Source organism: Kitasatospora sp. NPDC048662 (assembly GCF_055587065.1).
This window is the reverse complement of sequence record NZ_JBVJHA010000005.1, coordinates 287,858-398,825: the sequence shown is the minus strand read 5'-3', so window position 1 is coordinate 398,825 and position 110,968 is coordinate 287,858. Positions and strand designations below refer to the sequence as shown.

105 protein-coding genes, 1 pseudogene and 1 riboswitch (1 of these 107 only partly in view) are annotated in these 110,968 nt (G+C 72.9%); of the genes and pseudogenes, 58 read left to right on the top strand and 48 right to left on the bottom strand.

All coding sequences use genetic code 11. From position 1 onward, the window contains the following. From ACZ6R9_RS17685 to ACZ6R9_RS17660, 6 genes are all read left to right on the top strand, one after another. On the top strand, positions 1-513 hold the end of the coding sequence (locus ACZ6R9_RS17685) for an ROK family protein (protein WP_380485280.1). The gene continues 663 nt to the left of window position 1, outside the view; the window shows 513 of its 1,176 coding nt (coding positions 664-1,176); the start codon falls outside the window, past its left edge; the stop codon is at positions 511-513. Between the two features lie 552 nt (positions 514-1,065). Continuing rightward, positions 1,066-2,358, top strand: a complete 1,293-nt coding sequence (locus ACZ6R9_RS17680) for an ABC transporter substrate-binding protein (protein ID WP_465538801.1) — start codon at positions 1,066-1,068, stop codon at positions 2,356-2,358. After that, positions 2,355-3,329, top strand: coding sequence for a carbohydrate ABC transporter permease (locus tag ACZ6R9_RS17675; protein WP_465538800.1), 975 nt, complete (start codon positions 2,355-2,357; stop codon positions 3,327-3,329). The genes ACZ6R9_RS17680 and ACZ6R9_RS17675 overlap by 4 nt, the downstream gene beginning before the upstream one ends. A 7-nt stretch (positions 3,330-3,336) precedes the next feature. Then, positions 3,337-4,182, top strand: coding sequence for a carbohydrate ABC transporter permease (locus tag ACZ6R9_RS17670; RefSeq protein ID WP_380485276.1), 846 nt, complete (start codon positions 3,337-3,339; stop codon positions 4,180-4,182). 147 nt (positions 4,183-4,329) lie between these two features. After that, a complete protein-coding gene (locus ACZ6R9_RS17665) occupies positions 4,330-6,276 on the top strand; it encodes a glycoside hydrolase family 5 protein (protein WP_465538799.1) in 1,947 nt (648 codons plus the stop codon). A gap of 39 nt (positions 6,277-6,315) precedes the next feature. Continuing rightward, positions 6,316-9,369 (top strand): alpha-mannosidase, encoded by a 3,054-nt coding sequence (locus ACZ6R9_RS17660; protein ID WP_465538798.1) that lies wholly within the window; start codon positions 6,316-6,318, stop codon positions 9,367-9,369. A gap of 26 nt (positions 9,370-9,395) precedes the next feature. Here ACZ6R9_RS17660 and ACZ6R9_RS17655 read toward each other — a convergent pair whose 3' ends face one another. Together ACZ6R9_RS17655 and ACZ6R9_RS17650 are read right to left on the bottom strand one after the other, a co-directional pair. Beyond that, positions 9,396-10,382, bottom strand: a complete 987-nt coding sequence (locus tag ACZ6R9_RS17655; protein WP_380485271.1) for a sensor histidine kinase — start codon at positions 10,380-10,382, stop codon at positions 9,396-9,398. Continuing rightward, positions 10,372-11,037, bottom strand: a complete 666-nt coding sequence (locus ACZ6R9_RS17650) for a response regulator transcription factor (RefSeq protein WP_380485269.1) — start codon at positions 11,035-11,037, stop codon at positions 10,372-10,374. Before ACZ6R9_RS17650 ends, ACZ6R9_RS17655 begins: the two co-directional genes overlap by 11 nt. A 297-nt stretch (positions 11,038-11,334) precedes the next feature. Between ACZ6R9_RS17650 and ACZ6R9_RS17645 the strand changes: the two genes are divergently transcribed. Continuing rightward, the gene (locus ACZ6R9_RS17645; RefSeq protein ID WP_465538797.1) at positions 11,335-16,053 is read left to right on the top strand and encodes a multicopper oxidase domain-containing protein; all 4,719 of its coding nucleotides are present in this window, start codon (positions 11,335-11,337) and stop codon (positions 16,051-16,053) included. 52 nt (positions 16,054-16,105) lie between these two features. Here the strand turns inward: ACZ6R9_RS17645 and ACZ6R9_RS17640 are convergent, their stop codons facing one another. After that, on the bottom strand, positions 16,106-17,503 hold the full coding sequence (locus ACZ6R9_RS17640; RefSeq protein ID WP_465538796.1) for an NAD(P)/FAD-dependent oxidoreductase: 1,398 nt from the start codon (positions 17,501-17,503) through the stop codon (positions 16,106-16,108). Positions 17,504-17,667: 164 nt separating this feature from the next. Further along, on the bottom strand, positions 17,668-18,381 hold the full coding sequence (locus ACZ6R9_RS17635; RefSeq protein ID WP_465538795.1) for a TetR/AcrR family transcriptional regulator: 714 nt from the start codon (positions 18,379-18,381) through the stop codon (positions 17,668-17,670). 237 nt (positions 18,382-18,618) lie between these two features. On the opposite strand from ACZ6R9_RS17635, the gene ACZ6R9_RS17630 reads away from it, so the two are divergent. Genes ACZ6R9_RS17630 through ACZ6R9_RS17615 form a run of 4 tightly spaced genes read left to right on the top strand, consistent with a single transcriptional unit; the run spans position 18,619 to position 24,134 of the window. After that, positions 18,619-19,845 (top strand): MFS transporter, encoded by a 1,227-nt coding sequence (locus tag ACZ6R9_RS17630; RefSeq protein WP_380485262.1) that lies wholly within the window; start codon positions 18,619-18,621, stop codon positions 19,843-19,845. Positions 19,846-19,877: 32 nt separating this feature from the next. Further along, positions 19,878-21,644, top strand: coding sequence for a glycoside hydrolase family 3 protein (locus tag ACZ6R9_RS17625; RefSeq protein WP_465538794.1), 1,767 nt, complete (start codon positions 19,878-19,880; stop codon positions 21,642-21,644). Positions 21,645-21,669: 25 nt separating this feature from the next. Continuing rightward, positions 21,670-22,731, top strand: a complete 1,062-nt coding sequence (surE, locus tag ACZ6R9_RS17620; RefSeq protein WP_465538793.1) for a 5'/3'-nucleotidase SurE — start codon at positions 21,670-21,672, stop codon at positions 22,729-22,731. A 20-nt stretch (positions 22,732-22,751) separates the two neighbouring features. Then, a complete protein-coding gene (locus tag ACZ6R9_RS17615; protein ID WP_465538792.1) occupies positions 22,752-24,134 on the top strand; it encodes a carboxylesterase/lipase family protein in 1,383 nt (460 codons plus the stop codon). Positions 24,135-24,159: 25 nt separating this feature from the next. On the opposite strand, the gene ACZ6R9_RS17610 is transcribed toward ACZ6R9_RS17615, so the two are convergent. Next, positions 24,160-24,600, bottom strand: a complete 441-nt coding sequence (locus tag ACZ6R9_RS17610) for a MarR family winged helix-turn-helix transcriptional regulator (protein ID WP_380485254.1) — start codon at positions 24,598-24,600, stop codon at positions 24,160-24,162. A 70-nt stretch (positions 24,601-24,670) separates the two neighbouring features. On the opposite strand from ACZ6R9_RS17610, the gene ACZ6R9_RS17605 reads away from it, so the two are divergent. The 4 genes from ACZ6R9_RS17605 to ACZ6R9_RS17590 are packed head-to-tail and all read left to right on the top strand — an operon-like array spanning position 24,671 to position 28,471. Further along, complete coding sequence (locus ACZ6R9_RS17605; RefSeq protein ID WP_465538791.1) at positions 24,671-25,627, top strand: SDR family NAD(P)-dependent oxidoreductase; 957 nt, start codon at positions 24,671-24,673, stop codon at positions 25,625-25,627. Continuing rightward, positions 25,624-26,490, top strand: coding sequence for an amidohydrolase family protein (locus tag ACZ6R9_RS17600; RefSeq protein WP_380485251.1), 867 nt, complete (start codon positions 25,624-25,626; stop codon positions 26,488-26,490). The genes ACZ6R9_RS17605 and ACZ6R9_RS17600 overlap by 4 nt, the downstream gene beginning before the upstream one ends. A 17-nt stretch (positions 26,491-26,507) precedes the next feature. Continuing rightward, on the top strand, positions 26,508-27,995 hold the full coding sequence (locus ACZ6R9_RS17595) for an acyl-CoA synthetase (protein WP_465538790.1): 1,488 nt from the start codon (positions 26,508-26,510) through the stop codon (positions 27,993-27,995). A gap of 20 nt (positions 27,996-28,015) precedes the next feature. Further along, a complete protein-coding gene (locus ACZ6R9_RS17590) occupies positions 28,016-28,471 on the top strand; it encodes a MaoC family dehydratase (protein WP_380485247.1) in 456 nt (151 codons plus the stop codon). Between the two features lie 274 nt (positions 28,472-28,745). Here ACZ6R9_RS17590 and ACZ6R9_RS17585 read toward each other — a convergent pair whose 3' ends face one another. Further along, positions 28,746-30,083 (bottom strand): tetratricopeptide repeat protein, encoded by a 1,338-nt coding sequence (locus tag ACZ6R9_RS17585; protein WP_465538789.1) that lies wholly within the window; start codon positions 30,081-30,083, stop codon positions 28,746-28,748. Between the two features lie 117 nt (positions 30,084-30,200). Here ACZ6R9_RS17585 and ACZ6R9_RS17580 point away from each other — a divergent pair, with 117 nt between their 5' ends. The 3 genes from ACZ6R9_RS17580 to cyaB all read left to right on the top strand — a co-directional run bounded on the left by ACZ6R9_RS17580 (position 30,201) and on the right by cyaB (position 32,814). Beyond that, positions 30,201-30,545: a hypothetical protein gene (locus ACZ6R9_RS17580; protein ID WP_465538788.1), complete on the top strand. Its 345-nt coding sequence runs from the start codon at positions 30,201-30,203 to the stop codon at positions 30,543-30,545. 315 nt (positions 30,546-30,860) lie between these two features. After that, positions 30,861-32,240: a hypothetical protein gene (locus ACZ6R9_RS17575; protein ID WP_465538787.1), complete on the top strand. Its 1,380-nt coding sequence runs from the start codon at positions 30,861-30,863 to the stop codon at positions 32,238-32,240. Between the two features lie 4 nt (positions 32,241-32,244). After that, complete coding sequence (cyaB, locus tag ACZ6R9_RS17570) at positions 32,245-32,814, top strand: class IV adenylate cyclase (protein ID WP_465538786.1); 570 nt, start codon at positions 32,245-32,247, stop codon at positions 32,812-32,814. A 194-nt stretch (positions 32,815-33,008) separates the two neighbouring features. Here the strand turns inward: cyaB and ACZ6R9_RS17565 are convergent, their stop codons facing one another. The 7 genes from ACZ6R9_RS17565 to ACZ6R9_RS17535 form a co-directional block, all read right to left on the bottom strand. Next, a complete protein-coding gene (locus ACZ6R9_RS17565; protein ID WP_465538785.1) occupies positions 33,009-33,986 on the bottom strand; it encodes a Gfo/Idh/MocA family oxidoreductase in 978 nt (325 codons plus the stop codon). Between the two features lies 1 nt (position 33,987). Next, complete coding sequence (gene ligA, locus ACZ6R9_RS17560) at positions 33,988-35,289, bottom strand: protocatechuate 4,5-dioxygenase subunit alpha (RefSeq protein WP_380485240.1); 1,302 nt, start codon at positions 35,287-35,289, stop codon at positions 33,988-33,990. Positions 35,290-35,293: 4 nt separating this feature from the next. Next, entirely contained in the window at positions 35,294-36,265 is a 972-nt protein-coding gene (locus ACZ6R9_RS17555; RefSeq protein WP_465538784.1) for an amidohydrolase family protein, read from the bottom strand. Positions 36,266-36,268: 3 nt separating this feature from the next. Beyond that, on the bottom strand, positions 36,269-36,955 hold the full coding sequence (gene ligK / locus ACZ6R9_RS17550; protein WP_380485237.1) for a 4-carboxy-4-hydroxy-2-oxoadipate aldolase/oxaloacetate decarboxylase: 687 nt from the start codon (positions 36,953-36,955) through the stop codon (positions 36,269-36,271). 18 nt (positions 36,956-36,973) lie between these two features. After that, on the bottom strand, positions 36,974-38,002 hold the full coding sequence (locus tag ACZ6R9_RS17545) for an amidohydrolase family protein (RefSeq protein ID WP_380485235.1): 1,029 nt from the start codon (positions 38,000-38,002) through the stop codon (positions 36,974-36,976). A gap of 35 nt (positions 38,003-38,037) precedes the next feature. After that, on the bottom strand, positions 38,038-39,255 hold the full coding sequence (locus ACZ6R9_RS17540; RefSeq protein ID WP_465538783.1) for a 4-hydroxybenzoate 3-monooxygenase: 1,218 nt from the start codon (positions 39,253-39,255) through the stop codon (positions 38,038-38,040). 178 nt (positions 39,256-39,433) lie between these two features. Beyond that, a complete protein-coding gene (locus ACZ6R9_RS17535; protein ID WP_465538782.1) occupies positions 39,434-40,201 on the bottom strand; it encodes an IclR family transcriptional regulator in 768 nt (255 codons plus the stop codon). 74 nt (positions 40,202-40,275) lie between these two features. Between ACZ6R9_RS17535 and ACZ6R9_RS17530 the strand changes: the two genes are divergently transcribed. Together ACZ6R9_RS17530 and ACZ6R9_RS17525 are read left to right on the top strand one after the other, a co-directional pair. Next, the gene (locus tag ACZ6R9_RS17530) at positions 40,276-41,001 is read left to right on the top strand and encodes a substrate-binding domain-containing protein (RefSeq protein WP_465538781.1); all 726 of its coding nucleotides are present in this window, start codon (positions 40,276-40,278) and stop codon (positions 40,999-41,001) included. A 125-nt stretch (positions 41,002-41,126) separates the two neighbouring features. After that, a complete protein-coding gene (locus ACZ6R9_RS17525; RefSeq protein ID WP_465538780.1) occupies positions 41,127-42,461 on the top strand; it encodes a hypothetical protein in 1,335 nt (444 codons plus the stop codon). An 85-nt stretch (positions 42,462-42,546) separates the two neighbouring features. Here the strand turns inward: ACZ6R9_RS17525 and ACZ6R9_RS17520 are convergent, their stop codons facing one another. Then, positions 42,547-42,816, bottom strand: a complete 270-nt coding sequence (locus tag ACZ6R9_RS17520) for a GlsB/YeaQ/YmgE family stress response membrane protein (protein ID WP_380485226.1) — start codon at positions 42,814-42,816, stop codon at positions 42,547-42,549. 283 nt (positions 42,817-43,099) lie between these two features. Here ACZ6R9_RS17520 and ACZ6R9_RS17515 point away from each other — a divergent pair, with 283 nt between their 5' ends. Further along, positions 43,100-44,122 (top strand): transglycosylase SLT domain-containing protein, encoded by a 1,023-nt coding sequence (locus ACZ6R9_RS17515; RefSeq protein WP_465538779.1) that lies wholly within the window; start codon positions 43,100-43,102, stop codon positions 44,120-44,122. Between the two features lie 176 nt (positions 44,123-44,298). Further along, the gene (locus ACZ6R9_RS17510) at positions 44,299-45,102 is read left to right on the top strand and encodes a hypothetical protein (protein WP_465538778.1); all 804 of its coding nucleotides are present in this window, start codon (positions 44,299-44,301) and stop codon (positions 45,100-45,102) included. A gap of 193 nt (positions 45,103-45,295) precedes the next feature. On the opposite strand, the gene ACZ6R9_RS17505 is transcribed toward ACZ6R9_RS17510, so the two are convergent. Both ACZ6R9_RS17505 and ACZ6R9_RS17500 read right to left on the bottom strand, forming a co-directional pair. Beyond that, positions 45,296-45,859: a Uma2 family endonuclease gene (locus ACZ6R9_RS17505; protein ID WP_465538777.1), complete on the bottom strand. Its 564-nt coding sequence runs from the start codon at positions 45,857-45,859 to the stop codon at positions 45,296-45,298. A gap of 129 nt (positions 45,860-45,988) precedes the next feature. Beyond that, on the bottom strand, positions 45,989-47,371 hold the full coding sequence (locus ACZ6R9_RS17500; protein WP_465538776.1) for a DUF2079 domain-containing protein: 1,383 nt from the start codon (positions 47,369-47,371) through the stop codon (positions 45,989-45,991). Positions 47,372-47,498: 127 nt separating this feature from the next. Here ACZ6R9_RS17500 and ACZ6R9_RS17495 point away from each other — a divergent pair, with 127 nt between their 5' ends. Together ACZ6R9_RS17495 and ACZ6R9_RS17490 are read left to right on the top strand one after the other, a co-directional pair. Beyond that, a complete protein-coding gene (locus ACZ6R9_RS17495; protein WP_380485216.1) occupies positions 47,499-48,194 on the top strand; it encodes a response regulator transcription factor in 696 nt (231 codons plus the stop codon). Then, positions 48,184-49,713, top strand: coding sequence for a sensor histidine kinase (locus ACZ6R9_RS17490; protein WP_380485214.1), 1,530 nt, complete (start codon positions 48,184-48,186; stop codon positions 49,711-49,713). The genes ACZ6R9_RS17495 and ACZ6R9_RS17490 overlap by 11 nt, the downstream gene beginning before the upstream one ends. 258 nt (positions 49,714-49,971) lie before the next feature. Here the strand turns inward: ACZ6R9_RS17490 and ACZ6R9_RS17485 are convergent, their stop codons facing one another. Then, the gene (locus tag ACZ6R9_RS17485; protein ID WP_380485212.1) at positions 49,972-50,451 is read right to left on the bottom strand and encodes a hypothetical protein; all 480 of its coding nucleotides are present in this window, start codon (positions 50,449-50,451) and stop codon (positions 49,972-49,974) included. 216 nt (positions 50,452-50,667) lie between these two features. Between ACZ6R9_RS17485 and ACZ6R9_RS17480 the strand changes: the two genes are divergently transcribed. Next, entirely contained in the window at positions 50,668-51,459 is a 792-nt protein-coding gene (locus ACZ6R9_RS17480) for a helical backbone metal receptor (protein WP_465538775.1), read from the top strand. 80 nt (positions 51,460-51,539) lie between these two features. Beyond that, complete coding sequence (locus tag ACZ6R9_RS17475) at positions 51,540-52,643, top strand: serine hydrolase domain-containing protein (RefSeq protein ID WP_465538774.1); 1,104 nt, start codon at positions 51,540-51,542, stop codon at positions 52,641-52,643. Positions 52,644-52,826: 183 nt separating this feature from the next. Here ACZ6R9_RS17475 and ACZ6R9_RS17470 read toward each other — a convergent pair whose 3' ends face one another. Further along, positions 52,827-53,411 carry a (2Fe-2S)-binding protein gene (locus ACZ6R9_RS17470; RefSeq protein WP_465538773.1) on the bottom strand — a complete coding sequence of 195 codons (585 nt, stop codon included), beginning with the start codon at positions 53,409-53,411 and terminating at the stop codon, positions 52,827-52,829. Between the two features lie 476 nt (positions 53,412-53,887). Between ACZ6R9_RS17470 and ACZ6R9_RS17465 the strand changes: the two genes are divergently transcribed. Continuing rightward, positions 53,888-54,631 (top strand): SOS response-associated peptidase, encoded by a 744-nt coding sequence (locus tag ACZ6R9_RS17465; protein WP_465538772.1) that lies wholly within the window; start codon positions 53,888-53,890, stop codon positions 54,629-54,631. Between the two features lie 65 nt (positions 54,632-54,696). Here the strand turns inward: ACZ6R9_RS17465 and ACZ6R9_RS17460 are convergent, their stop codons facing one another. Next, positions 54,697-54,924 (bottom strand): hypothetical protein, encoded by a 228-nt coding sequence (locus ACZ6R9_RS17460; RefSeq protein WP_465538771.1) that lies wholly within the window; start codon positions 54,922-54,924, stop codon positions 54,697-54,699. A gap of 142 nt (positions 54,925-55,066) precedes the next feature. Beyond that, positions 55,067-55,852 (bottom strand): phytanoyl-CoA dioxygenase family protein, encoded by a 786-nt coding sequence (locus ACZ6R9_RS17455; protein WP_465538770.1) that lies wholly within the window; start codon positions 55,850-55,852, stop codon positions 55,067-55,069. A 102-nt stretch (positions 55,853-55,954) separates the two neighbouring features. Here ACZ6R9_RS17455 and ACZ6R9_RS17450 point away from each other — a divergent pair, with 102 nt between their 5' ends. The 3 genes from ACZ6R9_RS17450 to ACZ6R9_RS17440 all read left to right on the top strand — a co-directional run bounded on the left by ACZ6R9_RS17450 (position 55,955) and on the right by ACZ6R9_RS17440 (position 58,754). Then, positions 55,955-57,229: an ADP-ribosylglycohydrolase family protein gene (locus ACZ6R9_RS17450; protein ID WP_465538769.1), complete on the top strand. Its 1,275-nt coding sequence runs from the start codon at positions 55,955-55,957 to the stop codon at positions 57,227-57,229. A 62-nt stretch (positions 57,230-57,291) separates the two neighbouring features. Next, entirely contained in the window at positions 57,292-57,984 is a 693-nt protein-coding gene (locus ACZ6R9_RS17445) for an HAD family hydrolase (protein WP_465538768.1), read from the top strand. Positions 57,985-58,085: 101 nt separating this feature from the next. Further along, positions 58,086-58,754: an HhH-GDP family DNA glycosylase gene (locus ACZ6R9_RS17440; protein WP_380485195.1), complete on the top strand. Its 669-nt coding sequence runs from the start codon at positions 58,086-58,088 to the stop codon at positions 58,752-58,754. A gap of 134 nt (positions 58,755-58,888) precedes the next feature. Here the strand turns inward: ACZ6R9_RS17440 and ACZ6R9_RS17435 are convergent, their stop codons facing one another. The 5 genes from ACZ6R9_RS17435 to ACZ6R9_RS17415 form a co-directional block, all read right to left on the bottom strand. Next, positions 58,889-59,314 (bottom strand): hypothetical protein, encoded by a 426-nt coding sequence (locus ACZ6R9_RS17435; protein WP_380485194.1) that lies wholly within the window; start codon positions 59,312-59,314, stop codon positions 58,889-58,891. A 350-nt stretch (positions 59,315-59,664) separates the two neighbouring features. After that, positions 59,665-59,832 (bottom strand): hypothetical protein, encoded by a 168-nt coding sequence (locus ACZ6R9_RS17430; RefSeq protein WP_380485193.1) that lies wholly within the window; start codon positions 59,830-59,832, stop codon positions 59,665-59,667. A gap of 27 nt (positions 59,833-59,859) precedes the next feature. Then, entirely contained in the window at positions 59,860-62,028 is a 2,169-nt protein-coding gene (locus tag ACZ6R9_RS17425) for an MMPL family transporter (protein WP_465538767.1), read from the bottom strand. Positions 62,029-62,167: 139 nt separating this feature from the next. Next, positions 62,168-62,557: a DUF302 domain-containing protein gene (locus ACZ6R9_RS17420; protein ID WP_380485188.1), complete on the bottom strand. Its 390-nt coding sequence runs from the start codon at positions 62,555-62,557 to the stop codon at positions 62,168-62,170. A 159-nt stretch (positions 62,558-62,716) separates the two neighbouring features. After that, the gene (locus ACZ6R9_RS17415; protein ID WP_380485186.1) at positions 62,717-63,667 is read right to left on the bottom strand and encodes a cytochrome c oxidase assembly protein; all 951 of its coding nucleotides are present in this window, start codon (positions 63,665-63,667) and stop codon (positions 62,717-62,719) included. A 154-nt stretch (positions 63,668-63,821) separates the two neighbouring features. Here ACZ6R9_RS17415 and ACZ6R9_RS17410 point away from each other — a divergent pair, with 154 nt between their 5' ends. Then, positions 63,822-65,195: an FtsW/RodA/SpoVE family cell cycle protein gene (locus tag ACZ6R9_RS17410; RefSeq protein ID WP_465538766.1), complete on the top strand. Its 1,374-nt coding sequence runs from the start codon at positions 63,822-63,824 to the stop codon at positions 65,193-65,195. A 200-nt stretch (positions 65,196-65,395) separates the two neighbouring features. Here the strand turns inward: ACZ6R9_RS17410 and ACZ6R9_RS17405 are convergent, their stop codons facing one another. The 3 genes from ACZ6R9_RS17405 to ACZ6R9_RS17395 form a co-directional block, all read right to left on the bottom strand. Further along, positions 65,396-66,784: an FAD-dependent oxidoreductase gene (locus ACZ6R9_RS17405; protein WP_380485182.1), complete on the bottom strand. Its 1,389-nt coding sequence runs from the start codon at positions 66,782-66,784 to the stop codon at positions 65,396-65,398. Between the two features lie 188 nt (positions 66,785-66,972). Next, entirely contained in the window at positions 66,973-67,611 is a 639-nt protein-coding gene (locus ACZ6R9_RS17400; protein ID WP_465538765.1) for an MSMEG_1061 family FMN-dependent PPOX-type flavoprotein, read from the bottom strand. A gap of 39 nt (positions 67,612-67,650) precedes the next feature. Further along, positions 67,651-67,902: an SCO4226 family nickel-binding protein gene (locus tag ACZ6R9_RS17395; RefSeq protein ID WP_465538764.1), complete on the bottom strand. Its 252-nt coding sequence runs from the start codon at positions 67,900-67,902 to the stop codon at positions 67,651-67,653. 149 nt (positions 67,903-68,051) lie between these two features. After that, positions 68,052-68,179: riboswitch (FMN riboswitch) on the top strand. Positions 68,180-68,370: 191 nt separating this feature from the next. Between ACZ6R9_RS17395 and ACZ6R9_RS17390 the strand changes: the two genes are divergently transcribed. The 9 genes from ACZ6R9_RS17390 to ACZ6R9_RS17350 all read left to right on the top strand — a co-directional run bounded on the left by ACZ6R9_RS17390 (position 68,371) and on the right by ACZ6R9_RS17350 (position 75,820). Then, positions 68,371-69,030, top strand: coding sequence for a riboflavin synthase (locus tag ACZ6R9_RS17390; RefSeq protein ID WP_380485175.1), 660 nt, complete (start codon positions 68,371-68,373; stop codon positions 69,028-69,030). Next, entirely contained in the window at positions 69,027-69,668 is a 642-nt protein-coding gene (locus ACZ6R9_RS17385; protein ID WP_380485173.1) for a nicotinamide mononucleotide transporter family protein, read from the top strand. The genes ACZ6R9_RS17390 and ACZ6R9_RS17385 overlap by 4 nt, the downstream gene beginning before the upstream one ends. Further along, a complete protein-coding gene (locus tag ACZ6R9_RS17380) occupies positions 69,665-70,930 on the top strand; it encodes a bifunctional 3,4-dihydroxy-2-butanone-4-phosphate synthase/GTP cyclohydrolase II (RefSeq protein WP_465538763.1) in 1,266 nt (421 codons plus the stop codon). Before ACZ6R9_RS17385 ends, ACZ6R9_RS17380 begins: the two co-directional genes overlap by 4 nt. Positions 70,931-70,976: 46 nt before the next feature. After that, complete coding sequence (ribH, locus tag ACZ6R9_RS17375) at positions 70,977-71,462, top strand: 6,7-dimethyl-8-ribityllumazine synthase (RefSeq protein ID WP_380485169.1); 486 nt, start codon at positions 70,977-70,979, stop codon at positions 71,460-71,462. A gap of 104 nt (positions 71,463-71,566) precedes the next feature. Then, a complete protein-coding gene (locus tag ACZ6R9_RS17370) occupies positions 71,567-71,839 on the top strand; it encodes a phosphoribosyl-ATP diphosphatase (protein ID WP_380485168.1) in 273 nt (90 codons plus the stop codon). A gap of 40 nt (positions 71,840-71,879) precedes the next feature. Then, on the top strand, positions 71,880-72,728 hold the full coding sequence (hisG, locus tag ACZ6R9_RS17365) for an ATP phosphoribosyltransferase (protein ID WP_380485166.1): 849 nt from the start codon (positions 71,880-71,882) through the stop codon (positions 72,726-72,728). Between the two features lie 58 nt (positions 72,729-72,786). Beyond that, entirely contained in the window at positions 72,787-73,245 is a 459-nt protein-coding gene (locus tag ACZ6R9_RS17360; RefSeq protein ID WP_380485164.1) for a PH domain-containing protein, read from the top strand. A 206-nt stretch (positions 73,246-73,451) separates the two neighbouring features. Then, a complete protein-coding gene (locus ACZ6R9_RS17355; protein ID WP_380485162.1) occupies positions 73,452-74,792 on the top strand; it encodes a hemolysin family protein in 1,341 nt (446 codons plus the stop codon). Further along, the gene (locus ACZ6R9_RS17350) at positions 74,789-75,820 is read left to right on the top strand and encodes a hemolysin family protein (protein WP_380485160.1); all 1,032 of its coding nucleotides are present in this window, start codon (positions 74,789-74,791) and stop codon (positions 75,818-75,820) included. The genes ACZ6R9_RS17355 and ACZ6R9_RS17350 overlap by 4 nt, the downstream gene beginning before the upstream one ends. Before the next feature lie 52 nt (positions 75,821-75,872). On the opposite strand, the gene ACZ6R9_RS17345 is transcribed toward ACZ6R9_RS17350, so the two are convergent. Then, the gene (locus ACZ6R9_RS17345) at positions 75,873-76,757 is read right to left on the bottom strand and encodes an SDR family NAD(P)-dependent oxidoreductase (protein WP_465538762.1); all 885 of its coding nucleotides are present in this window, start codon (positions 76,755-76,757) and stop codon (positions 75,873-75,875) included. 68 nt (positions 76,758-76,825) lie between these two features. Here ACZ6R9_RS17345 and ACZ6R9_RS17340 point away from each other — a divergent pair, with 68 nt between their 5' ends. Both ACZ6R9_RS17340 and ACZ6R9_RS17335 read left to right on the top strand, forming a co-directional pair. After that, complete coding sequence (locus ACZ6R9_RS17340; RefSeq protein ID WP_380485156.1) at positions 76,826-77,491, top strand: TetR/AcrR family transcriptional regulator; 666 nt, start codon at positions 76,826-76,828, stop codon at positions 77,489-77,491. Positions 77,492-77,700: 209 nt separating this feature from the next. Continuing rightward, positions 77,701-78,255 (top strand): hypothetical protein, encoded by a 555-nt coding sequence (locus tag ACZ6R9_RS17335; RefSeq protein ID WP_465538761.1) that lies wholly within the window; start codon positions 77,701-77,703, stop codon positions 78,253-78,255. A 19-nt stretch (positions 78,256-78,274) separates the two neighbouring features. Here ACZ6R9_RS17335 and ACZ6R9_RS17330 read toward each other — a convergent pair whose 3' ends face one another. From ACZ6R9_RS17330 to ACZ6R9_RS17320, 3 genes are all read right to left on the bottom strand, one after another. Further along, the gene (locus ACZ6R9_RS17330) at positions 78,275-80,080 is read right to left on the bottom strand and encodes an AAA family ATPase (protein WP_465538857.1); all 1,806 of its coding nucleotides are present in this window, start codon (positions 80,078-80,080) and stop codon (positions 78,275-78,277) included. Positions 80,081-80,397: 317 nt separating this feature from the next. Continuing rightward, positions 80,398-81,021, bottom strand: a complete 624-nt coding sequence (locus ACZ6R9_RS17325; protein ID WP_465538760.1) for a uridine kinase family protein — start codon at positions 81,019-81,021, stop codon at positions 80,398-80,400. A 73-nt stretch (positions 81,022-81,094) separates the two neighbouring features. After that, positions 81,095-81,496: a hypothetical protein gene (locus ACZ6R9_RS17320; RefSeq protein ID WP_465538759.1), complete on the bottom strand. Its 402-nt coding sequence runs from the start codon at positions 81,494-81,496 to the stop codon at positions 81,095-81,097. Positions 81,497-81,704: 208 nt separating this feature from the next. Here ACZ6R9_RS17320 and ACZ6R9_RS17315 point away from each other — a divergent pair, with 208 nt between their 5' ends. The 4 genes from ACZ6R9_RS17315 to fxsA all read left to right on the top strand — a co-directional run bounded on the left by ACZ6R9_RS17315 (position 81,705) and on the right by fxsA (position 86,251). Next, entirely contained in the window at positions 81,705-82,145 is a 441-nt protein-coding gene (locus ACZ6R9_RS17315; protein ID WP_380485148.1) for an Lrp/AsnC family transcriptional regulator, read from the top strand. A gap of 26 nt (positions 82,146-82,171) precedes the next feature. Further along, on the top strand, positions 82,172-83,785 hold the full coding sequence (locus ACZ6R9_RS17310) for an amidohydrolase (protein WP_465538758.1): 1,614 nt from the start codon (positions 82,172-82,174) through the stop codon (positions 83,783-83,785). Between the two features lie 66 nt (positions 83,786-83,851). Beyond that, positions 83,852-85,456, top strand: a complete 1,605-nt coding sequence (gene lnt, locus ACZ6R9_RS17305; RefSeq protein WP_465538757.1) for an apolipoprotein N-acyltransferase — start codon at positions 83,852-83,854, stop codon at positions 85,454-85,456. A 225-nt stretch (positions 85,457-85,681) separates the two neighbouring features. Further along, a complete protein-coding gene (gene fxsA, locus ACZ6R9_RS17300; RefSeq protein ID WP_380485142.1) occupies positions 85,682-86,251 on the top strand; it encodes an FxsA family membrane protein in 570 nt (189 codons plus the stop codon). A 166-nt stretch (positions 86,252-86,417) separates the two neighbouring features. Here the strand turns inward: fxsA and ACZ6R9_RS17295 are convergent, their stop codons facing one another. The 3 genes from ACZ6R9_RS17295 to ACZ6R9_RS17285 form a co-directional block, all read right to left on the bottom strand. Next, the gene (locus tag ACZ6R9_RS17295) at positions 86,418-86,792 is read right to left on the bottom strand and encodes an RNA polymerase-binding protein RbpA (protein WP_073816413.1); all 375 of its coding nucleotides are present in this window, start codon (positions 86,790-86,792) and stop codon (positions 86,418-86,420) included. Between the two features lie 222 nt (positions 86,793-87,014). Then, positions 87,015-88,592, bottom strand: a complete 1,578-nt coding sequence (locus ACZ6R9_RS17290) for a hypothetical protein (RefSeq protein ID WP_380485140.1) — start codon at positions 88,590-88,592, stop codon at positions 87,015-87,017. Between the two features lie 124 nt (positions 88,593-88,716). Beyond that, positions 88,717-88,911 (bottom strand): hypothetical protein, encoded by a 195-nt coding sequence (locus tag ACZ6R9_RS17285; protein WP_380485138.1) that lies wholly within the window; start codon positions 88,909-88,911, stop codon positions 88,717-88,719. Positions 88,912-89,153: 242 nt separating this feature from the next. Here ACZ6R9_RS17285 and ACZ6R9_RS17280 point away from each other — a divergent pair, with 242 nt between their 5' ends. The 3 genes from ACZ6R9_RS17280 (at position 89,154) to ACZ6R9_RS17270 (ending at position 91,259) form a co-directional block, all read left to right on the top strand. Beyond that, positions 89,154-89,660: a GNAT family N-acetyltransferase gene (locus ACZ6R9_RS17280; protein WP_465538756.1), complete on the top strand. Its 507-nt coding sequence runs from the start codon at positions 89,154-89,156 to the stop codon at positions 89,658-89,660. Positions 89,661-89,860: 200 nt separating this feature from the next. Next, positions 89,861-90,712: a DNA polymerase subunit beta gene (locus ACZ6R9_RS17275; protein WP_465538755.1), complete on the top strand. Its 852-nt coding sequence runs from the start codon at positions 89,861-89,863 to the stop codon at positions 90,710-90,712. Between the two features lies 1 nt (position 90,713). Then, the gene (locus tag ACZ6R9_RS17270) at positions 90,714-91,259 is read left to right on the top strand and encodes a GNAT family N-acetyltransferase (protein WP_465538754.1); all 546 of its coding nucleotides are present in this window, start codon (positions 90,714-90,716) and stop codon (positions 91,257-91,259) included. Positions 91,260-91,367: 108 nt separating this feature from the next. On the opposite strand, the gene ACZ6R9_RS17265 is transcribed toward ACZ6R9_RS17270, so the two are convergent. The 4 genes from ACZ6R9_RS17265 to ACZ6R9_RS17250 all read right to left on the bottom strand — a co-directional run bounded on the left by ACZ6R9_RS17265 (position 91,368) and on the right by ACZ6R9_RS17250 (position 94,093). After that, entirely contained in the window at positions 91,368-92,018 is a 651-nt protein-coding gene (locus tag ACZ6R9_RS17265; RefSeq protein ID WP_465538753.1) for a thiaminase II/PqqC family protein, read from the bottom strand. A gap of 117 nt (positions 92,019-92,135) precedes the next feature. Next, entirely contained in the window at positions 92,136-92,756 is a 621-nt protein-coding gene (locus ACZ6R9_RS17260) for a YbhB/YbcL family Raf kinase inhibitor-like protein (RefSeq protein ID WP_380480427.1), read from the bottom strand. An 84-nt stretch (positions 92,757-92,840) separates the two neighbouring features. Then, a complete protein-coding gene (locus ACZ6R9_RS17255; RefSeq protein WP_465538752.1) occupies positions 92,841-93,596 on the bottom strand; it encodes an alpha/beta fold hydrolase in 756 nt (251 codons plus the stop codon). Beyond that, the gene (locus ACZ6R9_RS17250; protein ID WP_465538751.1) at positions 93,593-94,093 is read right to left on the bottom strand and encodes an SRPBCC family protein; all 501 of its coding nucleotides are present in this window, start codon (positions 94,091-94,093) and stop codon (positions 93,593-93,595) included. The genes ACZ6R9_RS17255 and ACZ6R9_RS17250 overlap by 4 nt, the downstream gene beginning before the upstream one ends. Before the next feature lie 183 nt (positions 94,094-94,276). On the opposite strand from ACZ6R9_RS17250, the gene ACZ6R9_RS17245 reads away from it, so the two are divergent. Then, positions 94,277-95,122, top strand: a complete 846-nt coding sequence (locus ACZ6R9_RS17245) for an alpha/beta hydrolase family protein (RefSeq protein WP_465538750.1) — start codon at positions 94,277-94,279, stop codon at positions 95,120-95,122. Between the two features lie 27 nt (positions 95,123-95,149). Then, positions 95,150-95,761 (top strand): TetR/AcrR family transcriptional regulator, encoded by a 612-nt coding sequence (locus tag ACZ6R9_RS17240; RefSeq protein ID WP_380480435.1) that lies wholly within the window; start codon positions 95,150-95,152, stop codon positions 95,759-95,761. A 44-nt stretch (positions 95,762-95,805) separates the two neighbouring features. Here the strand turns inward: ACZ6R9_RS17240 and ACZ6R9_RS17235 are convergent, their stop codons facing one another. From ACZ6R9_RS17235 to thrS, 4 genes are all read right to left on the bottom strand, one after another. Continuing rightward, the gene (locus tag ACZ6R9_RS17235; protein ID WP_465538749.1) at positions 95,806-96,411 is read right to left on the bottom strand and encodes a vitamin K epoxide reductase family protein; all 606 of its coding nucleotides are present in this window, start codon (positions 96,409-96,411) and stop codon (positions 95,806-95,808) included. Positions 96,412-96,415: 4 nt separating this feature from the next. Further along, a complete protein-coding gene (locus ACZ6R9_RS17230) occupies positions 96,416-97,210 on the bottom strand; it encodes a DsbA family protein (RefSeq protein ID WP_465538748.1) in 795 nt (264 codons plus the stop codon). A gap of 176 nt (positions 97,211-97,386) precedes the next feature. Next, positions 97,387-98,025 (bottom strand): hypothetical protein, encoded by a 639-nt coding sequence (locus tag ACZ6R9_RS17225; protein ID WP_380480441.1) that lies wholly within the window; start codon positions 98,023-98,025, stop codon positions 97,387-97,389. A 214-nt stretch (positions 98,026-98,239) separates the two neighbouring features. Next, on the bottom strand, positions 98,240-99,454 hold the full coding sequence (gene thrS / locus ACZ6R9_RS17220; RefSeq protein WP_465538747.1) for a threonine--tRNA ligase: 1,215 nt from the start codon (positions 99,452-99,454) through the stop codon (positions 98,240-98,242). A gap of 236 nt (positions 99,455-99,690) precedes the next feature. On the opposite strand from thrS, the gene ACZ6R9_RS17215 reads away from it, so the two are divergent. From ACZ6R9_RS17215 to ACZ6R9_RS17205, 3 genes and pseudogenes are all read left to right on the top strand, one after another. Then, positions 99,691-100,461 carry a hypothetical protein gene (locus ACZ6R9_RS17215; RefSeq protein ID WP_465538746.1) on the top strand — a complete coding sequence of 257 codons (771 nt, stop codon included), beginning with the start codon at positions 99,691-99,693 and terminating at the stop codon, positions 100,459-100,461. A gap of 210 nt (positions 100,462-100,671) precedes the next feature. Further along, positions 100,672-102,003, top strand: a complete 1,332-nt coding sequence (locus ACZ6R9_RS17210; protein WP_465538745.1) for a cytochrome P450 — start codon at positions 100,672-100,674, stop codon at positions 102,001-102,003. Between the two features lie 21 nt (positions 102,004-102,024). Then, positions 102,025-102,198, top strand: a pseudogene (locus ACZ6R9_RS17205) (SDR family oxidoreductase); the annotation flags it as partial. A 310-nt stretch (positions 102,199-102,508) separates the two neighbouring features. On the opposite strand, the gene ACZ6R9_RS17200 reads toward ACZ6R9_RS17205, so the two are convergent. The 3 genes from ACZ6R9_RS17200 to ACZ6R9_RS17190 form a co-directional block, all read right to left on the bottom strand. After that, entirely contained in the window at positions 102,509-103,201 is a 693-nt protein-coding gene (locus ACZ6R9_RS17200; protein ID WP_465538744.1) for a hypothetical protein, read from the bottom strand. Positions 103,202-103,327: 126 nt separating this feature from the next. Beyond that, the gene (locus ACZ6R9_RS17195) at positions 103,328-104,470 is read right to left on the bottom strand and encodes a Cmx/CmrA family chloramphenicol efflux MFS transporter (protein WP_465538743.1); all 1,143 of its coding nucleotides are present in this window, start codon (positions 104,468-104,470) and stop codon (positions 103,328-103,330) included. Positions 104,471-104,870: 400 nt separating this feature from the next. Continuing rightward, positions 104,871-105,263, bottom strand: a complete 393-nt coding sequence (locus tag ACZ6R9_RS17190; RefSeq protein WP_465538742.1) for a DnaJ family domain-containing protein — start codon at positions 105,261-105,263, stop codon at positions 104,871-104,873. A gap of 137 nt (positions 105,264-105,400) precedes the next feature. Here ACZ6R9_RS17190 and ACZ6R9_RS17185 point away from each other — a divergent pair, with 137 nt between their 5' ends. The 4 genes from ACZ6R9_RS17185 (at position 105,401) to ACZ6R9_RS17170 (ending at position 108,062) form a co-directional block, all read left to right on the top strand. Further along, on the top strand, positions 105,401-106,186 hold the full coding sequence (locus tag ACZ6R9_RS17185; RefSeq protein WP_465538741.1) for a hypothetical protein: 786 nt from the start codon (positions 105,401-105,403) through the stop codon (positions 106,184-106,186). Then, the gene (locus tag ACZ6R9_RS17180) at positions 106,183-106,524 is read left to right on the top strand and encodes a winged helix-turn-helix domain-containing protein (RefSeq protein WP_380480457.1); all 342 of its coding nucleotides are present in this window, start codon (positions 106,183-106,185) and stop codon (positions 106,522-106,524) included. The genes ACZ6R9_RS17185 and ACZ6R9_RS17180 overlap by 4 nt, the downstream gene beginning before the upstream one ends. Before the next feature lie 224 nt (positions 106,525-106,748). Beyond that, complete coding sequence (locus tag ACZ6R9_RS17175) at positions 106,749-107,309, top strand: GNAT family N-acetyltransferase (protein WP_465538740.1); 561 nt, start codon at positions 106,749-106,751, stop codon at positions 107,307-107,309. Positions 107,310-107,402: 93 nt separating this feature from the next. Further along, complete coding sequence (locus ACZ6R9_RS17170) at positions 107,403-108,062, top strand: SDR family oxidoreductase (protein ID WP_380480461.1); 660 nt, start codon at positions 107,403-107,405, stop codon at positions 108,060-108,062. On the opposite strand, the gene ACZ6R9_RS17165 is transcribed toward ACZ6R9_RS17170, so the two are convergent. Next, positions 108,059-109,393, bottom strand: a complete 1,335-nt coding sequence (locus ACZ6R9_RS17165; protein ID WP_465538739.1) for a condensation domain-containing protein — start codon at positions 109,391-109,393, stop codon at positions 108,059-108,061. The genes ACZ6R9_RS17170 and ACZ6R9_RS17165 overlap by 4 nt on opposite strands. A gap of 256 nt (positions 109,394-109,649) precedes the next feature. Beyond that, complete coding sequence (locus ACZ6R9_RS17160; protein ID WP_465538738.1) at positions 109,650-110,627, bottom strand: ROK family protein; 978 nt, start codon at positions 110,625-110,627, stop codon at positions 109,650-109,652. Positions 110,628-110,968: the final 341 nt, after the last annotated feature.

The window sequence follows — 110,968 nt, the reverse complement described above, 5'->3', positions numbered from 1 at the left end:
GGCTCCGCGCTGGTCGTCAACGGCCAGATGATGCGCGGCGCGTACGGCGTCGCCGGCGAGGTCGGCCACCTGTGCGTCGACCCGGCCGGGCCGCGCTGCCGGTGCGGCGCCAGAGGCTGCGTCGAGGCGATCGGATCGATCGACGTCATCCTCGACACCGTCCGGCAGGCAGCCGGAGATCCGCGGCTCACCTTCCCCGAGGTGGTCACGATGGCCCGCGAGGGCCGACCCGAGGCCCGCGAGGCATTCGCCAGGGCCGGGAAGGCGATCGGCACCGGCATCGCCGCACTGGTCAACCTGATCGGCCCGGAGCGGGTGGTGGTCAGCGGCGAGGGCGTCGACGCCTACGACCTGTTCAGCCGTCACATCCAGGACGCGTACGCGGCACACGCCTTCGGCGCGGCCTCCCGCTGCCCGCTGTCGCTGCGCCCGCTGCCCTGGCAGGAGTGGGCCCGCGGCGGCGCGGCCGTGGCCATCCAGGCGCTCTTCCCGCAACCCCCGTCCGGCGGCTGACCCGCAGCCGCGCCCGACCGTCCGACTTCCCGACCACCGACCGTCCGACTGCCGACACCCAGACCGCCGACCGTCCGACCGCCGATTCCCGACCGCCGATTCCCGACCGTTGACCGCTGACCGCTGACCGCTGACCGTCCGACTGCCGACCCCGGCCGCCGGACCGTTGAACGCTCGGCCCCTCGACCTCGGCTCCCTCGACCGCCGATCTCTCGGCACCGATTCCCGGCCCGCGGCGACGCGGCGGTGGCCATCCAGCGCACTTCCCACAACCTACCGGCCGGCGGCTGACCCGCTGCCGCTTCCGCCCCCTCGATCCCCGACTCCTCGGCGCCGATTTCCCGGTCTCCGACTGCCCGACGCCGACCGCCAGCCCCGGCCCCTCGACCGCCGACTTCCCGACCTCCGATTTCCACACCCCCCGACCGCCGACCTTTCGGCCCCCGATTCCCGACCCCCGACCGCCGCCCGTCCGGGCCGGCCGGTACCGGCGATGTGCCGGTCGGGGAGAGCAAGTGCCCTGCACCCCCTCACAGCAAGGACACGCGCCCCATGAACATCCCCGTGAACACCCCCGCGCCCCGGATCGGCCGACGCCGATTCCTCACCGGATCGCTGCTGATCGCCGCCGGAGCGGTCGTCAGCACCGCCTGCAGCACCGACCCCACCGGAGGGTCCTCCGGCGGGAAGACCACGCTCAACGTCTGGTACCACGCCTACGGCGAGGCCGGCACCCAGCAGGCCGTGCTCCGCTACGCCACCGCCTTCACCAAGGCCAACCCGGACATCGCGGTCAAGGTGACCTGGGTTCCGGGCGATTACGCGGGCAAGCTCTACGCCAGCCTGCTGACCGACGCGGCCCCCGACGTGTTCGAGATCGGCGACTTCGACGAGGGCCTCGCCCATCGCGGGCAGATCGCCCCGCTCGACGAGCTCTACGGCGACACCAGGGCCGACTTCGGCGCCGCCGCCCTCGACACCGTCACCGTCGAGGGCAAGCTGCACGGCGTCAAGATGATCGACGACGTGCTGATGCTCTACTACCGCAAGAGCGCCCTGACCGCGGCCGGGATCACCCCGCCCACCACCTTCGACGGCCTGGCCGCCGCCGCTAAGGCGCTGAGCACCGGAAAGTCCAAGGGCCTGTACCTGGGCACCGACGGCACCGGCGACGGCCCCGCTCTCGCCGTGATGTCCACCGGCGGCGAACTGGTGACCCGCGAAGGCAAGGTGGCGTTCGGCTCGCCGCAGGCCCTGGAGGCGCTCACCGCCTTCAAGCGTCTGCACGAGGACAAGTCGCTGCTGCTGGGTTTCACCACCGACTGGTGGGACCCGTCCGCGTTCACCCAGGGCATGGCGGCGATGCAGTGGTGCGGCCTGTGGGCGATGCCGGCCGTCCGGACCGCGCTCGGCGACGACTTCGGCGTCATGCCGTGGCCCGCGTTCCGCGAGGGCGGCACCCCCGTGCTGCGGGTCGGCGGCTGGACCAGCTGCGTCAACGCCAAGGGCCGGCACGTGGACGCGGCGAAGAAGTTCGTCCAGTGGCTCTGGGTGCAGAACTCGGACCTTCAGCGGGACTTCGCCGAGAGCTACGGCCTGCACGTGCCGCCGCGCACCTCGGTGGCGGCCACCGCGACCAAGCTCACCACCGGACTCGCGAAGGACACCGTCGAACTCGCCCGGAGGTACGGCCGGCACAACCCCGGCACCTGGAACACCGCGGTCAGCACCGCCTTCAACGCGGCCGCGGCGAAGATCGCCACCGGGCAGGGCGACCCCGCCGCCCTGCTCGCCGACGCGGCGAGCAAGGCCCAGAGCGAGATCGACAAGCAGCTCGGCCGATGATCCCCGCCCTCGACAGGACCCGCCCCGCGGCCGGCCGACGAAACCGTACCGCCCGGGCCGGCCGTCACCACCGCACCGGCCGCTCCGGCCGGCTCGCGTTCGTCCTGCTCACCGCGCCGATGCTGATCGGGCTCGGCCTCTTCAAGTACCTGGCGATCGGCTGGAGTTTCCTGCTCAGCCTCAGCGAGGCCCGTGGCAGCATCGCCCTCGGCCACTGGGTCGGACTCGACAACTACCGCACGCTGCTGGCCGATCAGGCCTTCCGTGACTCGCTGCTGACGATCCTGCTGTTCACCGCCTTCATCGTGCCGGTCACCTTCGCCGCCTCGCTCGGCCTCGCCCTGCTCGTGCACCGCGTCCGGCGCGGCCGGGCACTGCTGCGCACCGCCTTCCTGGTCCCGACCGCCGTCTCGTACGTGGCGGCCTCGCTGCTGTGGAAGATGTGCCTGTTCAACGGCCTGCCGACCGGCGTCGCCAACCTGATCGGGGGCTGGTTCGGCGCCGAGCCCGTGCCCTGGCTGCAGACCGTCTCGCCACCGCTGTACTGGGTGGTGCTGGTGACGCTGCGGCTGTGGCTCCAGGTCGGCTTCTACATGGTGCTGTTCCTGGCCGGCCTGCAGGCCGTCCCACGGGAGCTGTACGAGGCCGCGGCGCTCGACGGGGCCACCGGCCGGCGGCTGCTGACCGGCGTCACCCTGCCGATGCTGCGCAACACCTCCGTCGCCGTGCTGATGCTGCTGTTCATCGCCGCGTTCCAGGCCTTCGACGAGTTCTACAACCTGTTCAGCAGCGGCATGTCCGGCACCGGGACGGCGCCCGTGCAGACCCCGCTGGTCCACCTCTACAACACCGCCATGGGGAGCCAGAACTACGGCGTCGGCTCCGCCGGGGCGTTCCTGCTGACCGCCCTGATCGTCGGGGTGACGCTGATCCAGGGCCGGGTCACCGGATTCGGCCGGGCCGGGGAGTGAGCGCCGGATGAGCACCCTGTCCGCCCCGCTGCGAGCCGCCCGCCTCACCGTCCGCGGTCTGCTGATCGGCCTGCTGACCGCGCTCTTCCTGGCGCCCTTCTACCTGATGCTCCGCAACGCGCTGATGGACAGCCGGGGTCTGACGGCGCCGGAGTGGACGTGGTGGCCGTCCACCATGCACCTGGAGAACTTCACCGCGCTGTTCGAGGACCCGTCCGTCGCGATGGGCCCGGCGCTCGGCAACTCGCTGCTGGTCGCCGCCGTCACCGCGCCGCTGTCCACGCTGCTCGCCTCGGCCGCCGGGTACGCGCTGGCCCGGATTCCCGTCCGTGGGCGCGGCGTGGTGCTGGCGCTGGTGGTGGCGACGCTGATGATCCCCGGCTCGGCCACCTTCGTGCCGACGTTCGTGGTGGTCGGCTCGATGGGGGGCGTCAACACGCTGTGGGGCATCATCGCGCCCGGCCTGTTCAACCCGTTCGCGGTGCTGCTGTTCCGCAACTTCTACCTGCAGTTCCCGGACGAGATCGAGGACGCCGGCCGGCTCGACGGCCTCGGCTGGCTCGGCCTGTACCGGCGGATCGCGCTGCCCAGCTCCGGGGCGATGCTGGCCTCGCTCGGGGCGCTGTCCTTCATCGACAGCTGGAACGCCTTCCTGTGGCCGCTGGTGATCGGCCAGGACCCGTCCGCCTGGACCGCGCAGATCGCGCTGTCCACCTTCCTCACCTCGCAGACCATCAACCTCCCCGGGCTGTTCGCCGGCGCTGTGGTCACCATCACACCGCTGGTCGTCATGTTCCTGGTCGCCCAGCGGTACATCGTCGAAGGCATCGCCTCCAGCGGCCTCAAGGGCTGACCCGGCGTCACCACCCGCACCACCGCACGGCCGCAGCACCCGCACCACCACGCAACCGCACGGCCGCACCACCACGCAACCGCACCACCCGCGCCACCGCACCGCGCAAGGTCAGACGCACCTCTCCCCCCTCGTCAGGAGCGTTCCGTGAAACCTCGCACCACTCTCCGGTGCGCGTCCGCCGCCCTCGCCGCGGCGTGCGCCCTCCTGCTCGGCACCCTCGCCCCCACCGCGTCCGCCGCGACCGTTCCCACTGCGGACACCCCGACCGCGGCGCCCGTCCTCACCGGCCCGCAGCTCGCCGCCTCCTGGGCCGGCCCGCTGTCCACCCGGGGCCGGTACGTCGTCGATGCGAACGGCGACCGGTTCAAGCTCAAGGCCGGCAACTGGGCCGGGGCCCAAGGCACTTGGCAGGGCAGCGGCGATGTCCGCGACCCGGCGAACCACCAGGCCCGGCAGCTGTCGAACAACATTCCGCTGGGCCTGGACCGGACTCCGATCGCCCGGATCCTGGCCGACTTCCACACCATGGGCCTGAACAGCATCCGTCTGCCGTTCGCCAACGCGCTCGTCCACGACACCACCGCCGTCCCGGACGCGGCCGTCGCGGCCAACCCGCAGCTCAGGGGGAAGACCCCGCTGCAGGTGATGGACGCCGTGGTCGCCGCCCTGACCGCGGACGGCTTCGCGGTGATCCTCAACAACCACACCACCAGCTACCGGTTCTGCTGCGGCCTGGACGGCAACGAACGCTGGAACAGCGGACAGTCCACCCAGCAGTGGATCGACGACTGGGTGTTCCTGGCCAAGCGGTACCAGGACAACAAGCGGGTGGTCGGCGCCGACCTGCGCAACGAGGTGCGCCGCGACACCTGGAACGACGCCAACTGGGGCTGGGGCGACGACCACGACCTCAACCAGGCGCTGGAGGACGCCGGCAACCGGATCCTCCAGGCCGACCCCGACCTGCTGATCGTCATGGAAGGCATCAACTGGCAGGGCATCCCGACCGACCTGACCCCGCACTGGCGCCCGATGCTCACCCCCGTCGCCACCCTGTCCAACACCCTGATCCGCTCCGACAAACTCGTCTACTCCGCGCACTTCTACGGCTACACCGGCCCCAGGCACACCGGCGCCACCGGCACCGGCGAGACCCACGACCCGCGCTACGAGGAACTCACCCCCGACCAGCTCGCCCAGGCCGTTGACGAGGAAGCGCTGTTCGTGACCCGCACCGGCCAGCACTTCACCGCGCCGGTGTGGATCAGCGAGTTCGGCGCCGCCGGCCGCGGCCCCGTCGATGCCCGCGAACGCGCCTGGTTCGACACCTTCACCGACATCCTGGTGCGCAACGACACCGACTTCGCGATCTGGCCGCTGGTCGGCTGGAGCGACTCCACCGGCACGCCGCAGGACAACTGGGCGATGGTCAACTACACGGCGGACGGCACCCGGCTCGGCGTCATGGACACCGGCGACTGGCGCGCCGCCGACTGGAACAAGCTGATCGCCGCCCCCGCCCGCAGCGGTCCGGTCGCCGACGGCCCGCGCTGGAACATGCTCAACCTCGACCACTACGACGCCAACCTGTCCGCCGCCATGCTGGCCGGGCCCGACTGGTCCTACGGCAACCGCAAGGGCAACTGCCCCGACACCCAGCGCCTGGTCGGCCTCGGCCGCGGCGACAGCCGCGGCCTGTGCACGGACGCCGGCCGGCCCGCCAAGGGCGCCGGTGCCTGGACCACCGTCACCGACGAGCGCTACGTCACCCACGGGGACTGGGCGAGCGGCTACAACAAGCTCCAGTGCCCGGACAACACCTTCGCCGTCGGCTACAGCGTCAACCGCAACGCGATGTCCGCCCTGCTGTGCGCGCCCGCCGCCACCGCGCTGCCGCTGACCGGGCGCAACGTGTGGTTCGACAGCGGGGACAACCGGCCCGCCGGCGGCGGTTCGGCCGCCAGCGACTGGGCGCCCGGTTACTACAAGGGCCAGTGCGCCGACAACGAGTACCTGGCGGGCGTCGCCTACACCTGGAAGTGGACCCACGGCGGCGTGCCGGACGCGCTGCTGTGCCGCCCGCTGAACTGACCCGCCCGCACCCGCGCCCGCCACGAACGGAGCACTCCCGTGCACAGCAAGCAGCGGTTGACCGAGCAGCGGCTCGCCCGCGTCCTGTCGCAGCGCATCCGCCCGGCCGTCCACGGCCGCGCGCTGCCACTGACGGTGGAGATCTGGGACGCCCCCGGCGAGCCGGTGCCCGCCGCGCAGGCGATCGCCGCGTCCTACCGGCCCGTCGCGGTGGGGCACCGGTGGGGGCCGGCCTGGTCGACCAGCTGGTTCCGGATCAGTGGCGAAGTCCCCGCCCACTGGGCGGGGCAGCGGATCGAGGCGGTGCTCGACCTGGGCTTCGACGTCACCGGCCCCGGCTTCTCCACCGAGGGCCTGGTGCACCGCCCCGACGGCGGCGTGGTGAAGGCGCTCAATCCGCGCAACGCCTGGATCCCCGTCGCCGACCCGGCGCGCGGCGGCGAGCGCTTCACGTACTACGTGGAGGCCGCCGCCAACCCGACCGTGCCGCTGCCCGGCGAGGCGCACCACGCGCCGACCCGGGCCGGGGACCGGCCGGCCTGGCTGACCGGCACGGGGGCCGCCGACGGCGACCCGCTCTACCGGCTGCGCCGGGCCGAGCTGACCGTCTTCGACCGGGAGGTCTGGGAGCTCGCCCAGGACCTGGACGTGCTCGGCGAACTGATGCACGCCCTGCCCGAGGGAGCGGAGCGCCGCTGGCAGCTCCTGCACACCCTCGAACGGGCCCTGGACGCCGTGGACGTGCAGGACGTCCCGGCCACCGCGGGTGCCGCCAGGGCCGTGCTGCGCCCGGCCCTGGCCGCGCCCGCGACCGCCGGCGCCCACCGGATCTCCGCGGTCGGGCACGCCCACATCGACACCGCCTGGCTGTGGCCGCTGCGCGAGGCCGCCCGCAAGGTCGCCCGGACGGTCTCGAACGTCACCCACCTGATGGACCATCACCCCGGCTTCCGCTTCGCCATGTCCCAGGCGCAGCAACTGGTCTGGCTGAAGGAGCAGCACCCGGCGCTCTACGCCCGGGTGCGGGAGAAGGCCGCGAACGGGCAGTTCCTGCCGGTGGGGAGCCTGTGGGTGGAACCCGACACCAACATCACCGGCGGGGAGGCGTTCGCCCGCCAGCTCGTCCACGGCAAACGGTTCTACGCGCAGGAGTTCGGTGTCGAGACCGAGGAGCTGTGGCTGCCCGACACCTTCGGCTACCAGGCGGCGATGCCGCAGCTGCTGAAACTCGCCGGGGTGCGCTGGTTCCTCACCCAGAAGATCTCCTGGAACACCACCAATAAGTTCCCGCATCACACCTTCTGGTGGGAGGGCATCGACGGCACCCGGATCTTCACCCACTTCCCGCCCGCGGACACCTACAACGGCGAGCTGACCGGCGCCGAACTCGCCCACAGCGTCCGCAACTTCCAGGACAAGGGGCCCGCCAACCGCTCGCTGCTGCCGTTCGGGTACGGCGACGGCGGCGGCGGGCCCACCCGGGAGATGCTGGCCCGCGCCGATCGGCTCGCCGACCTGGAGGGCTCGCCGCGGGTCGCGATCGAAGCGCCCGCCGCGTTCTTCGCGCGCGCCCACGCCGAGTACCCGGACGCGCCGGTGTGGCTCGGCGAGCTCTACCTGGAGTTCCACCGGGGCACGCTGACCAGCCAGTTGCGCACCAAGCAGGGCAACCGGCGCAGCGAGCACCTGCTGCGCGAGGCCGAACTGTGGTCCGCCACGGCCGCCGTGCACCGCGGGCTGCGGTACCCGTACGAGGCCCTCGACCGGCTGTGGAAGACCGTCCTGCTGCACCAGTTCCACGACATCCTGCCCGGCTCGTCCATCGCCTGGGTGCACCGGCAGGCCGAGGAGACGTACGCCGCCGTCCACGCCGAACTGACCGGGATCGTCGACGCGGCGCAGCGGGCACTGGCCGGTCCCGGGGACGGCACGGTGGTCTTCAACGGCGCGCCGTACGCCCGCGGCGGCGTCCCCGCGTTCGGCTCGGCGCCGCGCGGGGTCGATCCGGCGCCCGCGGTGGATCCGGTGCGGGCCGCCGAGGGCCGCCTGGTCCTGGACAACGGGCTGGTCCGGTTCACCCTCGACGCCTGCGGCCTGGTGGTCTCCGCCATCGACCTGGCCGCGGGCCGCGAGGCCCTGCCGCCGGGCGCCGCGGCCAACCTGCTCCAGCTCCACCAGGACTTCCCCAACGAGTACGACGCCTGGGATCTCGACGCGTTCTACCGCAACACCGTCCGCGACCTGGACCGGGCCGACGAGGTGGCGGCCGTGCCCGGCGGCGTCGAGGTCCGCCGGAGCTTCGGCAGCTCGCGGATCCGGCAGCGGCTGTCCCTGCGGGAGCGCGCCCGGCGCCTCGACATCGACACCGAGATCGACTGGCACGAACGCGAACGCCTGCTCAAGGCGGCCTTCCCGCTGGACGTGCGGGCCGGCCACTCCACCGCCGAGATCCCGTTCGGCCACGTCGAGCGCCCCACCCACACCAACACCAGCTGGGACGCGGCCAGGTTCGAGATCTGCGCCCACCGCTTCCTGCACGTCGGCGAACGGGGCTGGGGCGCGGCCCTGGTCAACGACTCCACCTACGGCCACGACGTCACCCGCGAGGTGCGCCCCGACGGCGGCACCACCACGACGGTGCGGCTGTCCCTGCTGCGCGCCCCGCGCTTTCCCGACCCCGACGCGGACCAGGGCACCCACCGCCTGCGGTACGGCCTGGTGCTCGGCGCCGGGGTCGCCGACGCCGTCCGCGAGGGTTACGCCCTCAACCTTCCCGAGCGCGCCGTGCCCGGTGGCACGGCGGTGGCTCCGCTGGTCGCCGTCGCGGACGAGGGCGTGGTGATCGAGGCCGTCAAACTCGCCGACGACCGGTCCGGCGACCTGGTGGTCCGTCTCTACGAGGCGCACGGCGGCCGGGCCCGCACCACCCTGGCCGTCTCCGTCCCCTGGCACACCGTCACGGAGACCGACCTGCTGGAGCGCCCGCTGCCGGACGCCGAGCCCGTACACGCCTGCGACCATCCCCGGCCGGTCCTCGCCCTTCGCCCGTTCGAGATCCGCACCCTGCGGATCGCCCTCGCCACCGGGGCCTGAGCCCGGCGGCCTGAGCCCGGCGGCCGTCAGCCCGGCAGGCGCATGCGGAGCAGTGAACCGCCGTGCGGGGCGGGGGAGATGGTGAGCTCGCCGGCGTGGGCGTCCAGGACGGCGCGGACGATGGCCAGGCCCAGGCCGGTGCCGGCCAGGCCGGTGGCGGGGGAGTGGGCGAAGCCGATGCCGGTGTCCTCGACGTCGAGTTCGGCGCCGTGCCGGGCGGTGCGGCAGCGCAGCGTGATGGCGTCGCCGGGGCCGGTGTACTTGACGGCGTTCTCCACCAGGGCGTCGAGGGCGGCCTCCAGGCGGGATTCGTCGCCCTCGATGCGGACGGCGGGCGCGTCCAGGTGCCAGTGGCGGTCGGTCGCGGGCCGCCAGCGCTGGACGGTGCGGTGGACCAGCGCGTCGAGGTCCACGGGGCCGTGGTCGGGTTCGGCGGGCCGGTAGGCGTCGGCGAGGACCAGCAGGCGGCCGGACAGACGGGCGAGTTTGTCGAGTTCGTCGAGGACCACGTCGAGGTCCTCCCGACCGGCCCCGGCGGGCAGTTCGCCCTGGACGAGTTCGGCGTAGCAGCGGGCGACGGTGATCGGGGTGCGCATCTCGTGCGAGCAGGTGCGGACGAAGAGTTCCTTGTCCTGCTGGGCGCGGCGTTCGCGTTCGGCGGCGGCGCGGACCTCGGCGAGGGCGGCGGCGCGGCGGCGCACGTGCCAGGCCATGGCGAGGAACACCAGGGCCATCAGCGGGACTTCGGCGAGTTCGTCCCAGCCGAGGTGGCCGTACCAGGCGTACGCGGTCATGGTGCCGCCGGTGACCAGGGTGACGGTGGTGAGCACCGCGGCCGTCCGGCGGGGGGACCAGGACTGGAAGCCGTAGACGATGGACATGCTGATCCACACCAGGTGGAACGCCACCGTCTCCAGGTGGGGCTCGACGAGCAGCACCAGCTGGGTGCAGGCCACGAACAGCACCCAGCCCGCGAAGAGCGCGCGGTCGCGTGCGCGGCGGTCAGCAGACACTGAACGCGTACCCGACGTTGCGCACCGTCTCGATGATCGGCCGTGGCGCCTTGCCGCGGATCCGGCGGACCGTCACGTCCACCACGTTGCTGGCCAGGTCGTCGCTGTAGCCCCAGACGCCGGCCAGCAGTTCGTGCCGGCTGCACACCTGGCCGGCCTGCCGCATCAGGTGGCCGAGCAGCATGAACTCCCGGTGGGAGAGCGGGATCTGCCGCCCGTCGATGCCGAGTGCCTGCCGTTCGAGGTCGAGCGCGACGTCCCCGACCCGCAGCCAGCGCTGGGGCGCGCCGGCGGGCGCGGTGCGCAGCCGGGAGCGGACGCGTTCGACCAGCTCGGCGGTGGCGAAGGGCTTGCCGAGGAAGTCGACGGCGCCGATCCGCAGGCAGCGCACCCGGGTGGCCACGTCCGCCACTGCGGACAGCACCAACACCCGCTGTTCGGGGCGGAGTTCGAAGGCCTGCCGCATCACTTCGAAGCCGTCGAAGCCGGGTAGCATCAGGTCCAGCACGACCAGGTCGTACGCGTCCTCGCGCAGGCGGCGGACGGCCTCCGGGCCGGTGGCGGCGCCGTGGACGAGGTGGCCGTCCGCGCTCAGCGTGCGGGTCAGGTAGGCCCGCAGGCGGGCTTCGTCCTCGACGACCAGCAGTCGTGCCATGCTCGGTCCTGTCTCCCCCCGCAGGCCGGGCGGCGATCGCGCCCAAGTTGCGGATGATTATCGCACTTTGTGTGTGCGCTGCGGAGCTGATGTGCCGTCATGACGGCTTCATGACAGGAATGTCATCTTCCGAGGCCCGCCCGGCGGCCGTCCCCACACTGGGGGCCGCATCCGCCGCAGCTCGTGGCCGGCCGGCGGCGCGGCCCCGCACACCCCCGTGGCACCCGCCGCTCCCGCCGAGCCGGAAGGGACGGACCCGCGCGACGGCGGCCGGGTGCCGACGGAAGGAGAAACGGCGTGCTCACGCGCCACACAACGAGGCCGCCGGGCCGCAGGCGGCGGCACCTCGTCGCCATGGCCGGCGTCTGGGCCGTGGTGGCGGCCCTGCTCGGACTGCCGCCGACGCAGCCCGAGCAGGCGGCCGCCGCCGCCCCGTCCGGGCCGACCGACCAGAGCAAGGTCCCGCACTACTTCGGCCCCTGGCCGAACTGGGCGAACAGCCCGCTCACGACGTCCCGGGCCAAGGTCACCATCCACAGCAACGCCACCACCGTGGCCGTGGGCAACCCGCTGACCGCCCGGGCCTACGCCACCGACTACGCCACCCCGAAGGGCCAACTCGGGCCGGTGCTCGTCATCCTGACGAGCACTCCGCTGCCCTCCGGCACCCTCAAGGGCTTCCGCACCTGGAACCAGACCACCCCGGGCGGCAGCCCCAGCACCTCCGAGGGCGGCCTGTTCCACGGCTACGTGCTGCACCCGACCGGCACCGCCGACCAGTACACGGTGATCGCCGACAGCGGGCCGCGCACGGTGCCCGCGCCGGGCAACACCGCCGGCGAGGTCACCACCTACGACATGCCGGACACGCCCGTCCAGGCCGGCGACCTGATCGCCTTCTACGGCGAGGGCGTCCCCGTGGACACCGGCGTGGGGCAGCCGACCGACACCCTGGTGTACCCGGCCGGCGCGGACAACAGCACCAGCCCGCCGACCGGAGTCGCCCCCGCCAAGGACGCCACCCTCACCGTCGGCGCCCCCGGCTGGGAGCGCTACGCCACCCAGGACCGGACGTACTCCTTCGGCGCGCAGGTCGCGCTGGCCGCCGGCGGCAGCGGCGCGGAGGCCACCGCCACCGTGGACCCGCGCACCGGCGGCATCGCGAGCATCGAGGTGACCACGCCCGGCCACGGCTACGCCGAGGGCGCGACCACCGTCACCGTCGAGGGCGGCACCACGGCCGCCACCGCCACCGCCGCCATCCAGCAGACCCGCAGCGTGGTCGACTACAAGGTCGGCGCGGGCGGCAGCGGCTACGGCGGCTTCGAGGTCGCCGTCACCGGCGGCGGCGGCAGCGGCGCCACGGCCACCGCCTCCGGCGGGGTGGCGGCCGTGACCGTCACCGACAGCGGCGCGGGCTACACCATGCCGACCGTCGACTTCGACCTGCCCGCCCAGCCGGACGGCACGGTCGCCAAGGGCCACGTCGACCCGGCCGACCTGACCGCGAGCGGCGGCGTCACCAAGGTGATCGTCGACGACCCCGGCACCGGCTACACCGCCGCGCCCGGCGTCACCATCCGCAACGGCACCCTGGCCGACCCGATCGCCGGCGCCACCCCGGCCGCCGCCGCCAGCGGCCTGAAGCTGCTGACGCTCACCGTCGACACGCCCGGCTCCGGCTACGCCTCGACGCCCGACGTCACCATCACCGACCCCACCGGCCACGGTGGTTCGGGGGCCACGGCGAGCGCCGTCACCAACCTCGGCGCGATCAGCTCGATCAGCGTCACCAGCCCCGGCGCCGGCTACCTGACGCCCGGCATCAAGAAGTTCCAGGACAAGCTGCCCGTCACCTGCAACCCCGGCGCGAACGGCACCGGCTGCCCGGACGTCCAGCAGCTCGCCGACCCGAGCACCGACCCGGCGGCGAAGTTCATCCCCGAGGCGGTGCCCGAGACCGTCACCACCGGCGGCAAGCAGGCCGACCAGTACGTCATCGGCCTGGTGCAGTACCGCACCCGGTTCTCCTCCGACCTGCCGCCCACCCTGGTGCGCGGCTACGTCCAGCTCTCCACCGACGCGGTGCCCGGCCGCAAGGTCCCGCTGTACAACGAGCTGATGGACGGCACCCGGCAGCAACTGCCGTACACCGGCGTCGCCGCACCGCAGTGGATGGGCCCGCTGATCGCCGCCACCAAGGACCGGCCGGTGCGGGTGGTGTTCCGCAACCTGCTGCCCACCGGCGCCGCCGGAGACCTGTTCCTGCCGGTCGACAGCACCGGCATGGGCGCCGGCATGGGCCCGATGACGATGCCCGCGCCCGGCAACAGCTCCACCGTCACCGACGAGGTGCGCAACCCGCCCTGCACCAACGCCAAGTCCGGCTGCTACACGGACAACCGGGCCAACCTGCACCTGCACGGCGGCATCACCCCGTGGATCAGCGACGGCACCCCGCACCAGTGGATCACCCCCGCGGGCGAGCACACCGACTGGCCGCAGGGCGTCGGCGTGCAGAACGTGCCCGACATGGTGGACGGCTCCGGCGCGACCCTGTGCGCCGCCGCCGACGACGGCTGCTCGACGTTCTACTACACGAACCAGCAGAGCGCGCGGCTGATGTTCTACCACGACCACTCCTACGGCATCACCCGCCTGAACGTGTACGCGGGCGAGGCCGCCGGCTACACCATCACCGACGACACCGAGAAGGCCCTGATCAGCAGCGGCACCATCCCCGACGCCGCGTCAACCCTCCCGCTGCTCGTCCAGGACCGCACCTTCGTGCCCGACGACCCCCAGCTCAAGGACCAGTTCGACGCGGGCGGCGACCGGGTCTCCTACGGCCAGGACCCGACCTGGGACGCCAAACGCTGGGGCGGAAAGGGCAGTTTCTGGTACCACCACGTCTACATGCCCGCGCAGAACCCCGGCGACTCCAGCGGCATGAGCTCCTACGGCCGCTGGATGTACGGGCCGTGGTTCTGGCCGCCGGCCGGCAACACCACCTACGGGCCGATCCCCAACCCGTACCACGACCCGCACTGCAAGCTGGACGACCCGACCACCTGGCAGTACCAGGTCGCGCCCTACTGCGAGCCGGAGCAGATCCCCGGCACCCCGAACATCTCCATGGGCATGGAGCAGTTCAACGACACCCCCATCGTCAACGGCGTCGCCTACCCGAAGCTGACCGTCCAGCCGAAGACCTACCGGCTGCGGATGCTCAACGCCGCCAACGACCGGTTCTTCAACTTCCAGTGGTACACCGCCGACCCGAACCAGGGCGACGGCACCACCGAAGTCGCCCTGAACCCCGACGAGTTGAAGGCCGCCCAGACCGACCCCAACGTGTCGCCCACCCCGAAGGACGCGCACAACGCGGCCGCCGGGCCGAGCTGGATCCAGATCGCCAGCGAGGGCGGCTTCCTGCCCGCCCCCGCCGTCATCGACGGACAGCAGCCGACCACCTGGATCACCGACCCGACCCGCTTCGACGTCGGCAACGTGGACAAGCACTCGCTCGTCCTCGCCCCCGCCGAACGGGCCGACGTCCTGGTCGACTTCGCGAAGTTCGCGGGCAAGACCCTGATCCTCTACAACGACGCGCCCGCCGCCTACCCCGCCCGGGTCGCCTCCTACGACTACTACACCGGCGCCCCCGACCTCGCTCCGGCCGGCGCCCCGAAGATCATGCCCGGCTACGGCCCCAACACCCGCACCGTCATGCAGGTGACCGTCGCCAACACCACCCCCGCCCCCGCGTTCAACCTGTCGAAGCTCCAGGCCGCCTTCCGCCACCACGCGGACGGCTCCGGCGTCTTCGAATCCGGCCAGCACCCGGTGATCGTCGGCCAGTCGGCCTACAACTCGGCCTACGGGACCAGCTTCGCCGCCGGCAGCAACTGCAACGCCGCGGGCTCCACCCAGAACAACTGCGACGGACTGGTCCGGGTCAACGACACCACGGCGTTCAACTTCAACACGCTCAAGGCGCCGACGTCGAAAACCACCCTGCCACTGCAACCCAAGGCCATCCACGACGAGATGAACGCCACCAGCTTCGACCCCTACGGCCGCATGCAGGCCACCCTCGGCGTCGAAGCCCAACCACCCACACCCGGAGCCCAGAACGTCACCCTGTACCCCTACATCAACCCACAGACCGAACTGATCGACGGCACCTCACTACCGAGAGGAGACGTCAAGGTCACCCCGATCGGGAACGCCGCCGACGGCACCCAGATCTGGCGGTTCACCCACAACGGCGTGGACACCCATCCGATCCACTTCCACCTCTACGACGTCCAAGTGCTCAACCGGGTGACCTGGGACAACATCATCATCCGGCCGGACGCCAACGAACTCGGCTGGAAGGACACCGTGCGGATGAGCCCACTGGAGGACACCATCGTCGCGCTGCGCCCGGTGGTGCCCACGGTGCCCTTCGAAGTGCCCAACTCGGTACGGCTGCTGGACCCGGCGATGCCGGCCGGTGACACCTCGATGTTCAACAACACCGACCCGCAGGGCAACCCGACCGCGGCGATCACCAACCAGCTGGTCAACTTCGGCTGGGAGTACGTCATCCACTGCCACATCCTCAGCCACGAGGAGATGGACATGATGCGGCCCGAATCGCTCGCCCTGCCCCCGGCCAAACCCGACGGGCTGAGTGCCGCCGTGGTCGGCCAGGGCAGCAACGCCAAGGTCCAGCTCCAGTGGCAGGACAACTCGATCACCGAGACCTCGTTCACCGTCCAACGCTCCACGGACGGCACGAACTGGGCCGACGTCGGGACGATCGCCTCGCCGCTGGACCAGCCCAACATCCACCAGAGCCGTACCTTCGTCGACATGACCTCCTCGGCGGCGAACGCGTACAGCTACCGGGTGGTCGCGCTCAACGCCGTCGGCTACGGCGGGCAATTCCCGAGCATGACCGTGAAGTCCGTCTCCGACCCGCTGCAGGTCTCCGCGGCGGGCAACGGGATCCGGCGGATTCCCGGCTGATCAACCCCTCGGGAGGGCGGGCCGGCCGGCCCGCCCTCCCGAGGGCGTTCGGTCAGCTGTCGAAGCCCAGGCCGAAACGGTCGAGGGTGCGCAGCCACAGGTTGCGGTGCCCGGCGTTGGCGTCGGCCCGGGTGAGGGCCCACTGGGTGATGCCGATGCCGACCGAGCGGACCGGCTCCGGCGGGAACGGCAGCGGCTTGCGGCGGACCATCTCCAGGGCGGTGCGTTCGGTGCGCTCCCCGGCGAGCAGGTCGAGCATCACCTCGGCGCCGAACCGGGTCGCGCCCACGCCGAGGCCGGTGAAGCCCGCCGCGTAGGCGACCTTCCCCCGGTGGGACAGGTCGAAGAAGGCCGAGAACCGGGTGCAGGTGTCGATCGCGCCGCCCCAGGCGTGGGTGAAGCGCAGGCCCGCCAACTGCGGGAAGGTCCGGAAGAAGTGCCGGGCCAGGGTGGCGAAGGTCTCCGGCCGCTGGTCGCGCTCGGCACTGACCCGGCCGCGGTACTGGTGGACGACGTCGTAGCCGCCGAACAGGATCCGGTTGTCGGCGGACAGCCGCACGTAGTGGAAGTGGTTGGCGCTGTCGGACCAGCCCTGCCGGTTCTGCCAGCCGACGGAGGCGAGCTGGGCGTCCGTCAGCGGCTCGGTCATCAGCGCGTAGTCGTAGACCGGGACGGTGTACGGCCGGTGGCGGCGCAGCAACGACGGGAAGGCGTTGGTGGCGAGCGCGGCGCGGCGGGCGGCGATCCGGCCGTAGGGGGTGCGGACGGCCAGGCCGCCGGGGGTGTCGGCGAGGGCGGTGGCGGGCGTGTGCTCGTGGATGCGGACGCCGAGGTCGAGGCAGGCGCGCTTGAGGCCCCAGGCGAGGCGGGCCGGGTCGAGCATGGCGACACCCTCGCGGTCCCAGAGGCCGCCGAGGAAGGTGGGGGAGTCGACCTCGGCGCGTACGGCGTCCCGGTCGAGGACGTCGAGGTGGCTGCCGTAGCGGGCCGCGAGCGTGGCGAACTCCCGCAGTTCCTCCACCTGGTGGGGCTCGGTGGCGACGCTGAGGGAGCCGCTGCGTTGCCAGTCGCAGTCGATGTCGTGGCGGCGGACGGTCTCCTGCATGGCCTCCAGGTTGGCCTGTCCGAGGCGTTCCAGGGCGGCGAGTTCGCCGGGCCAGCGCTGGTGGCCGTTGGCCAGGCCGTGGGTGAGGCTGGCCTCGCAGAAGCCGCCGTTGCGGCCGGAGGCGGCCCAGCCGGCCTCGCGGCCCTCGATCAGCAGCACGTCCAGCGAGGGGTCGCGCTCCTTGGCGATCAGCGCGGTCCACAGTCCGCTGTAGCCGCCGCCGACCACCAGCAGGTCGCAGCGGGTCTGGCCGACCAGGGCGGGTTCGGCCGCGGGCCGGTCGGGGGAGTCCAGCCAGAACGGTACGGGTTGGGCGTCCCGGAGGGCGTGGACGGGGTCGGCCATGGCGGTGCTCCTTCGGCGTGCGGGGGGACGCCGGGCCCCGGAGCGGGGGAGCGGGGCCCGGATGCCGTCATCTGACCGTTCCCTGCCGTTCAACGTCAATGGCGTTGACATAAGGGACGGGACGACGCCGCGGATCCCGGTGGGCGGCCGCTCGCGTCCGGCCGTCAGCCGCGTGGGCGGGCGGCGTCCGGCAGTGGCGCGCGGGCGGCGTCCGGCAGTGGTGTGCGGGCGGCGTCCGGCAGTGGTGTGCCGGCGGTGGACAGCGCCCGGTACAGCCGGTCCAGGTAGGCGTGCAGCTGGCCGGGCATGTCCACGGACTGGTCGAGCACCCACTGGAGCTGCAACCCGTCCATGACGGCGAGCAGTTGGCGGGCCTCGGCCGGGCAGTCGGTGTCCGCCCGCAGTTCGCCGCCGGCCACTCCGCGGTGCAGTGACTGGGCGGCGTCGGCGGTCAGGGTCCGGTAGCGGCGGGTGAAGAAGGCGTGTGCGGGGTGTTCCGGGTCGCCGGACTCGCCGACCAGGGCGTTGAACATCCGGGTGCGCTCGGGCCGGTCGGCGTTGTGGGCGGCCAGGTCGACCAGGCGGTGGAACCATTCGGCGACGGTGGCGCACTCCTCGGCGAAGAACTGCTCGACGTCGTTCTCGTCGCTGGCCTCCAGCACCGAGACCAGCAGCGCCTCCTTGGTGCGGAAATGGTGCAGCAGACCGCCCTGGGTCAGGCCCGCGTCCTTGGCGATCCGGGCCAGCGAGGTGCCGCGGAAGCCGAGTTGGGCGAAGTGCGCGACGGCGGTGTCCAGGATGCGGGTGCGGCGCTCGTCGCCGACCGCGTAGCTGCCGCGCGGGGTTCCGCGGCGGGTCGGCCCGTGCTTCACGTCCATGACTGCCACCTTAGCCAACCCTTCACGGAGCCCCGCATGGCGTGACCCAGGTCACAAAATGAATACCTACTGGCCACTCGGTTTTCATGCTTTGCTGGTCCGGCCCCGCCGCCGTGCCCGTCCGGGCCGGACGGCCACCTGACGTGCCGTCCGTTCGCCGTGCCGCACCCCGCGCGGGGCACCCCCACCCTTCCCCCTCCCGCCGCACGGGACCGTGGCCACCCCAGGAGGCCGGTCATGACCACCGCCGACGACGTCGTTTCCCACCCGAGAACCGCCGGCCGGGCGCTGCTGCCGATGCTCACCCTCGGCAACTCCGCGCTGTACCTGGTCTACCTCGGCGTGGGCGGCGTCCTGCTGCCCGCCCAGATCGAACTGCTCGACCCGGACGGCAAGGTCGGCAGCCTCGGCCTGGTCTCCGGCGTCGCCGCCGTGTTCGCCACCCTGCTCAACCCGCTCGCCGGACTGCTCTCCGACCGCTCCGGGCGCCGCAACCCGTGGATCCTCGGCGGCGGCCTCGCCTCCTTCGGCGCGCTCGCCCTGCTCGGCCAGGTCCGCACCATCCTGCTGGTCACCCTGGTGTGGTGCCTGGTGCAGGCCACCATGAACTGCTTCCAGGCCGCCATCACCGCCGTGGTCCCCGACCGGGTGCCCGCCGAACGCCGCGGAGTGGCCTCCGCGATGGTCGGCATCGGCACCCCGATCGGCTCGGTGGTCGGCATCCTGCTCGCCGCCCACTTCGTCCCCGACAGCCTCGGCACCGGCTACCTGCTGATCGGCGCCGTCATCGCGCTCGCCGCCGTGCTGTTCACCGTACTGGTCCGCGAAGAGCGCCCGACGAAGACCGAACCCGTCCCGCTGCGCCGCCAACTCGCCGCGTTCGCCGAGACCTTGAAGGTCGCCGACTTCCGCTGGGCGTTCATCGGCCGGTTCCTGATGATGCTCGGCTTCTTCGCCGTCTCGCTGTTCCAGTTCTACATCCTGCAGGACCACATCCGGCTCCCCGACGGCATGGACGCCCCCGGCGCCCAGACCTACCTCGCCCCGGTGGACGCGGTCTCCACACTCGCCGCCACCGTCTTCGGCGGCTGGCTGTCCGACCGGCTCGGCCGCCGCAAACCGCTGATCGCCATCTCCTGCGTCCTGGCCTCCGCCACCATGGCCATCCCCGTCCTGATGCCCACCTGGACCGGCATCCTGCTGTACACCGTTCTCGCCGGGATCGCCTTCGGCTGCTACATGGCCGTGGACACCGCCCTGGTCACCCAGGTGCTGCCGAGCGCCGCCGACGCCGCCCGCGACCTGGGCGTGCTGAACATCGCCAACGCCGGGCCGCAGATCCTCGCCCCGCTGGTCGCCTCCGCGGTGGTCGGCCTGGCCGGCTACGACGCGCTCTACCTGGCCGGCGCCCTGATCATCCTGGGCGGCGCGCTCTCCGTCGTCCCGATCCGCGGCGTCCGCTGACCGCCCCTCACCCCCTGTACCGGAGAAACACCATGCACCACACCGTCCTCCCCTACCAGGACCCCGCCCGGCCGGTGGACGAACGCGTCGAGGACCTGCTCGGCCGGATGACGCCGCAGGAGAAGGCCGGCCTGATGTTCCACACCATGCTGCCGATGCACGCCGACGGCAGGCCCGTGGAGGACGGCGACGACAGCGACTTCCCCGCCGACACCACCGGCCTGATCAGGGACCAGGGCCTGAGCCACTTCAACCTGGTGGGCACCGCCGAGCCGCGCCGGATCGCCGAATGGCACAACGCCGTCCAGGAGATCGCCCACGGCACCCGGCTCGGCATCCCGGTCACCCTCTCCACCGACCCCCGCCACTCCTTCACCGCCAACATCGGCGCCTCGATCCGGGCCGGCGCGTTCTCCGCCTGGCCCGAGCCGATCGGCCTGGCCGCCGTCCGCGACCCCGAACTGGTGCACCGCTTCGCCGACATCGCCCGCCGCGAGTACCTCGCCGTCGGCCTGCGGGTCGCCCTGCACCCACAGCTCGACCTCGCCACCGAACCGCGCTGGTCGCGGCAGACCGGCACCTTCGGCTCCGACGCCGCCCTCACCACCGAACTCGCCGAGGCCTACATCCGCGGCCTGCAGGGCGAGCGGCTCGGCCCGGACAGCGTGGCCGCCATGGTCAAGCACTTCCCCGGCGGCGGGCCGCAGAAGGACGGCGAGGACCCGCACTTCCCGCACGGCAAGGAACAGGTCTACCCCGGCGGGATGCGCGAGCTGCACCTCGCCCCGTTCCGGGCCGCCGTCGCGGCCGGAGCCGCCCAGATGATGCCCTACTACGGGCAGCCGATCGGCACCGACTGGGAGGAGGTCGGCTTCGGCTTCAACCGCGGCGTGGTCACCGGCCTGCTGCGCGAAGAGCTCGGCTTCCAGGGCATCGTGTGCACCGACTGGGGCCTGCTCAACGACGACGAGATCTTCGGCGAGCCGCACCGCGCCCGCGCCTGGGGCGTCGAACACCTCACCCCGGCCGAACGCGCCGCCAAGGCGCTCGACGCCGGCGTCGACCAGTTCGGCGGCGAGGAGTGCCCCGAACTGCTGCTCGCCCTGCTGCGCGACGGGCGGATCACCGAGGAGCGGCTCGACACCTCGGTGCGACGGCTGCTGCGGGAGAAGTTCGTCCTCGGCCTGTTCGACGAGCGGCGCTACGTGGACCCCGACGCCGCCGAACTGATCGTCGGCAACCCGGAGTTCCGCGCCGAGGGGGCCGCCGCGCAGCGCCGCTCACTGACCGTCCTGGTCAACCGCGACGGCACCCTGCCCGTCACCCGACCCGCCCCCCGGCTCTACACCGAGGGCCTCGACCCGGCCGCCGTCGCCCGGCACGGCCGGGCCGTCCAGGACCCGGCCGCGGCCGACCTCGCCGTGCTGCGCCTGTACACGCCGTACGAGCAGCGCCCGAACCGCTTCGAATCGCTGTTCCACTCCGGGCACCTGGACTTCCCGGAAGACGAACTCGCCCGCATCCTCGCCGTGCTGGACGCCGTGCCCACCGTGGTGCTGATCAACCTGGAACGGCCGGCCGTGCTCCCCGAGATCGCCGAGCGCGCGCACGCCCTGATCGCCGACTACGGCGCGCAGGACGACGCCCTGCTCGACGTGGTGTTCGGCCGGGCCCGCCCCGAGGGCCGCCTGCCGTTCGAACTGCCGCGCTCGATGGCCGCCGTGGTGGCCTCCCGCCCCGACGTGCCCAACGACACCGCCGACCCGGTCTTCGCGTTCGGCCACGGCCTCGACCTGTGACCCGCGGACAGAGAGGGAACCTCACGTGAGACGCACCGCCCGCCGCCTGCTTGCCGCCGCCACCGCCGCCTGCACCCTGGCCGTGACCGGCTCCGCCGCCGCCGCGCCCGACGCCCCCGCACCGGCCGCCCGGCCGCTGGCGGGCCTGCGGGTGCTGCTCACCAACGACGACTCGATGCGGGCCGCCAAGGCCTCGCAGTCCGACGGCCTCGGCCTGTACGAGCTGCGCCGCGCCCTGTGCGCGGCCGGCGCGGACGTGGTGGTGATGGCGCCCTGGCAGGTCCAGTCCGGCAGGGGCACCGCCGTCAGCAACGGCGGCACGCTGGCCCTGGCCCGCCGCGGCGAGCTGCCCGCCGGGTACGGCGGGGACTGCGCCGGCGCCCCGTCCGGCGGGGCCGTGTACGGGGTCTGCCTGGACGACGCCTGCCGGCCCGGCAGCCCCTCCGCCACCCCCGTGGACACCGTGCACCTCGCCCTGCGGGCCGCCCTCGCGGACCGGACCGGCTGGTCCGGCGGGCCCGACCTGGTGGTCTCCGGCATCAACTCCGGGGCCAACGTCAGCGCCCAGGTCAACGACTCCGGCACGGTCGGCGCGGCGCTCGCCGCCCTCGACGACGGCGTCCCGGCGCTCGCCTTCTCCACCACCGGTGACGACAGCGGCGAGTACTTCCCGACCGCGGACTACCGGGCCACCGCCGACTACGCCGCCCGCCTGATCGCCGGCCTGCGCGGCCACGACCTGCTCAGCCGCACGTTCGCCCTCAAGGTGGACTACCCGGACATCACCGCCGGCCGCCCGGCCGGGCCCGCCCGGTGGACCTCCGTCGGCCACGGCCGGGAGATCTGGCACGCTTACCAGCCGACCGCCGGCGGCGCCTACACCATCGGCCTCGGCTGGTGCGAGGGCCGGCCCGGCGACCGCTGCACCGAGACCGTGCCGGACGCCGACGCCACCGCGCTGCTGCGCGACAACCGGATCTCCGTCACCCCCGTCACCCCCGACCGCACCTACGGAGCCCGCCCGGCCGACCCGGCCGAGCTCAACCGCGTCCGCCACTACGTCGAACATCAGGGACCCACCCCGTGACCCGTCCAGGAGCAGAACAGATGACCGTCGTCCCCACCCGCAGCGGCCCGGTGCGCGGTGAGCGCCGCGCCGACGGGAGCGCGCGCTTCCTCGGCATCCCGTACGCCCAGCCCCCCGTCGGGGCGCTGCGGTTCGCGGCGCCCGTGCCGCCCGAGCCGTGGAGCGAGGTGCGCGAGGCCACCGCGTACGGGCCGACCGCGCAGCGCCGGCCGTTCGCCGAGGTCACCACCATCCCCGAGCCGACGATCCCCGGCGCGGGCACCCTCAACCTGAACGTCTTCACCCCCGCCGCCGACCCGGCGGCCGGGCTGCCGGTGCTGGTGTGGATCCACGGCGGCGGCTACGTCGCGGGCAGCGCCGCCAGCCCCTGGTACGACGGCGCGGCCTTCAACCGGGACGGGGTGGTGCTGGTCACCGTCGGCTACCGGCTCGGCGTCGAGGGTTTCCTGTACCTGCCGGACGCGCCCGACAACCGGACGGTGCGGGATTGGGTCGCCGCCCTGGAGTGGGTCCGCGACAACATCGCCGGCTTCGGCGGCGACCCCGCGAAGGTCACCGTCGCCGGGCAGTCGGCGGGCGGCGGTGCGGTGCAGACCCTGCTGGCGGTGCCCGCGGCGCGCGGGCTGCTGCGTGCCGCGATCTCCGCCTCCGGCGCGGTGCTCGAACCCGACGCCCCGGCCGTCGCCCGGGCGCTGGCCGAGCGCACCGGAGCGGTGCTCACCGCCGCGGCCCTGCGGGACGCGAGCGATGAGCAGCTGCTCGCGCTCCAGGACGCGCTGGGCGCCGACGGCGACCCGCTGCTGGCCCTCGCCCCGTGCGTGGACGGCGAACTGGTGACCCGCCCGGTGGCCGAGGCGGTCGCCGAGTCCGAGGTGCCGCTGCTGCTCGGCTTCACCGCCCACGAGTTCGCCGCGCCCGGGCCGGCCGCGCCGGGCGGCCCCGAGGTGGACGCGATGCTCGCCGCGCTCGGCCTGGACCCGGAGCACGCCGCCCGGTTCCACGCCGAGCAGCCGCAGGCCGGCCCCGGCGAGGTGCTCACCGACTGGCTGTTCCGGGCCCCCGCGCTGGCCCACGCCGAGGCCCGGGTCGCCCTCGGGCGCCCCACCTGGCTCTACCAGTTCGAGTGGACCGGCACCGCCCCCGGCCGCGCCGGTCAGGCCTACCACTGCACCGACCTGCCGTTCGCCTTCGACGTGCTGGCCGCCGAAGGCGTTGAGGAGGCCCTCGGCGCCCGGGCCCCGCAGGCCCTCGCCGACGCCGTGCACTCCGCCTGGGTGGCCTTCGTCCGGGACCTCGACCCGGCCTGGCCGCCCTACCGCGACGGCCGCGCCACCATGCGGTGGGGCTCGGAGGCGCGGGTCGAGCGCGACCCGCTGCGGGCCGTCCGGGAGATCTGGGCGTAGGCGCCGCGGTCCCGGCCGGCGGCGGTCAGAGCAGCGGGTCGGCGAGGCGGCGCAGCAGGGCGAGGAGCGTCGCGCGGTCGGCGGCGTCGAGCGGTTGCAGCAGGTCGTCGGTGACCCGGCGGCTGTCGCCGTCGGTGGTGCGCAGCAGCTCGCGGCCGCCGTCGGTGAGCACCACGATCCGGCTGCGGCGGTCGGCCGGGTCGGCCCGGCGTTCGGCCAGGCCGAGGCGCTGGAGGTCGTCGAGGAGGGCGACGACGGCGCTCGGGTCGTAGCCGACGCGGTCGGCGAGTTCGCGCTGGCGGGCGCCGTCGACGGTGGCCAGGTAGCGCAGGATCGCGTAGTGGCGCAGGCGCAGGCCGTGCTGTTCCAGGGCGGCGTTGAACAGACTGCCGGACCGCTGGCCGAGCCGGTAGAGCAGATAGCCGGCGTCGCTGTGCAGGCGGTGCATCCAGGGGGCGTCACTCATGAGGGCCATCATGCCCGGAAAGCTGGTTCGCAGCAATCATTGACAACCGCAATGGTTGTTCCTAACTTCAATGGGCATGGACAACGAACCCTCCTCCGCCCCCACCACCCGCCTCGACCTCACCGGCAAGGTCGCCGTCGTCACCGGCAGCGGGCGCGGCCTCGGCCTCGCCTACGCCACCGCCCTCGCCCGGGCCGGCGCCGCCGTCGTGGTCAACGACCTGGACGCCGACATCGCCGAGCAGGCCGCCGCCACCATCCGGGAGGCCGGCGGCCGGGCGGTCGCGCAGGCCGCCGCGGTCGGCACCTCCGAAGCCGCGCAACTCCTGGTGGACCGGGCCGTCGAAGCCTTCGGGCGGCTCGACGTGATGGTCACCAACGCGGGCATCCTGCGCGACAAGGTGCTCTGGAAGATGACCGACGACGACTTCGACGCCGTCATCGCCACCCACCTGCGCGGCACCTTCACCTGCGCCCGCGCCGCCGCCGTCCGGATGCGCGAACAGGGCGACGGCGGCCGGCTGATCATGATCGGCTCCCCGGCCGGGCAGCGCGGCAACTTCGGGCAGACCAACTACGCCGCCGCCAAGGCCGGAATCGCCGCCATGGTGCGCACCTGGTCGATGGAGCTCGGCCGGGCCGGCATCACCGTCAACGCCGTCGTCCCGGTCGCCGCCACCGCGATGACCGAGACCATCCCCGCCTTCGCCCCCTACATCGAGGCGATGAAGCAGGGCGCGCCGCTGCCGGACTTCCTGCGCAAGGGCGAGGGCTTCGGCACCGCCGAGGACTGCGCCGCGCTGCTGCCCTTCCTCGCCTCCGACGCCGCCGCCGGCATCACCGGCCAGTGCATCGGCATCGGCGGCGACAAGCTCGCCCTGTGGTCGCACCCGCAGGAAGTGGCGACCGCGTACGCCGACGGCGGCTGGAGCCCCGAGACGATCGCCGCCACCTGGGCCGGCTCGGTCGGCCGCGAACCGCAGAGCGTCGGCATCCCCGCCCCGGCCGTCCCCGGGAGCGCGAAGTGAACCTGGCCGAGCTGACCGCGATCGACGTCCACACCCACGCCGAGGTCTCCGCGCACGGCCACGCCTCGCTGGACGAGGAACTGAACGACGCCTCCAGCGGCTACTTCAAGGTGGCCGGCGAGCGCAAGCCCACCGTGGCCGAGATGGCCGCGTACTACCGGGAGCGGAAGATGGCCGCCGTGGTGTTCACGGTGGACGCCGAACACGCCACCGGCCGCCCGCCCGTCCCCAACGAGGAGATCGCCGAGGCCGCCGCCGCCAACGCCGACGTGCTGATCCCGTTCGCCTCGATCGACCCGTTCCGCGGCCGGGCGGGCGTCCGTCAGGCCCGGCGCCTGGTCGAGGAGTTCGGCGTCAAGGGCTTCAAGTTCCACCCGAGCATCCAGGCCTTCTTCCCCAACGACCGGCTCGCCTACCCGCTGTACGAACTGATCGAGGAGACCGGCACCGTCGCCCTGTTCCACACCGGCCAGACCGGCATCGGCGCGGGCGTCCCCGGCGGCGGCGGCATCCGGCTCAAGTACGCCAACCCGATGCACGTGGACGACGTGGCCGCCGACTTCCCGCACCTGAAGATCGTCCTCGCCCACCCGTCCTTCCCCTGGCAGGACGAGGCACTGGCCGTCGCCACCCACAAGCCCGGCGTGCACATCGACCTCTCCGGCTGGTCCCCGAAGTACTTCCCGCCGCAGCTGGTGCAGTACGCCAACACCCTGCTCAAGGACAAGGTGCTGTTCGGCTCCGACTACCCGGTCCTCACCCCCGACCGCTGGCTCGCCGACTTCGCGAAGCTGCCGATCAAGGACGAGGTCCGGCCGAAGATCCTCAAGGACAACGCCGCCCGGCTGCTCGGGCTGAGCTGAAAGGGCCCCATCCGCCCATGCGCAACGAGGGAATCGGCTCCTGGCCCGCCCGCCGGGCCCGGAAGACCCCGCACCGCACCGCCCTGCGCCACCACGGACGCACCTACACCTACGCCGAGCTGCACGAGCGCAGCACCCGGCTGGCCCACGCGCTGCGCACCGCCGGCGTCCGGCGCGGCGACCGGGTCGCCCACCTCGGACCCAACCACCCCGCCTTCCTGGAGACGCTGTTCGCCGCCGGACTGCTCGGCGCGCTGTTCGTCCCCCTCAACACCCGCCTGGCGCCGCCCGAGATCGCCTACCAGCTCGACGACTGCGGGGCCCGGGTGCTGATCCACGCGCCCGGCTGCGCCCCGCTGGTCCCGGCGGGCGCGGTGCCGGTGGTGGTGGAGACCGGGCCGGCGTACGAGGCCTGGCTGGCCGGGGCGGACCACACCCCGATCGACGAGCCCGTCGGCCTGGACGACACCTGCCTGATCATGTACACCTCGGGCACCACGGGCCGTCCCAAGGGCGCCGTGCTCACCCACGGCAACATCACCTGGAACGCGTACAACGTCCTGATCGACACCGACCTGGTCGCCGACGACGTCGCCCTGGTCTGCGCCCCGCTGTTCCACACCGGCGGCCTCAACATGCTCGCCCTGCCGGTCCTGCTCAAGGGCGGCGCCTGCCTGCTGGCCGAGTCCTTCGACCCGGCCGGCGTGCTGGAGCTGATCGCCCGCGAGCGGATCAGCTTCATGTTCGGCGTGCCGACCATGTTCGACCTGATGGCCCGGCAACCCGGCTGGGACGGCGCCGACCTGAGCAGCCTGCGGATCCTCAACTGCGGCGGCGCCCCCGTCCCGCGACCGCTGATCGACACCTACCTGAGCCGCGGCCTGGCCTTCCTGCAGGGCTACGGCATGACCGAGGCCGGGCCCGGCACCCTCTTCCTGGACGCCGAACACGCCGTCAGCAAGGCCGGCAGCGCGGGCGTCCCGCACTTCTTCACCGACGTGCGGCTGCACGGCCCCGACGGGCGGGAGGTCGGCCTCGGCGAGGTCGGCGAAGTCGTGGTCCACGGGCCCAACGTCGGCCCCGGCTACTGGGGCCTGCCCGAGGCCACCGAGCAGTCCTTCCACGACGGCTGGTTCCGCAGCGGCGACGCCGCCCGGGCGGACGCCGACGGCTACGTCACCATCGCCGACCGGCTCAAGGACATGTACATCTCCGGCGGCGAGAACGTCTACCCCGCCGAGGTGGAGGACGCCCTGCTGGCCATGCCCGGCGTCGCCGAGTGCGCCGTCTACGGCGTCCCCGACGCCAAATGGGGCGAGGTCGGCCGGGCCGTGGTGGTCCCCGAAACCGGGGCGGACCTCGACCCCGCGGCGCTGCTCGCCGCGCTGAGCGGGGTGCTCGCCAAGTACAAGCTCCCCCGATCGGTGGTGCTCGCGCAGGAACTGCCGCGCACCGCCTCCGGAAAGATCCTCAAGCACCGGCTCCGTGCCCAGCACGGCAGCTGACCCACCGAAAGGCAACACCCATGGCACTCACCGTCAACGGCCTCGACGAGCTGAAGTCGCTGGCCGGCGCCGACCTCGGCACCAGCCGCTGGCTGGAGGTCACCCAGCAGCGCATCGACACCTTCGCGGACGCCACCGACGACCACCAGTGGATCCACACCGACCCCGAGCGGGCCGCCGCCGGCCCGTTCGGCGCCCCCATCGCGCACGGCTACCTGACGCTGTCGCTGTTCATCCCGCTGTTCACCGAACTGCTGGAGGTCGAGGGCGTCACCACCAAGGTCAACTACGGCCTGAACAAGGTCCGCTTCCCCTCGCCGGTCAAGGTCGGCTCCCGGATCCGCCTTGTCGCCCGGCTCGCCGAGGTCGAGGAGGTGCCGGGCGGGGTGCAGATCACCGTGGACGGCACGGTGGAGATCGAGGGCGCGGCCAAGCCGGCCGCCGTGCTGCAGAGCGTCTCCCGGTTCTACGCCTGACGCCGACGACACCCAGAGCGCCCGAACAGGGGCGCTCAGGGTGCCCCAGGCGGAGCCGAGGGGACGGAACCGCGCGAGCAACAGGCGCCCGCCGGCAAGGTCGCGATCGACGGCACGTCATCGCCCATCTGGGAATGAATGAGCTTGGCCCGACCAGCGGCTGAACCGCACCACAGCACGGGCCCCGCCTTTGTCCTCCCCATGCGGGTGGTCGGGGCGGGGCCTTTGTCGTTTCCGGGGTCTCCCGGTCGCGCTGCGAGGCTTCGCAGAGTATCTACGCGGCGAGGTGCACCGGAACCAGCGTCCGAGCCCGTTCGTACAGGTTGCGCGCGTACTCGTTCCGAGGATGCGCAGCCAGCAGCCCCATCATGATCCGCACCCGGTCGTCTGCACGTCCGCTCTGGACCTTCGGGTAGTCGTCCAGAGCAAGGTGCCACGTGCGGCATGCTTCCTCCAGGTGGCCGAGCTGGAGTTGTCGTTCCGCCAGAGTGGCACGGTGACGGACACGGCCGCGCTGGTAGACGGAGTAGCGCAGGCGGTCCGATTCGAGCATCGCCGCAACGGAACCGCTTACGTCCTTGATGGCGTAACGGACTTGCGCTACATGGTAGTTGAGCGAACTTGGGTCGTATGATCCGAACGCTCTGCTCTCCGACTCCGCGACGTCCATTGCCCGTTCTGCGTCTGCGAGGTGGCGAAGTGCTGTGTTGGTGTCGCCTGAAACTGCGGCTGCATGCGCCTGCTGGCCGGCGAGGAACGCCCGCATCCTCGGGCCCGCCACGGGAGACGCTGCCGCCGCAGCGTCGGCAAGTTGCATTGCCCGTCGCCCGTGCCCAAGGTCGACCGCTTGCACGCTCATCCCGCGGAGGGTGGTGCAGTAGGTCAAGTGATCTTCGGCGACCCCGGCGAGTTCAAGTGCCTTGACGTAGTACTGCTGCGCGAGGCCGTGCAGCCCTTCGTCAACCGCCATGTATCCCGTCAGGTAACACAGGTCGCTGGCGGCAGACATCATCGCCTTCCGCACGGCGTCCGGGGCTTCGGCGCGAAGGTACGGCCCCACGGTATTGACCAGGTAGCTGGCTGCCATCGGGCGCGCGGCCCGTCCGCCGAACTCGTCGTCAATGCTGCTGAGACGCTCGGTCATTGCGATGACGGATGCCACCTCGGGCATCCCTATCCGGATGGTCTGGCCGCGCTGAATGGACTCAGCTCGGGCAAGAACGTCTTGCCAGCCGGGAACGGTCAGCGCGACGGCGAACAGGCTTGCGCCGAGCACTCCACGGCGCGAGGGGTCCATGTCCTGCCTCCCCAGTTCGATCAACCCTTCGACAGTACCTGTAGGGGCGGGTTGGTCGGCGGGTGGCGGGAAGCCCGCTTCTGCGCGGGTCACGAGTCGGCCGAGCCGGCGAGTCAGGGCTTTGAGGATCGCAGTCTGGGCCGGGGGCTCGGGAACCGTCCCGCCGAGCCATTGGGAGACGGAGGGTTGGCTGTACGTCGTCGGTCGGCCGTTCTCAGTGCCGACCGCGTTCACGGCCCGCGCAAACGCGCTTTGTGTGTACTGACTGTCAGTCAAGAGCGCTGCTAGTAAACGGTTTGGCTTCCGTTCTGCCATGGGTGGGACTTCCCGCTCTTATGGGTCTTATATCTCCCGACGCCTGCGAGCCTGGCGCGCAGCGTGGTCATGCGGTTGCGTAGAGCCAAGGAGCTAACCGGCAACCAAGGGGCCATCGTGGCAAACCGCATGCTGCGCGGGATCGTCAAGGAACGGCGCAGGGAGGCAATCGAGGCGGGCGAAGCCTTGCGCGAAGTCTTCGAGGAGATCGGCGTTCCGCTCCCGGGGCTCACCATCGACCCGCGGGAACCGGTCACGGGTGATGTGCGAGTGAGTCCGGGGCGAATCGCGGCGAACGACGTGCTGATGGTCGTTGGCGTGCTGAGGGATGGGCTCGCCGCCCGCGATGCCGCGGCCAACTCGGTCACTCCGATGCCCTGTCCCAAGGTCGGTGACTTGGTGGTGGACACGACGGCGGGCCGGTGCGGGGGCGCTCGCCTTCGCCATGCTGGCATCGGATGACGGGGTGCGGTGGGTGGCGTGCTTCGTCGCCCTGGCGGTCGCGATGGTCGGTTGCTCGTTCGGCCCGGACTGGTTCGAGTCGTGGCAGCGCCGCAGACGGGCCCGCACCGGCGCCCCGAGCCGCTGACTCCGAAGCGCCGTTCACAGATTCCCGCCAACGCCAGTCGCCACCTTCACGGACACCGCCCTACCCAACGGGCGGTGCCGGTTTCGGCGTCGGACAGCCGAGATCGGCAATCCCGCCCCGGGCGCACAGCACCAGCCCCCGCGCCCGGGGCGGTCATCAATCGCCAACTCGATTCACGGGGTGGGAAGTTGAACGGTTCGAAGTTCGCCACCGAGGAGAAGGCCAACGCTGGCTACCTGGACGTGGCCGCGAACGCTCACGGCGAGGAAAAGGGACTGCTGACCTACCAGGCGTTGCAGCGGATCGACACGGAGCGCCCGCGTGTGGTCGAGATCGGCCCCGGAGGCGGCTCCGCCGTGGACTACCTTGCCTCGCGGCTCGCCACGGACAGCAGGGGCGGAACGGTGGATCTCACGCTGGTCGAAGTTCCCGGAGTGCAGTCCGCGACGTTGGCGGATGCCATGGTGAAGTACCGGAAGTCCGGCGGTCCGGTGGAGTTGATGGCTGGGTTCGCACAGGATCTCGGGTCGCTGCTTTCCGAGCCGGTGGACGTGATCTCGGCGTCCGCGCTGATGCACGAGGTGTACAGCTACGGCGGCGGGTACGGCGGACTCCACGACGTGATACGGACCCTGCCGACCGTGCTCCGGCCGGGGGGCCTCTTCGCGTACCGCGACGTGTACGCCGTCGACGCCGAGTCGCTGCACGTCCGGGTAACTCAGACGTACGACCGGCGACCGTGGACCCAGTTCCTGCGCATGTTCCTGCCCTTGTACCTCAGCGACGGAACGCACCCCTACCACGGTGCCCACGACGAAGTGGTGATCCGGCAGGACTCCCGACTCGCGCCACTGCGGGACATCGCCCCTGACCGCCCTGTGATCGTCGGCGCCCCGGTGGGGGTCTGCCGCGAGGTTCAGCGGCACTTCATCACGATGCGCGACTATGCGTGGCGGTCCGGTGTGCTCGGCTTCTCGCCCTACCTCGACGGCCAGTTGGCGGCCGACTGGAACAGCCGGCGCGCCGGACACAAGCAGGTGCACTACCGGCTGACGGAAAGCCGCCTGTCCGAGTCGCAGCGCGGCATGATGCTGGCGCTCAGCGAGCCGTTCGGAGACCACCTGACGGTGGACGGCGACGTCTTCGACATGTGCTCGGACATTGCCCTGTCCCGCTTCCTGGCGCTTGCCGAAGCCGGCGACGACCAGTGCCGCCCGGTATGGGAGGCGTGGTGCGTCCGTGAAGGTCGAGAGACGTACGCCTACCTGACGCTGGACGCGCTGCTGTCCGCGGTCGCCGTCAGCTCCACGGAATCGACCGGCAGCGACCCGACCATCCTCATGCCGGTGCACGTGTCGGACGTGACGCGCCGCAATCGCACCTACTACAACCGGTACTTGCAGCGCACCCTGTCCAATCCGCTGCGCGACGCCAAACAGCTCGTGCTTTTCTCGAACATTCGGCTGTCCGACACGGACCGGCTCCAGTCGGCGATGGACGCCATGCAGCGATGGTGCAGTCGCTCCACGCTGGCTCGCGTGTACTCGGCGGCCCGTACGGCAGGATGACGTCATGTCAGATTTGACGGAGATCGAGCGCAAGCGGGAACTCCCCGACCGGCAGGCACTGGCGGAACTGCTGATCGAACTCGGCTACACGGCCGACGCGCCCGTGACGGAGGTGGACACCTACTACAGCCGACCGGACGTGGACTACATGGCGACGGTCGAGTGCCTGCGGGTCCGCCGCCGAGACGGTGCCGCGGAGGTGACGTACAAGCCCGCGTCCACCGGGACCACGCACAGTACGGACGACGTGGTGTCCAAGACCGAGACGAACGTGATCCTCGCCGAAGCCGACCAGGCTGCCGCAGCCGAACGGCTGCTCGCCAACATCGGCATGCGTGAGCTGGTGCGTGTGGTGAAGACCCGGGTCACCTACCGGCACCCCGACCTGCCGGGCGTGACCGTGAACATCGACACCGTCGGCGGGGCCGGGGTGTTCGTGGAAACGGAAGTCCTTCGGGACACCGCCGCCGGCGCGGTCGAGCTGATCGGAGAGGTGGAGAAGTCGTTGGGGATCTTCGGGAACTCGACAGTCTCCCTCCCGTACCGCGATCTGGTCATGCGGGCGGGAAGCTGACTTCAGCCCCGATGCTCTGTGCGTGGGACGCGTCCGCATGGGCAGTGGCGGACGGGGCCTATGTCGGCTGCCCTCGCCGCAGTGCGACAGCCCCGTCCGGTTCATCCGGGCGGGGCTTCTGCATGTCAGGGATTGGCACTCTCACGACGTGCAAGGGCGTGGGGTCCACCCCCAGCGCCCATGCTTGGACGCCGTCACGCGGGCGAGGGGGCGGTGGCGAGCTGCTGCTCCAGGTCCGCCAGGGTGCGGTAGCAGGGCAGCACCTGGGCGAGCGAGGCGTTGGGCTCGCGGCCCTCGCGGATCGCCGCGACGAACTCGCGGTCCTGAAGTTCGATGCCGTCCAGGGAGACGTCGACGCCGCTGACGTCGATGGGTTCGTCCGCGCCGGTCACCAGGTCGTCGTAGCGGGCGAGGTAGGTGCCGGTGTCGCCGATGTAGCGGAAGAACGTGCCCAGCGGGCCGTCGTTGTTGAAGGACAGCGAGAGGGTGCAGATCGCGCCGCTCGCCGCCTTCAGCTGGATCGACATGTCCATCGCGATGCCCAGCTCCGGGTGGATCGGCCCCTGGATCGCGTTGGCCTGCACGATCGGCGAACCGGTCTGGTAGGCGAACAGGTCGACGGTGTGCGCGGCGTGGTGCCACAGCAGGTGGTCGGTCCAACTGCGCTTGTGGCCGAGCGCGTTGAGGTTGGTGCGGCGGAAGAAGTAGGTCTGCACGTCGAGCTGCTGGATGGCCAGTTCGCCCGCCGCGATCCGCCGGCGCACCCACTGGTGGCTGGGGTTGAACCGGCGGGTGTGCCCGGCCATCGCCACCAGGCCGGTGCGCTCCGCCGCCGCCACGCACTCCTCGGCGTCCGACAGCGCGGCCGCGACCGGGATCTCCACCTGCACGTGCTTGCCCGCCGCCAGGCAGGCCTGGGTCTGCGCGGCGTGCAGTGGCGTCGGCGTGGCCAGGATCACCGCGTCCACCTCGTCCATCGCCAGCACCTCGTCCAGGCTGCCGGCGGCCCGGGCGATGCCCTGCTCGGCGGCGAACCTGCGGGAGCTCTCCAGCGAGGAGGAGACCGCGACGGCCACCTCCACGCCCTCGATCCGGCGCAGGGCCGCCGCGTGCTTGGCGCCGAACGCTCCGCCGCCGGCCAGGGCGATCCGCAGGGGCTGCTGGGTGGTCATCTCAGTTCTCCTTGAGGCGGGGATGGTTGTTCAGGATCAGGTGGCCGACGGCCGTGTTGGACGCCGGCACATGGTAGAAGCGGTGCTCGACCTCCACCCGGCCGCCGTCGTCCACGTCGCTCAGCGCGCCGCGCGCGATCAGCCACATCACCAGCTCGATGCCCTCCGAGCCGGCCTCCTCGACGTACTCCAGGTGCGGCACCCGCGCCAGGGCGGCCGGGTCGGAGATCAGCCGGTCCAGGAACGCGTTGTCCCACTCCCGGTTGATCAACCCGGCGCGCGGGCCCTGGAGTTGGTGGCTCATCCCGCCGGTGCCCCAGACCTGCACGTTCAGCGGCCGCGGGTAGGACTCGATCGCCCGGCGCAGCGCCCGCCCCAGCTCGAAGCAGCGCGCCCCGGACGGCACCGGGTACTGCACCACGTTGACGTGCAGCGGGATCACCCTGCACGGCCACGCCTCCACGTCGCCGAACATCAGCGACAGCGGCACCGTCAGCCCGTGGTCCACCGGCATCTCGTTGGCCAGCGTCAGGTCGAAGTCGTCGCGGATCAGGCAGTGCGCGAGGTGCGCGGCCAGCTCCGGATCGCCCTCGACGCCCGGCACCGGGCGCGGGCCGTAGCCCTCGTCGGCGGTCGGGTAGGCGGCGCCGGTACCCAGCACGAAGGTCGGGATCAGCGAGAGGTCGAAGGCGCTGGCGTGGTCGTTGTAGACCAGGATCACCACGTCGGGGACGTTCTCCCGGGCCCACTGCCGCGAGTGCTCGTACCCGGCGAACACCGGCTGCCAGTACGGCTCCTCGGTCTTTCCGTGGTCCATGGCCGCGCCGATCGCCGGGACGTGCGAGGTGAACACGGCGGCCGAGACGGCGGCGTGCCCGGCGGGCGGCGACTGGTCGGCGTGCGCGGCCTCCAGCACCGCGCGGTCGATCCGGTTGCCCGGCAGGGAGGCCGAGCGGCCGCCGGAGACCATCATGTCCCGGTACTCCTGCTCGGTCATGCCGGTCATCGAGCCCGCCATCTGCTGGAACGAGAACCCCAGCGTGGCACCCCACTTGGCGAGGAAGTAGATGTTGCCGCCCTCGCGCATCGCCGCGTTCAGGTCCCGGTCCAGCAGCGCCTGCTTCTGCGCCTCGCGCAGCGGCCAGGCGTCCAGGTAGGCGCGCTCGTCGGCCAGGTACGCGGCCCGGTTCTCGGCCGTCATCAGCGACATGCAGAACTGGTTGAGGTGGTAGCCCTTCGCGGACTGGTCGGCGTCGAAGATGGTGGTCCCGGGGACGAGCCGGTACGTGCGGTCGACTGCCATGCCGTCAACTCCCTTCCGGAGAAGCCCAGTAGAGGCGGTTCGGGTTGTCGACCAGTAGCCGCCGGCGCAGCTCCTCGGTCGGGGCGATGTGCGGAAGGAAGTCGACCAGCAGGCCGTCGTCCGGCATGTGGTCCTTCAGGTTGGGGTGCGGCCAGTCGGTGCCCCACAGCACCCGGTCGGGGAACTCCTCGACCACCCGGCGGGCGAACGGCACCACGTCCCGGTACGCGTTCCGCTCGCCGTCCAGGGCCGGCGGGCCGGTGAGCGACAGGCGCTCCGGGCAGCTGACCTTGCACCAGATGTCCTCCCGGGCGCGCAGGAAGGAGAGGAACTCGGCGAACTCCGGGCCGTCCGGGTCCTTGGAGACGTCCGGCCGGCCCAGGTGGTCGATCACCAGCGGCACCGGAATGGAGAGGAAGAACTCGCGCAGCTCCGCCAGGTCGGCCGCCTCGAAGTACAGCACCACGTGCCAGCCCAGCGGGGCGATCCGCTCCACCACGTCCCACAGGTCGACGCGGGGCGTCACATCGACCAGGCGGCGCACGAAGTTGAACCGCACCCCGCGCACGCCGGCCGCGTGCAGCCCCCGCAGCTCGGCGTCCGAGGTGCCGGGCCGGACGGTGGCCACGCCGCGGGCCCGGCCGCCGGAGCGGTGCAGGGCGTCCACCAGCGCGCGGTTGTCGGCGCCGTGGCAGGTCGCCTGGACGATCACGTTGCGGGCGAAGCCCAGGTGGTCGCGGAGCGCGAACAACTGCTCGGCGGAGGCGTCGCACGGCGTGTACTTGCGCTCCGGCGCGTACGGGAACTGCGCGGCGGGGCCGAACACGTGGCAGTGCGCGTCCACCGCGCCGGCCGGGAGGGCGAGCGCCGGACGGGCGGGGGAGGGGTGCCAGTCCAGCCAGCCCGGGGTCTTGGGCTGATCGGGCTGGTGCTGATCGGTCCGGTGCTGATCGGTCCGGTGCTGATTGGTCGTCATGGCTCAGTCCTCGTAGCGCAGTCCGAGCTCGGCCAGGGGGCCGCGCATGTCGTACATGTCCAGACCCAGCTCGCCCGCGCGCAGCCGCTCGCGCTTGCCCGCCTCGTTCTCCTCCCGCCGGGCGGAGGCCGCGGCGACCTCGGCGGCCCGCTCGCGCGGCACCACCACCACGCCGTCGGCGTCCGCCAGCACCACGTCGCCCGGGTGCACCAGCGCGTTGGCGCACACCACCGGCACGTTGACCGAACCGAGGGTCGCCTTCACCGTGCCCCGCGCGTTGACCGCCCGGGAGAACACCGGGAAGTCCATCGCGGTGAGGTCCGCGACGTCCCGCACGCCACCGTCGATCACCAGGCCCGCGCAGCCCCGGGAACGGAACGAGGTCGCCAGCAGCTCGCCGAAGAAGCCGTCCTCGCTCTCCGTCGTGCAGGCCGCCACCACCACGTCGCCGGGCCGGATCTGCTCCGCCGCGACGTGCAGCATCCAGTTGTCGCCGGGCTGGAGCAGCACCGTGACCGCCGGGCCGCACAGCCGCGCCGACGGGTACACCGGCCGCAGGTACGGGCGCGTCAGGCCGGTGCGGCCCATCGCCTCGTGGACGGTCGCCGTGCCGAACGCCGACAGCGCGGCCACCGCGGCCGCATCGGGCCGCTCGATCGTGGTGCGGACGACACCGAGTTCGGTGTGCATGTGCATCGCTCCTGGGGGTCAGCGGCCGGACGCGGCGAGGCGGGCGGCCAGTCGGGGGTGAACGCGCAGCGCGTTGCCGGCGTACACGGCCGCCCGCTGCTCGTCGGAGAGCCGGTCGGTGGCATCCACGTACCGCCGGGTGTCGTCGAAGTGGTGGCCCGTCAGCGGATCGACGCCGCGCACCGCGCCGATCATCTCGCTGGCGAACAGCACGCCCTCGGACGGGACGACGGACGTCAGCAGGTCGATGCCCGGCCGGTGGTAGACACAGGTGTCGAAGAAGACGTTGCGGCCCAGCAGGTCCTCCGGCCGGGGCCCGCCGAGGGCCTGCGCCAGCCCGCGGAACCGGCCCCAGTGGTAGGGCACCGCGCCGCCACCGTGCGGGATCACCAGCCGCAGCGTCGGGAAGTCCGCGAACAGGTCGCCCTGGAGCAGCTGCATGAACGCGGTGGTGTCGGCGTTCAGGTAGTGCGCGCCGGTGGTGTGGAACGCCGGGTTGCACGAGGTGCTGACGTGGATCATGGCCGGGACGTCGTACTCCACCAGCGCCTCGTACAGCGGGTACCAGGACCGGTCGGTCAGCGGCGGGGCCGTCCAACGCCCGCCCGAGGGATCGGGGTTGAGGTTCACCGAGACCGCGCCCAGCTCCTCCACCGCGCGCCGCAGCTCCGGCAGGCAGGTCGCCGGATCGACGCCGGGGGACTGCGGCAGCATCGCGCCCATCGCGAAACGCCGGGGGTAGAGCGTGCTGACCCGGTGCACCAGGTCGTTGCAGATCCGCGCCCAGGCGGCGGAGACCGCGAAGTCGCCGAGGTGGTGGGCCATGAAGCTGGCCCGCGGCGAGAACACCGTCAGGTCGGTGCCGCGCTCGTCCATCAGCCGCAGCTGGTTCGGCTCGATCGCCGCCCGCAGGTCGTCGTCCGAGATCCGCAGCTCGGCCGGGTCGGGCGCGTCGGACGGGGAGTCGAGGGCGGCGAGCTGGCGCTCGCGCCAGGCGGCGAGCTGCGGCGGGGCGGTGGTGAAGTGGCCGTGGCAGTCGATGATCACGTGAAGGTCCTCTCCGATGGGGCGTCGGGGCCCGGTCAGCCCCGGGTCGGCCAGCCGGTGTACTGCTCGGCCAGGTAGCTGCGGCCGGCCCGGGTGCCCACCACGCAGTCCAGCTCGCCGAGTTGACGCCGCAGGTCGAAGGCGCTCGCGCCGGGCGCCAGGTGCAGCAGCCTGGTCATCCAGGACGAGAAGTGCTGGGCGCGCCACACCCGCCGCAGGGCGCGCGGCTGGTAGTCGTCCAGCGCGGCCGCCCCCTCGGCGCCGAGCGCCCGCAGCAGCACCGGGGCGAGCACCTTCACGTCGTGCAGCGCCAGGTTGAGGCCGCGCGCCCCGGTCGGCGGCACGGTGTGCGCCGCGTCGCCCGCCAGCAGCAGCGAACCCCAGCGCATCGGCTCCTGCACGAACGACCGGAACCGCAGCACGCTCTTCTCCAGCACCGGCCCCTCCTGGAGGCGGAAGCCGTCCTCGCCCGCCACCCGGGCCTGGAGCGTCTGCCAGATCCGCTCGTCCGACCAGGCGTCCGGCGAGTCCTGCGGGTCGCACTGGAAGTACATCCGCTGCACCGTGTCGGTGCGCCGGCTGATCAGCGCGAACCCCTGCTCGGAGTGGGCGTAGACGAGTTCGGGGGCGCTCATCGGGGCCTCGGCCATGATGCCGAACCAGGCGAACGGGTACTCGTGGCCGTAGCGCACCCGGTTCTGCTGCGGCACCAGGTCCCGGCACATGCTGCGCGAGCCGTCCGCGCCGACCACGTATCGCGCCCGCACCTCGTGCCGGGTGCCGTCGGGCGCCGTCCAGCGGACCTTGGGTGCCCCGCTCTCGACGTCCAGCACTTCGGTGTCGCGGACCCCGAAGTGCACGGTGCCGCCGTCGCGTTCGCGGGCGTCGGCCAGGTCGATGAACACGTCGGTCTGCGGGTAGAGCCAGGTCGAGGCGCCCACCAGGCCCTGGAAGTCGATCCGGTGCGCCCGGCCGCCGAAGCGCAGTTCGACGCCGGTGTGTTCGTGGCCCTCGCGCATGGTCCGGTCGCTGACGCCGGTCTCCACCAGGTCCCGGGCCGCGTCGGCCTCCAGGATGCCGGCCCGCTGGGTGGTCTCGATCTCGTGCCGGGTGCGGGTGTCCAGGGCGACGGCCTCCACCCCGGCGCGGCCCAGCAGGTGAGCCAGCATCAGACCGGCCGGCCCGGCGCCGACGATCGCGACGGGGGCCCGGGTGACGGTGTCGATCGAGGCGGCGGGGATGGCGTCGGCCATGGCGTCTCCAGAACTGCGGCGGGGATTTCCTCTCCCCGAACGCTGGCAGCCCGACCCGCGGCTGGTCGCCCGGCTTTCCGTCAGGCGGAAAGCTTGCTGCTCACCGCACGGTGCGGGCCCGGCTGCTCACCGCACGGTGCGGGCCCGGCCGCTCACCGTACGGTGCGGGCCCGGCCGCTCACCGCACGGTGCGGGCCCGCCGGCCGAGCTCCGCCGAGATCGCGCCCACCGCCCGCAGCAGTGGCTCGCGCAGTCCCCGGGCCCGGTCCGCGTCCCGCGCGGCGATCACGATGCCCAGCGCGGCACTCACCGGCCCGTCCCGCCCGATCCGCACCGGCGCGGCCACCGCCACCGTGCTCTGCGACAACTGCCGGTCGCTGACGAAGACCTGCTCGCGGCGGATCAGGTCCAACTGCGCGCGCAGCATCCGCGGGTCGGTGACGGTGTGCGGCGTCCAGGCGGGCAGCGGAGCGCCCAGCACCTCCTCCTGGAGCGGGGCCGGCGCGTGCGCCAGCAGCACCCGGCCCATGCCCGTCGAGGCCACCGGGAACCGGGTGCCGACCATGGTCAGCAGTTCCACCGAGCGGTGCCCGGCGATCCGCTCCACGAAGACCAGCTCGGTGCCCTCGCGCACGGCGAGCTGGATGTTCTCGTGGGTCGCCTCGTACAGGTCCTGCATGAACGGCAGCGCCGCGTCCCGCAGGATCTGCGTCCGAGGGCAGCCCGAGGCGACCTCCCACAGCCGCAGGCCCACGTGCCAGGAGCCGTCCTCCGCCCGCTCCAGCGCGCCCCACGCCGCGAGTTCCGACACCACCCGGTGCGCGGTGCTCACGGCCAGGCCCGCCCGCCGGGCGATCTCCGACAGGGGCAGCGCGCGGTGTTCGCGGTCGAAGACGGCGAGGACGTCCAGGACCTTTCCGGCGGCGGTGCTCGGGGTGGTGTTCATCCGGGCAGTGTCGCAGACCGCCGTTGAACAGCCCGTTCGCCCGTCGTAGCATCTGCCGGACGCAAGGAGCAGACGTGAACGAAGAGATCGTCGGCCTGTCCTCGATGGCGACCCGGCCGATCCTGGCCGAGCTGTCCGGGTGGATCGGGCGTGCGCACGGCATACCGGTACGGTTCGAATCGGCCGGCGGCGTGGAGGTGGCCCGGCGGGTCCGGGAAGGGGCGGCGGGCGACGTGCTGGTGCTCGCCGAGGACGCGCTGGCCGCGCTCGCGGCCGAGGGGGCGGTGCTCGCCGCGACGGTCCGCCCGCTGTGGGTCTCCCAGGTGGTCGCCGCCGTCCCGGAGGGCTCCCCGGCACCGGCCCTCGACAGCCAGGAGGCCCTGCGGGACGCCCTGCTGACGGCCCGTCGGATCGCCTACTCGACCGGCCCGAGCGGCACCGCCGTGCTGGACCTGATCGGCCGTCAGGGGCTCGCCGGGGCGCTCCGGGACCGCCTGGTCCAGGCACCGCCCGGGGTCCCGGCCGGCACCCTGCTCGCCTCTGGCGCGGCCGACCTCGCCTTCCAGCAGCACAGCGAGCTGATGGACCTGCCCGGGGTGCACGTGGTCGGCCCGCTGCCCGGCGACGCGGGCATCAGCACCACCTTCTCCGGCGCCGTCCTGACCGCCTCCGCCCGGCCCGGCCCGGCCCGCGAGGTGCTGGACCTGCTGGCCGCCGACGAGGCCGCGCAGACCGCCCGGGCCAGGGGAATGCGCGCCGCCGCCCACCCGCCCGCGCAGGACCGCCGGCTCCCGGGCTGACCGACGCTGTGCCGTCGCTCGGGGGCGAAAGTGGTTTGTCGGGGTGGCGGCGCGGCAGCGATGATCGGGCGGGTGTGCGAACCGGGTGGTCCGGGGGGTGCCTGTGCGTTCAGGAGGAGACTGCTTTGCGTTCCGAGCTCGCCAAGGCGTGGGAGTTGCTCGAGGCCGGTGACCCGCAGGGTGCGGCGCGGGAGCTGAGGGCGGTGGCCGACGGGCTGGCGGCAGCCGAAGTGGCGCCGGTGGTGCGGAAGTTGGCGGAGGCCGTCGGCATCGACGACCTGGCGGGCGCGGCCGGCGCACTCGCGGGGCGGCCGTCGGACGCGGGCGCGCTGTACGCGTACGGGTACGCGTGCATCGAGCACGGGCTCTCGGAGTTGGCCGTCCCGGCGTTGCGGGAAGCGTTGCGGGAGGCCTTGCGGGCGGGTGACGTGCCCGCGAAGCGGAAGCTGTTCGGGCGGGGCCGCGGGCAGCAGGTCAACCCGCGTCAGGTGCTGCTGGAGCTGGCCGTCGCGCTGGAGGACGGTGAGCGGCACGCGGAGGCCGTCGCCGTGCTGCAGGAGCACCGGGCGATCACCGGCGACTGGCCGGACGGGTACCTGCTGGCGCACAACGCGCTGATGGACGGCCGGGTCGAGCAGGCCCGCGAGGTGTTCGCGTCGCTGGCGGCGCCGGACGCCGACACCTGGGGGCCCGCCGCCGACCGGATCCGCCGTTCGCTGGCCCGCGCCGCGGCCGTCCCGCCGGCCGGGCCGACGGACCTGCGGGGCTGGCACTTCACGCTGACCGGAGGCCTGCTGGCGACGCTCTCGACGCACGGATTCACCGCCGGGATGACCGGCCGCTGGGCGATGCTGGGCGACACCTACGAGAACTGCCGCCACGGCCTGGAACGGCTGCGCACCGTCCTCGACGCCACCGGCCGCCGCCCGGCCTCGGTGGCGCTGCTGCCGGACCGGGGCAGCGAGGCACTGGGTCTGGCGGCCGCGGCGCTGCTCGGGCTGCCCGCGGTCCCGTACCGGCCGGGCGCGGGGACGGCGGACGCGCTGGTGGTGGCGTACGACCTGAACGAGTGCGACCAGGAGCTGGTCGGCGCGCTGTACGAGCGGGCGCCCGGTGAGCTGCTGTACGAGCACGCGACGTGCTGGACGGACACCCCGGCGGTCTCGGCGGACGTCTCGGGCCTGCTGGTGCAGCACCTGGTCGCGCCGTGGGAGCCGGGATTGCGGGTCGACGACAACGGCCAGGTCGAGCGGGGGCCGGCGGACGACGCCTCGGCGGCGGTACTCGCGGAGCGGATCCGCACCGCCGCCGCCGAGCCGGACGAGGGCGACGGACAGTCCCCGCCCGACCCGGACGAGGCACTGTCGGCCTTCGCCGCCCGCGCCGCCGCGACCTGGGCGACCGGCAACCGCGACCGGATCCGCTCGTCCGGCCCGGTGCGCAGCTCCCGCTTCGTCTGACCCGCCCTCGCCGAAACACGCCACCACCCGCCGAGCGGGGCGCTCGGCGGGCGGTGGCGAGGGCGACCGGCAGGGCCGGTGCGTTTCATCTGCTGGGGTGGGACTTGGTCCAGGCGGGCGAGACCAAGGCGACCAGGGCGACGGCGAAGCCGAGCTGGAGCAGGTGCCGGATCCAGTCGATGCCGGAGGTGTTGCGGACGCCGATCCAGCCGGCCACCGCGTTTCCCAGCCAGGCGCCGGCCGCGCCGAGCAGCATGGTCAGCCACCACGGGATGGACTGCGGCCCACGCAGGATCAGCTTGGCCAGCACGCCCAGCACGAAGCCGATCAGCAGAATCCAGAGGAGTTGGAACATCGAATCCCAGCCTTTCCGGTAGGACGCCGGCCGGTCGGCTGCGACTCTCGGCAGTGAGTCGCGGTGGTGCGGTCGGAGGCGGACCGCAGGCGGACGGTCCACGACTCCATGATCGCGCGCCGGGCGCACCCCGGCATCTCGGCGAAAGCCCCGGCAGCGGGTTTGCCGGCCGCGCCCCAGGGGTAACCGCGCACCCGATGGGGCCCGGTGATTGCCGCGAGACGCCTTGTGGTGGGATAAACAACTGAACTGGCGTCAGGTCCGACGGGGGAGCAGACACAACATGACAGCAGGTTTCGGCGTCAAGCTGGACGAGCTCGCGAAGATCCAGCGGGACTTCGCGGCGATCCAGCAGCGGATGAACGAGATGACCCAGCAGACCGGCCGCATCCAGGGCGTGATGATGAAGGCGGTGGGCACCGACCTGGCCGCCGGTGCGCTCGGCAACATCTTCGGGTTCGCCGAGGTGGTCTCGCAGGTCCGCCAGCAGGTGAACGCGATCAACGAGCAGGTCGCGGCGCTGGAGGCGACCAAGGCGAAGCTCACCAAGGAGCTCGCCGAGGACACCAAGAAGATCGGCACCGTGATCAAGCGGTACCAGGAGGCCGAGAAGTGCGCCCACGAGGGTGTCAGCAAGCCCGGCTCCACCAAGCCCCAGCCGAAGAGCCCGGGCCAGGGTGGCGGCGACCACAAGCCGACCACCAAGCCCGCGCAGAAGAAGCCCAGCACGCCGATGCCGAAGAGCCCGAACAAGGGCGGCCACGGCGGCGGCGGCGACCACGGCGGCAGCGACCACGGGGGCAGCGGCCACGGCAACGACCCGAAGATCGAGATCTCGCATGCCGGAGCGATCAAGACCAGCGAGGTCACGTACGGCGGCAAGGGCAAGTTCAAGAGCGGCGAGGCCGCCTGCCGCGAGTACATCGCGCAGGCGCTGGACGCGATGGGCGTGACCGACCCGGCGGCCCGCGAGGCGTGGACCAAGGGCATGCTGACCATCGCCAACCGCGAGTCCACGTACAACGCGGCCGGCTCGCAGGTCAACCTGTGGGACAGCAACGCGCACGGCGCGAAGCAGGCCGACGGCGCGCCGCTGAACAGCTCGCGCGGCGGCTGGCAGACCATCCCGTCCACCTTCGCGGCGTACCACGTCAAGGGCACCTCCACCGACATCTACGACCCGGTGGCGAACGTGGCGGCCTCGATGAACTACATCCGCGACCGGTACCACGTCTCGCCGGACGGCCACGACCTGGCGTCCAAGGTGCAGCAGGCCGACCCGCACCGTCCGGCCCGCGGCTACTGACCGTCCGCAAGCCGCGCGCCGCCGCCCGCCGGTTCACCGGCCGGGGGCGGCGGCGCGCGGGCCCAGGGCCTGTCGTCAAACCCCCGCCTGCCCCACGACGCGGCTGCGGCGCGGGCCTGAAGACAGGCCCTGGGCCGGTCCACCGTCCACCCTTCTTCTCGAATCCGGGGATCCACGTGCGCCCGCTCCGCCTCGCCGCCACCGCGGTGGCCTGCCTGACCGCCATCGCCGCCCTGACCGCCTGCGACCCCGAGGGCTCGGGCGGGGGCGACGCCGGGAAGACGGCCGCCGCGCCGCCCGCCGCCAGTGGGACGCCGTCCGCCGGCAGCACGGCGTCCGGGAGCCCGAAGTCCGACCCGGGCGCGGCGCCGTCCGCAGGTGGCGGGAAGTCCTCGACGGTGCCGGCGGCGGCCTGGATCGCCCCGCAGCAGGTGCCGCTGAACGCGGCGCTGCACTGGACGGCGCCCGCGACCTCGGCGAAGAGCCTGGGCGCCAAGGGCCAGTTCCAGATCGAGCAGCTCTGCCACGGCAAGCGCTCCGACGACTGGGCGGACACCGTCCCCGGCGTGGACACCGCCTCGCTGGGCGGCGCCGCGGGCGACTGGAAGGCCGACCAGAGCATCGTCAGCTTCGGCGACGCCTCGAAGAGCAGCGTGGCCGCGCAGTCCGCGTTCGGCCTGCTCGGCGTCGTCAAGGACGAGGTGAAGAACTGCGCCACCACCGTGCCCGGGGCCAAGGCCGAGATCACCGGGGACGACAGTGAGTACCTGGTGGCGACCGTGACGGTGCCGCAATCCGACGGCGGCACCGTACAGGTGCACGAGTACCTGACCACCTCCGGCGGCGCGCTGGTCGAACTCACCCTGCACGCACAGACCGCCAAGGGCGCGCACCCGAAGACCGCCTGGTCCGCGCCCGCCGACACCGCAGTGCTGAGCGCACTCGCCAAGCCGGTCTGCACCGCCTTCAAGGACTGCTGACCAGCACCGGGCCGTCCCCCTCCGGGGAGGCCGGCCCGCCGACCGCAGCCCCAACCCCGTCGCAGTGCGCCGCCTGCTCGGCCACGTGCCCCAACAGCTGTCCGCCGAAGCGGGGTTGACGGGCCGGGAGAACGCCGGGCGGCTGCCTGGCCTGCGGCCCGCACCTACGGAACCTGGCGGCCCCCGGTTGCCTTCAGTAACGGACCAGGTCGGCGGTGACCAGGCCGAAGTCGAACGGCGCCGGGATCGGGACGACATCGCCGAACTCCCCGGTCCACCGCTGGCGGTACGCCCCACCGGACGGGTCCGAGAACAGGACGACCGTCCCTTCGCGTGGATCGATCACCAGGTAGAGAGGGATACCCATCAACGGATAGTCACGGACCTTGCCGACCAGGTCGTTCTCGGGATTCGACACCGAGACGACCTCGACAGCGATTGCGGCGAGATCGGCCGGGACCTCGTTGCCGCCGAGCTCCACCACCGACACCGGGATGTACGTCAGGTCGGGGTTGCGGAGCTTGCCGACGTTCGGCGAGGCCAGATCGGTGTTCTCGCTGGGCATCAGCCCGGCCGGCCGCCGAACATCGAACTGCTCCCGGACGATGAACAGATTTCGCTGGTGGATCACCGAGGGCCCGGCCATCATGATGATCTCGTCGCCTGACACTTCAACCTTCCAGCCCGCGGGAGGTGTCAGACTCTGCGCGTACTCCAACAGCTGCGCGTGGCGTTCGGGAACACGGAACTCGGCCATGCCACCATCCTCGCACCTCAACTCCGGTGGCCGCGCCCCGCGCCGGCGGGTGCCTTCCACGGCATTCAGTGTCGGGTGCCGCCTTCCGCCGGCGCCGACGGGCACCCTCCTCGTCGTGGCCCTTGCCCGTCAATGCCCCGGTTCCCAGTGCCAGATGGTGATGCCCGCGCCGTGGGCGACCGGGCGGTAGCCGGCGGTGGGGAGAGCGGCTTGGACGGTGAGGTCGGCGGGGGCGGGGGCGGGGAAGCCGTCGGGGGTGTCGAGGGTGGCGGCCCATTCGGCGACGGGGCGGAAGAGGGGGGAGCGGTCGTCGGGGGAGAGGCCGGTGGAGCCGGTGCCGTCGGGGAAGGTGAGGAAGGGGAACAGGGAGACGGTGCAGCGGGAGGTGAGTTGCGGGGCGAGCCGGTTCGCGGCGGCGACCCGCGCGCCGTCGGGGACGGTGGCGAGGACCTGGCGGGCGGTCAGGACGTCGGGGCCGGGCCCGGACAGGTCGGGTACCGGGGCGGCCAGCAGCGCGACGGCGAGCATCGCGGCGGGCGCGACCCGCAGCGACGGACGCCGGGGCAAGCGGCGCAGGCCGTCGATCGCGGCGACGAAGACGATGGGCATCAGCACCGCGTTGTAGTGCCAACCGGTGCTCCAGTACGCGGGGTTGGCCGACCAGAAGCGCGCCGCCAACGGCAGCACCATCAGCAGGGCGAGCGGCGAGCGCAGCGCCAGCAGCAGGGTCGGGGCAACGATCGCCCCGACCGTCCACCACTTGTCGACGGGCAGCAGCAGCCGGCTCAGCGGATCCCCGTCGTCGGGCGCGGCCGTCGCCCCGTACGCGTAGGTGCCGATCGGATTGGCGGCGGGGATCAGCACCAGCACCGTGAGCAGCGTGCCGAGGACGGCCGCCGCCAGGCCCGCCGCGCCGAGCCCCCGGCGGCGCCCGACCAGCAGGACGTAGCCGCCGACACCGGCCAGCAGCAGACCCTGGTCCTCCTTCACCAGCAGCAGCGGCAGCGCCCAGCACACCGCCGCCCGCCACCGCCCGCGGGCCAGCGCGACCGTCGCGCACGCCACCAGCGGGACGGCCAGCGCGATCTCGTGGAAGTCGAACACCGAGGCCTGCCACAGCCCCCAGGACAGCCCGTACGCCAGCCCGGCCGCCACGCCCCGGGCCCGGCCCAGCCACTGCACGGCCAGCCCGGTGACGGGCACCACCGACAGCGCGAACAGCAGCGACTGCGCCACCAGCAGCGTCTCCGGGGCCGGCCAGAGCCGGTAGAACGGGGCCAGCACCGCCAGCGCGGGGCTGAAGTGGTCGCCCAACTGCACAAACCCGGCGCCCTTCAGCGTGACCACCGGCCGCTCAAGATACGCGTAACCGCGCACCGCCTCCTCGAAGATGCCGAGGTCGAAGCCGCTGGTCTGCATCCGCCAGTGCCTCGGCACCGACAGCGCCAACTGGAACAGCACCACCGGCACCACCGGCAGCAAACAGGGACGGACCCGGAAAGGTATTCGCACCCGACCGACGCTAGGAAAACCCCGCTGAGCCGATTCTGAAAGAAGCTGAGGATTTCTTCAGCCGGGAGAAAACCGGCACATCGGTCAACGGCCTTTTCGCCCCGGCGAATTGACCTACGCTTGCCCCGTGCGCCTACTCATGGTCGAGGACGAGGAAAGGCTGGCCCAGTCGCTCAGCCAGGGCCTGCGGGCCGAGGGCTACGCGGTGGACGTGGCCACCGACGGCCCGGCGGGTCTGGCGCTGGCCCGTTCCGGCAGGTACGACCTGCTGGTGCTCGACCTGATGCTGCCCGGCCTGAACGGCTTCCGGATCTGCCGCAGACTGCGGGCCGAGGAAAACTCCGTGCCGATACTGATGCTGACCGCGAAGAACGGCGAATACGACGAGGCCGAGGCGCTGGACTGCGGCGCCGACGACTTCCTCGCCAAACCGTTCTCCTACGTGGTGCTCACCGCCCGGCTGCGCGCCCTGCTGCGCCGCGGCGCGGCAGGCCGGCCCGCCGCCCTGGCCGTCGCCGACCTGCGGATCGACCCGGCGGCCCGCCGCTGCACCGTCGCCGACGCCGAACTCCGGCTCACCGCAAAGGAGTTCGGCGTCCTGGAGTGCCTGCTGCGCCGCCCCGACCAGGCCGTGCCGAAGACCGACATTTTGGACGCCGTCTGGGACGCCGCGTACTCGGCGGTCCGCGGCGACCTGAACATCGTCGAGGTGTACATCGCCGCGCTGCGCCGCAAACTCCACCGGGCCGGCGCGCACGCCCGGATCGACACCGTCCGCGGCATCGGCTACCGGCTCACCCCCTCGCCCGCCGATGTCGGCTGACCGCCGGCGCCGGTGGCGGTGGTGGCCCGCCCTCGGTGTCCGCGCCCGGGCCGCCGTGGCCGCGCTGGTTGCCTCCGCGCTGGCGTTCGCGGTCGCCTCGCCGCTGGTCGGCGGCGCCGTCCACGCGCTGCTCTACCGCGAGGCCGAGATCAAGGCCCTGAACGCCATGCAGAACATCGAGGCGAGGATCCGGGACGGCGCCGACGGTGAGGTTCTGGGCGGTCAACCGTTCGTGGTAGTCACCGAGGAGGGGGAGTGGCTGACCGGAAGCCAGCTCACGGATCACCGCGAGGACGATCCCGCGTTGCGCCTGACGCCCCTGCGGGTCGCGAAGCCCGAGATCGGCGTCGCCCTGCCACCCGTGCTGCCCTTCGAGACCGTCGAGAACGTCGAGACCGTCGCCATTCGCTATCCGGCCGGCATCTCCCCCTACTACCGGCTGGCCTCGCCCGAGCCCCGCACCTACCACTTCCTGCGCGTGCTCACCGAACCGGTGACCAGCGCCCGACTCGCCCTGATGGTCCCGGACGGGCGCCGTCCCGGCCCGGAGATGCCCGAGCAGCGGCTCACCGTCTACGTCCTGATCGACCCGACCATCGCGGACCAGACCACCGCCGTCGTCACCGGGCACCTGCTCGTCCTCATCGCCCCCCTCGCCTCGCTGTTCGTCGCACTGATCGCCTGGCTCGCCACCGGTCTCGCGCTGCGCCCGGTCGAGTCGATCCGCCGCCAGATGGCCGTGGTGCGGGGCGGCGCCTTCCACGAGCGCGTCCCCGTGCCGCGCGCCCGGGACGGCATCCACCGGCTGGCCCGCACCACCAACGACACCCTGGACCGGCTCCAGCACGCCCTGGACGAACAGCGCCGCCTGGTCGCCGACGCCTCGCACGAACTGCGCAGCCCGCTCGCCACCCTGCGCAGCTCACTGGAAGTGCCGCTCGCCCACCCGGCCGCCGCCGACTGGCCGGCGGTGGTGCGCGGCGCGCTCACCGACACCGAACGCCTCCAGGACCTGGCCGACGACCTCCTGCTGCTGGCCCGCGCCGAACGGGACACCGACCGCGCCGAGGGCACCGTGGACCTGCACGACCTGATCGCCGAGCAGCTCGCCGAACGGCAGTACGGCGGACGGGAGTTGACCTACGAGAGCGAGCTCGACGAGGCGGTGCTGCCGGGCCGCGAGGTGCGGCCGGCCCGCCTGGTGCGCAACCTGCTGGACAACGCCGCCCGGCACGCGCACGGCCGGGTCGCCGTCACGCTCACGGTCGCGGACGGCTGGGCGCGGCTCACCGTCGAGGACGACGGCCCGGGCATCCCCGCCGCCGACCGGGAGCGGGTCTTCGAGCGATTCGTCCGCCTGGACGACGCCCGCGACCGGCACAGCGGCGGCGCGGGCCTGGGCCTGGCCCTGGTGCGCACCATCGCCCGCAGCCTCGGCGGCACCGTCGCCGCCGAGCCGCCCGGCCGACTGCCCGGCGCACGGCTGGTGGTCCGGCTGCCGGTCAAGAACGGCTCCTGACAACAGCGGAGACGGCTCAGGCCGCCGACCGTGCCCGGTGGGGCAGGGCCGACGGCCTGAGTCACCGCTCGCCACAACGGGCGCCGGAGGCAACGCAGTTGAGGCCGAGCGGGCCGATCGGCGGACGGGAGTCCCGCACCCGGCCGAAAGCCGGGTCCGAGCACGCGGCCGCGTCCACTCGGAGGGTGGCCGCAGCCGCGCGCGTCATCCGGCTCCGCTCGCGCGCGCCAGGAGGACCGTCCGCTACGTCAGCGGCACTTACGACAGGTCGAAGGCGCCGCCGGCGACCGCCACGCCGACCGGGCAGGTCAGGCGCACGCGGAACAGGCCGGAGAACAGGACGGTGGACACGTAGCGGTTGCCGTCCGAGCAGTCGACGAAGGGCTGCCAGAGCTGGCCGTTACAGGTCTCCGTGAAGGACGGCCCGTTGAAGTTGAAGTTCCCGCAGACGAGGTTCAGCGGCGTGATGCTCGTGATCGTCCCGTCGGAGTGCACGGCCGGCAGGTTGGACGGCCTCGCCATCTCCACCGCCGGGGTCTGGACCTGCTCGGCGCTCGCGTTCTCGGGCGTGATCACCGGCAGGTTCGCCGGCTGGTCCGCGGGCTGGGAGGCGGTCTGGTTCGTCTGCGGGGCCGCGGGAGCGGTGTCCGCGAACGCGACGGAGCTGACCGTGCCGACAGCCGTGAAGGCCAGGGCCGAGGCGGTACCGATGGCGGCGAGCATCTTTCCGAATGCCATGTCTTTCCACTTTCACTGAGGAACAACGGAGTGTTCTCGGGAGACAGGGGGGCGCCCACCTGCGAAATTCCGCCCCGGATCGCCGGGGCGAGCCCCACGCTAGGTCAGCTGCCGAAGGTCCGCCCCCGCAGTGCGCCGATGAACGTACGTGTGCGTTCCATCGGCTCTGATCCGGCACTCGGAGGGGCTAGCCGCGGGCGCGATAGCGTGGCATTCATGGACGCTGAGCGGGAGTTGAGGGACGACGAGGGTGACCCGGTACGGCTCGGGGAGGTGCGCCGGGTCGTCTCGCTGGTCCCCTCGCTCACCGAGGCCGTGGCCACCACCGCCCCCGGCCTGCTGGTCGGCGCCACCGATTGGTGCACCCGCCCCGCCGACCTCGACGTGGTCCGGATCGGCGGCACCAAGAACCCGGACGTGGCACGGATCCTCGCGCTGCGCCCCGACCTGGTGATCGCCAACGAGGAGGAGAACCGGGCCCCCGACCTAGCCGCCCTGCGCGCGGCCGGGGTAGCCGTGTGGACCACCCGGATCCGGGACCTCGACCAGGCACTTCGCTCGCTGCGCCGCCTGCTCGTGGACGCCTGCCAACTCCCGGATCCTGACTGGCTGTTGTCGGCGAGCCGGGCATGGGCCGGCCTGGTGCCTCCGGCGGTTCCGATGCGTGCGGTGGTGCCGATCTGGCGGCGGCCGTGGATGGTCCTCGGTGCGGACACCTTCGCCGCCGACCTGCTTCGACGGCTCGGCGTCACCGTCGTGACGGCCGGTCACCCGGGCCGGTACCCCCGCGTCCCGCTTCCCGAACTCCTGGGCGCAGGCGCCGAGTTGCTCCTCCTCCCCGACGAGCCCTACCGCTTCACCGCCACCGACGGCCCCGAGGCGTTCCCCGCCCTCCCGTACGCTCTGCTGAGCGGCCGCCATCTCACCTGGTACGGCCCGTCCTTGGCCGAGGCGCCCGCCGTCCTCGCCGCGCAACTCGGCGGCAGAAATTCTCCGCCGGTGATGTAGAGATCCCGTCGGCGGCGCCGACTGTTGGGTGAACGGCGCCCACGAGCGCCGCAGTCGAGGATCGAAAGGGCACGACCGTCATGCAGCAGCCTGTGCAGCAGACCATCGACGAACTGGTGGAGTCCGGCGAGGAGTTGGGCATCCAGGTCGCGGTGTACCGGAACGGCGAACTGGTGGTGGACGCGGTGGCGGGCATCGCCGATCCGGCCACCGGCCGCCAGGTCACCTCGGACACCCCGTTCTTCAGCGCCTCCACCGGCAAGGGGGTGGCGGCGACCGTGGTCCACGTCCTGGCGGAGCGCGGCGCGCTCGGGTACGACACGCCAATTGTCGAGCTCTGGCCGGAGTTCGGCGCCCACGGCAAGGAGAAGGCGACCGTCCGGCACGCGCTCACCCACTCGCTCGGCGTCCCGGCCGTGCCGGCCGACCTCACGGTGCGGGACCTCGCCGACTGGGACGCCATGTGCGCCCTGATCGCCGACTCCGAGCCCTGGTGGGAGCCCGGCACCGGCACCGGCTACCACGCGGTGACCTGGGGCTACGTGATCGGCGAGCTGGTCCGCCGGGCCACCGGCCGGCCGATCTCGCAGGTGCTCCGGCAGGAGGTGGCCGAGCCGCTGGGCATCGCCGACGAGCTGTACTTCGGCGTCCCCGAGCCCGAACTCGGCCGCCTCGCCCGGCTCGTGGACGCGCCCGGCACCGCCGAGATGCTCGCCGCGATGCCCGCCGACCTGCCACTCTTCAAGGCCACCCCGCCCGCCCTCACCCCCAGCGCGGCCTACGGCAACAACCCCACCGTGCTCACCTCCGACATCCCCTCGGGCGGCACGATGTCCGCCCGCGCGGTGGCCCGGATGTACGCCGCCCTGCTCACCGAGGTGGACGGCATCCGCCTGGTCCCGGACGCGCGCCTGCGCGAGATCACCGCCCTCGCCACCGCCGAGACCGACCGCATGGTCGGCTTCCCGACCCCCCGCGCCCTCGGCTACAACCTGGGCCGCCCCGGAACCGACCCGCAGCAGACCCCGACCGTCTTCGGCATGCCCGGCATGGGCGGCAGCGCAGCCTGGGCCGACCCGGCCACCGGCATCTCCTTCGCCCTGACCAAGAACCGCTTCTTCCCGGGCCCGTCCACCGCCGTCGATCGCATCGGTACCCTGATCGCGGAAGCCGCCACCCGCTGAAGACCCTGCCGCGGGGGGTGCGCCAACAGCCCCCCGCCGGGACAAGACGGACCTGGACCCGCGCTGTGCACCGAACCGGGCAGCCGGACCGCCTCCGACGCGACCGCCCAGGGCCTGCGTGGCCTGAGGCCGCCGGTCGAGCCGTGGATCTCCTCCTCGACCTCCGGCCTCCCAAGTCCCTGGTCAGCGGCGGGACTTCGGCGACCGGGTGAACACGCAGTCGCCGCACAGGCCGCCCGAGGGGGTGCGGTAGTAGAGGCAGCAGGAGGCACGGCGGAAGGCGAGCGGGCGGCCCGGCGGCGTGGCGGTGCCGGTGAGGGCGAGGTCCGGGAAGGCGAGGACGGCACGGGCCAGGGCAGCGGCGTCCGCGGTGGCGAGTTGCCGGGCCGCGCCGACCAGCGCGGAGGCCGCGTTGCCCGCCAACAGGCCTGCGGCGAGCGGAGTCAGGGTGCGGACGGCATCGGCGAGCGGGTGCAGATACCGGCCCATCACCAGCCCGTGCAGTGCGGCGGGTGTCGCCTCCGCTCCGGGCGCCGCCGGCAGCCACAGGTCGAACGGACCCTGCGGCGGAAGCGCAAACCGGGCACCGTCCAGGTCGGGCAGCCGCCCGGTCGTGACGGCCACCCCCAGCGCCACCGACCACACCCGGGCCGCCAGCCCCAGGTGCGCGGTGGACGCGGCAACCCGCACCTCGTCCGTACCCAACACCCGCGCGACCTCGGCAATCCGCCCCGCCAGCGGCCCACCTGTCGCCGACAGTTCCCGCATCGGCCGAAACCCACCAGGCGCCGGCCCGGTCACGGTGGCAAAGTACGGCCCCAAAGCGGACAGCGGAACGGTCATGCCCCGGAGTCTAATTCGCCCCCACACCGCCCCCCACCACCCCCACCAATGGCCCGCCAGGGTTCGAAAGTTCGCGGACAAACCCCAGCCCACCCCCACCCCGGCCCCGCCGCCTCACCCCGGTCCCCGCCGCCCCCGCCAGCCCCGATTCACGCCCGTCCTCGCCACCTCCGTAAACGGGCCGTCGGGGGCCGGCCAGTTCGCGGACCGATCACCTGCGTTCGGTGCGCAACGTGCAGCGCAATGCCGCCGTCGGTGACGGAGTGCCGCTCGGCGAGGGCGAGTTGAAGGTGCTGGCCGGGCACCGCTGGGACCGGAACTTCTACTCCTGAGGCTCCTCGGCGGTCCGGGATTGCGTGGAGTGCGTGCGGTTGCCGGGATTCGGTGGCAGGGTAGGTCGCATGTGCGGTCGCTTCGTCTCCACCACCGAGCCCGGTGACTTGGTCGCCCTGCTCGATGTCGCGCGCTGGAACCCCACCGAGGCGCTCGCGCCGAGCTGGAATGTGGCGCCGACCGATCCGATTGCTGCCGTGCTGGAGCGGGTGGACCGTGACACCGGCGAGGTGGTGCGCCAACTGCGCACCCTGCGTTGGGGGTTGGTCCCGTCCTGGGCGAAGGATCGCTCCGGCGCGGCCCGGCTGATCAACGCCCGCTCGGAGACCGTCGACCAGAAGCCGTCGTTCCGCAAGGCGTTCGCCGCCCGGCGCTGCGTGATCCCCGCCGACGGCTACTACGAGTGGCGTCCCGTCCCGGCCGGGGACGGCCGTAAGGCGTACAAGCAGCCGTACTACCTGAGCACCGGCGAACTGATGCTGATGGCCGGCCTGTACGAGTTCTGGCGGGACGCGAGCCTGCCGGAGGACGACCCGGCGGCGTGGCTGGCGACGGCGACCATCCTGACCACCGACGCCACCGACAGCGCGGGGCGGGTGCACGACCGGATGCCGCTCACCATCACCCGGCAGGACGTGGACAGTTGGCTCGACCCGGCGCACAGCGACCGGGCCGACCTGCACCACCTGCTGCACCGCCCGGCCGACGGCGACATCCTGGTCCGGGCGGTGCCCACGGCCGTCAACCGCGTCACCGAGAACGGCCCCCACCTGCTCACCGAGGCTCCCGACCCGCTGGGCCTGGCAGGCTGACGCGGTGCCATTCCGGCCCGGACTGACGCACTGCCATTCCGCAGGCGCGCCGTACTGACGCGCTGTCAGTCCTCGCCCCCGGAGTCATTGTTGCGGCGCCCCTGGATGCGGCGCCGACGCTCGGCCCGCCGGACCATCTCGCCGGCGCCGAGCGTCGCCCGCGACACCACGCGGACCCAGCCCGGCCCACCGCGCTCCGCCCACACCACGCACCCGCAGCCGCCCACCACGAGCAGCAGCACGACCACCAGCACCACACCGATCACCGGCTCCGCCTCCCCGAGTCCGTCCATACGGTCCACCGATCATCGCAGCCGGGCGGCGCGGCGTGCGGCGGGCCGTGCCAGTGCGGACGTGTGCTGCGACCTCACGTAGGAGGGTGACGTCCGGCGGCAGTTGTGGTACCTGGGCGCGAACGGCGGAGCGAGCAGCGCTTCAGCGGCGCAGCCCGAGGCGGACGGCGCGTTCCACCGGCGAGTACGCCCCGTCCGCACGCTCCAGCACCAGGTCGGCGGTGGACAGCAGCGCCGGCTGGGCGAGGAAGCGCGGCTCGGTGCCGTGGTGCGGCTGCGCGGCGTGGATCAGGAACGGGTGGCACAGGTACACGTCCCCCGCCCGCCCGGTGGCGAGGGCGGTCCTTCGCCCGGGGTGGTCCAGCAGTCCGGCCCGGTCGAGTTCGGCGCAGAACGCGAACATCTCCACGCCCTTGTCCCCGGCTGGTTCCAGCAGGCGCGGCAGGTCCAGGTGCGAGCCGACCTTGATCCGGGTCGGCGCGTTCGCCTCGTCCACGTCGGACAGCAGGAACAGCATCAGCAGTGACCGGCCGCGCGAGACCAGGTTGAGCCAGTGGCCCTGTTCGCCGTCCGGGGTGAAGCTCGCGTCCATGTGCCAGCCGGCGTCGCCCGGGTCCTCCGGGTGCGGGAAGCGGATCGGGAAGCCGCCCAGCCACGGCTGCGGCGTCCAACGGCCCTCGCCGACCAGCTGGTCGAACGCGCCGTGCAGCCGCTCGGAGGTTGCCGCCCGCCGGAACGGCTCCTGCGCGTACCCTTCCAGGCGCACCACCGGCTGCGTCCAGCCCGTCGGGTCGTCCGGGTCGAGGCCCATCTCCCGCCACAGGAACTCCCGGCATTCGGCGGCCAGTTCGGGCGAGAACGCGCCCTCCAGGCGGACGAAGCCGTCCGCGACGAAAGTCTCGACCTGCTGCTCGGAAAGGACACCCATGGCAGCGGATTCTCGGCCGGTCCACCCGGCGCCGCAAACGAATTACCGCCTGCCGGTGCGGGCTTGACGAACGGGCACCCCGGGCGCTTCGGTGGGAGCCATATGACCACCCCTGCCCCTGCCCCGCACACCGGCCCCGCGTTCGACGCGCTCCAGGGCCTGTCCGTCGGTGACGCCCTCGGCGCCCAGTTCTTCGTCCCCGAAACCGCCCGCACCCACTTCGCCGCCGGCACCGTCCCGTCCGGCCCCTGGCCCTGGACCGACGACACCGAGATGGCCTGCTCCGTGTACGCCGCGCAGACCGAACGCGGTGCCATCGACAGCTACGACCTCACCCATTCCTTTGCTCACCGCCACGACTTCGACCGGGGCTACGGACCCGCCGCGAACCGTCTGCTGCGGCTGATTCGGGAGGGCGGTGACGCCCGCCGCCTGGCCGCCGAACTCTTCGACGGTCAGGGCTCGTTCGGCAACGGCGCGGCCATGCGGGTGGCCCCGCTCGGCGCCGCCCACGCCGAGGACCCGGCTGCCGTGGTCCGGATCGCCGCCGACACCGCGGTGATCACCCACACCCACCCGGACGCGGTGGACGGCACGATCGCGGTGGCCGTCGCGGCCGCCCACGCGGTGCGCGGCCGCACCGAGCCGCTCCGCCCCGAGCCCTTCCTGCGCGCCGTCGCCGCCCTCACCCCGTACGGGCCGGTCCGCGACGGCCTGCACCAGGCCGAGCGGCTGCTCGACCGCAGCGACGCCCGCGAGGTCGCGGCCGTGCTCGGCAACGGCAGCCGCACCAGCGCCCTCGACACCGTCCCGTTCGCGCTCTGGTGCGCCGCCCGGTGGCTCGACGACTATCCGACGGCCGTCCGGTCGGCGATCGGCGCCGGCGGCGACATGGACACCGTCGCCGCGATCACCGGCGGCGTGGTCGCCGCCCGCACCGGCACGGCGGGCATCCCCGCCGCCTGGCTGGACGCCCGCGAACCGCTGCCCACCTGGGCGTTCACCGTCCCCGGCAGCATCCCCGCGCCGCTGCCGCACCTCACCCGGATGCGGCTGCCCCGGCCCTGTTCCGTTCCGGACCGGATGTACTTCCCCGAGGAGCAGTGGAACCGCTACCGGGCCGGCTACCGGGCGGCGCGCTGGGTGGCCCGCGCCGAGGAAGGCGTCCTGCACCTGCACTTCGCCGTCTCCGGGGACGAGGTCGCCGCCATCCGCGTCGTCCCGTCCGGCAGCGGCCAACTGGCCGTCTCCGCCGAGGTCGAGGCGCACCCGTCCCACTACAACGGCGCACGCTGGTCCACCTCCCTGCCGGCCACGGTCATGGAACTGGAGGGCCGGCTCCAGACCAGGGGCCCCCTCCCGGCAGGCCCCTGGTGAGGGCCCGTCGGGCGGCCGAACAGGCTGACGGCGCAGGCGGGGCGGCGGCGCAGGCGGGGCGGATGCGCATCGAGGCGGTGCTGTTCGACCTCGACGGGACCTTGATGGACCACGACGGCGCGGCCGAGGTCGCCGTACTGGCCGGCGCCGCCGCCGAACTCGCCGGACAGCCACTGGACCGGGACGGGTTGCTGCGGTTCTGGCGCGAGCTGGAACACCGCGAGTACGACCGGTACCTGGCAGGCGAGTTGACGGTGCAGCAACAGCGCCGGCACCGGGCGCTCGGCCTGGCCCGGTACCTCGGGCTGGGCGAGTGGTCGGACGAACGGGCCGACGCCTGGTTCGCCGGATATCTCCGCCGGTACCGGAGGTCCTGGCGGGCGTTTCCCGAAGTGCCGCGCGCGATCCGCGAGTTGGGGGCCGGACGGCAGCTGGGCGTGATCACCAACGGCGAGGGCGACATGCAGCGCAGCAAGCTGCACGCCGTCGGCCTCGGCACCCTGGCCGCGCACACCACCGCCTCCGGCGACGCGGGCTGCGCCAAACCCGCCCCGGCGATCTTCCACCTGGCCTGCCGCGCCCTCGGCGTCGCCCCCGAGCGCGCCGCGTACGTCGGCGACCGGCTGGACGTGGACGCGCAGGCCGCCACCGAGGCCGGACTGCTCGGCATCTGGCTGGAGCGCGAACCCACCGGCGCGGACGCGACCGTCCCCCGGGTGCGCACACTCACCGAGGTCGCCGCGCTGCTGGGCTGAACCCCGCGCGGCGTGCCTGCGGGCCGCCCGGGGCCCCCGCCGCGTACCGTCGGGCCCGGACGGCTGACGGTTCGTCAGCGAAGGGACTCAGGGAGGCCGGTATGGACGCGCGGCAACGAGTGGCAGTACTGGTGGCGGAGGCGGGAACCACCTACGCCGAACAGGCAGGCATCGACATCGCCGACCGGCCCGCCGAACTGTGGCAGCTGCTGATGCTCAGCAACCTGGTCTCGGCCCGCATCCAGGCCGAGATCGCCGTCACCGGCACGGCCTCCCTGGTCGCGGCCGGGGCGGGCACCCCCGCGGGCACGCTCGAACTGGACTGGCAGCAGCGCAAGGACGCGCTGATCGCCGGCCGTTACCAGCACTTCGCCGACGGCACCGCCACCCGGCTCGGCGAATGCGCCCGGCTCGCCCAGGGCGAATACGGCGGCGACCTGCGAAAACTCGCCGCCGCCGCGCAGGGCCGCCCCGAACGCACCCGGGCCCTGCTGCAACGTTTCCCCGGCATCGGCCCGGCCGGCGCCGCCGCGTTCTGCCGCGAGGCCCAGGCGGTCTGGCCCCACCTCCGCCCCGCTCTCGACGCCCGCGCCATCACCGGCGCCGAACGCCTCGGCCTGCCCACCGACCCCACCGAACTCGCCACCCTCATCGACCCCTCCGAGCTCCACCGCCTCGCCGACGCCCTGGTCCGCGCCGCCCTCGACCCCACCCTGGCCGAACGCGTCCTGGCCGCCACCGCCGGCAGTGCGGAGGCCGCGCCCGTGTAGGCCTTCTCCTCCGGGTTTCGAGGTGGGCAGCAGCGTGACGGTTCGCCGGTAGGAGCTCCGTGTGCCGACCTCGGCCGAACTCCGGGGTTCTTGCTTTCCTCCCCATGGCCCCATGGGGAGGGGCTTGCCGGTCGTCAGGCCGGACCGTACGCCCTCTCGGCCATCGTGGCGACCGTGAGCGGGAACTCGTGCGCCGGTACGGCGGGCGAAGCGGGGTAAGCGGCCTTCAACGCCCCGGCGGGCCAGAACGCCACCCGGCAGGCCGAGCAGAACCAGGCGTGCTCCCACACCTGCATCCGCCGGGTCCAGACAGCCCGGTGAAAGGACGACAGCTTGTCCTTGGCGGACGGAGGCGGAACCCGGTCATGGAAGAAGTAGAGAACCACGAAGAGGCCAATGCCGGGTATCGGGAACCCTGCCAGGATGGCTCCCAGGCTCCGCCCGGTGGTGTAGGCGACCAGGACCGCCACCAGGGCGGCTGCCAGGTAACCGCCGGCGATCAGCGCCGCCATCCGCGTGCCGAGGGTCCAGCGGGGCTTGGCAGCGGCGGTCTCGGCCACCGGCGGTGGGGGCGGCGGGGCGACCTCGAGCGCGGGTGGATCACCCTCGTACGCCTGGCGTGCCCTGAGAGTACTGCCGGTCTCTCCACACCGCGGACATTTCTCGGACACGGCCGTTCGTTCCCCTCTGATGGTCCACCCCCGGTCGGACACCGGCACGTCGAGTGCCTGCCTCGCCGCGCCTGTGCGCACGTCGCAGCGGACTCTAGCCAACTGCCGCGACACCAGCGGGAACAGGGGGCCCGGGAGCGGTCCGCCGAGCCCGACGCGGGTTCGGGGAACGCCGAGCGCCCCCGCCCTGATGGTGGGCGGGGGCGCGGTTCGGGCGGCTCAGTGGCCGAGGGTGCGGGTCAGCGGCCGAAGATGCGGCTCAGCCAGGAGCCGGAGGCGGCCTTGTCGGCCGCGGTGCAGGAGCAGCGCTGGGACTTGGGGATTCCGGCGAGGACCTGCTCGACGTGCATGCCGCAGCCGGCGTAGGAGGGCTTGTTGCAGGTCTTGCAGGTGATGCGACGGCACATGGGGGTGGGTCCTTTCGGGGAGGGGTGTCAGGTGTGCGAGAAGGGGATGTTGGGGAGGACGCGGTCCAGCCAGCGGGGGGTGTGCCAGGCGGCGCGGCCGGTCAGGCGGAGCAGTACGGGCAGCAGCACCAGGCGGACCAGGGCGGCGTCCAGCAGGACGGCGACGCCGAGCACGATGCCCATCTCCTTGGGCGGCAGCGGGCCGGAGATGGCGAAGGTGAAGAACACCGCGACCATCACGGCGGCCGCCGCGAAGATCACCCGGCCGGAGTGGGCCAGTGCGCCGACCATCGCCTTGCGCGGGTCACCGGTGCGCTCGTACTGCTCCTTGGCGGAGGCCAGCAGGAAGACGGTGTAGTCCATCGCGATCGCGAAGATCATCGCGAAGAAGAACACTGGTGCCCAGCCGTCCAGGAAGCCCTGCGGGGTGAAGCCCAGCAGTCCGGAGCCGTGGCCGTCCTGGAAGATCAGCCGGGCGACGCCGAACGCCGCGCCGGTGGACAGCAGGCTGGCGGCCGTGCCGAGCGCCGCGATCAGCGGGGCGCGCAGCGCGAACAGCAGCAGTACGAAGCCGAGCGCCATCACGACGCCGATGACCAGCGGGGTCTTCTCGGTCAGCAGGTGCTGCAGGTCGAGGTTCTCCACCGCCGCGCCGCCGACCAGGGTGTGGTCGGGCAGTTCGGCGCGCAGCGTGTTCACGGTGTGGCCGAGCTGCGGGTCGGACGGGTCCACGGACGGGACGGCCTGGATCATCGACAGGTCGGTGCCGTCGGCGGCCGGCATCGCGGGCATGACGCCGGCGATTCCGGGCGTCCCGGCGACGGTCTGCGCGGTGGCGGCGGCCTGGTCGGTGGGGGTGAGGATCTGCAGGGTGCCGGGGGCGCCGGCGCCGAACGCCTGCTGGACGGCGGTGTAGCCGGCCCGGGCGCTGGCGTCGCCGGGCAGCACGTTGATGGACGGCATCGCGGTGCGCAGTCCGATCACCGGCGCGGCCAGCGCCAGCAGGGCGACCAGGGCGAGCGCGCCCCAGCGCAGCGGCTGCTTCCACAGGCGCTCGCCCCAGGCGGCGAACCGCGGCGAGGTCTGCTCCTCGCGCTTGGCCCAGGGCAGCGAGACGGCGTCGACGCGGTGGCCCAGCTTGCCGAGCACGGCGGGCAGCAGGGTCAGGGTGGCGCCGAGCACGAACAGCACGGCCAGCATGATGCCGCCGGCCATCGAGCGGAACGCGGGGGACGGGACCAGCATCACGGCGGACAGGCTGACCAGCACGGTGGCGCCGGAGAGCAGCACGGCCTTGCCCGCGGTGTCCATGGTTTCCGCGACCGCCCGTGAACTGCCGCTTCCCCGTTCGGCGTTGGCGCGTGCGGCGCGGAACCGGACGACCAGGAACAGCGCGTAGTCGATGCCCAGCGCGAGGGCGAACATCATGGCGAAGTTCATCGCCCAGATGGAGACCGGGAACAGGTGGCTGATCAGCACCAGCGAGCCGGCCGAGGCGGCCAGTCCGGCCATGGTCAGCAGCAGCGGCAGTCCGGCGGCGACCAGCGAGCCGAACGCCAGCACCAGGATGGCCAGGGTGACCGGCCAGGACATGATCTCGGACTTCATCATCGCGTCGTGGTTGGCGGTGTTGAAGTCGCTCCACAGCACGGACGCGCCGGTCGCGGTGACGTCCACGCCGCCGCCGGACAGTTCGCGCAGCGGCTCCTTCAGGTCGTCGGCGGCGCGCACCATGTCGTCCGGCGAGGCGTTGGCGCCGGCCAGCAGTACGGCGGTGCGGCCGTCCTGGCTGATCGTCGCGCCGGGCTGCGGCGGGACGACGGTGGAGATCCGGCTGTCGGCGGTGGCCAGCGCGCCGGCCCGGTCGACCACCTGCTGCACGCCGGGGTCGGTCACCGGGCGGTCGGCGTGCACCACGATCTGGATCGCGGAGGAGGCGTTGCCCGCGAAGTGCTCCTCGGCGAGGGTGCGGACCTTCACCGAGTCGGAGCCGTTGGCCTGCCAGCCCGCGCCGGAGAGCGCGGTGGTGACCTTCGGGGCGAAGGCGCCGAGGCCGATCACGACGATCAGCCAGCCGACCAGAACGGTCTTGAAGTGGTGGACGGACCAGACGCCGAGGCGGCCTAGCAGCCCGTCCCGGGGCGGGGCGACGGCCGGGGGCGCGGTGGCGGCCGGCGCGGGGGCGGAGCGGTTCACAGGTGTTTCTCCAAGCGGGCGGGGATCCGCCGGTCCAAGGGTAATACCTAGGGGGGTATATGTGGAGGCAGGCGGGGGCCAGGGTGCGAATGCGGAGGGGGCGGGGGGCGTGGGAGCGCCCCCTGCCGGGGTGTGCGGGTCAGGCGTTCAGGGCGGCCATCGCGGCGCGCAGCTTGGCGGCGGCCTCGTCGGCCACCGCGCCGAGCTCGGGACGGCCGGTGAACTGCACCATCAGCTTCGGGTCCATGGCCTCGGCCAGGACGCTGCCGCCAAGGTCGCGCACCACCACGTTGCACGGCAGCATCAGGCCGACCCGGCGGTCGATCTCCAGGGCGCGGTGCGCGAGCTCCGGGTTGCAGGCGCCGAGGATCAGGTAGTCCTCCATGCCGACGCCGATCTTGGCCTGCAGGGTGGCCGGCATGTCGATCTCGGTGAGGATGCCGAAGCCCTGCGCGGCGAGGGCCGCGCGGACCCGGTCGACCGCGTCCGTGAACGGGTGGTTCAGGAGGGCGGTGAAGTCGTCGGTCATGTCGCCGAGCCTCTCTGGTCGATGCTGTGGTTTGTCCGTGTTCTGGTGCTTCGATACCCCCATGGGTATTCAGCGTACGCCCAGTGCAACCGGACCGGCGGGAGGCGCATTCCCGGGCGCGCCGGGTGACGTGCGTCTCACCCGGTTGCCCGACGGCGGTCAGCCGCCGTAGCGGTGACGCAGGTTGGGGTCGTCCAGCCACCACGGCCGGTCGTCCGCCGGGGCCTCGCCCGTCTCCACGGCCACGGCCCGGTCGCGCTCGGCGGCATCCAGCGCGGCGTCCACGGCGGCGGTCTCGGCCCGGCCGGTGACGATCAGGCGGCGGATCAGCGCGACCAGGAACGGCAGGCCGACCAGGTCGCCGAGGATCCAGATCGCGTTGCCGCCGACGAACTGGTCCCGGGCGAGCGAGGGGCCCCAGGCACGGGCCAGGCCCGCGTAGTACGGCTCGGCGACCACATGGCCGCCGTAGAGCAGCACCAGGGCCAGCGCCGCGTCGAACACCACCTCGACGAAACTGATCACCACACCGATCATCAGCGGATACTCGCGCGCCACCGGGTCCAGTTGCAGGCGCGGCCAGAAATACAGCAGGCCGAGCAGCACCAGCAGCAGATGGAAGCCGATGTTCCCGGCCGTGCTGGTCAGCGTCTCGGTGTACCAGGGCGTGAAGTACAGCAGCCACGGCGGCGCCACCAGCAGCACGGTGGACACCAGCGGGAACATCAGCACCCGGGACGCCCGCCCGCCGAGCGCGGCCCGCAGCCGCTCCCGGCCGGCCGGCGGCAGGGTGTCGGCCAGCAGCGAGACGGGGGCGCCGAGCGCCAGCAGCAGCGGGACCAGCATCAGCAACAGCACCATCTGCACGGCGCGGTCGGTGAACAGCACCCGCTCGTAGACGCCGAGGCCGGAACTGGTGGTCCACACCCACACCATCAGCCCGCCGAGGAACGCCGCCGTGCGGTACCAGGGCCAGCCGCCGCGCCGTCGGACGCCCACCAGATAGCCGCCGGCCAGCAGCACGGTGAGGGCGGCGACCGCCGGTTCCAGGGTCCAGGTGTCGGCCAGCGCCGACCAGTGCCAGGGCGCGACGGCCGCGGGGTGGGGCATGGCGGGGGCTCTCCTACGGTCGCTTTCCGGCCGCTTCGCCCGACGGGTGGAACCGCACACCGGCACCCGGCGTCGTCGCAGCGCCGGGTCCGTGTGCAAGGACCCGACACCGAAGTTCTACACGCCTGTAGAAAACCTTCGAGAGGGGGCCCGGGTGACAAAGGCTCCGCGCAGCGCCGGCCGCCGACGCGCCACCCACCGCCGCAACGTCGAACTGGGCCTGCTGGCCCTCGCGGTGACGGTGTGCCTGGCCGGCTGGGCGAGCGCGAACCTGGCCCTGACCGGCACCCTCCCGCCCGGACTGCTGCCCTACGGCGCCGGCCTGACCGTCCTCACCGCCGTCCTGCACCTGGTGGTCCGCCGCTCCGCCCCCTACGCCGACCCGCTGATCCTGCCCCTGGCCGTGCTGCTCACCGGCCTCGGACTGGTCCTGCTCGACCGCCTCGACTTCTCGTACAAGATCTGGCACGCCGCCAAGGGCGACTGGCAGAAACTCCCCGCCGCGCCCAGCCAGGTGCAGTGGACGGTGGTCGCCACCGTGGGCGCCGCCGTGCTGCTGGTGGTGGTCAAGCACCACCGGCTGCTCCAGAAGTACGTCTACCTGATCATGGCCGGTGCGCTGGTCCTGCTGGCCGCACCCGCGTTCTTCCCCGGCGACAGCTTCGGCGCCAAGCGCTGGATCCGGCTCGGCGGGCTCTCCTTCGAACCCGACGAGTTCGTCAAGGTCGCCATCGCCGTCTTCTTCGCGGGCTACCTGACCGCCAACCGGGACGCGCTCGCCCTCACCGGCCGCAAGGTCTGGGGCGTCAACCTGCCGCGCGGCCGCAACCTCGGGCCGGTCCTGGCGATCTGGGTGATCAGCCTGCTGGTGCTGATCTTCGAACGCGACCTCGGCACCTCGCTGATCTTCTTCGGCGTCTTCGTGGTGATGCTCTACACCGCCACCGAACGCACCGGCTGGGTCCTGATCGGCCTGCTCATGGCTGCCGCGGGCGCCGCCGTGGTCGGCGACCTCGAACCGCACGTGCACGGCCGCGTCGAGGCCTGGCTGCACCCCCTCGACTACTACCTGCCGGTGCACAACCCCGACCTGGTCTCCGACCAACCCGCGCAGGCCCTGTTCAGCCTCGGCAGCGGCCACCTGCTGGGCACCGGCCTCGGCCAGGGCAAACCCTTCCTGATCGGCTTCGCCGGGCGCAGCGACTTCATCTTCACCACCATCGGCGAAGAACTCGGCCTGGCCGGTGGCATGGCCGTCCTGCTGCTCTACGGCCTGTTCGTGCAACGCGGCCTGCGCACGGCCGTCGCCGTCACCGACCCCTTCGGCAAACTCCTCGCCACCGGCCTCTCCGCGGCCGTCGCCCTCCAGGTCTTCGTGGTCGTCGGCGGCGTCACCGGCCTCATCCCCCTCACCGGCAAGGCCCTCCCCTTCCTCGCTGCCGGCGGCTCCTCCCTCACCGCGAACTGGCTCCTCACGGCCGTCCTGCTCAAACTCTCCGACGCAGCGGGCCGGGCCGAGCTGGAGTGAGCAGGCAGCGGGTGCGAAGACAGGGGCGGGGGGAACTGCGCGACAAGCGCAAAGCCCGTCCGCAAGGACGCGATCACGTGCAAGTCATTGCCCTGCGTCGCGATCTTGCGGTCGGGTGCCTTCCGCTGCGCGCAGTTCTCCCCCAGCCCTAGCGGGCCGGGAGGTACCCCCACGCGCCCCCGGTTGTGCTCTCCCGGCTGCTATCGCGGGTTGCGTTCCGCCGCCAGGTCGCTCGCCGAGGCGTCCAGCATTGCGACCCGGTCCACCACCTTCACCCGCTCGCGGCCCTCCGCCTCGCCGAGGGCCTTCTCGTGTGCGTCCAGCCGCTGCCACCCCTCCCAGGTGGTGAAGTCGACGCCGCGCGAGCGCAGGAAGTCCACCACGGCGTCCTCGCCGGGCTCGGCGGCCGGCCGCAGCGCGCCGGAGGCGTGGTCGGCGACCAGGCAGGCGATGGTCTCGTTCGCGTCGCCCTTGGTGTGGCCGATCAGGCCGACGGGGCCGCGCTTGACCCAGCCGGTGACGTACACGGACGGCAGGTGGGTGCCGTTCTCGTGGACGCGGCCCGCCTCGTGCGGAACCGTCGCGGAGAGGGCGTCGAACGGCAGCTTCGGCAGCTCGTCGGAGCGGTAGCCGACCGCGCGGTAGACCGCCTGGACGGGCCATTCGCGGAAGGTGCCGGTGCCGACCGTGTTACCGGTGCCGTCGAGCGCGGTGCGCTCGGTGCGCAGCGCGACGACCCGGCCGTCCTCGCCGAGGACCTCGACCGGGTTCTCGAAGAAGTGCAGGTGGATGCGGTGCGGCCGGTCGCCGGTGTCGCGGATCGCCCAGTTCTCCAGCGTCGAGGCGACCATGTCGGCCTGCTTGTTGGCGCGCCGGGTGGCGATCGAGGCGTCGTCGTAGTCGATGTCCTCGGGGTCGACGATCACCTCGATGGTGGGGGAGTGGTCGAGCTCGCGGAGTTCCATCGGGGAGAACTTGGCCTGCGCGGGGCCGCGCCGTCCGAACACGTGGACCTCGCGGGCGCGGTTCGCGGCGAGGCCGGCGTGGACGTTCGGCGGGATCTCGGTGGGCAGCAGTTCGTCGGCGGTCTTGGCGAGCACCCGGGCGACGTCGAGGGCGACGTTGCCGACGCCGAGGACGGCGACCTGTTCGGCCTCCAGCGGCCATTCGCGCGGGACTTCGGGGTGGCCGTCGTACCAGGAGACGAAGTCCGCGGCGCCGTAGGAGCCGTCGAGTTCGATGCCCGGTATCGCCAGGTCGCGGTCGGCCTCGGCGCCGGTGGCGAAGACCAGGGCGTCGTAGAAGCGGTGGAGCTCGTCCAGGGAGAGGTCGCCGGGGTAGTCGACGTTGCCGAGCAGGCGGACCTGCGGCTTGTCGAGGACCTGGTGGAGGGCGGTGACGATGCCCTTGATCCGGGGGTGGTCGGGGGCGACGCCGTAGCGGATCAGGCCGAAGGGGGCGGGCAGCCGCTCGATCAGGTCGATGGAGACCCCGGGGGCGGTGGCCAGTTCGGACTTCAGCAGGGCGTCGGCGGCGTAGATCCCGGCGGGGCCGGCACCGACGACGGCCACCCGGACGGGGCGGGACATGGGCAGGTACTCCTGTTTCAGTTTTGGGCGCGTACCGCCAGCCTTCCGGCGGTCGGCGGCGCCCGGTACGGTGCTCCGGCTTATGTCTCCATAAGTCGAAGCTATGACCCCCCAAAGTTCCGCCTATGCGGCGCCTGTCTGCCTTCCAGCATGCACGAGCGCCGCACCATCCCCCCGGCGGGCCCGGCTCACTCGTACCGCAGGCGCAACGACTCCTCCTCGGCGGCCCGGATCTGCTCCAGCGTCAGCTCCGGGTCGTTCAGGTGGGAGAGGGTGATCTCGGCGGACGCGGGGGCCGCGTCGTCGGGCAGCCACTGCTCGGGGCGCCAGGCCGAACTGCGCATGAGCGCCTTCGGGCAGTGCCCGTACACCTCGTCCGTGGCGACCACGATCGCGGTGCGCGGCGGCTTGCCGACGGCGGTCAACCGCGCCAGCAGCCGAGGGTCCTCGCTGACGCAGGCCCGGCCGTTGACGCGCAGAGTGGCCGCCCGGCCGGGGACGAGGAAGATCAGCCCGGCCATTTTGGTGGCGACGATGTTGTGCAGGCTGTCGAGGCGGCGGTTGCCGGTGGCGTCCGGTATGGCGATGGTCCGCTCGTCCAGCACGGAGACGAAACCGGGCGGGCCGCCGCGCGGGGTGGCGTCGCAGTTGCCGTCCGCGTCGGCGGTGGCGAGGAACACCAGCGAGGAGCAGCCGATGAACCGGCGCGCCGCGTCGTGCAGGTGGTCGACCTGCTTGCGCCGCACCAGCTCGCTCGGCTGCTCGTACAGGCCGCGCAGGCGGGCCGGATCGCGGATCGCGTCCGCGGCGAGGGCGTCGAAGATCACCGATCCGACACTACCCCCGCCCACCGGCCCGCGGGAGGGTCAGACCTGAAGCGGAACCGGGTGCACCTCGTCCGCCGGGTGCCCGGTGCGCTCGTGGACGCGCTGGACGGCCTCCTTGGACGGCGCGGACGACAGGCAGTAGACGGTGCCGGACTCCGGGTCGGCCCAGGCCTGCTGGAACTTCACGCCCTCCTGGGCCTGCGCCGCGAGGTCCGCCTCGTGCGCGGCCTTCAACTGGTCGGCGGTGATGCCTTTCATGCCGTGGTGGACGTCCATGTACATCGTCGTCATCGTGACTCAACTCCTCGGCCGGGAGCCCCCGGTACGAAAGGTGGCTCATTTCCACCCTGCGACCGCGACGTGAAGCAGACCACAGGAGACGTTCTTGCCTTCCTGGTCCATGCGCGTGCAAGAATGCTGGTGAAGTAGCAGTGACGTTCAGCGCACTCCGGGGTCGGTGAAATTCCGAGCCGGCGGTTACAGTCCGCGACCCGTCCGCAGCCAGCGGCCGGTTGACCAGGTGAAATTCCTGGACCGACGGTTAAAGTCCGGATGGGAGGCGTGCGCGGCGGACAAGTGCGTCCGTCACCTGGGCCCACCCGAGGGCCGGGGTGCGGAAGCACGGCTTTTTCGGCAGCGAACCCGTGCCACGACCGTTTCCGGCCGAGGCTCCACGGGGGCGTTCCCGGCGTGCCACGTCCGCAGTCAACTCCCGATCGCCGCCCCGGAGTCCGCGCCCCAAGCGCGAGGAGAACCCGGGTGTTCACCGGCATCATCGAAGAGCTCGGCGAGGTCGTCTCCATCGAGGAGATCGGCGAATCCTCGCGAATCCGCCTGCGCGGCCCGCTGGTCACCGCGGACGCCCGCCACGGCGACTCCGTCGCGGTCAACGGCGTCTGCCTGACCGTCGTCGACGACAACGAACAACTCGCCAAGCGCGAGGGCGAGTTCAGCGCCGACGTGATGCGCGAGACGCTCAAGCGCTCCAGCCTCGGCGCGCTGCGCCCCGGCTCCCGGGTCAACCTGGAACGGGCGATGGCGCTCGGCGACCGGCTCGGCGGCCACCTCGTGCAGGGCCACGTCGACGCCACCGGCACCCTGCTCTCCCGCGAGCCGGGCGACCTGGACGCGGACGGGAATCCGCGCTGGGAGGTGGTGCGTTTCTCCCTGCCGCAGCCGATCTCGCGCTACCTGGTGGAGAAGGGGTCGATCACCGTGGACGGAGTGAGCCTCACCGTGGTCGAGGCCGCCCGCGACACCTTCACCGTCTCGCTGATCCCCGCCACGCTCGCCCTGACCACGCTCGGGGTGAAGGCGGTGGGCGACCCCGTCAACCTGGAGGTGGACGTGCTCGCCAAGTACGTGGAACGACTGCTCGAACACCGTGCCCTGCCCGACACCCTGGGGGAAACCAAGTGAGCTCGCTCGCAGATCTGACGTTCACCGCCTTCGGCGAGCAGGTGAAGGTGGCGGACATGGTCGGCAACCTGATAGGGCTCGCCGGGCTGGCCTTCGGCTGGCGCCGCTCGGTGCTGACCTGGCCCGCCCAGCTGCTGGCCGGCACCGTGCTGATCAGCGTGTTCCTCGGCGGACACGTGCCCGGACTGATCGGCAAGCAGGTGATCGTCGTGGTCACCGCGATCTGGGGCTGGACCCAGTGGCACCGCGGCCGCCGCGACACCGGCGAGATCCAGGTCCGGTTCGCCGACTGGCGGCAGCGATCCGTACTGATCCTGGCCACCGCGGCCGGCACCGCCGCCGTCGCCGCGCTGTTCTACGCCAACCCGCAGCTGTCCTGGAACCCGCTGCTGGACGCGTACATCTTCACCGGCACGCTGGCCGCGATGTACGCCCAGGCCCGCGGCTGGGTGGAGTTCTGGTTCGCCTGGATCGCCGTTGACGTGATCAGCGTGCCGTACAGCTACGCCCACGGCTACGTGTTCTCCGCGCTCACCTTCACCATCTACTTCGTCCTGGTGGTGGCCGGCCTGGTCAGCTGGTGGACGAAGGCCCGCACCGTACGAACCGCCCCGCGCGCGAAGGAAGTTGCCGTATGAGCGCCGACCAGCCCGAAGCACCGATCGCCCTCGACCCGGTGGAACGCGCCATCGCCGACATCGCGCTCGGCCGCGCCGTGATCGTGGTGGACGACGAGGACCGCGAGAACGAGGGCGACATCATGTTCGCCGCGTCCGCCGCCACCCCCGAACTGATGGCCTTCACCGTCCGCTACAGCTCCGGCGTGATCTGCGTCCCGATGACCGGCGAGGAGCTCGACCGGCTCAAGCTGCCGCCGATGACCCGGGTCAACGAGGACCGCAAGGGCACCGCCTACGCCGTCTCGGTGGACGCCCGCGAGGGCGTGGACACCGGCATCTCCGCCGCCGACCGGGCCCGCACCGTCCGGCTGCTGGCCTCGCCCGGCACCGAACCCGGCGACCTCTCCCGGCCCGGCCACGTCTTCCCGCTGCGCGCGGTGGACGGCGGCGTGCTGGTACGCCCCGGACACACCGAGGCCACCGTCGACCTGGTCCGGCTGGCCGGCCTCGCCCCCGCCGGGGCGATCGCCGAGGTGGTCAACGACGACGGCACCATGGCCCGGCTGCCCGAACTGCACGCCTTCGCCCGCGAGCACGGCCTGGCGATCATCTCCATCGCGGACCTGATCGCCTACCGGCGCCGCACCGAACTGCACGTCGATCGCGCCGCCGTCACCGGACTGCCCACCGACCACGGCGAGTTCACCGCCGTCGGCTACCGCGGCACCATCGACGGCGCCGAGCACCTGGCCCTGGTGGCCGGCGGCCTGGACGCCGACGGGAAGCTCCCCGACGGCGAGGACGTGCTGGTGCGGGTGCACTCCGAGTGCCTGACCGGCGACGTGTTCAGCTCGCTGCGCTGCGACTGCGGCCCGCAGCTGCACGCCTCGCTGCGGGCCGTCGCCGACGCCGGCCGCGGCGTGGTGCTGTACCTGCGCGGCCACGAGGGCCGGGGCATCGGCCTGGCCCACAAGCTGCGCGCCTACGAGCTCCAGGAGCAGGGCCGCGACACCGTCGACGCCAACCTCGACCAGGGGCTGCCCGTCGATGCCCGCGACTACTCGATCGCCGGGCAGATGCTCGCCGACCTCGGCGTGCGCTCGCTCACCCTGCTCTCCAACAATCCGGCCAAACAGGCCGCCCTCGCCGAGCAGGGCCTGAAGGTCGCCGCGCGCCGTCCCCTGCCCACCGCCACCGGCGCGCACAACCTGCGCTACCTGCGCACCAAGCGCGACCGGATGGGTCACGACCTGCCGTGGCTCGAGGACGACAGCAAGTAGTCGTAGTAACAAGTGTTCTGAAGCACCGTCGAAAGAGGAACCTGACATGGCCGGCCACGGAGCACCCGATCTGTCCTTGAAGCACTACGCCGACCTGCGGGTCGCGATCATCGCCGCGCAGTGGCACGAGCAGGTGATGGACGGACTGCTGGACGGCGCGCACCGCGCGCTGAAGGAGCTCGGGATCGAGGGAGCGACCGTGGTCCGCGTCCCCGGCACCTTCGAACTTCCGGTTGCCGCCAAGCAGCTGGCCGGCCGCGGGTACGACGCGGTGGTGGCGCTGGGCGTGGTGGTGCGCGGCGGCACCCCGCACTTCGACTACGTCTGCCAGGGCGCGACGCTCGGCCTGACCCAGGTCGCGGTGGACACCGGCGTCCCGGTCGGTTTCGGCGTGCTGACCTGCGACACCGAGCAGCAGGCGCTGGACCGCGCCGGCCTGCCCGACTCCACCGAGGACAAGGGCCACGAGGCGGTCGTCGCCGCCGTCCTCACCGCCGCCACGCTGCGCGAGGTCGTCGAGCCCTGGCGTTGAACCGACGATCGCACCGTGAATGGCCGGTTTGGATGTCCACCGGACTGTCCACGGTGCGAAACGTTTACCGCCCGTCAGCCCGCACCCCGTAAGGTGAGGTCATCATGGCTTCCAAGACATTCGAGGCGCTCTTCACCGAGCTCCAGCAGAAGGCCGCCACCGGCGACCCCGAGACCTCCCGCACCGCCCAGCTCGTGCAGCAGGGCGTTCATGCCATCGGCAAGAAGGTCGTCGAGGAGGCCGCCGAGGTCTGGATGGCCGCGGAGTACCAGTCGCCCGAGGAGGCGGCGGAGGAGATCTCCCAGCTCCTCTACCACGTCCAGGTGATGATGCTCGCCCGCGGGCTGACGCTCGAAGACGTCTACAAGTACCTGTAAGTCCCCCCACCGCACGCAGTCGACGAAGGGTTCGCCTCTCATGCTCCGCATCGCCGTCCCCAACAAGGGTTCGCTCTCGGGTCCCGCGGCGGAGATGCTCCATGAGGCCGGCTACCGGCAGCGCAAGGACGCCAAGGAACTCGTCCTGGTCGACCCGGACAACCAGGTCGAGTTCTTCTTCCTGCGCCCGCGTGACATCGCCGTCTACGTCGGCTCCGGCCGGCTCGACATCGGTATCACCGGCCGCGACCTGCTGCTGGACTCCGCCTCCGTCGCCGAGGAGGTGCTCGCGCTCGGCTTCGCCGGCTCGACCTTCCGGTTCGCCAAGCCGGTCGGCGCGGAGATCTCCACCGTCCAGGACCTCGACGGCCTGCGGATCGCCACCTCCTACACCGGGCTGGTCGAGCAGCACCTCGCCGAGCACGGCGTGAAGGCCACCGTCACCAAGCTGGACGGCGCGGTGGAGACCGCCGTGCACCTGGGCGTCGCCGAGGTCATCGCCGACGTGGTGGAGACCGGCACCAGCCTGCGCAACGCCGGCCTGGAGGTGTTCGGCGACCCGATCCTGATCTCCGACGCCGTGGTGATCCGGCCCAAGGGCGCCGGCGAGGACCCCGCCGTGGACCAGTTCCTGCGCCGCCTGCAGGGCGTACTGGTGGCCCGCCGCTACGTGCTGATGGACTACGACATCAAGGCCGAGAACGTCGGCGCGGCCGTCGCGCTCACCCCCGGCCTGGAGTCGCCGACCGTCTCGCCGCTGCACACCGCGGGCTGGGTCGCGGTCCGCTCCATGGTGCTCCGCAAGGAGGCCCAGCGGATCATGGACGACCTGTGGGCGATCGGCGCCCGCGCCATCCTGGTCACCAACATCCACGCCTGCCGCATCTGATCCGCCGTCGGGCGGGGTCCACCTCTGCGGTGGCCCCGCCCTTTTCCGGGAGCCACCCGTGTCTGTGCCCACGTCCCTCGCCTCTGCCACCCTGCCCGTCACCTGGGCCCCCCGCCGCAACCGCGCCGTGCTGCTCACGCTGTGTGCCGTGATGGTGGTGCTGTTCACCGTGCTCGCCGTCGCCCTGCCGGAGAACTGGCAGCTCAGGGACCGGGCGATGATGGTGGTCAGCGGACTGCTGTTCGCCGGGGTCGGACTGATGCTGGCCCGGCCCAAGGTGGTCGCCGACGCCGACGGGCTGACCGTGGTCAACTTCGTCCGCAGCCGCCGCCTGTCCTGGGCCGAGGTGGTCCGGGTCAACCTCAAGCACGGCGACCCGTGGGTGATGCTCGACCTTGCCGACGGCACCGCGCTGGCCGCCGTCGGCATCCAGCCCGCCGGCGGCCGCGACCAGGCCGTCACGGCCGCCCGCACGCTGCGCGACCTGGTCGAGGAACGCGGCGCGAGCCGGCCCTGACGCGCCCCTGGGCGGCCCCGGCCGAGCGGGCCCCGAGAACCGTTCGGGTATCGTCTACGCTGGTAAAACCGCGGCAAAGCCTCCATGTGTCCGGCTTTCCGCCCCCACCCGCGACCTGAGGAGTGACACCTCCCCTCGATGGACGATCCGTCCGGTAGTACCCGCGCCGCCACGCACATTCCGAGCCAGGGAAGGCGGGCGGCCCGATGACCACCGCCTGGCTCCTGCTGCTCGCGGCATTCCTGCTCATCCTCGCCAACGGCCTGTTCGTGGCCGCCGAGTTCGCGTTCGTGACCGCCGACCGCGGCACCGTGGAACGCGCCGCGGCCACCGGCGACGGCCGGGCGAAGAGCCTCTCCAAGGCCCTGCACCAGCTGTCCTTCCAGCTCTCCGGCGCCCAGCTCGGCATCACCATCACCTCGCTGGTGGTCGGCATGCTCGCCGAGCCGGCGCTGTCCACCCTGCTCTCCCCGGTGTTCACCGCCGTCGGCCTGCCCGACGCGGCGGCCCGCGGCACCGCGCTGATCGTCGGCCTGGTGCTGGCCACCGTGCTGCAGATGGTGATCGGCGAACTCGTCCCGAAGAACTGGGCGATCTCCCACCCGATGCAGGTCGCCTACGCCGTGGTCGGCCCGCAGCGCGTGTTCTCCGCCGCCTGCCGCCCGCTGATCGCGTTCCTGAACGGCTCCGCCGACCGGATCGTCCGGGCCCTCGGCGTCGAGCCGCAGGAGGAACTCGGCCACGCCCGCACCGCCGACGAACTCGTCGCGCTCGCCCGGCACTCCTACCAGGCCGGCGCGATGGACGAGGAGTCGACCGTCCTGTTCGTGCGCACCCTGGGCCTGCGCGAGCTGACCGCCGAATCCGTGATGACCCCGCGGATCGACGTCGCCGCGCTCCAGGAGGACGCCACCGCCGGCGACGTGCTCAACCTCACCCGGGCCACCGGGCTGAGCCGCTTCCCGGTGTACAGCGACAGCCTGGACAACGTCACCGGCACCGTCACGCTCAAGGACGCGCTCGCCGTCCCCGCCGACCGCCGCGACCACACCAAGGTCCGACACCTGGCCACCCTGCCGCTGCTGGTCCCCGAGACGCTGCCCGTCGAGCGGCTGCTCGACCTGCTGCGCGGCAGCGAACCGATGGCCGTGGTGATCGACGAGTACGGCGGCACCGCCGGCGTCGCCACCATCGAGGACATCGTCGAAGAGGTGGTCGGCGAGGTCCAGGACGAGCACGACCCCGACGACGCCCCCGAGCTGCGCCCGCTCGCCCCGCGCGACGGACTGCCGGTCTGGGACGCCGACGGCCGGGCCCGGCTCGACCAGCTCGCCAAGATCGGCCTGCACGCCCCCGACGGCCCCTACGAGACCCTCGGCGGACTGCTCGCCGACCTGCTCGGCAAGCTCCCCGCGGTCGGCGAGAGCGCCGAACTGCCGGACTGGAAGCTGACCGTGACCGCCGTGGACCGGCACCGCACCAGCCGGGTCGAGGTGCGCCGCACCCGCCCCGCCGATGACCAGGACGACCAGGACGGCCACCGATGAGCGCCCTGCAACTCGCCTTCTCGCTGCTCCTGCTGCTCGGCAACGCGTTCTTCGTCGGCGCCGAGTTCGCCGTCATCTCGGTGCGCCGCAGCCAGATCGAACCGCTCGCCGAGGCCGGCGACAAGCGCGCCCGCACCGTGCTGCACGCGCTGTCCAACGTCTCCGCGATGCTGGCCGCCGCCCAACTCGGCATCACCGTCTGCTCGCTGCTGCTCGGCGCGCTCGCCGAGCCGACCATCGCGCACCTGCTGGAACCCGCGTTCCACGCGCTCGGCGTGCCCGACACGGCGATCCACCTGCTCAGTTACGCCATCGCGCTCAGCCTGGTGGTGTTCCTGCACATGGTGATCGGCGAGATGGTGCCGAAGAACCTGGCACTGGCCGGGCCGGAGAAGGCCGTGCTGTGGCTCGGCCCGCCGCTGGACCGGCTGGCCCGCTGGCTGGCCCCGGCGATCGCCTTCCTGAACGCCTTCGCCAACAGCGTGCTGCGGCTGTTCCGGGTTGAACCCAAGGACGAGGTCAACTCGGTGTTCACCAGCGAACAGCTGCTGCACCTGCTGGCCGACTCCGGCGAGGCCGGTCTGCTCGACGACACCCGCCGCGAACGCCTGGAGGACGCCCTGGAGATGGGCAGCCGCCCCGTCACCGAGGTGCTGCTGCCCGCCGACCAGCTGGTCACCGTCGGCGCGGGCGTCACCGGCGAACAGATCCAGCAGCTGGCCGTCCGCACCGGCTTCTCGCGCTTCCCGGTCACCGACGAACAGGGCGCCGTGCTCGGCTACCTGCACGTCAAGGACTCGCTGGAGGTGGACGACCTCACCGCGCCCGTCCCCGACCGGCTGTGGCGCCCGATCACCGTGGTCCGCTCCGGCCTGCCACTGGACGACGCGCTCGCCGCGATGCGCCGCGCCGCCGCCCACCTGGCCGCCGTGGTGGACGCGGACGGCCGCCAGCTCGGCCTGGTCGCCCTGGAGGACGTCCTGGAGGAACTGGTCGGCGAGGTCCACGACCCGGACCACCGCCGCTGACGTCCTGCTCCCTCCCGGCCCCGTCGCAGCTGCTGCGGCGGGCCGTTCGCCGTCACCGCGCCGGTAGCTCGACCGGGTACGGCTCGGCGTAGTCCGCGGAGCGGCTGACCTGTTCCCAGGCGCCGGCCTCGGCGAGCTGCCGGCGGGAGTGATCCAGTGCCATGGTCGCCGCGTTCACGCCCAGCAGCAGGTGGCTCGGAAGCTCGGCGAGCCGCACGGTGCGGACGATGATCTCCGCGGCGCGCACCGGGTCGCCGGCGGCGCCGGGCCCGCCCTGGCGCATCCGGCGGTTCATCGCGCCGACCGTCTGCTCGTACTCCTCCGGGACGGGGTACGCCGTCATCGAGGCGCCCGCCCAGTCGGTGGCGAAGCCGCTCGGCTCGACCACCAGGTACCGGATGCCGAACGGCGCGGTCTCGGCGGCCAGTACCCGGGTGAAGCCGTCCACCGCGAACTTGGCGGCCTGGTACGAGGCGATGCCCGGCGACCCGCCGACCCGGCCGCCGACCGAGGAGAACTGCACCACGGTGCCCGCGCCCTGACGCCGCAGCACGGGCAGGGCGGCCTTGGTGACGTGGTAGACGCCCCAGAAGTTGGTCTCGAACTGGGCCCGGAAGTCGGCGTCGTCCGAGGTCTCGACGGGGGAGACGTTGGCGTAGCCGGCGTTGTTGACCAGCACGTCGATGCGGCCGAAGCGGTCGAGCGCGGCGTCGATCGCCGCCTGCGCGGCGGCCGGGTCGGTGACGTCGAGGGCGACGGTGAGGACGCGGTCGCCGTATCCGGCGAGTTCCGCGGCGAGGGGTTCGGGGCGGCGGGCGGTGGCGACGACCAGGTCGCCCGCGGCCAGCGCGGCGTCGACCAGGGCGCGGCCGAAGCCGCGGGACGAGCCGGTGATGAACCAGACCTGCTGCTGGGTGGTGCGCGCTTCTTCGCTCATGGCATTAGTAAAACACCGTTCTCTTATTAGCGCAACGGCGTTTCGTTAACGGCTCCTATGATGGGTCCATGACTGAGCCGGCATTCCGACGGGCGCGCAGCGCCGAGGCCAAGCAGGCGCGCGAAGGGGCGATCCTGGACGCGGCCCGGACACTCGGCGAGGGGCGCGGCATCCGCGACGTCACGCTCACCGACATCGCCGCCGAGGTCGGCATGCACAAGTCGGCGCTGCTGCGGTACTTCGAGACCAGGGAGCAGATCTTCCTCGAACTCACCGCCCAGGGCTGGCGCGAGTGGTCCGCCGCCCTGCGCGCCGACCTCGCGGCCCGGACGCACGCCGCCCCCGCCGAGGTCGCTGAGCTGCTCGCCGCGACGCTGTCGGCCCGCCCGATGTTCTGCGACCTGCTGGCGCAGGCCCCGCTCAACCTGGAGCGCAACGTCTCGGTGGAGGCGGTGCGCGCCTTCAAGCTCGTCACCCTGGACGAAGTCGCCCTGATCGGCGCGGAGTTGAACCGCCTGCTCGGCCTGACCGAGCAGCAGGTGCTGGACCTCGCCGCCACCGCCACCGGCATGGCCGGCGCCCTCTGGCAGATCGCCACCCCCGGCCCCCGGATCCGGGCGCTCTACGCCTCCGACCCCCGCCTCGGCCACGCGATCGTCGAGGTCGAACCCCGCCTGCGCCGCATCCTGACCGCCTACCTGACCGGAGTGCGGGCGACCGCCCCGGCGTCCTGAGCCCACGCCCGGCGCGTGCCGTCCAGCGGGTGCATCCTCCTCCCGGCGGACGCCGCGCCCACCGCGCCGTCCCCCGGGAGGGGGCGGCCCTCGTCCGCCGTGCCGACGGAGGTTCCTGCCTTGGGCGGAGGGCGCGCGGCGGCCGGGGCGGAAGGATCGCGAGTGTCGGGCGAGGTGCCCGACTCCCTTGTCAGCATGGAGGATTGACGATGCGTAAGGCCGCTTCCGCCGCCCTGGCCGCCGCCGCGACGGCGACGCTGATCGCCGTGACCGCCGGCCCCGCCGCGGCCGCCCAGGACTCCGATCGGCACCTGGGCGTGCACAGCTGGACGCTGCTCAACCAGAACGGCCCCGGCCCCAACCCGGGCCAGCGGTTCACCGCGTGGGTGGAGGCCCGCACCGACAACGGCCGCACCCGCGGACACGTCGTCGCCGAGCACGTCTTCGACGGCGAGGGCACCGTCCGGGTCGAGTTCGACGTGGACTGTCTGGTCGTCGACGGCGGCGGCGCCGTGACCGTCACCGGCCCCGTGACGAGCGCCTCGGCCACCCCCGCCGACGGCAGTGCGCCGACCACCGGACCGGCCGGCTGGCACCCCGAGACCGGACTCAGCTTCTACCCGGCCGACGCCGAGGGCCACCTCCGCGTGGGCTGGGCCGGCGCCGACCTGCTGCACCCCGAGAACCCGCCGCGCGCCACCAAGTGCACCCCGACCCCGGCCAACGTCTGGGTCATCGCCGGCCGCACCGTCGTGCACGGCTGACGGGCGCGACCTCGCTCCGTCACTGGCGGCCGTCGATCAACTCGCCGTAGGCCTGGAGGAGATCGGGCAGCCGCAGCGTCGCCAGGTCCTCGCGGGACGGGACGCCGCGCAGGGCGGAGAGCCGCAAGTCCCGGTAGGCGCAGGACTTTTCGTACAGGGTGCGGATGAAGCGGCCGTTGCCGAGCTGGTCGATCCAGCCCTCGGTGACCACGTGGCCGCAGATCGAGGCCAGCTCCTCGGCCGCGTCCACGTCCCACTCGTCGCCGTCGGTGCGCGCCAACTGGGCGCCGATCTCGGCGAGTTCGGCCGGGCGGTAGGACGGGAAGTCGACCCGGGTGGTGAACCGCGAGTTCAGGCCCGGGTTGGTCGCCAGCAGCCGGTTCATCCCCTCGGGGTAGCCGGCCAGGATCACCACCAGCCGGTCCCGGTTGTCCTCGGCCCGCTTCAGCAGCACCTGCAGGGCCTCGTCGCCGAACGCGTCGCCCTTGCTGTAGCCGGAATTGGCCAGCGAGTACGCCTCGTCGATGAACAGCACGCCGTCCAGCGCCGAGTCGATCAACTCGTTCGCCTTCACCGCCGTCTGCCCGAGGAACTCGCCCACCAGATCGGCTCGTTGGGCCTCCACCAGGTGGTCCCCGGAGAGCAGCCCGAGGGCGTGGAAGACCCGGCCGAGGATCCGCGCCACCGTGGTCTTGCCGGTGCCCGAGGGCCCGGAGAACACGAAGTGCCGCTTCGGCGGCTGCACCGGAAGGCCCCGGTCCGCGCGCAGCCGCGCCATCCGCAACTGCGCCGACAACGCCCGCACTTGACGCTTCACCGGGTCGAGGCCGACCATCGCCTCCAGCTCCGCCAGCGCCTGGTCCAGCTCCAGCCGGGCGGCCGGCGCCGGGTTCGGCCCGGCCGGCGGAATCGCCGCCGCCGCAGGCCAGTTGCCCAGCCGCAGGGGTAACGGCGAAGCGCCGGACGCCCGTTCGGCCACCTGCCCGCCGCGCGGCTCCCCGGCCGACGGCTGGGCCCGCTCCGGCCCGGCGTCCTCCAGTGCCTCGACCGCGGTCTCCATCGCCGTGCCCCGGTACTCGCCGTACGACTCGCCCGCCGGCGCGGCGCCGTCGAGCAGCCCGTCCTCGGCGGAGATCGCCGCCAGGCGCTGCTCGGTGTCCATGAACGCCGGATCGGCCCGGTGCACCGCCCGGTACAGCGGCAGCGCCGCCGCGCTGCGCCCCGCCCCCTCGTAAGCCCGGCCCAACCAGTAGCGCAATTCCTTGCGCTGCGGCTGTTCGGAGCGGCAGCGGGCCAGCGAGGCCGCCAGCGGGCGCTGCGCCTGCGCGCACATGTCGAGCCGGACCCGGGCCATGCCCGCGAACAGGCCGGCCTCGATGCCCAGCACCGGATCGTCGAGAAGCCGGTCGGTGTCCCGGATCAGCTGCTCCCAGTCCTTCAACAGGTAGCAGCGGCAGGCGTGCAGGAAACGCACCGCCGGCTCCTGATCCGGCGTCGGGCAGTCCGCCAGCGCCTGGTCCAGCTCGGTGAGATGACGCCCGTCCAGCCAGTGCGAGGCGTACGCCAGCGCGAGGTCCTGCGCGCTCTCCAGCACCGGCTGCACCCACCAGCCCAGCCAGTACCAGGAACTGAGCGGACGGCGATGGCGCTCGCGCTGCTCGCCGAACCGCTCCCGGTGCCGGTGCATCGCCAGCAGCGCGCCCGCGGTGTCGCTGCGCAGCGCGTGCAGGCCCAGCCAGGCGTCCGCCATGCCGGGATCGATCCGCACCGCCGCCCGGAACTCCTCCTCGGCGCGGGCGTAGGAACCGGCCGTGTAGGCGTCCATGGCACGCGACCAGGAGCGGTCGGCCTCCGGATCCGGCCCCGCCGCGGCGGGCCCCTTGCCGCCGGAACTCTCCACCGTCACTGACGCCCCCCGCCGGACCTCGGGCCGCGTTCACACGCGCCTGCGTGGGCATGGTACCGGCGCGGAGCTGATCCGTAAGGGTGCCGCGCAGGCCAAATGGCGCGAGACGACCGGGTGTTGGGGCGCGCGGCGGCGCCCGGGGCGCAAGGGAAACGGCGTCTCCGACTCACGGGGGAACAAGTCGGAGACGCCGGTCTGTGGTTGCGGATTCAACTGATTTCCGCGACACGCAGAACTTAGATCCTGGCGACGCCGCAGGTCAAGACCGGTTCAAGCGGTTCACTCAGGGTGTCCCCGACGATCCGCCCGGTGATCCCGTCCACCCGCAGCGAAGCGAACGGACGGCTCGGATCCGCAGCGAAATGCGCCCGCTCCGCCACCGCCCAACCCGCCCAGAACTCGGCCAGTTCCGGACCGTCGCGCAACTCCCCGCGCGCCCGCGCCGCCGCCGCGTCCAGCTCCATCCACAGCAGCGCCGCCAGCGCCGGACGCACCGCCCGCCGACCCGCGCCCACCCCCTCCAGCAGCACCACCGGAGCCGGCGGCACCTCCCGCACCGGGCCGAACTCCCGCGCCGTCCAGTCGTACACCCCGTGCCGGGCCGCCGCGCCCCGCCCGAGCGGCTCCAGCACCTGGGCACGCAGACGGCCCACCCAGCCGAACGGCTCCTGATGGGTCGCCAGATCGTCCAGGTGCACCACCGGCGCACCGCCCAGCGCCACCGCCAGCCGCCCCGCGAAGGTGGTCTTGCCGGAACCGGCGTGCCCGTCCACCGCGACCAGCCGCACCGGGCCCAGCGACGGCGGCAGCGCGAGCAGGCCCGCGGCCAGCGCGGACAGGTCGGGGAAGGCATCGCTCATCCGGCCAGCCTACGTGGCCGGGCACGGGCCCCCGGAGGGCACCGGCCCGCGGCGCCCTCGACGGATCCGGCGCTCAGGCCGCCCGGCGGTCGCGCTGCACGGGCAGCATGGCCCGCACCGCGCGGTGGACGCCCGCGTGCGAGAACGGCTGGGTGCGCCAGTCCAGCGCCGTCGGCAGCGTCACCAGGTTCTCGAAGCCGGACTGCGCGGGCTGCTCCTCGGACTCCGGCAGGTCGGCCGTCGGCGTGCCGGTGCCCCGGCAGATCGCCGACTGGAAGGGGTTCCACGCGGAGGGCAGCACCGCGTGCTGCGGCAGGCGCTCCTCGTCCCCGATCAGCGCGATCGGGCGGTCACAGGCCGGGCAGTGCACCCGGACGATCTCCCAGCTGTCGGCCGCGCCCGGGTCCGCCCCGAAGGACAGCTCGGGCGCGCCGGGTTCGTCCTCGACGTCGGAACGCAGTTCGGTGGAAGGCATCTGATCCCCCTCGGATCGGGCCGGAGTCACTCGTTGTCCGGGCCACCAGCAGCACTTCCCCCTGACGGCATGTCATAACCCTGCGCTCCGGCGCACGGTGATGCACCCCGTGTGTTCCTTGCCACATTCCCTTGGCATGTGCCCCCCGAATGCGCCCCCCAGCGAGCTCCCTGCACAGCCCCGTAAGGATCGAGTAGGTTGACGCCTTGTGGAGGAACTCGACCAGCGCATCGTCCATCTGCTGCTGCAGGACGGACGGATGAGCTACACCGACCTGGGCAAGGCCACCGGCCTGTCCACCTCGGCCGTGCACCAGCGGGTGCGCCGCCTCGAACAGCGCGGCGTCATCCGCGGCTACACCGCCATCGTCGACCCCGAGGCGGTCGACCTGGCGCTCACCGCGTTCATCTCCGTCAAACCGTTCGACCCCAGCGCCCCCGACGACACCCCCGACCGCCTGGTCGGCCTCCCCGAGATCGAGGCCTGCCACAGCGTCGCCGGTGACGAGAACTACATCCTCAAGGTCCGCGTCCCCACCCCCGGCGACCTGGAGGACCTGCTCGCCCGGATCCGCGCCGCCGCCGGCGTCTCCACCCGCACCACCGTCGTCCTCTCCACCCCGTACGAGGCCCGCCCCCCGAAACTGTGAAGGTGCGTGGTGCGAGACTGGTCGCCATGACCGAACGCACCGACCGGACCGTCCTGCTGCGCGGCGGCAACGTCTACAGCCCCGCCGACCCCTTCGCCACCGCCATGCTGGTCGAGGGCGAACACATCGCCTGGGTCGGCAGCGACGGAGCCGCCGAGGCGTACGCCGACGTCGCCGACGAGATCATCGACCTCGACGGCGCCCTGGTCACCCCCGCGTTCGTCGACGCCCACGTGCACGCCACCTCCACCGGCCTCGCCCTCACCGGCCTCGACCTCACCACCAGCGCCTCGCTCACCGAGGCACTGGCCGCGATCAGCGCCTTCACCGAGGGCTTCACCGGCGGCATCCTGCTCGGCCACGGCTGGGACCAGACCCGCTGGCCCGAGCACCGCGCCCCCACGCTCGCCGAACTCGACGCCGCCGCCGGCTCGGCCGCGCTCTACCTCTCCCGCACCGACGTCCACTCCGGCCTCGCCACCAGCGCCCTGCGCGCCCTCGTCCCGACGCTGGCCGACCGCACCGGATACTCCGCCGACGGCCCGCTCACCCAGGACGCCCACCACGCCGTCCGCCGCGCCGCCCTCGCCCACCTCACCGCCGCCCAGCGCCGCGACGCCCAGCTCGCCACGCTGCGCCGCGCCGCCGAACTCGGCATCGGCGCGCTGCACGAGTGCGCCGGCCCCGACATCTCCTCCGCCGAGGACCTCGCCGCGCTGCTCGCGCTGGCCGCCGAGACCCCCGGCCCCGAGGTCTTCGGCTACTGGGGCGAACTCGGCGCGCAGGGTGTCGCCACCGCCAAGCGGCTCGGCGCGGTCGGCGCCGGCGGCGACCTGTTCGTCGACGGCGCGCTCGGCTCGCACACCGCCTGCCTGCACGACAGCTACGCCGACACCGACCACACCGGTGTCGCCTACCTGACGGCCGAGCAGATCGCCGAGCACGTCGCCGCCTGCACCGAGGCCGGGCTGCAGGCCGGGTTCCACGCCATCGGCGACGCCGCGATCACCGCCGTCGTCGAGGGCGTGCGCGCCGCCGGGGAGAAGCTCGGCGCCGAACGCGTCAAGGCCGTGCGGCACCGCGTCGAACACGCCGAGGCCCTCACCCCGGAGACCCTCGCCGCGTTCGCCGAACTCGGCCTCACCGCCTCCGTCCAGCCCGCCTTCGACGCCACCTGGGGCGGCCCGGACGGCATGTACGTCGAACGCCTCGGCGCCGAACGCGCCGCGCGGCTCAACCCGTTCGCCGCGATGCTGCGGGCCGGCATCCCGCTGGCCTTCGGCTCCGACGCGCCCGTCACCCCGCTCGACCCGTGGGGCACCGTCCGGGCCGCCGCGTTCCACCGCACCCCCGAGCACCGGATCTCGGTGCGCGCCGCGTTCACCGCCCACACCCGCGGCGGCCACCGCGCCCTCGGCCACGACACCGACGGCGTGCTGGTCCCCGGCGCGGTCGCCTCCTACGCGGTCTGGGCCACCACCGACCTGGTCGTCCAGGCCCCCGACAACCGCATCGCCGGCTGGTCCACCGACCCGCGCTCCGGCACCCCCGGCCTCCCCGACCTCACCCCCGGAGAGCCCCTCCCCACCTGCCTGCGCACCGTCGTCCGCGGGCGGACGGTGCACACCCACCAGGGCTAGTGGGCCCTCTCTGCGCGTGATGTACCTTTCGGGGGACGTCGTACGAAGTAGAGAGATGGTGCGCAGGTGGCACTGCCCGTTTCGCAGGAGCGCCCCGTGGCCGAGGAGAAGCCGGACGGGGCGCCGGAGCGCCGCGGCCGCGGCGGATGGTGGGCCCGGACCGGCCTGGCCGCGGTGTGCGGGACGGCGATGGCGTTCGCGTTCCCGCCGTACGACGTGTGGCCGCTGTCGATCCTCGGGGTGACGGCGCTGACGCTGCTCACCCGGGGCCGGCGGGCCCGGCACGGGGCCTGGCTGGGCTACGTGTTCGGGCTGCCGTTCTTCGTGGTGCTGCTGTCCTGGCTGCGGGTGGTGGGCTGGGACGGCGTGATCGGCCTGTCGGCGATCGAGGCGGTGTTCTTCGCGCTGATGGGCGCGGGCCTGGCGCTGACCTCGAAGCTGCGCGGCTGGCCGCTGTGGGGCGCGATGCTCTGGGTGACCCAGGAATGGGCGCGCGACCGGCTGCCGTTCGGCGGCTTCCCGTGGGGCCGCCTCGCGTTCGCCAACACCGACAGCCCGTTCACGCCGCTCGCCGCGCTCGGCGGCGCCCCGCTGGTGACCTTCGCCGTCGCGTCCTGCGGCGTGCTGCTGGCCTGGGCGGCGCTGTGCGTGCTGCGCGCCCGCCGGGCCGGCACCCCCGTACTGCCCTGGCGCACCGCCGTGGGCAGCCTGGCGGCCGTCGGCCTGGTGCTGGTCGGCTACGCGGTGCCGGTGCCGACCACGGCCGCCGACACCGTGAAGGTCGCGATCGTCCAGGGCAACGTGGACCGTCCCGGCATGGACTTCCTGGGCCGGCCGATGCTGGTGCTGAACAACCACGCCAAGACCACCGAGCAACTCGCCGAGGACGTCGCCGCCGGCCGGGTGCCCAAGCCCGACCTGGTGATCTGGCCGGAGAACGCCTCCGACCTGGACCCGTTCACCGACCCCGCGGCCTACGCCCGGATCGACCAGGCTGTGAAGACCATCGGCGTGCCCACCCTGGTCGGCGCCCTGGTGGACGGCCCCGACGAGCAGCACGTGCGCAACGAGGGCATCGTCTGGGACCCGAACTCCGGCCCGGGGGAGTCCTACACCAAGCAGCACCCGGTGCCGTTCGGCGAGTACGTGCCGTTCCGCGCCCAACTCTCCAAGGTGATCACCCGGCTCCAGCGGGTCGCCCGCGACTTCTACCCCGGCACCGGCAGCGGCGTCATGCACGTGGGCCCGGCCCGGATCGGCGACGTGATCTGCTTCGAGGTGGCGTACGACGAGATCGTCCGCGACACCGTCAACCAGGGCGGCCGGGTGCTGGTCGTGCAGACCAACAACGCCACCTACAACAAGACCGGGCAGACCGAGCAGCAGCTGGCGATGTCCCGGCTGCGGGCGGTGGAGCACGGCCGGTCGGTGCTGATCGCGGCCACCAGCGGCGTCAGCGCGGTGATCACCCCGGACGGCGAGGTCGAGCAGCGCACCAAGGAACTCGACCAGGAAGTGCTGAGCGCCGTGGTGCCGCTGCGCGACGGCCAGACGATCGCCGACAAGGTCGGCGCCGGGCCGGAGTGGGTGCTCGCCCTCGGCGGCCTGCTGGCCTGCGGCTACGCGGCCGCGGCCGGGTGGCAGCGGCGGCGGGCGGCCAAGCGGGCCTGACGGGTTCCGGGCGGTCTGACGGGTTCCCTAGCGGCCCTGACGGGTTCCCGAGCGGTCCTGAGTGGTTCCGGGGGGCCTTACGGGGGTTCCGCGCCGGGCCGGAGCCGGTCAGGACCGGGCGGCGGAACACCCGGCGCCGTCGGGCCGTTGTGCAGGGTGGTGCCGTGAACGCGGCCGGAGTCGCCGGCCGCCGCTGAGAGCACCGCGATGGAGTGGATCCGTACCGTGTCCCAGCAAGCGACCTCGGCCCGTCCGACCCGGCGCGGGCGCCTCGCCCGATTCGTGCCGCTGATGATCGCCGCCTGGCTGGTGCTGGAGATCTGGCTGGTCACCCTGGTGGCCGGCTGGGTGGGCTGGTTCCTGACGCTGGTGCTGCTGCTGGCCGGGGTGTTCCTGGGCGGCACGGTGATCAAGCGTGCCGGGGTGCGGGCGTTCCGCGCCGCGGTCGAACTGTCCAAGAACCCGCAGTCCGCGCAGCCGCAGACCGGCACCTCGATGACGGTGCTGGCCGGCGTGCTGCTGATACTGCCGGGCTTCCTGTCGGACTTGGTGGCCGGCACCCTGCTGCTCCCGCCGACCCGCGCCATGTGGCGCGCCGCCGCCCGCCGGCTCACCGGCTCGGTACTGCGCTCCACCGCCCCGGTCGGTGCGGACCGGTTCGCCGACGCGATGCGCCTGCAGGAGCAGCTGCGCATCCACCGCCCCGACGGCAAGATCGTCCAGGGCGAGGTCGTCGACCCGCCGGCCGGCCCGAACGGTCCGGACACGCAGTACCGGCCGCCGATCGCCCCCTGAGCCGTACCTGGATCCGCAGCTGCGTCCGATCGCTCTCCCCGCTCCCCGGAGCGGGGAGTTTTTCGTTCGGCCCTTCGGCCCCGCCCTGTACGGCCCCGGGTCGGGGAACGCCGAAGGGCCCCGGAACTTCCGGGGCCCTTCGGCAGTGGTGCGGGGTCTTTGCCCGTCAGGCGGACTTGCGGGAATCCCGCGGGTGGACCGCGAGGTTCATCCCACCGGAGCGGAGCACGGCCAGGCGCTCGGCCAGAACCTCCTCCAGCTCCTCGCGGGTCCGGCGCTCCATCAGCATGTCCCAGTGGGTGCGGGTGGGCTTGGTCTTCTTCTCCTCGGGCTCCTCACCGTCGAGGAGTGCGGCCTCCTGGCCACAGAAGCGGCATTCCCACACCACGGGGATCTCCGCCTCGACCGAGAACGGCACCTCGAAACGGTGTCCGTTCTGACATGCGTACTCAACGGTCTGGCGCGGTGCCAGATCAATGCCGCGGTCGGTCTCGTAGCTGGTCGCCCCGAGTCGCGTGCCGCGGAGAGCTCGCTCGCTCATGAATCGTGCCTCCCGGGCTTCTTGCCCACAGGACTAGTGGTCGCTGTCTTCGTCGATGGGTCCAACGCTCGACCTCCGACGAAGATTCCCGTCCGGGGACATACGTCGCCTGTCGTGCCGCCCCTGTTTGTACCCATGGTCGCCCGATTTGTCACATCTGAGCGGTGATATCACCCGGCGTGTCACATTTTGTGCACTTCTGGTCGGCGGTCGCGCGGCCGCCTAACGGGCCGGATCCGGCTCGGCCGGGGCGGTGTCCTTGGTCAGCTGCACCTCGGAGCACTCCGCCCCCGCGGCCTCGGCCGGGGCGGGCGCCTCGGTGCGGGTGTCGCGGTGCGGCAGCAGCGCGATCACCGCCTCGCGCAGCGCCTGCGGGGCCTCGTCGTCCAGCGGGTCCACCGTCACCGGGACCTGGACCCGGACCGGGGCGGCGGTGCCGATCCGGGCGTAGCCGCGGCCGGGCGGGGTGTGCGCGGCGGGCGCGATGTCCAGCGGGACGCCCAGCCCGGCCGAGCCGGACTCGGAGGTGACCGGGCCGAGCACCACCCGGGCCCGGGTGCAGGCGTACACGGTGGCGGCGATCCGGTGGCGGGCGTCCAGGTCGTCCACGAACACCACCGTGACGCGCGCCGCCCGGCCGTGCCGCAGCGGCACCTCCAGCAGCTCCTGCGGGTCGGTGCGGCCCTCGGCGTGAGCGAGTTCGGACAGCTCGGTGAGGTGGTCCAGCAGGATCCACAGCGGCCGGGTGACGTCCTCCGGCGCCGCCACCCCGTGGTGACGGGCCGCGTTCAGCGCGATCAGCCGGCGCTCGGTCTCCTTCGCCACCCAGTCCAGCGCGGCCAGCGCCCCGTGCAGGCTGGTCTCCACCGTGTACACGCCCGGACGGTTCACCAGGCAGGCGTGCTCACCGGTGCTCGCGCCGTCCACCACCACCAGGTCGCCGTACGGCAGCGCCTGCAGCGCGATCGAGCGCAGCAGCGTCGAGGTGCCGTACCCGGCGGTGCCCAGCGCCAGCAGGTGCGGCTCGGCGGCGCGCGGGCCGACCCGCCACACCACCGGCGGCTGCTGCTCGCTCGCCCCGCCCTGCTCGACCGGGATGGTGCGGTGACTGCCCGCGCCGTCGGTGAAGCCGAGCACGATCTCGCCCGGCGCGGTGACGAAACGCTGCGCCACGATGTCGGCCGGCAGCGGCGCGAGCGCGCTCACCCGCAGCCGGTTGATCTCCTCGTCCCAGTCGAAGCGGTACTCCCGGGAGCGGCCCGCCTTGCCCTGCACCACCTGCTCGATCCGGGCCCGGGCGGCGGGCTCGGTGTCGGTGAAGTACGCCGGGTAGGAGATCTCCAGCGCGGTGAGCCGCCCGTCCGCGTCGAACTCCCAGCCGGAGAACGCCGCCCGCCACTCGCCGTCCAGGCGGTACAGCGCGAACGGCTCGTCGAGCCCGCCGAGGTACGGGGTGAGGGCCGCGTACAGCGCGGTCAGTTTGACGTCGGCGAGGTCCGGTTCCGGCTCGGGGGCGGACCTGGTGCGGCGGCCGACCCAGGCGGCCGAGGCGACCAGGGCGATCAGGGCCATCAGCGGGCCGTGCGGCAGCAGGAAGACGCCGATCGTGACGGCCGCGGCGACCAGCAGGGTCGGGCCGCGCCGCTCCTTCGGGGTGGCCGCCCAGCGGGCCTTGGCCCAGTCGACGTGACGGAGCAGGCCGCGGCCGATCAGCGTCAGCGGCGCGAACACGTCGGCGGCGTGGTCGCCGGCCGTGCGGGCGAGGTTGCGGCCCCGGTGGAAATGGCGGGTGAAGGACATGCGGGCTCCGGAGGCGGGGTGGGGTTTCGACGGTCGGTCGGTCGCCGGCGGGGACGGCCCGGGTCGGCGAAAGGCCCGGGGCGGTGGGACCTCCGCGCCCGGGCCGCAAAGGAGGTGGGGCCGCTCAGAAGTTCAGGCCGCCGATCAGGCCGGCCAGGCTCGCGCCGCCCGCCTGGATGCTCGGGGCGATCGAGGAACCCGCGACGTAGAAGCCGAACAGTGCGCACACCAGGGCGTGCGAGATCTTCAGCCCGTCCCGGCGGAAGAACAGGAAGGCGATGACGCCGAACAGAACGATGCCTGAGATGGAGAGAATCACGGGATGCTCCTCACGGGGGCGGGGACAGTGTGACAGAAAGGTGTGACAGAAAGTGCCTTTATGGTGACAAAAAGTAATAGATGATGGTGTGCGGCAAACGGGTTGATCCCGGGCCGCCCGGCCGGAAATCGCCTGAACGGCGGTTGGGGAGCACACCCCGAACGGCGCCCGGATGCCCGGTGCGAACGGACCCGGTCGCCCGCCGCACGACTGCCCGGGAGCGGCCCGTACCCTTGACCGACATGGAGATCCTCACCACCGGCTTCGGACACCCCGATGCCCAGAAGCTCGCCGCCGAAGTCCAGCAGGAGTACGTCCTGCGCTACGGCGACGGTGACCAGACCGCCATGCACACCGACCACTTCGACCCGCCCGCCGGGCTGTTCGTGATCGGCTACGTGGACGGCGAGCCGGTGGCCTGCGGCGGATGGCGCGTCAAGGAACGCGACGCGGACGGCCTGCGCGACGGCGACGCCGAACTCAAGCGGATGTACGTCGTCCCCGCCGCCCGCGGCAAGGGCTACTCGCGCACCCTGCTGCGCCACCTCGAACAGGCCGCGATCGCCGCGGGGCGCACCCGGCTGGTGCTGGAGACCGGCACCCTGCAGCCCGAGGCGGTCGGCCTGTACGCCTCCGAGGGCTACGACGACATCCGCAAGTTCGGCTACTACAAGGACCACGAGCTCAGCATCTGCATGGGTAAGGAACTCGTCGGCGCGGAAGCCGACTTGAGTGCTGCCGAGCGGTAACTTTCGCTTGATCCGGGCGGGTTGGAACGGCCGTCGGACCGGGGAACCGGGCGGCGGCCGCTTTGTCGCCGTTGCTTCTGTCTCAACGGGGTGGCCTGCGCGGCAGGTTGAGGGCTCTCGCCGTACCGCGACCTTCCCTGGCGGCCGTTCGGGCGAAAACGTCTGGCGGGGGAGGGGGCGGTGCGGCATCGTGGCGGGCGATGAACGGGAACAGTGGACATGGCGAGTTGAGTGAGGCCGAGCTCCGGCGGATCGCCTCGCGGCTGATGGCGGTCGAGGGCGTGGTCGGTGTGTGTCTCGGCGGGAGCCGGGCGCGTGGGGCGCAGGTCGCGGGCTCCGACTACGACCTCGGCCTGTACTACCGGGCCGGGGAACTGGACACCGGCGCGCTGCGTGGGCTGGCCGCCGAACTCTGCGGCCGGCCCGTCGAGGTGACCGAACCCGGTGGCTGGGGTCCGTGGGTGGACGGCGGGGCGTGGCTGGATCTGGGGCCGGTGCGGGTCGACTGGATCTACCGGGAGGTGGCCCGGGTCCGCCACTACGCCGCCGAGGCCCGGGCCGGGCGGTACGTCGGCGGCCAGCAGGCCGGGCATCCGTACGGCGTGCCGTCGTACGCGTACGTCGGCGAGTTGGCGATGGGGCGGGTGCTGGCCGACCGGGACGGCGCGCTGGCCGCGCTCCAGGGTGAAGTGCGGGAATTCCCGGCCGAGTTGGCGCGGCGGCTGGAGGCGGACGCCGGGTGGGAGGTGCCGTTCACGCTGGCCAGTGCCCGCAAGGGTGCGCGGCGGGGTGACGCCGGTTACGTGCAGGGCTGTCTGTTCCGGGCGGTCGGTCTGCTGGTGCACGCGCTGCACGCGCGGGCCGGGCGGTGGCTGGTGAACGAGAAGGGGGCGATCGCCTCGGCCGGTCGACTTCCTTGTGCGCCACCCGATTTCGAGCGTCGGGCGCAGGCGCTGTTCGTGCCCGGCGGGGCCGGCCCGGCGGAGCTCGGTGCGGTGCTGGACGCGGCGCAGACGCTGGCGGGCGAGGTCCTGGCCGGGGCGGGGGCGTGACATGGGTGATTTCGTTGAACTGACCACGCCCCGCCTGGTGTTGCGCCAGTGGCGGGACGGTGATCTGGACCGCTGGGCGGAGCTGAACGCCGACCCCGAGGTGCGCCGTCACTTCGGGACGCTGCTGACCCGGGAGCAGTCCGCCGGTGCGTTGGAGAGCTTCCGGGCGGAGCTCGCCGAGCGGGGCTGGGGCTGGTGGGCCGTCCAACTCCGCGGCGGGGGAAGGTTCCTGGGGTTCGCCGGGCTCGATCCGGTGGACGAGGAGGCGCCGGTCGAGGGCGTGGAGGCGGGTTGGCGACTGCACCGGGACGCGTGGGGCCACGGCTATGCGACCGAGGCGGCGCGGGCCGTACTCCGGTACGGCTTCGAGGAGTTGGCGCTGCCGGAGATCCTGGCCCTGATCGCGGCCGGGAACACCCCGTCGCGGGCGGTGGCGCAGCGGCTGGGCATGACGTACGACCCGTCGGCGGACTTCGAGGACCTGAGCCTGCCGCCCGGGCCGCACCGGCGAACGGTGGTGTACCGGCTGAGGCCGGCCGGGAGTTAGGGCCTGTCCGGCCGATCGTGCCGGGCGCGCGACGCCGGATCATCCGCCCCCAGCCCTGGCGGGCCGGGGGAGACGCGCGCTGATCCGACAAGACCGGCCGGGCAGACCCTAGAGCACCGCCGTCCAGAAGTTCGCCTCGTACGCCTGCATCAGGTGGGCGGCGTGGCGGGCGTCGTCGGCGGATTCGCCTTCGTCCAGAGCGAGTTGGAGCAGGGACAGGGCGGTGGGTTCGAAGCCTGGGGGGAGGGTGGCGAAGTAGCGGAAGAAGGCGGTGGCTTCGGCGGAGAGGCCGTAGTGGCGGGGGAGGGCGGCGGCGAGGCGGGCGCAGTAGCCGCCCCAGAAGCCGAAGTTGGCGAGCAGGGCGAGGACGGTTTCGCCGAGGCCGCCGTTCTGGGACAGCCAGGCGAGGTAGTGCGGGTAGGTCTGCGCGGCCGGGCGGGGGCGGTGGGCGGCCGGCTCGGCGGGCGGGAGGCCGACGGCGGAGGCGAACGCGGGGAGCAGGTCAAGTGCCTGGCCCTCGCCCTCCGCGAGCCCGAGGAAGAACGCGGCCGAGGTGGGGGCGGAGTCCGCGAAGCGGGCGGCGAGCAGGGCGAAGGAGCGCCGGTCGCTGCGGATGATCCGGTACTCCTCGCCGGCGATCCGGCGCAGCGCCTCGACGGGTGCGGTGCCGGCCTCCACCAGTTCGACGAGTCGGTTGTGGGCGGCGGCCGGGGCGAGTTCGGCGACGGTGCGCTCGTACAGTTCCCGTGCGTTGGTCATCGGGGCACCCCACGGCGGCGGGACGGCTGCGGACACCGCCCATGGTAGGGGCGGTGTCCGCAGCCGCCGGAGTGCCACACCGGGACGGCGGTGCGCGAAAGCGGAGTTGGGCCGGCGTCAGGCGGGCAGGCGGAAGGTGCCGACGATGCTGGTGGCCCCGAGGACGTACGGCTCGATGGCGGCGGTGACCTGCTCGTAGGTCATTCCGGCCGTCGGGAGGGTCGGGGTGGAGAGCGCGTACAGGGTGAAGACGTAGTGGTGGGGCTGGCCCGTGGCGGGCGGGCAGGGGCCGCCCCAGCCGACCACCGGCAGGCCGTGGGTGTCGAAGCTGTTGGCGCCCTGGGTGAACTGGAGGGTGCCGTGGCCCTCGATGCGGTGGGTGGCGCCCGGGATGTCGTAGAGCACCCAGTGGTGCCAGCCGCCGGCCAGCGGCGCGTCCGGGTCGTTCACCAGCAGCGCGTAACCCTGCGTTCCGGCGGGGGAGTTGCGCCAGTTCAGCTGGGGCGCGAGGTTCTTGCCGTGGCAGGACGCTTCCTCGGAGCCCGGGCCGCCGAACTCCGTCCACTGCGGCAGCTTGCCGCCGTCGCGGAAGTCCGGGCTGGTGAGGGTGAACGGGGTGAGGCGGGCCGTCGAGGAGGCGTCCGACGCCGGGGCGGCGGCGGTGAGCGTGCAGGTGACGGCCAGCGCGGCGGCGGCGATGGCGGCCGTGCGCAGCGCGGGCAGGCGAGAGATGATCAATGTGACCCCCGTGTCGTCGAATTGACGCTCAGTCAGGAAATGACTGGGCGGCGGGCGTCAGCTAAGCGGCCATTCGGCGGCCGGTCAAGAGGTTCGGGTGCCGAATGTCTCTCGCGTGTCGCCCGGGAGGAGGGTGTGATGGGCGCGGCGGATCAGGGTGGCGAAGCGGGCGGGGTGCTGGAGGGCGAGGAGGTGTCCGCCGGGGGTGTGGAACAGGCGGGAGTGGCGGGTGGCGGCGTGGAAACGGCGTTCGTCGGCCCGGAACGGCAGGTCGGCCCGGCCGTTGAGGTAGAGCGTCGGGGTGGTCAACTCCCGTGCCAGGGGCAGGAAATCGGTGCGGCGAAGCTCGGCGACGGCCTGGCCGAAGGCGGGCATGGTGAGGCCGCCGGCCAGCACGGCGTCGGCGGACTCCGCGGGGAGGGCGCGGCGCAGGACGCGGGCGTTGAGGGCGGCGGCGCGCTCGGGGCCGAGGCGGTCGAAGGCGCGGCCGAGGGCGGCGTACAGCGCGGGGAGCGGGCCGTCGGTGCGGGCCGTGCAGCCGTGCAGGACGAGTGCGGCGACGTCGTCCGGGTGGCGGGCGGTGTGGGCGAGGGACACATAGCCGCCCAGTGACAGGCCGAGCAGCAGGGGGCGGCGTCCGGTCGCCTCGCGGGCCTCCAGGACGGCTTCGTGCACGGCGGCCACCGCGCCGTCGAGGGTGAACGGGCGGGCGGCGCGGGTGCCGTGGCCGGGGAGGTCCGGGGTGCGGACGTGGAAGTCGGGCGTGAGGCGGCGGACGTGCGGGCGCCACATGGTGGCGGACAGGCGGATGCCGTGGACCAGCACGATCGGGGCGGTCACGGGCGGGCCGGTTGCGTCGACTCGACGGCGGCGCGGAGCCGGTCGAGGGTGGCGCGCATGCCGGCGCGGTTGATCTCCGCGCGGTCGGCGGGGCGGGTGCCGGTGAAGGCCCGGCCGAGGAACTCCGTCAGGCGGGAGCCGCGGCCGGTGCGCAGGTCCTCCCAGTACTCGGTGACGCGGACGGTGCCAGGCCCGTCCGGTTCGACCAGGTAGCCCCAACTGGCCACCGGGAGGCCGAAGATGGCCACCCGGAAGGCGAATTCCCGGGGCGTCCGGGCGGTGCTGACCCGGCAGTCCGTGAACCAGACGAACGGGCCCTTGCGGTTGAAGCCCAGGAAGCGGGTGCCTTCGGCGACCGGCCCGCGGCCCAGCGTCCGGATGGCGAAGCACTCCGGGCTCCAGCGGGCCAGGTTCCGCAGATCGAGCACCGCGGCGTACACCGACTCGGCGGAGGCGTGCACCGTCACGCTCTCCTGAAGGGTCCATTGGCGGGTCATGCATACCTCCGAAGGGGTGGGGGTCCGGACTGTAATCGGTGGGCGGAGAGCGGTGCAAGGGGGTCGGGTCTCGCCAAAAGTGCTGGTGGGAGCGGTACTTGACGGCTTGTGAGAATGCTCGCTAGCGTGGAACGAGACGACTCGTTCCGACCTGTGGGGCGAGCGGGGACGGGAGCGTGGACGGTGACGGAGGACGTACGGATACCAGTGCCGGGCGCCGAGGAGCTGGCCGCGACGGTGACGGTGCCGGACGGACCGCCCTCGGCGGTGCTGATGCTGTGGCCCGCGCTCGGGGTGCCGGCCGGCTACTACGCGCCGTTCTGCGCCGAGTTGGCCGCCCGCGGCGTCGCCACCGTGGCGGTGGACCTGCGCGGGCAGGGCAGGAGCGGGCCGCCCGCCGACCGTCGCTCGACACACGGCTACCACGCGCTGGCCGCCCGGGACTTCCCGGCGGTGACGGCGGCGGCCCGGGCCCGCTTCGGCCCGGACGTGCCGCTGTTCCTGCTCGGCCACAGCATCGGCGGGCAGGCCGCAGTGCTGGCCGCCGCACGCCGACCCGAGGCGGTGGACGGCCTGGTGCTGGTCGCCTCCGGCTCGGTGGACTTCCGGGGATTCACCGGTGCCGCCCGCCTGCGCGTGCTGGCCAGCACCCAACTCCTCGCGCTGATCGCCACCTTGTGGGGCTACTGGCCCGGCCACCGGCTCGGCTTCGGCGGCCGCCAGAGCGCCCGGCTGATGCGCGACTGGGCCCGCCTCGGCCGCACCGGCCGCTTCGCGCCCGCCGGCGCCGACCTCGACTACGAACAGGCCCTCGCCGCGCTCGCGCTGCCCGTCCTCGCCGTCTCCCTCCCCGGCGACCACCTCGCCCCCGCCACCGCCGTGGACCGCCTGGTCGCCAAACTCCCCGCCGCCGAGGTGGAACGCCGCCACCACACGCCCGCGCACGGCGAATCCGCCGACCACGTCCGCTGGGCCCGCTCCGGCGGCGGGATCGCCGAACTGATCACCGGCTGGCTGGCCGGACGCTGACGAGAAACGACGGAGGCAAGAACTCACATGGGGGAGAAGCGGAACCTGCACCCGCTGACCGGCGAACAGGGCGCGCCCGTACGCGACCTGGCGGCCCGGGAGCGGATCCTCGAAACCACGCTGCGGGTCCTGTCCCGGGTCGGCTACGCCAAGGCGACGGTCGGCGGCATCGCGCAGGAGGCCGGCGTCGGCAAGGCCACCGTCTACCGGTCCTGGCCGCACAAGGCCGCACTCACCCTGGACGCCGTCCGCACCCGGCTGCCGGACATCCCCGTGGACGACCTCGGCGACAGCCCGCGCGAAATCCTCGCCGTGGCCCAGGCCCTGGCCGGCCTCTACGGCGCCCCGCAGGTCCGGGCCATCCTGCCCGCGCTGATCTCGGACGCCGCCACCGACCCCGAACTCGCCCACCGCCTGCGCACCGAACTCGTCGAGCCCCGCCGCGCCCGATCCGCCACCGTGCTGCGCCGCGCCATCACCCGGGGCGTCCTCCCCGCCGACACCGACGTCCTCACCCTGCTCGACATGTGGGCCGGCCTGATGCTCTTCCGCGGCGTCATGCTGGACGGCGGCCTCGACGAGCGGGGCGTCCAGGCCCTGGTCTCGGCGGCGCTGGCCTCCCCGCCAAGGACGCCCTGAAACGCCGAAAGGGCCGACCAGGTGGGCCGGCCCTTTTCGGAGCGTCAGAGGAGGGTGGACCAGTAGTACCAGAACCTGGTCAGGATGAGCAGGGCTATCAGCAGGAAGCCGGCCGCCGGGACCAGCCACTGGTGGCCGAGGGCGGCCAGGCGGCGGACGGCGGGCGGGCTGGGCAGGATTCCGGTGCGGACGTTGTGGACGGTGGTGGACCAGAAGAGGGTGATGACCACGGCCCACACCACCATGCAGTAGGGGCACAGGGCGCCGATCTCGTACAGCGCCTGGCGGATGAGCCAGGCGACGAAGCCGAGACCGACGAGGCTTCCGGCCTGCAGGGAGAGCCAGAACCAGCGGTGGTAGGAGGCGCCCGCGAGCAGGCCCGCGCCGATCGCGGCGAGGGCGCCGAAGGCGGCCAGGCCGAGGATCGGGTTGGGGAAGCCGAAGACCTCCGCCTGTTCGGTGCGCATGACCGAGCCGCAGCTGATGATCGGGTTGATGTTGCAGTTCGGCTGGAAGGCCGGGTTCTCGATCAGCCGGATCTTGTCCAGGGTGAGCTGGGCGGACGCGGCCAGGCCGAGCAGCCCGCTCAGCAGGATCAGCCAGGAGAAGCGGCGGCTGGCCCCGGTCGGCGTGGTTCGGGCCGTGGTCATCGCGTCACCCGCCCAGGGTCTGCTTGACCAGCGCGCTGAACTGCTCGCTGCCCAGCGCCTTGCCGTCCTTGCCGATCACGTCGAGGGTCTTGCCGTCGAGCTTGACGGTCGGGGTGCCGGAGACGCCGCTCTTGTTGAACGCGGCGGCGACCTTGGTGGCCCAGCCCTTGTAGGTGCCTTCGGTGACGGCCTTGGTGAAGGCCTCGGTCTTCAGGCCGGGGACCTGGCCGGCGAGGTCGAGGAGGTGGTTGACGTCGCCGAAGGCGTCCGAGCTCTCGGCGGGCTGGTTGGCGTACAGCACGTCGTGGAACTGCTTGAACTTGTCGACGCCCTCGTTCAGCGCGGCGCCCGCCGCGGCCAGGGCGGTGCGCGAGCCCTTGCCGCCGAGGTTGTTGTCGAGGAACGCGGCCAGGTGGTACTCGATCTTGTACTGGCCCTGGTCGGCGAGTTCCTTGACGGCCGGGCCGGCCGAGGTCTCGAAGGTCTCGCAGACCGGGCAGCGGAAGTCCTCGTACACGGCCAGGGTGTGCGGGGCGTCGGGGTTGCCGTACACGACCACGGTGTTGTCGGGGCCGGTGGCGTTGGCGGGGACGGCGACCGGGCCGCCCGCCGAGTCGGAGTTCTTGGAGGCCTTCACGGCGAGGGTGGTGCCACCCGCGATCACGGCGACGGCCGCGACGACCGAGATGCCGATGGTGAGGGTGCGGCGGCGCTTGGCGCGCAGCGCCTCCGCCTTCTGGGCCTGCTTCAGGCGCTCGCGGGCCGAGACCGTCTTGGCGGACTTGTGGGTGCTGGGCATGATGATCCGTCTCCTCTGCACCCGGCGGCGGGCGGCGCGGCCCGGCTCCGGCAGGTGGTCTCACCTGGACGGGAGCAGGGGCGGGCGGCCCCGCGGGGTGCGGGTCACAACATGGGGTGATGGGCAGCGGGATTGCCCGGAGACGGCCGCGGTGCGCGTCGTGCGAGGTGAGGCCGTCAGCAGGCGAAAGCCGGCTGCGGCGGTCCGCGACGCGGGGCGGGGGTGTGGACGGCGTCCTGCGGACGGCGCGGGGCGGGCTCGATGCCCGCCGGGGGCAGCAGCTCGGCCGGGCAGGCCGGGCGGGCCGCCAGCAGCAGCGCGCGCCAGCGGCCGGGCAGCAGCCGGGCCACCGTGCGCAGGGCCTCGCCGACCCCGTCGAGGGCGGCGTCGGCCAGCCGCAGCCAGGCCGCGGCGGCCAGCGCGACCGCCAGGTGCACGCCCAGCACCAGCAGGCGCAGCATGCTTGCCGAGTTGTGCGTCCACTGCGCGAACAGTTCGGAGCCGCTGACCTGGTCGCCGCCGCAGACCAGCAGGTCCACGCCGTGCACGGGCCGGGAACAGGCGTCCTGGCCGAGATTGAAGACGGTGTTCAGCAGCAGTTCGACCGGCACCAGCACCGCGGACAGCAGCAGGAAGCGGCGGCGCGCGCCGTCCAGCAGGACCGCGAGCAGGAAGACCGCGACGCAGGCCACCCCCACCAGGGTGAGCGGCAGGGCACGGCCGGTGATCGCCACCTGGCCGAACGCGGCCAGCGGCACGGCGAGCGCGGTGAACACCGCGCCCCGCAGGGCCCTGGTCGCGTGAATGCCGGTCATGGCTCCGGAGTATGCCACGCCGAAGGTCCCCCGCACGAGGGCCCATCGGCCCCCGTGACAGCCGCCCGACCTGCGGATAAGCCCTGGATAAAGGGGACTTCGACGTTTGGCGGGGCCGCTGGCGGCCTGGTCGGGACCCGCTCGGCCCGGGGTGCGGCGTGGGGCTCGTCACGCCACCACTGTGACCCCCACCACACCGTCGGGCGGCGGGAGTTCACCAGAGATCGACAGTGTGCGCCCGCACCTTCGCCCCGATCCGGGCCAGCACCTCCTCGGCGGGCAGCGGGTCGAGCCGGCGGCCGTCACGCAGCCGCACCGCCAGGGCGCCGCTCGCGGCCTCGCGCGGACCGAGCACCACCTGGTACGGGACCAGCCGGGCCTCCCGGACCCGGGCACCCAGCGAACCGCGCTCCGCCCCCAGCACCTCGGCCCGCAGATCCAGCTCCAGGCAGCGGGCGGCCAACGCGCGCGCCGCGCCCTCCTGCTCCCCGCCGAGCGGCAGCACCGCCAACTGCACCGGCGCCAGCCACGCCGGGAACGCCCCGCGGTGCTGCTCGATCAGGTGCGCCGCCGCCCGCTCCACACTGCCGACCACCGCCCGGTGCACCATCACCGGCCGGTGCCGCGCCCCGTCCCGGCCGATGTAGTGCAGGTCGAACTGCTCGGGCTGGTGGAAATCGACCTGCACGGTGGACAGGGTCGACTCGCGGCCCGCGCCGTCCACCACCTGCACATCGATCTTCGGCCCGTAGAACGCGGCCTCGCCGACGCCCTCCTCGTACGGCACACCGAGCTCGTCCAGCACCCCCACCAGCAGCGCGGTCGCCCGCTCCCACAGCTCCGGCCGGGCCACGTACTTCCCGCCGCCGCCCGGCAGCGACAGCCGGTAGCGGGACGGGGTGATGCCCATCGCCCGGTACGCCACCGCGATCAGCTCCAGCGCGCCGCGCGCCTCCCCGGCGACCTGGTCCAGGGTGCAGAAGATGTGCCCGTCGTTCAGCTGGATCGCCCGCACCCTGGTCAGCCCGCCCAGTACGCCCGACCGCTCCGAACGGTACATGCCGCCCAACTCGGCCATCCGCAGCGGAAGTTCACGGTAGCTGCGGGAACGGGAACGGAACATCACGGCGTGGTGCGGGCAGAGGCTGGGACGCAGGACGAGCTGGTCGTCCTCGCCCATCGACATCGGCGGGAACATGTCGTCCCGGTAGTGCGCCCAGTGCCCCGAACGCTCGTACAGCTCGCGCTTGCCCAGCACCGGCGAGTACACGTGACGGTAGCCCGCGCGCCGCTCCAGGGCGCGGATGAAATCCTCCAGGCTCTGCCGCAGCACGGCGCCGTCCGGCAGCCAGAACGGCAGACCCGAACCGATCAGCGGATCGGTGTCGAACAGGTCCAGCTCGCGGCCCAGTTTGCGATGGTCGAACACGGCGGTCTCCTCTCCGGAAGGGGGACGAGCCACCACGGACGCACATGCGAAAGCCCCGGGCGCTCGGCCCCGGGGCTTGATCAGAACAGCAGTCAGCGCGCCGGGACACTCTCCGGCGTCGTCGTCAGCATCGCAGCGCGCTTCATGACCGGCACGCTAGCAGGCCGGGCGTCGGGAGGCGCGGCATTTGTGCGCCAACGGGCGTCGGGAGGCGCGGCATTTGTGCGCCAACGGGCGTGCCAGTCCGCCGCCTGGCCGCCCACCCCGACCCGCACGTGCGCCACCGCACCGCCCAGCGCAGCGACCTCACCCCTGAACTGGTCGCCCTGCTCGCCGCCGACCCCGACCCGGACGTCCGCCGGCGCGCCGAAGCCGAACCCGCCCCGCGCCGCCGCGCCCAAACCCTCGCCCTCAACCGGATCGGCTGCTGCGCCGAACCGAGCAGCCACGCCTGGCTGCTGCGCCAAGTCGCCGACCAGCCCGGCCTCGACTGGTACCACGCCTGCGCCCACTCCCCGCTCCCGCTGCTGCGCCGCGCCGCCGCCACCTGCCCCGAACTCGACGCCACCACGGTCCGCCGACTCGCCGCCGACCCCGACCGTGAGGTGCGCCTGCTGCTCGCCCTGCACCACCCCGACGCGCCACCCACCCTGCTGTTGGACGCCTACCTCGCCCTCCCGGACCACCGGCTCCGGCTGCGTCTGCGGGACACCTTCCCGGTGCGTGGCCTCCCGGCCGCACTCGCCCGGCACGAGGAGCCCGAGGTGCGCGAACTCGCCGCCGCCGACCCGGAGTTCGACGGCGACCTGGCCGCGCTGCGGGCCGACCCCGACCCGAACGTCCGCCGCGCCGCCACCGCGAACCCCCGCACACCGGTCGGCATCGTCACCGCACTGCTCGCCGACCCGGACGCGGCCGACGAACTACGCGAAGGGGCCGCGGCCAGCCCGCACCTGACGCAGCGTCAATTCATTGAGCTGCTCGACCGGTTGGACATGCCGCGCTGATGGGGCGGGCGTGGATGCCGCGGTCGCCCGCACCGGTGTGAGGACCAGCGACGCGTCACCGCAAGGGTGGACCGGCCCTCGACCAGGAGGGGCTCAGTGGGCTGCTGAAGGCCGGATGAGGGCCGACCCGGTCGGTTGCAGGCGGGGGTCGGGTGCCCACGCTCCGTTAAGGTGGGTGCCGTTCGGGCGGGCCGGCAGGGGAGAGATGTGATGGTGACGGCAGCGGACAGTGGCCTTCCGAAGCTCGATGCCGAGGAGTTGGTGCGCTGGCGGTCCGGGGGTGGGCGGCTGGTCGATCTGCTGACGGCCGCTCAGCGGCTCGGTCCCGTGGCCGGGTTCCGGATCGGCGGTCGGCAGGTGGTGCTGGTCACCGGGCCCGAGGAGGTTCAACAGGTGCTGGCCCGCCAGCCCGACACGTACGTCAAGCACGGGCATCGCGCGAAGGTGCTGCTCGGGGACGGCCTGCTGTGCGCCGCCGGTGAGCCGTGGCGGCGCCAACGCAAGCTGCTGCAGCCGCAGTTCACCGTGCGCGGCATCCGCACCTACGAGCCGCAGCTGCGCGCCGCGGTGGCGGCGTTCGCCGACCGGTGGCGGGCTGCCGCCGACAGCGGTGAGATGCGCGAACTCGATGCCGACCTGCGGTACTTCTCGCTGGACGTGATCTGGCGCGCGCTCACCGCGCAGGCGCTGGACGAGCCCACGTACCGGCAGCTGGTCGCCGCCGGGGACAGCCTCGCCGCGATCCCCGCGTTCGCCCCCGCGACCGGCGAGAGCACCGCCGACTTCAGCCGGGCCGTCGCTGACGCCGACCAGGCCGCCGAGCACGCCATCGCGCTCGCCCGGCAGGCCGCGGAACCCACCCTGATCGCGGTGCTGCTCCGCGCCGCCCGCGAACTGCCGGGCTACGACGAGCAGTTGGTGCGTGACGAGCTGCTCACCCTGATGGTGGCCGGCTATGAGACCACCGCCACCACCCTCGGCTGGCTGTTCCTGCTGCTCGACGCCCACCCCGAGCAGCGTGACTTGGTGCTGTCCGCCGGGCCCGCGGGCTCCGCCGAGCGGGCGTCGGCGATCCGCGCGCTGATCGACGAGACGCTGCGGCTGTACCCCGTCGCCTGGCTGATGCCCCGGCACGCCGCCGAGACCGGCACCGTCGGCGGCCACCTCGTCCCCGCCGGAGCGACCGTGCTCCTCTGCCCCTACCTGACGCACCGGGACCCGGCGCTGTGGCCCGACCCCGAAACCTTCCGCCCGCAGCGCTTCCTGGCCGCCGAACGGCGCCCCGTGCCCGGCACCTACTTCCCGTTCGGCCTCGGCCCGCGCGCCTGCATCGGCGCGCAGTTCGCGCTGCGGGAGATGACGCTGCTGCTGGAGGAGCTGCTGCCCGCGTTCCGGCCGGAGATCCGCGAGCGACCGAGCACGGTCGGCTACCGGCTGACCGTCCACCCCGACGGGCCGGTGCGGGCGGTGCTGCACCGGGCGGTGCGGGAGCGGGCGGTGCGGGACCGGACTGTGCCCGATCGGGCGGAAAACTGCTTGTGAGCGGGGGTGGCGGGTTGCCAGCCCACCGACACCGGTTGGATGAACGACGCGGTCCGCGCCGACGTCCTCGCCCGCACGCCGTTGGCCCGCCCCGGTACCCCGCAGGACGCGGCCCGGTTGATCGACTTCCTCTGCTCTCCGTCCGGGCAGTGGATCAACGGTCAACTCCTGCAGAGCGACGGCGGCTACCAGTAGCGTTGTCGGTGCCCGCCTCCCGGGAGCCGGCGGGGGCGACCGGCGACGATGACAGCGAGTTCGTCGCGCACGTGGACCAGAGAGCCTGTGTGGCTTCGTCGTGCAGAGCGAGGACAAGGGCGTCCGTTTCGGCCTGCTGTGCACCGCAGGCCACGGCGCACTCCCCGACCGGCAGTGGGGCCACTCCGGCCTCCAGAGGCGGAGCGTCGTATGGGCCGGGCTGCTGAAGCCGCCGTGGGAGCCGGACCGTGCCACCGCCGAGTGGATCACGGCTGCGGGGTCGGGCGGCCGGCCCACCGGGCTGAGCCGTTCAGGCCCTGTGTTCGGCGCGCTCGCGCAACTCGCGGGTGCGGGCGGCGAGTTCGTTCAGGGTGAGGCCGGCCGTGCCGTCCGTCAGGCTGCCCAGGGTGGAGCCGTCCGCCCAGGCGCAGACCGGGACTTCGCGGTCGGTGTCCCGGAGGAGCGCGCAGGCGATCGCGCCGCCGAGCGGGCCGGGGTCGAAGGTGCGCAGGCCCGTGACGGCGGTGCCGTCGCGGAGGGTGGTGGCGTCGGTGGGGGAGTAGCCGCCGAGCATACGGGTGGCCGCCTCGGCGGCGTCCGGCACCGAGCCGCTCATCGCCACCGCCAGCAACTCCGCCTCCGCGAGACCGGTCGCCCCCGGCGGCCCGTACGCCACCACCTGGATGCTGCGGGGCACGTAGCGCTTGGCGTTGTCCGACTCGTACGCGGCGCGCAGCCGGGCCAGATCCTGATCCTCCGTCACCTGCGACAGGCCCGCGAACTCGGCCGGCAGCGCGACCTTGCGCCGCTCCACCTCCCCGTCCATCGCCGAGACGGCCAGCACCGCGAGGGCGACCGCTGCCGCCGTCCCGATGCCGAAGCCGACCTGCCTGCCCGTCAGCCGCCGGTACCACGGCACCGGCGGCTGCGGCGCCTCCCCCGCTGCCCAGACCGCCCGCAGGCCGTCGTACCCCGACAGCGGGTGCTGCTCGGTACCGGTCACGGAGTCCCCCGACTGAAGTGGAATCAGATCGTCCGATCGGACGATGGCCAGCACTCTACAACCACGCTGACCAGCGCCGACGTGGGGCCAGGGGGATGGGTTGCGGCGGGGCGTGTTGGTGGGTGGTCAGGCGTCGGTGCGGGCCGGGGCGCGGTTGCGGAGGGTCGGGGTGAGCAGCAGGGCGATTGCGGTGAGGGCTGCGGCGGTGTGGAGGGGGCCGGTGGGGGAGGGGAGGGTGATGGCGGCGAGGAGCGGGCCGGTGGTGGCGCCGAGGTTGAGGGCGGCTGTCGCGTAGGCCCCGGCCATGGTGGGTGCGCCCGGGGCGGCGGTCAGGGCGCAGGTGATCAGGGTGCCGCCGACGGCGAAGGAGAGCGCACCGAGCAGCGGAACGAGGACCGGCAGCGCGCTCGGCCAGCCGGCCAGCGCCGCCCAGCCGAGTGGCAGCAGCGGGCCCGCCACCGCGAGGAGCCGCAGCGAATGGCGGTCGGCGAGCCGTCCGGCGACCCCCACGCCCAGGACCGTGCCGAGGCCGAACAGCACCAGCACCACGGGCACCCAGCGAGGCCCGAGCCCGGCCGGGCCGGTCACCAGCGGGGCGAGGAAGGTGAACGCGGCGAAGGTTCCGGCGTTCACCAGCGCGCCCAGCAGCAGCACCCGCAGCAGCCGGGGCCGGGCGAGTTCGGCGAGTTCGGCACGCAACGCGGAAGGCCCGTGCGTGCCGACCCGTCCGGCCGGGACACCCCGCAGCACCCCGACGGCGGCCGGTGCGCAGAGCAGCGCCACCGCCCAGAACGAGGCACGCCAGCCCAGCAGTTGACCGAGCAGCGCCCCCGCCGGAACCCCCACCACCGTGGCCGCCGTCGTCCCCGACAGCAGCACGCCCACCGCGCGCCCCCGCCGCTCGGGTGCGACCAGCCCGGCCGCCGCCGTCACCGCAAGGGCGAGGAACCCGGCGTTCGCGAACGCCGCCACCACCCGGCTGACACACAGCACCTCGAACGACGCGGCCGTGGCACCCACCACGTGGGCCACCGCGAACAGCACGATGAAGGCGAACAACCCGGCCCGGCGCGGCCACCGGCGCGCCAACGCCGCCATCGGCGGGGCGCCCGCGACCATGCCGATCGCGAACGCCGAGGTCAACAGGCCGGCCGTGCCGACGGATACGCCGAGTTCGGCGGCGAGATCCGGCAGCAGGCCGGACAGCATGAACTCCGAGGTGCCCATGGCGAACACCGCCAGGGCGAGCAGATACAGGGCAAGAGGCATCGCACGGAACTCCGGGGTGAGGAGCGGAAACGGACAGCCGTCTCGTCACCCGGAGTCCGAAAGCACGCCCCAGTGCCGCGCGGCCCTCGACGGGGCGGCGCGGCAGGCAGGGGCAGGACTCAGGTGTTCAGGGGCCGACGGCAGGGCCGAAGACCCCCACCTCGTCCGACTCGGGGCTCACCACGCTGCGCACGCTACCGAACGATGCCCGCCCGGTCAGCCGAATTTCTGCCGCGCCCCTGCCTCGGCCGGGCGTCGGACCTTCTTGCCCAGCGACATCGCGGCCGCCTCGCAGCCGTTGGCGCGGGACAGCGCGACGGCGGCCGTGCGCGGCACCGCTCGGCGGTTCTCGACCGCCAACCCGCCGCTGCGGTACGGGTTTTCGGCGGCCGGTCCAGGATCAGGTGCGGCGCCGGGCGGCGACCTCGGCCTCGATGTCCACCGGCGCGACCCCGAGCGGCGGGCCTTCGAGGGGGCGGCGCAGGGCCGCGTCGATACGGGAGTTGACCTCGGCCAGCCGCTTGCGCAGCAGCTCTTCGGTGGGGGCGAGGCGGGCGGCCTCGAGTGCCTCGTGCAGCTCGTTGCGCAGGACGAGGGACGGCGGCAGCGAGCTCAGGCCCTCGCGTTCCAGCTTCTCCCGCAGCCACCACATCTCGTGGTACGGCCGGTTCTCGTGGGCGAGCGGTTTGCCCGCGCCCGGCAGGTTGTCGAACTCGCCGCGCTCGGTGGCCTCCCGGATCTGCCGGTCGACCCAGCTCTCGAAGGTGACGCCCGGGGGTTTGCGGTCGGTCATGGCGGGTTCCTCCCGTTCTTCCGTGTGCGGATCGCTGCACCTCCAAGCCTACGTCCTCGCCCAACTCTGCTTCTGGAGCGGGGAGATGGCGGGTGAGGTGCCTTGCGGAAACTGGTTTGTCATGCAAACCTGACGGCATGACAGACGCATCGCTGCCCCCGTCCGGCACTCCGCACGAAGTCCTGGCCGGCCTGGGCGAGTTGACCCGCAAGGTGCGCGCCGCGCAGCGCGGCACCTGGTTCCCGCTGCTGCTGCTCGGCGGGCTCACGCTCGGCGGGATCCTGGTCAGCCGCCTCACCTACCGGATCCTGTCCGTCCCCTGCCCCGAGCTCGCGGCGGGCGCCGGTTGCACCCTCGTCAGGCAGGGCTCGCCGCTCTACTGGCCGGTCGGACTCGCCCTCGCCTACCTGGCGACCGCGGTCTTCTACGTCCGCCGCGCCCGCAACCGGGGCGTCGGCACCGCCGTCCGGCCCTACGTCCTCACCGGCATCGCCCTGCTCGCCGTGGTGGCCGCCACCTCGTTCTGGGTCACCCGGAACGGGATGCCGCAGCCCGGCGCACCGCTCGACTTCTGGGGCCTGCACCTCGACCCCGCCGCCCCGGCGACCAGGTTCCTCTCGCGGTTGATGGGCGGCGCCCTGGCCGTCGGACTGCCGCTGCTGGTGCTGGCCCGGGTGGAACGCAGCCGCGTCCTGCTGCTGCTCGCCGCGCTGTACCTGGCCATCGAGTTGGTCCCGCTCACCTCCGGCTGGGCGGGCATCCCGACCACCTCACCCTGGGCCTTCCTACCGCAGTACGCCGTCCCTGGCACTCTCCTGCTGCTAGGCGCCCTCGGCTTCGGCCTGGCCGAGCGGTTCGGCGGGCGGTTCGGCGAGCGGTTCGGTGGGCGGTTCGGCGGGCGCTCTGGTGGGCGCGCCGCGTGAGGACCGAACAGCCCGAACAGCACCCCGCGGTCGGCCTGGACGACGTTGTCCACCAACGCGTCCGCCTCGGCATCCTCACGGTCGCCCACCAGGCGCGCCGGGTCGAATTCGGCTTCCTGCGCACGGCACTCGGCCTCACCGCAGGCAATCTCAGTCAGCACTTGGCGGTGCTCGAAAAGGCCGGACTGATCGCCGTCGAGAAGGGCTACGAGGGCCGCCGCGCCCGCACGTGGCTCACCCTCACGCCCGCCGGGGACCGTGCGCTCCAGGAGGAAGTCACCCAGCTCAAGCGGCTCATCCAGCAGATCGAGAACGGGCGTTCGGGGTCGGCCTCCTGATTCCCACCCAGACCGGCGGCGGCCGAAGCGGTGGAGGCCACTGCTCGGGCGGACGGCGATCCTGCGCCGGGTGCCGCCGGAGTGGCGCCGATCCGGCCGGTCGGTGGCAGAACGGGGGAGGAACTCGCCGAGGCCCGGCCGGAGTTGAGGCGGGACAGACCCGTAGCGAGGGCGCTGCGCGTAGGCTGCCGTTTCGTCCGATCTTCTGCGACGAGGACTCAACCATGGGCAGCCGCACCACCGTTCGCCTGATCGCTCCCGCCGACGCCGGCCCGATAGCCGCGCACCGCGCGCGCGACGCCGAGGCCTTCCGGCGGTGGGAACCGGCCCAACCGGCCGCGTTCTTCACCCCGGAGGGCCAGACGGAGCGGATCGACCGGCTGCTGACCGCCCACCGCGCCGGGACGGTCTGGCCGGGCGTGGTGCTCGCCGACGACCACGTGATCGGGCAGGTCACCGTCGAAGGCATCCTGCCGCAGCCCCACCTGCGTCGCGCCTCGCTCGGCTACTGGATCGCCACCACCGCCCAGAACCAGGGCCACGCCGGGCGCGCCGTCGGCCTCGCGCTGAAAGTGATGGCGGAGGAACTCGGGCTGCACCGCGTCGAAGCGTCCACCAGCCTGGAGAACCTGCCGTCCCAACACGTGCTGCGCCGCAACGGATTCAGCCCGTGCGGCCTCGCGCACGCGTCGATCCTGCTCGACGGGCGCTGGCAGGACTCCTTGCTGTGGGAGCGGATCCTCGACGACCGATCGACCGCAGTGCCTACCGCGAAGGGCAGTTGACCTCGCGCCGGGTGCGGGCCGAACTCACCCGTCCGTATGGCGGGTCGGCTGGGCTCCGACGGGAAGCGATCACTCGGGCGTACGGTCGGGCGCATGCGTATTGTCATTGCTGGTGGTCATGGTCAGATCGCGCTTCGGCTTGAACGGCTGCTCAGTGCGCGGGGAGACGAGGTCGCGGGGATCGTCCGGCGGCCGGAGCAGGCGGGTGATCTGCTGGCGGCGGGTGCCGAACCCGTGGTGTGCGACCTGGAGTTGGCGTCGGTCGCCGAGGTGGCCCGGCATCTGGAGGGCGCCGATGCGGTGGTGTTCGCGGCCGGGGCGGGGCCGGGCAGCGGGGCGGCCCGGAAGGACACGGTTGATCGTGGGGCCTGTGTGCTGCTCGCGGACGCGGCCGAGGCTGCCGGGGTGCGGCGCTTTCTGGTGGTGTCCGCGATGGGGGCCGACCGGGAGCCCCCGGCCGGGACCGATCCGGTGTTCGCCGCCTACCTGCGCGCCAAGGCGGCGGCCGACGCCGAGGTGCGGTCCCGCCCCGGGCTCGACTGGACAGTGCTGCGGCCGGGCCACCTGACCGACGAGCCGGGCACCGGGTTGGTGGAGCTGACCTCGTCCACGGGGCGCGGGAAGGTACCGCGCGACGACGTGGCGGCCGTCCTGGTCGCGCTGCTCGACGAGCCGGGGACGGCCGGGCTGACCTTGGAGCTGACCGACGGCAACTCGACCGTGGGCGAGGCGGTTTCGGCGCTCGTCGGTTAGCCCGTGGCGGCGGGGTTCGCCATCGCCAGCAGGGTCTCGCGCAGGGTGTGCTGGAGGCGGGCCATGGTCCGGTGGGCCTGTGGGAGATCGACGTAGATCGAGTTGATGTGCAGGCCGTCGGCGTCCCGCTGGAACCACGAGGTGGTGCCGTTCACGCGCGACACCCAGACGTGCGCCATCGGGCGCCAGCGGTCGTGGTGCTCGGCTCCCGGGCACTTGCGCATGTCGATGTAGGAGAGGAAGTTCACCGGGAACGGCCAGCAGCGGCCGGTGAAATGCTCGGGTGCGAGGAGTTCCCAGGCCCGGACGAAGGGCACGTCGAGGCTCTCCATCATGGTCGAGAAGCCGTCCCGGACTCCGGCGAGGAGTTGGGGGAAGTCCAGGTCTCTGGCGACGGAGAACTCGATCGGCAGGGTGTTGACGAACCACCCGAGGGAGTCCCGCCAGGTGCCCCGGCCGCGTTCGCTGAGCGGCATCAGGGCGCGGTAGAGGTCTGGTCCGCCCTCCTCGCGCAGAGCGATCGCCACGGCGGCGAAGAGTCCCATGAACAGCTTTCCGCCCGCGTCCTGGCAGCGGGCCTCCAGTGCGGCGGCCTGGTGCCCGTCCAGCAGGGTCGCGGATTCGTTGACCGGCGGGTACAGGCGGCCGGGCTCGGTGCCGAGATCCAGCGGGAACTGCGGGAAGAATCCGTCATTCCGGGCGATGAACGACTTCCAGTAGGTGAGGCGGTCGTCGTCCACGCCGATGGACGCGTAGCGGTGACGCTGCTCCCGGCCGAAATCCAGATAACTTCCCGCGGGCGGGAGGTCGGGGTGTTTTCCTGCGCGGTAAGCGGCGTACGCGATTTGCACGTCGCGGACCACATTCGGCATTGACATTCCGTCGGACACGATGTGGTCGAACGCGAGGTAGACCGTGGTGGGGCCGTCGTCCCGGACGACGGCCCCCATGGTGTAAGGCGGCCACTCCAGTGTGTCGATATGCTTCTGAAAGCTGCCGCTCAGGAACGCATGAACCTCCTGCGAGGTGTCGAATTCGCCCATGTGCACGGATTCCAGTTCGATGTCCTCCGGCCGGTGCACCGCGCAGGACAGGTCTCCCAGGAGCCGCTGGAACTCGCAGCGCAGGACCTGGTGCCGCTGGACCAGGAAGCGCAGCGCCGACTCCAGGGCCGCCCGGTCGAGCGGGCCCTCGACCTCGAAGGTGACGGCGAGCCAGGAGGCGAGCGGTTCGCGGCTGTTGCGGGTCTCGTCGATCAGGGAGTGGTGCTTGTCCTGATTGAACGACGCGTTCCTGTCGTATTCCTCGCCGTGGCGGTCTGCGTACGCCACTCCCGAAGACCTGATATTCCATTGGACAATCTGCCCAGGCGCAATATCGGCCGATTCCAAGGGCGCTTGGCGCATGCTGGTGTTCTCCCGGGACGGAGGGGCGTTTTTGCGAATCGGCAAGGCGGAAGCGCCCGCACAAAGGGGCTGATTCGGCCGATTCAATACAGAACGTAACACCGTGCATTCGGGAAGTGGCTGACCGGCGCGGCACGAAATCACAGCCGCTGGGCGCCGCCGGGTTTAGCCGGGGGGAGCGTCACGAGAAGTGCGGCAGGCTCGGCCGGGCCAGGGCGGCGGCGCCGATGAGGCCGGCGTCGGTGCCGAGGTGGGCGGGGGTCAGGGCGAGGTTTCGGGTGAACGGGAGGGTCGCGTACGAGGCGAGGTGGTGGGCGAGGGGTGCGAAGAGGACGTCGCCCGCGCCTGCGACACCGCCGCCGATCACGGCGACGTCGAGTTCGACCAAGGTGGCGGTGGCGGCGATGCCGGCCGCCAGGGCGCGGGCAGCGCGGTCGAAGGCGGCCAGGGCGAGCGGGTCGCCGGCCTTCGCGGCGCGGGCGACGCCGGTGGCGGAGGTGTCGCCGTCGGGGCCGGGGCGCCAGCCGCTCTCGGCGGCGGTGCGGGCGATGGCCGTGCCGGAGGCGAGCCCTTCGAGGCAGCCGCGGGAGCCGCACGGGCACGGGCGGCCCTCGAAGTCGACGCTGATGTGGCCGAGATGGCCGGCGTTGCCGGTGGTGCCGGTGTGCAGACGGCCGTCCAGGACGAGTCCGGCGCCGACGCCGGTGGAGACCACCAGGCAGAGCGCGTTGCGGTACGGGCGGGCCGCGCCACGCCAGTGTTCGGCGGCGGTCATCGCGACCGCGTCACCGCCGAGGATCACCGGCAGGTCGCCGACGGCCGGGTGCGCGGTGGCCTCGGCGCGCAGCGGAAAGGCGCGCCAGCCCGGCAGGTTGACGGGGCTGACGGTGCCTTCGGCGATGTCGACCGGCCCGGCGCTGCCGATGCCGAGCGCCCGCACCCGGCTCCACTCGGGCAGCCGGGCCAAGCCGTCCAGGACGCGCGCGACGGCGGCCACCAGCTCGTGCCGGTCGCCGGTCGCCGGGGTCGGGACCTGGAGCCGGTGCAGCAGGGTGCCCCCGGTGTCGACCAGGCCGCCGGCGATCTTCGTGCCGCCGATGTCCAGCGCCGCGAGCAGCGGTTCGCCGGGGGTCGCGGGGTCGGCCGGGGGGTGGCTCATGGTGACGTCTCCACAGGTGGGACGGGGAGCGCCGTGGTGCGGGGCAGGGCGCCGTCGGATCGGGTCCTGTGATTCTGACCGCCTCTGACAACGTTGTCCAGCGCGAGGCGGCCCCGCCGGGACCGGGGGGTCCGCACGGCGGTCAGTGGCGCTGGACCTGCGTCGGACGGGGGCGGTCGGCGGGTGGTCGAGTGTTCGGGTCGGGTCGCTGCTTCGGGGACCGGGGCGGCGGCCAGGGCGCACCGGTGGTAGGCGGCGGTCAGGGTGGCGGCGGGGTGGCGGAGTTGGGAGGGGGTGAGGCCGGGTTGGCGTTGGGTGAGGCCACCGAGGGCGTCGCCGTC

What these genes read in the sequence shown, in the direction of transcription:
- ACZ6R9_RS17450 (WP_465538769.1), top strand. Translation starts at nt 55,955, where the DNA reads ATGACCACCCCTGCCCCTGCCCCGCACACCGGCCCCGCGTTCGACGCG.
- ACZ6R9_RS17680 (WP_465538801.1), top strand. Translation starts at nt 1,066, where the DNA reads ATGAACATCCCCGTGAACACCCCCGCGCCCCGGATCGGCCGACGCCGA.
- ACZ6R9_RS17440 (WP_380485195.1), top strand. Translation starts at nt 58,086, where the DNA reads ATGGACGCGCGGCAACGAGTGGCAGTACTGGTGGCGGAGGCGGGAACC.
- ACZ6R9_RS17350 (WP_380485160.1), top strand. Translation starts at nt 74,789, where the DNA reads ATGAGCGCCCTGCAACTCGCCTTCTCGCTGCTCCTGCTGCTCGGCAAC.
- ACZ6R9_RS17340 (WP_380485156.1), top strand. Translation starts at nt 76,826, where the DNA reads ATGACTGAGCCGGCATTCCGACGGGCGCGCAGCGCCGAGGCCAAGCAG.
- ACZ6R9_RS17230 (WP_465538748.1), bottom strand. Translation starts at nt 97,210, where the DNA reads ATGCCCAGCACCCACAAGTCCGCCAAGACGGTCTCGGCCCGCGAGCGC.
- ACZ6R9_RS17415 (WP_380485186.1), bottom strand. Translation starts at nt 63,667, where the DNA reads ATGCCCCACCCCGCGGCCGTCGCGCCCTGGCACTGGTCGGCGCTGGCC.
- ACZ6R9_RS17490 (WP_380485214.1), top strand. Translation starts at nt 48,184, where the DNA reads ATGTCGGCTGACCGCCGGCGCCGGTGGCGGTGGTGGCCCGCCCTCGGT.
- ACZ6R9_RS17430 (WP_380485193.1), bottom strand. Translation starts at nt 59,832, where the DNA reads ATGTGCCGTCGCATCACCTGCAAGACCTGCAACAAGCCCTCCTACGCC.
- ACZ6R9_RS17370 (WP_380485168.1), top strand. Translation starts at nt 71,567, where the DNA reads ATGGCTTCCAAGACATTCGAGGCGCTCTTCACCGAGCTCCAGCAGAAG.
- ACZ6R9_RS17635 (WP_465538795.1), bottom strand. Translation starts at nt 18,381, where the DNA reads ATGGACGTGAAGCACGGGCCGACCCGCCGCGGAACCCCGCGCGGCAGC.
- ACZ6R9_RS17505 (WP_465538777.1), bottom strand. Translation starts at nt 45,859, where the DNA reads ATGGCCGAGTTCCGTGTTCCCGAACGCCACGCGCAGCTGTTGGAGTAC.
- ribH (WP_380485169.1), top strand. Translation starts at nt 70,977, where the DNA reads ATGGCCGGCCACGGAGCACCCGATCTGTCCTTGAAGCACTACGCCGAC.
- ACZ6R9_RS17295 (WP_073816413.1), bottom strand. Translation starts at nt 86,792, where the DNA reads ATGAGCGAGCGAGCTCTCCGCGGCACGCGACTCGGGGCGACCAGCTAC.
- ACZ6R9_RS17250 (WP_465538751.1), bottom strand. Translation starts at nt 94,093, where the DNA reads ATGACCCGCCAATGGACCCTTCAGGAGAGCGTGACGGTGCACGCCTCC.
- ACZ6R9_RS17270 (WP_465538754.1), top strand. Translation starts at nt 90,714, where the DNA reads ATGGGTGATTTCGTTGAACTGACCACGCCCCGCCTGGTGTTGCGCCAG.
- ACZ6R9_RS17210 (WP_465538745.1), top strand. Translation starts at nt 100,672, where the DNA reads ATGGTGACGGCAGCGGACAGTGGCCTTCCGAAGCTCGATGCCGAGGAG.
- ACZ6R9_RS17345 (WP_465538762.1), bottom strand. Translation starts at nt 76,757, where the DNA reads ATGAGCGAAGAAGCGCGCACCACCCAGCAGCAGGTCTGGTTCATCACC.
- ACZ6R9_RS17460 (WP_465538771.1), bottom strand. Translation starts at nt 54,924, where the DNA reads ATGGACGGACTCGGGGAGGCGGAGCCGGTGATCGGTGTGGTGCTGGTG.
- ACZ6R9_RS17330 (WP_465538857.1), bottom strand. Translation starts at nt 80,080, where the DNA reads ATGGACGCCTACACGGCCGGTTCCTACGCCCGCGCCGAGGAGGAGTTC.
- ACZ6R9_RS17380 (WP_465538763.1), top strand. Translation starts at nt 69,665, where the DNA reads ATGAGCGCCGACCAGCCCGAAGCACCGATCGCCCTCGACCCGGTGGAA.
- ACZ6R9_RS17455 (WP_465538770.1), bottom strand. Translation starts at nt 55,852, where the DNA reads ATGGGTGTCCTTTCCGAGCAGCAGGTCGAGACTTTCGTCGCGGACGGC.
- ACZ6R9_RS17325 (WP_465538760.1), bottom strand. Translation starts at nt 81,021, where the DNA reads ATGAGCGATGCCTTCCCCGACCTGTCCGCGCTGGCCGCGGGCCTGCTC.
- ACZ6R9_RS17355 (WP_380485162.1), top strand. Translation starts at nt 73,452, where the DNA reads ATGACCACCGCCTGGCTCCTGCTGCTCGCGGCATTCCTGCTCATCCTC.
- ACZ6R9_RS17280 (WP_465538756.1), top strand. Translation starts at nt 89,154, where the DNA reads ATGGAGATCCTCACCACCGGCTTCGGACACCCCGATGCCCAGAAGCTC.
- ACZ6R9_RS17640 (WP_465538796.1), bottom strand. Translation starts at nt 17,503, where the DNA reads ATGGCCGACCCCGTCCACGCCCTCCGGGACGCCCAACCCGTACCGTTC.
- ACZ6R9_RS17565 (WP_465538785.1), bottom strand. Translation starts at nt 33,986, where the DNA reads ATGACCACCCAGCAGCCCCTGCGGATCGCCCTGGCCGGCGGCGGAGCG.
- ACZ6R9_RS17395 (WP_465538764.1), bottom strand. Translation starts at nt 67,902, where the DNA reads ATGACGACGATGTACATGGACGTCCACCACGGCATGAAAGGCATCACC.
- ACZ6R9_RS17405 (WP_380485182.1), bottom strand. Translation starts at nt 66,784, where the DNA reads ATGTCCCGCCCCGTCCGGGTGGCCGTCGTCGGTGCCGGCCCCGCCGGG.
- ACZ6R9_RS17470 (WP_465538773.1), bottom strand. Translation starts at nt 53,411, where the DNA reads ATGCGGGAACTGTCGGCGACAGGTGGGCCGCTGGCGGGGCGGATTGCC.
- ACZ6R9_RS17195 (WP_465538743.1), bottom strand. Translation starts at nt 104,470, where the DNA reads ATGCCTCTTGCCCTGTATCTGCTCGCCCTGGCGGTGTTCGCCATGGGC.
- ACZ6R9_RS17235 (WP_465538749.1), bottom strand. Translation starts at nt 96,411, where the DNA reads ATGACCACGGCCCGAACCACGCCGACCGGGGCCAGCCGCCGCTTCTCC.
- ACZ6R9_RS17175 (WP_465538740.1), top strand. Translation starts at nt 106,749, where the DNA reads ATGGGCAGCCGCACCACCGTTCGCCTGATCGCTCCCGCCGACGCCGGC.
- ACZ6R9_RS17595 (WP_465538790.1), top strand. Translation starts at nt 26,508, where the DNA reads ATGCGCAACGAGGGAATCGGCTCCTGGCCCGCCCGCCGGGCCCGGAAG.
- ACZ6R9_RS17555 (WP_465538784.1), bottom strand. Translation starts at nt 36,265, where the DNA reads ATGACGACCAATCAGCACCGGACCGATCAGCACCGGACCGATCAGCAC.
- ACZ6R9_RS17520 (WP_380485226.1), bottom strand. Translation starts at nt 42,816, where the DNA reads ATGTTCCAACTCCTCTGGATTCTGCTGATCGGCTTCGTGCTGGGCGTG.
- ACZ6R9_RS17275 (WP_465538755.1), top strand. Translation starts at nt 89,861, where the DNA reads ATGAACGGGAACAGTGGACATGGCGAGTTGAGTGAGGCCGAGCTCCGG.
- ACZ6R9_RS17265 (WP_465538753.1), bottom strand. Translation starts at nt 92,018, where the DNA reads ATGACCAACGCACGGGAACTGTACGAGCGCACCGTCGCCGAACTCGCC.
- ACZ6R9_RS17420 (WP_380485188.1), bottom strand. Translation starts at nt 62,557, where the DNA reads ATGACCGACGACTTCACCGCCCTCCTGAACCACCCGTTCACGGACGCG.
- ACZ6R9_RS17515 (WP_465538779.1), top strand. Translation starts at nt 43,100, where the DNA reads ATGACAGCAGGTTTCGGCGTCAAGCTGGACGAGCTCGCGAAGATCCAG.
- ACZ6R9_RS17625 (WP_465538794.1), top strand. Translation starts at nt 19,878, where the DNA reads ATGCACCACACCGTCCTCCCCTACCAGGACCCCGCCCGGCCGGTGGAC.
- ACZ6R9_RS17650 (WP_380485269.1), bottom strand. Translation starts at nt 11,037, where the DNA reads ATGGCACGACTGCTGGTCGTCGAGGACGAAGCCCGCCTGCGGGCCTAC.
- ACZ6R9_RS17290 (WP_380485140.1), bottom strand. Translation starts at nt 88,592, where the DNA reads ATGTCCTTCACCCGCCATTTCCACCGGGGCCGCAACCTCGCCCGCACG.
- ACZ6R9_RS17540 (WP_465538783.1), bottom strand. Translation starts at nt 39,255, where the DNA reads ATGGCCGACGCCATCCCCGCCGCCTCGATCGACACCGTCACCCGGGCC.
- ACZ6R9_RS17535 (WP_465538782.1), bottom strand. Translation starts at nt 40,201, where the DNA reads ATGAACACCACCCCGAGCACCGCCGCCGGAAAGGTCCTGGACGTCCTC.
- ACZ6R9_RS17190 (WP_465538742.1), bottom strand. Translation starts at nt 105,263, where the DNA reads ATGACCGACCGCAAACCCCCGGGCGTCACCTTCGAGAGCTGGGTCGAC.
- ACZ6R9_RS17445 (WP_465538768.1), top strand. Translation starts at nt 57,292, where the DNA reads ATGCGCATCGAGGCGGTGCTGTTCGACCTCGACGGGACCTTGATGGAC.
- ACZ6R9_RS17675 (WP_465538800.1), top strand. Translation starts at nt 2,355, where the DNA reads ATGATCCCCGCCCTCGACAGGACCCGCCCCGCGGCCGGCCGACGAAAC.
- ACZ6R9_RS17630 (WP_380485262.1), top strand. Translation starts at nt 18,619, where the DNA reads ATGACCACCGCCGACGACGTCGTTTCCCACCCGAGAACCGCCGGCCGG.
- ACZ6R9_RS17610 (WP_380485254.1), bottom strand. Translation starts at nt 24,600, where the DNA reads ATGAGTGACGCCCCCTGGATGCACCGCCTGCACAGCGACGCCGGCTAT.
- cyaB (WP_465538786.1), top strand. Translation starts at nt 32,245, where the DNA reads ATGTCAGATTTGACGGAGATCGAGCGCAAGCGGGAACTCCCCGACCGG.
- ACZ6R9_RS17225 (WP_380480441.1), bottom strand. Translation starts at nt 98,025, where the DNA reads ATGACCGGCATTCACGCGACCAGGGCCCTGCGGGGCGCGGTGTTCACC.
- ACZ6R9_RS17590 (WP_380485247.1), top strand. Translation starts at nt 28,016, where the DNA reads ATGGCACTCACCGTCAACGGCCTCGACGAGCTGAAGTCGCTGGCCGGC.
- ACZ6R9_RS17185 (WP_465538741.1), top strand. Translation starts at nt 105,401, where the DNA reads ATGACAGACGCATCGCTGCCCCCGTCCGGCACTCCGCACGAAGTCCTG.
- ACZ6R9_RS17480 (WP_465538775.1), top strand. Translation starts at nt 50,668, where the DNA reads ATGGACGCTGAGCGGGAGTTGAGGGACGACGAGGGTGACCCGGTACGG.
- ligA (WP_380485240.1), bottom strand. Translation starts at nt 35,289, where the DNA reads ATGGCAGTCGACCGCACGTACCGGCTCGTCCCCGGGACCACCATCTTC.
- ACZ6R9_RS17670 (WP_380485276.1), top strand. Translation starts at nt 3,337, where the DNA reads ATGAGCACCCTGTCCGCCCCGCTGCGAGCCGCCCGCCTCACCGTCCGC.
- ACZ6R9_RS17160 (WP_465538738.1), bottom strand. Translation starts at nt 110,627, where the DNA reads ATGAGCCACCCCCCGGCCGACCCCGCGACCCCCGGCGAACCGCTGCTC.
- ACZ6R9_RS17485 (WP_380485212.1), bottom strand. Translation starts at nt 50,451, where the DNA reads ATGGCATTCGGAAAGATGCTCGCCGCCATCGGTACCGCCTCGGCCCTG.
- ACZ6R9_RS17475 (WP_465538774.1), top strand. Translation starts at nt 51,540, where the DNA reads ATGCAGCAGCCTGTGCAGCAGACCATCGACGAACTGGTGGAGTCCGGC.
- ACZ6R9_RS17170 (WP_380480461.1), top strand. Translation starts at nt 107,403, where the DNA reads ATGCGTATTGTCATTGCTGGTGGTCATGGTCAGATCGCGCTTCGGCTT.
- ACZ6R9_RS17240 (WP_380480435.1), top strand. Translation starts at nt 95,150, where the DNA reads ATGGGGGAGAAGCGGAACCTGCACCCGCTGACCGGCGAACAGGGCGCG.
- ACZ6R9_RS17320 (WP_465538759.1), bottom strand. Translation starts at nt 81,496, where the DNA reads ATGCCTTCCACCGAACTGCGTTCCGACGTCGAGGACGAACCCGGCGCG.
- ACZ6R9_RS17310 (WP_465538758.1), top strand. Translation starts at nt 82,172, where the DNA reads ATGACCGAACGCACCGACCGGACCGTCCTGCTGCGCGGCGGCAACGTC.
- ACZ6R9_RS17605 (WP_465538791.1), top strand. Translation starts at nt 24,671, where the DNA reads ATGGGCATGGACAACGAACCCTCCTCCGCCCCCACCACCCGCCTCGAC.
- ligK (WP_380485237.1), bottom strand. Translation starts at nt 36,955, where the DNA reads ATGCACACCGAACTCGGTGTCGTCCGCACCACGATCGAGCGGCCCGAT.
- ACZ6R9_RS17585 (WP_465538789.1), bottom strand. Translation starts at nt 30,083, where the DNA reads ATGGCAGAACGGAAGCCAAACCGTTTACTAGCAGCGCTCTTGACTGAC.
- ACZ6R9_RS17335 (WP_465538761.1), top strand. Translation starts at nt 77,701, where the DNA reads ATGCGTAAGGCCGCTTCCGCCGCCCTGGCCGCCGCCGCGACGGCGACG.
- hisG (WP_380485166.1), top strand. Translation starts at nt 71,880, where the DNA reads ATGCTCCGCATCGCCGTCCCCAACAAGGGTTCGCTCTCGGGTCCCGCG.
- ACZ6R9_RS17615 (WP_465538792.1), top strand. Translation starts at nt 22,752, where the DNA reads ATGACCGTCGTCCCCACCCGCAGCGGCCCGGTGCGCGGTGAGCGCCGC.
- ACZ6R9_RS17465 (WP_465538772.1), top strand. Translation starts at nt 53,888, where the DNA reads ATGTGCGGTCGCTTCGTCTCCACCACCGAGCCCGGTGACTTGGTCGCC.